The sequence below is a fragment of the Cocleimonas sp. KMM 6892 genome, assembly GCF_035798195.1.
Taxonomy (GTDB): domain Bacteria; phylum Pseudomonadota; class Gammaproteobacteria; order Thiotrichales; family Thiotrichaceae; genus Cocleimonas; species Cocleimonas flava.
The window spans coordinates 634,387-749,729 of the sequence record NZ_JAPFBV010000002.1 but is presented as its reverse complement, the minus strand read 5'-3'; the positions used below and the strand labels follow the sequence as shown (position 1 = coordinate 749,729).

The 115,343-nt window shown below is 39.7% G+C and carries 104 protein-coding genes, 4 tRNA genes, 1 other RNA gene, 1 pseudogene and 2 riboswitches (2 of these 112 only partly in view); of the genes and pseudogenes, 45 read left to right on the top strand and 65 right to left on the bottom strand.

The features are described from left to right. A protein-coding gene (locus OO007_RS08915; protein ID WP_131905100.1) for a calcium/sodium antiporter crosses the window boundary here: on the bottom strand, window positions 1-385 show its start. Its footprint begins 593 nt before the window's first position; 385 of the gene's 978 nt are visible here — the first part of the coding sequence; it begins with the start codon at window positions 383-385; its stop codon lies beyond the left edge, outside the window. Between the two features lie 232 nt (window positions 386-617). On the opposite strand from OO007_RS08915, the gene OO007_RS08910 reads away from it, so the two are divergent. The 4 genes from OO007_RS08910 (at window position 618) to OO007_RS08895 (ending at window position 4,882) form a co-directional block, all read left to right on the top strand. After that, on the top strand, window positions 618-1,571 hold the full coding sequence (locus tag OO007_RS08910; protein WP_325808534.1) for a cupin-like domain-containing protein: 954 nt from the start codon (window positions 618-620) through the stop codon (window positions 1,569-1,571). A gap of 292 nt (window positions 1,572-1,863) precedes the next feature. Next, the gene (locus tag OO007_RS08905; protein ID WP_131905102.1) at window positions 1,864-2,538 is read left to right on the top strand and encodes an adenylate kinase; all 675 of its coding nucleotides are present in this window, start codon (window positions 1,864-1,866) and stop codon (window positions 2,536-2,538) included. Window positions 2,539-2,818: 280 nt separating this feature from the next. Then, the gene (locus OO007_RS08900; RefSeq protein ID WP_325808533.1) at window positions 2,819-4,549 is read left to right on the top strand and encodes a SulP family inorganic anion transporter; all 1,731 of its coding nucleotides are present in this window, start codon (window positions 2,819-2,821) and stop codon (window positions 4,547-4,549) included. An 81-nt stretch (window positions 4,550-4,630) separates the two neighbouring features. After that, window positions 4,631-4,882, top strand: coding sequence for a hypothetical protein (locus tag OO007_RS08895; protein WP_325808532.1), 252 nt, complete (start codon window positions 4,631-4,633; stop codon window positions 4,880-4,882). 89 nt (window positions 4,883-4,971) lie between these two features. Here OO007_RS08895 and OO007_RS08890 read toward each other — a convergent pair whose 3' ends face one another. The 11 genes and pseudogenes from OO007_RS08890 to dksA all read right to left on the bottom strand — a co-directional run bounded on the left by OO007_RS08890 (window position 4,972) and on the right by dksA (window position 15,098). Beyond that, the gene (locus OO007_RS08890; RefSeq protein WP_325808531.1) at window positions 4,972-5,685 is read right to left on the bottom strand and encodes an electron transport complex subunit E; all 714 of its coding nucleotides are present in this window, start codon (window positions 5,683-5,685) and stop codon (window positions 4,972-4,974) included. Next, window positions 5,685-6,359 (bottom strand): electron transport complex subunit RsxG, encoded by a 675-nt coding sequence (gene rsxG, locus OO007_RS08885; protein WP_325808530.1) that lies wholly within the window; start codon window positions 6,357-6,359, stop codon window positions 5,685-5,687. The genes OO007_RS08890 and rsxG overlap by 1 nt, the downstream gene beginning before the upstream one ends. A gap of 13 nt (window positions 6,360-6,372) precedes the next feature. Then, a complete protein-coding gene (rsxD, locus tag OO007_RS08880; RefSeq protein WP_325808529.1) occupies window positions 6,373-7,455 on the bottom strand; it encodes an electron transport complex subunit RsxD in 1,083 nt (360 codons plus the stop codon). A 3-nt stretch (window positions 7,456-7,458) separates the two neighbouring features. After that, a complete protein-coding gene (gene rsxC / locus OO007_RS08875) occupies window positions 7,459-9,156 on the bottom strand; it encodes an electron transport complex subunit RsxC (RefSeq protein ID WP_325808528.1) in 1,698 nt (565 codons plus the stop codon). 200 nt (window positions 9,157-9,356) lie between these two features. Beyond that, window positions 9,357-9,896 (bottom strand): annotated as a pseudogene (rsxB, locus tag OO007_RS08870) (electron transport complex subunit RsxB); the annotation flags it as partial. A 1-nt stretch (window position 9,897) separates the two neighbouring features. Beyond that, window positions 9,898-10,479 carry an electron transport complex subunit RsxA gene (gene rsxA / locus OO007_RS08865; RefSeq protein ID WP_131905109.1) on the bottom strand — a complete coding sequence of 194 codons (582 nt, stop codon included), beginning with the start codon at window positions 10,477-10,479 and terminating at the stop codon, window positions 9,898-9,900. 430 nt (window positions 10,480-10,909) lie between these two features. Continuing rightward, a complete protein-coding gene (locus OO007_RS08860; RefSeq protein WP_325808527.1) occupies window positions 10,910-11,782 on the bottom strand; it encodes a DMT family transporter in 873 nt (290 codons plus the stop codon). Between the two features lie 223 nt (window positions 11,783-12,005). Next, window positions 12,006-12,311 carry a BolA family protein gene (locus OO007_RS08855; RefSeq protein WP_325808526.1) on the bottom strand — a complete coding sequence of 102 codons (306 nt, stop codon included), beginning with the start codon at window positions 12,309-12,311 and terminating at the stop codon, window positions 12,006-12,008. Window positions 12,312-12,442: 131 nt separating this feature from the next. Further along, window positions 12,443-13,417 (bottom strand): hypothetical protein, encoded by a 975-nt coding sequence (locus OO007_RS08850; RefSeq protein WP_325808525.1) that lies wholly within the window; start codon window positions 13,415-13,417, stop codon window positions 12,443-12,445. 72 nt (window positions 13,418-13,489) lie between these two features. After that, complete coding sequence (gene gluQRS, locus OO007_RS08845; protein WP_325808524.1) at window positions 13,490-14,437, bottom strand: tRNA glutamyl-Q(34) synthetase GluQRS; 948 nt, start codon at window positions 14,435-14,437, stop codon at window positions 13,490-13,492. A 211-nt stretch (window positions 14,438-14,648) separates the two neighbouring features. Continuing rightward, window positions 14,649-15,098 (bottom strand): RNA polymerase-binding protein DksA, encoded by a 450-nt coding sequence (gene dksA / locus OO007_RS08840; protein WP_131905114.1) that lies wholly within the window; start codon window positions 15,096-15,098, stop codon window positions 14,649-14,651. A gap of 287 nt (window positions 15,099-15,385) precedes the next feature. Here dksA and ligA point away from each other — a divergent pair, with 287 nt between their 5' ends. The 5 genes from ligA to OO007_RS08815 all read left to right on the top strand — a co-directional run bounded on the left by ligA (window position 15,386) and on the right by OO007_RS08815 (window position 18,286). Next, the gene (gene ligA / locus OO007_RS08835) at window positions 15,386-17,443 is read left to right on the top strand and encodes an NAD-dependent DNA ligase LigA (RefSeq protein ID WP_325808523.1); all 2,058 of its coding nucleotides are present in this window, start codon (window positions 15,386-15,388) and stop codon (window positions 17,441-17,443) included. A gap of 75 nt (window positions 17,444-17,518) precedes the next feature. Continuing rightward, window positions 17,519-17,594 (top strand) — tRNA-Gly (locus tag OO007_RS08830). Between the two features lie 254 nt (window positions 17,595-17,848). Beyond that, window positions 17,849-17,921: transfer RNA gene (locus OO007_RS08825), tRNA-Cys, on the top strand. A gap of 123 nt (window positions 17,922-18,044) precedes the next feature. Further along, window positions 18,045-18,118 (top strand) — tRNA-Cys (locus OO007_RS08820). A gap of 81 nt (window positions 18,119-18,199) precedes the next feature. Beyond that, window positions 18,200-18,286: transfer RNA gene (locus OO007_RS08815), tRNA-Leu, on the top strand. A gap of 126 nt (window positions 18,287-18,412) precedes the next feature. Here the strand turns inward: OO007_RS08815 and OO007_RS08810 are convergent. The 4 genes from OO007_RS08810 to OO007_RS08795 all read right to left on the bottom strand — a co-directional run bounded on the left by OO007_RS08810 (window position 18,413) and on the right by OO007_RS08795 (window position 21,098). Next, the gene (locus tag OO007_RS08810; RefSeq protein WP_325808522.1) at window positions 18,413-18,799 is read right to left on the bottom strand and encodes an Hsp20/alpha crystallin family protein; all 387 of its coding nucleotides are present in this window, start codon (window positions 18,797-18,799) and stop codon (window positions 18,413-18,415) included. A gap of 25 nt (window positions 18,800-18,824) precedes the next feature. After that, window positions 18,825-20,186 (bottom strand): hypothetical protein, encoded by a 1,362-nt coding sequence (locus OO007_RS08805; protein WP_325808521.1) that lies wholly within the window; start codon window positions 20,184-20,186, stop codon window positions 18,825-18,827. 66 nt (window positions 20,187-20,252) lie between these two features. Next, window positions 20,253-20,690, bottom strand: a complete 438-nt coding sequence (locus OO007_RS08800; RefSeq protein WP_325808520.1) for a hypothetical protein — start codon at window positions 20,688-20,690, stop codon at window positions 20,253-20,255. Between the two features lie 60 nt (window positions 20,691-20,750). Beyond that, window positions 20,751-21,098, bottom strand: a complete 348-nt coding sequence (locus tag OO007_RS08795) for a hypothetical protein (RefSeq protein ID WP_325808519.1) — start codon at window positions 21,096-21,098, stop codon at window positions 20,751-20,753. Window positions 21,099-21,674: 576 nt separating this feature from the next. Between OO007_RS08795 and OO007_RS08790 the strand changes: the two genes are divergently transcribed. Further along, complete coding sequence (locus tag OO007_RS08790) at window positions 21,675-23,087, top strand: L-serine ammonia-lyase (RefSeq protein ID WP_325808518.1); 1,413 nt, start codon at window positions 21,675-21,677, stop codon at window positions 23,085-23,087. A gap of 61 nt (window positions 23,088-23,148) precedes the next feature. Here OO007_RS08790 and aat read toward each other — a convergent pair whose 3' ends face one another. Both aat and trxB read right to left on the bottom strand, forming a co-directional pair. Further along, window positions 23,149-23,913, bottom strand: coding sequence for a leucyl/phenylalanyl-tRNA--protein transferase (aat, locus tag OO007_RS08785; RefSeq protein ID WP_325808517.1), 765 nt, complete (start codon window positions 23,911-23,913; stop codon window positions 23,149-23,151). A 27-nt stretch (window positions 23,914-23,940) separates the two neighbouring features. Continuing rightward, a complete protein-coding gene (trxB, locus tag OO007_RS08780; RefSeq protein ID WP_131905146.1) occupies window positions 23,941-24,900 on the bottom strand; it encodes a thioredoxin-disulfide reductase in 960 nt (319 codons plus the stop codon). A 513-nt stretch (window positions 24,901-25,413) separates the two neighbouring features. On the opposite strand from trxB, the gene OO007_RS08775 reads away from it, so the two are divergent. The 3 genes from OO007_RS08775 (at window position 25,414) to OO007_RS08765 (ending at window position 30,243) form a co-directional block, all read left to right on the top strand. Continuing rightward, window positions 25,414-28,122: a DNA translocase FtsK gene (locus tag OO007_RS08775; protein WP_325808516.1), complete on the top strand. Its 2,709-nt coding sequence runs from the start codon at window positions 25,414-25,416 to the stop codon at window positions 28,120-28,122. Window positions 28,123-28,141: 19 nt separating this feature from the next. Further along, window positions 28,142-28,804 carry an outer membrane lipoprotein chaperone LolA gene (gene lolA, locus OO007_RS08770; protein WP_325808515.1) on the top strand — a complete coding sequence of 221 codons (663 nt, stop codon included), beginning with the start codon at window positions 28,142-28,144 and terminating at the stop codon, window positions 28,802-28,804. Window positions 28,805-29,061: 257 nt separating this feature from the next. Then, window positions 29,062-30,243 (top strand): MFS transporter, encoded by a 1,182-nt coding sequence (locus tag OO007_RS08765; protein WP_325808514.1) that lies wholly within the window; start codon window positions 29,062-29,064, stop codon window positions 30,241-30,243. Between the two features lie 158 nt (window positions 30,244-30,401). On the opposite strand, the gene OO007_RS08760 is transcribed toward OO007_RS08765, so the two are convergent. The 3 genes from OO007_RS08760 to OO007_RS08750 form a co-directional block, all read right to left on the bottom strand. Beyond that, window positions 30,402-31,880 carry a tripartite tricarboxylate transporter permease gene (locus tag OO007_RS08760; RefSeq protein ID WP_325808513.1) on the bottom strand — a complete coding sequence of 493 codons (1,479 nt, stop codon included), beginning with the start codon at window positions 31,878-31,880 and terminating at the stop codon, window positions 30,402-30,404. Between the two features lie 88 nt (window positions 31,881-31,968). After that, window positions 31,969-32,277: a hypothetical protein gene (locus tag OO007_RS08755; protein WP_325808512.1), complete on the bottom strand. Its 309-nt coding sequence runs from the start codon at window positions 32,275-32,277 to the stop codon at window positions 31,969-31,971. A 156-nt stretch (window positions 32,278-32,433) separates the two neighbouring features. Beyond that, on the bottom strand, window positions 32,434-33,369 hold the full coding sequence (locus OO007_RS08750) for a tripartite tricarboxylate transporter substrate binding protein (RefSeq protein WP_325808511.1): 936 nt from the start codon (window positions 33,367-33,369) through the stop codon (window positions 32,434-32,436). Window positions 33,370-33,719: 350 nt separating this feature from the next. Here OO007_RS08750 and OO007_RS08745 point away from each other — a divergent pair, with 350 nt between their 5' ends. After that, window positions 33,720-34,667 carry a TIGR01777 family oxidoreductase gene (locus OO007_RS08745; RefSeq protein WP_325808510.1) on the top strand — a complete coding sequence of 316 codons (948 nt, stop codon included), beginning with the start codon at window positions 33,720-33,722 and terminating at the stop codon, window positions 34,665-34,667. Between the two features lie 112 nt (window positions 34,668-34,779). Here the strand turns inward: OO007_RS08745 and OO007_RS08740 are convergent, their stop codons facing one another. The 6 genes from OO007_RS08740 to aspS all read right to left on the bottom strand — a co-directional run bounded on the left by OO007_RS08740 (window position 34,780) and on the right by aspS (window position 40,539). After that, window positions 34,780-35,142, bottom strand: coding sequence for a LexA family protein (locus tag OO007_RS08740; RefSeq protein ID WP_325808509.1), 363 nt, complete (start codon window positions 35,140-35,142; stop codon window positions 34,780-34,782). A gap of 37 nt (window positions 35,143-35,179) precedes the next feature. Beyond that, window positions 35,180-36,604, bottom strand: a complete 1,425-nt coding sequence (gene cysG, locus OO007_RS08735) for a siroheme synthase CysG (RefSeq protein ID WP_325808508.1) — start codon at window positions 36,602-36,604, stop codon at window positions 35,180-35,182. 50 nt (window positions 36,605-36,654) lie between these two features. Then, window positions 36,655-37,155 (bottom strand): hypothetical protein, encoded by a 501-nt coding sequence (locus OO007_RS08730; protein ID WP_325808507.1) that lies wholly within the window; start codon window positions 37,153-37,155, stop codon window positions 36,655-36,657. Window positions 37,156-37,176: 21 nt separating this feature from the next. Next, window positions 37,177-37,413: a hypothetical protein gene (locus OO007_RS08725; RefSeq protein WP_325808506.1), complete on the bottom strand. Its 237-nt coding sequence runs from the start codon at window positions 37,411-37,413 to the stop codon at window positions 37,177-37,179. 63 nt (window positions 37,414-37,476) lie between these two features. Beyond that, window positions 37,477-38,610, bottom strand: coding sequence for a hypothetical protein (locus OO007_RS08720; protein WP_325808505.1), 1,134 nt, complete (start codon window positions 38,608-38,610; stop codon window positions 37,477-37,479). A gap of 153 nt (window positions 38,611-38,763) precedes the next feature. Beyond that, complete coding sequence (gene aspS / locus OO007_RS08715) at window positions 38,764-40,539, bottom strand: aspartate--tRNA ligase (protein ID WP_325808504.1); 1,776 nt, start codon at window positions 40,537-40,539, stop codon at window positions 38,764-38,766. Between the two features lie 194 nt (window positions 40,540-40,733). Between aspS and OO007_RS08710 the strand changes: the two genes are divergently transcribed. Both OO007_RS08710 and OO007_RS08705 read left to right on the top strand, forming a co-directional pair. Continuing rightward, a complete protein-coding gene (locus OO007_RS08710) occupies window positions 40,734-41,663 on the top strand; it encodes a hypothetical protein (RefSeq protein ID WP_325808503.1) in 930 nt (309 codons plus the stop codon). A 33-nt stretch (window positions 41,664-41,696) separates the two neighbouring features. Beyond that, window positions 41,697-42,344 carry a hypothetical protein gene (locus tag OO007_RS08705; protein ID WP_325808502.1) on the top strand — a complete coding sequence of 216 codons (648 nt, stop codon included), beginning with the start codon at window positions 41,697-41,699 and terminating at the stop codon, window positions 42,342-42,344. 276 nt (window positions 42,345-42,620) lie between these two features. On the opposite strand, the gene OO007_RS08700 is transcribed toward OO007_RS08705, so the two are convergent. The 5 genes from OO007_RS08700 to OO007_RS08680 form a co-directional block, all read right to left on the bottom strand. Continuing rightward, window positions 42,621-43,115 (bottom strand): Crp/Fnr family transcriptional regulator, encoded by a 495-nt coding sequence (locus tag OO007_RS08700; RefSeq protein ID WP_131905160.1) that lies wholly within the window; start codon window positions 43,113-43,115, stop codon window positions 42,621-42,623. Between the two features lie 105 nt (window positions 43,116-43,220). Continuing rightward, window positions 43,221-45,014, bottom strand: a complete 1,794-nt coding sequence (locus OO007_RS08695; RefSeq protein ID WP_131905161.1) for a DEAD/DEAH box helicase — start codon at window positions 45,012-45,014, stop codon at window positions 43,221-43,223. Between the two features lie 43 nt (window positions 45,015-45,057). Further along, entirely contained in the window at window positions 45,058-45,690 is a 633-nt protein-coding gene (locus tag OO007_RS08690; RefSeq protein ID WP_131905162.1) for a DUF502 domain-containing protein, read from the bottom strand. A gap of 69 nt (window positions 45,691-45,759) precedes the next feature. Beyond that, window positions 45,760-46,050, bottom strand: coding sequence for an FmdB family zinc ribbon protein (locus OO007_RS08685; RefSeq protein ID WP_131905163.1), 291 nt, complete (start codon window positions 46,048-46,050; stop codon window positions 45,760-45,762). 207 nt (window positions 46,051-46,257) lie between these two features. Next, complete coding sequence (locus tag OO007_RS08680) at window positions 46,258-47,385, bottom strand: S1C family serine protease (RefSeq protein ID WP_207906993.1); 1,128 nt, start codon at window positions 47,383-47,385, stop codon at window positions 46,258-46,260. Between the two features lie 123 nt (window positions 47,386-47,508). Here OO007_RS08680 and rfbC point away from each other — a divergent pair, with 123 nt between their 5' ends. From rfbC to OO007_RS08655, 5 genes are all read left to right on the top strand, one after another. Then, window positions 47,509-48,057 (top strand): dTDP-4-dehydrorhamnose 3,5-epimerase, encoded by a 549-nt coding sequence (gene rfbC, locus OO007_RS08675; protein WP_325808501.1) that lies wholly within the window; start codon window positions 47,509-47,511, stop codon window positions 48,055-48,057. Between the two features lie 54 nt (window positions 48,058-48,111). Continuing rightward, window positions 48,112-48,981 carry a dTDP-4-dehydrorhamnose reductase gene (rfbD, locus tag OO007_RS08670; protein WP_325808500.1) on the top strand — a complete coding sequence of 290 codons (870 nt, stop codon included), beginning with the start codon at window positions 48,112-48,114 and terminating at the stop codon, window positions 48,979-48,981. Window positions 48,982-49,027: 46 nt separating this feature from the next. After that, window positions 49,028-50,098, top strand: a complete 1,071-nt coding sequence (gene rfbB, locus OO007_RS08665; protein WP_325808499.1) for a dTDP-glucose 4,6-dehydratase — start codon at window positions 49,028-49,030, stop codon at window positions 50,096-50,098. 241 nt (window positions 50,099-50,339) lie between these two features. After that, window positions 50,340-50,747, top strand: a complete 408-nt coding sequence (locus OO007_RS08660; RefSeq protein ID WP_131905168.1) for a universal stress protein — start codon at window positions 50,340-50,342, stop codon at window positions 50,745-50,747. A 52-nt stretch (window positions 50,748-50,799) separates the two neighbouring features. Beyond that, window positions 50,800-51,270: a flavodoxin family protein gene (locus tag OO007_RS08655; RefSeq protein ID WP_325808498.1), complete on the top strand. Its 471-nt coding sequence runs from the start codon at window positions 50,800-50,802 to the stop codon at window positions 51,268-51,270. A gap of 164 nt (window positions 51,271-51,434) precedes the next feature. Here the strand turns inward: OO007_RS08655 and OO007_RS08650 are convergent, their stop codons facing one another. After that, entirely contained in the window at window positions 51,435-52,733 is a 1,299-nt protein-coding gene (locus OO007_RS08650) for a pyridoxal phosphate-dependent aminotransferase (protein WP_325808497.1), read from the bottom strand. Between the two features lie 184 nt (window positions 52,734-52,917). Between OO007_RS08650 and OO007_RS08645 the strand changes: the two genes are divergently transcribed. The 8 genes from OO007_RS08645 to OO007_RS08610 all read left to right on the top strand — a co-directional run bounded on the left by OO007_RS08645 (window position 52,918) and on the right by OO007_RS08610 (window position 60,467). After that, window positions 52,918-53,541: a DUF3592 domain-containing protein gene (locus OO007_RS08645; protein ID WP_325808496.1), complete on the top strand. Its 624-nt coding sequence runs from the start codon at window positions 52,918-52,920 to the stop codon at window positions 53,539-53,541. 216 nt (window positions 53,542-53,757) lie between these two features. Continuing rightward, window positions 53,758-54,669 (top strand): protease HtpX, encoded by a 912-nt coding sequence (htpX, locus tag OO007_RS08640; RefSeq protein ID WP_325808495.1) that lies wholly within the window; start codon window positions 53,758-53,760, stop codon window positions 54,667-54,669. 145 nt (window positions 54,670-54,814) lie between these two features. Next, window positions 54,815-55,276 (top strand): adenosylmethionine decarboxylase, encoded by a 462-nt coding sequence (speD, locus tag OO007_RS08635; RefSeq protein ID WP_325808494.1) that lies wholly within the window; start codon window positions 54,815-54,817, stop codon window positions 55,274-55,276. A gap of 1 nt (window position 55,277) precedes the next feature. Further along, window positions 55,278-56,102 (top strand): GNAT family N-acetyltransferase, encoded by an 825-nt coding sequence (locus tag OO007_RS08630; RefSeq protein ID WP_325808493.1) that lies wholly within the window; start codon window positions 55,278-55,280, stop codon window positions 56,100-56,102. 122 nt (window positions 56,103-56,224) lie between these two features. Continuing rightward, the gene (locus OO007_RS08625; protein WP_131905175.1) at window positions 56,225-56,794 is read left to right on the top strand and encodes a hypothetical protein; all 570 of its coding nucleotides are present in this window, start codon (window positions 56,225-56,227) and stop codon (window positions 56,792-56,794) included. A 186-nt stretch (window positions 56,795-56,980) separates the two neighbouring features. Further along, a complete protein-coding gene (locus OO007_RS08620; RefSeq protein WP_325808492.1) occupies window positions 56,981-58,510 on the top strand; it encodes a polyamine aminopropyltransferase in 1,530 nt (509 codons plus the stop codon). 41 nt (window positions 58,511-58,551) lie between these two features. Then, window positions 58,552-59,298 (top strand): M15 family metallopeptidase, encoded by a 747-nt coding sequence (locus OO007_RS08615; RefSeq protein WP_325808491.1) that lies wholly within the window; start codon window positions 58,552-58,554, stop codon window positions 59,296-59,298. Between the two features lie 83 nt (window positions 59,299-59,381). Further along, complete coding sequence (locus tag OO007_RS08610; protein WP_325808490.1) at window positions 59,382-60,467, top strand: quinone-dependent dihydroorotate dehydrogenase; 1,086 nt, start codon at window positions 59,382-59,384, stop codon at window positions 60,465-60,467. Window positions 60,468-60,575: 108 nt separating this feature from the next. On the opposite strand, the gene OO007_RS08605 is transcribed toward OO007_RS08610, so the two are convergent. Both OO007_RS08605 and OO007_RS08600 read right to left on the bottom strand, forming a co-directional pair. Beyond that, window positions 60,576-61,403, bottom strand: coding sequence for a c-type cytochrome (locus OO007_RS08605; RefSeq protein ID WP_325808489.1), 828 nt, complete (start codon window positions 61,401-61,403; stop codon window positions 60,576-60,578). Window positions 61,404-61,612: 209 nt separating this feature from the next. Further along, a complete protein-coding gene (locus OO007_RS08600; protein ID WP_131905180.1) occupies window positions 61,613-62,536 on the bottom strand; it encodes a LysR family transcriptional regulator in 924 nt (307 codons plus the stop codon). 288 nt (window positions 62,537-62,824) lie between these two features. Here OO007_RS08600 and OO007_RS08595 point away from each other — a divergent pair, with 288 nt between their 5' ends. The 6 genes from OO007_RS08595 (at window position 62,825) to OO007_RS08570 (ending at window position 69,884) form a co-directional block, all read left to right on the top strand. Next, window positions 62,825-63,676, top strand: a complete 852-nt coding sequence (locus OO007_RS08595; protein ID WP_131905181.1) for a pyruvate, water dikinase regulatory protein — start codon at window positions 62,825-62,827, stop codon at window positions 63,674-63,676. Between the two features lie 23 nt (window positions 63,677-63,699). Then, a complete protein-coding gene (gene ppsA / locus OO007_RS08590) occupies window positions 63,700-66,072 on the top strand; it encodes a phosphoenolpyruvate synthase (RefSeq protein ID WP_325808488.1) in 2,373 nt (790 codons plus the stop codon). Window positions 66,073-66,111: 39 nt separating this feature from the next. After that, window positions 66,112-66,609 (top strand): DUF4952 domain-containing protein, encoded by a 498-nt coding sequence (locus OO007_RS08585; RefSeq protein ID WP_325808487.1) that lies wholly within the window; start codon window positions 66,112-66,114, stop codon window positions 66,607-66,609. 435 nt (window positions 66,610-67,044) lie between these two features. Further along, a complete protein-coding gene (locus tag OO007_RS08580; protein WP_325808486.1) occupies window positions 67,045-68,088 on the top strand; it encodes an iron ABC transporter substrate-binding protein in 1,044 nt (347 codons plus the stop codon). Between the two features lie 4 nt (window positions 68,089-68,092). Next, window positions 68,093-69,106 carry a FecCD family ABC transporter permease gene (locus OO007_RS08575; RefSeq protein ID WP_325808485.1) on the top strand — a complete coding sequence of 338 codons (1,014 nt, stop codon included), beginning with the start codon at window positions 68,093-68,095 and terminating at the stop codon, window positions 69,104-69,106. Between the two features lies 1 nt (window position 69,107). After that, complete coding sequence (locus OO007_RS08570) at window positions 69,108-69,884, top strand: ABC transporter ATP-binding protein (RefSeq protein ID WP_131905186.1); 777 nt, start codon at window positions 69,108-69,110, stop codon at window positions 69,882-69,884. 147 nt (window positions 69,885-70,031) lie between these two features. On the opposite strand, the gene OO007_RS08565 is transcribed toward OO007_RS08570, so the two are convergent. From OO007_RS08565 to fabD, 10 genes are all read right to left on the bottom strand, one after another. Beyond that, window positions 70,032-71,216, bottom strand: a complete 1,185-nt coding sequence (locus OO007_RS08565) for an acetate/propionate family kinase (RefSeq protein ID WP_131905187.1) — start codon at window positions 71,214-71,216, stop codon at window positions 70,032-70,034. Window positions 71,217-71,320: 104 nt separating this feature from the next. Further along, window positions 71,321-72,094, bottom strand: a complete 774-nt coding sequence (locus OO007_RS08560) for a TatD family hydrolase (RefSeq protein ID WP_325808484.1) — start codon at window positions 72,092-72,094, stop codon at window positions 71,321-71,323. A 160-nt stretch (window positions 72,095-72,254) separates the two neighbouring features. After that, window positions 72,255-72,656 carry a PilZ domain-containing protein gene (locus OO007_RS08555; protein ID WP_131905189.1) on the bottom strand — a complete coding sequence of 134 codons (402 nt, stop codon included), beginning with the start codon at window positions 72,654-72,656 and terminating at the stop codon, window positions 72,255-72,257. A gap of 96 nt (window positions 72,657-72,752) precedes the next feature. Next, window positions 72,753-73,805 (bottom strand): DNA polymerase III subunit delta', encoded by a 1,053-nt coding sequence (gene holB / locus OO007_RS08550; protein ID WP_325808483.1) that lies wholly within the window; start codon window positions 73,803-73,805, stop codon window positions 72,753-72,755. Then, window positions 73,802-74,440: a dTMP kinase gene (gene tmk, locus OO007_RS08545; protein ID WP_325808482.1), complete on the bottom strand. Its 639-nt coding sequence runs from the start codon at window positions 74,438-74,440 to the stop codon at window positions 73,802-73,804. Before tmk ends, holB begins: the two co-directional genes overlap by 4 nt. A 5-nt stretch (window positions 74,441-74,445) precedes the next feature. Continuing rightward, window positions 74,446-75,480: an endolytic transglycosylase MltG gene (gene mltG, locus OO007_RS08540; RefSeq protein ID WP_325808481.1), complete on the bottom strand. Its 1,035-nt coding sequence runs from the start codon at window positions 75,478-75,480 to the stop codon at window positions 74,446-74,448. Window positions 75,481-75,583: 103 nt separating this feature from the next. Continuing rightward, window positions 75,584-76,828 (bottom strand): beta-ketoacyl-ACP synthase II, encoded by a 1,245-nt coding sequence (gene fabF, locus OO007_RS08535; RefSeq protein WP_131905193.1) that lies wholly within the window; start codon window positions 76,826-76,828, stop codon window positions 75,584-75,586. 116 nt (window positions 76,829-76,944) lie between these two features. Next, on the bottom strand, window positions 76,945-77,181 hold the full coding sequence (gene acpP, locus OO007_RS08530) for an acyl carrier protein (protein ID WP_131905194.1): 237 nt from the start codon (window positions 77,179-77,181) through the stop codon (window positions 76,945-76,947). 116 nt (window positions 77,182-77,297) lie between these two features. Then, a complete protein-coding gene (fabG, locus tag OO007_RS08525; protein ID WP_131906121.1) occupies window positions 77,298-78,041 on the bottom strand; it encodes a 3-oxoacyl-ACP reductase FabG in 744 nt (247 codons plus the stop codon). A gap of 60 nt (window positions 78,042-78,101) precedes the next feature. Further along, on the bottom strand, window positions 78,102-79,037 hold the full coding sequence (fabD, locus tag OO007_RS08520) for an ACP S-malonyltransferase (RefSeq protein WP_325808480.1): 936 nt from the start codon (window positions 79,035-79,037) through the stop codon (window positions 78,102-78,104). Window positions 79,038-79,354: 317 nt separating this feature from the next. Between fabD and infA the strand changes: the two genes are divergently transcribed. Next, window positions 79,355-79,573 (top strand): translation initiation factor IF-1, encoded by a 219-nt coding sequence (gene infA, locus OO007_RS08515; protein WP_131905196.1) that lies wholly within the window; start codon window positions 79,355-79,357, stop codon window positions 79,571-79,573. Window positions 79,574-79,724: 151 nt separating this feature from the next. Here the strand turns inward: infA and aceK are convergent, their stop codons facing one another. After that, window positions 79,725-81,488 (bottom strand): bifunctional isocitrate dehydrogenase kinase/phosphatase, encoded by a 1,764-nt coding sequence (gene aceK, locus OO007_RS08510; RefSeq protein WP_325808479.1) that lies wholly within the window; start codon window positions 81,486-81,488, stop codon window positions 79,725-79,727. A gap of 293 nt (window positions 81,489-81,781) precedes the next feature. Here aceK and OO007_RS08505 point away from each other — a divergent pair, with 293 nt between their 5' ends. Together OO007_RS08505 and OO007_RS08500 are read left to right on the top strand one after the other, a co-directional pair. Next, window positions 81,782-83,956: a malate synthase G gene (locus OO007_RS08505; protein WP_325808478.1), complete on the top strand. Its 2,175-nt coding sequence runs from the start codon at window positions 81,782-81,784 to the stop codon at window positions 83,954-83,956. Between the two features lie 193 nt (window positions 83,957-84,149). Beyond that, complete coding sequence (locus OO007_RS08500) at window positions 84,150-85,895, top strand: NAD-dependent malic enzyme (protein ID WP_207906994.1); 1,746 nt, start codon at window positions 84,150-84,152, stop codon at window positions 85,893-85,895. 134 nt (window positions 85,896-86,029) lie between these two features. Here OO007_RS08500 and recR read toward each other — a convergent pair whose 3' ends face one another. The 4 genes from recR to ffs all read right to left on the bottom strand — a co-directional run bounded on the left by recR (window position 86,030) and on the right by ffs (window position 89,447). Then, complete coding sequence (recR, locus tag OO007_RS08495) at window positions 86,030-86,632, bottom strand: recombination mediator RecR (RefSeq protein WP_131905200.1); 603 nt, start codon at window positions 86,630-86,632, stop codon at window positions 86,030-86,032. Between the two features lie 60 nt (window positions 86,633-86,692). Next, on the bottom strand, window positions 86,693-87,025 hold the full coding sequence (locus tag OO007_RS08490) for a YbaB/EbfC family nucleoid-associated protein (protein ID WP_131905201.1): 333 nt from the start codon (window positions 87,023-87,025) through the stop codon (window positions 86,693-86,695). Window positions 87,026-87,120: 95 nt separating this feature from the next. Next, entirely contained in the window at window positions 87,121-89,190 is a 2,070-nt protein-coding gene (gene dnaX / locus OO007_RS08485; RefSeq protein ID WP_325808477.1) for a DNA polymerase III subunit gamma/tau, read from the bottom strand. A gap of 160 nt (window positions 89,191-89,350) precedes the next feature. Beyond that, window positions 89,351-89,447, bottom strand: an RNA gene (ffs, locus tag OO007_RS08480) — signal recognition particle sRNA small type. 125 nt (window positions 89,448-89,572) lie between these two features. Between ffs and OO007_RS08475 the strand changes: the two genes are divergently transcribed. Beyond that, on the top strand, window positions 89,573-90,388 hold the full coding sequence (locus OO007_RS08475; protein WP_325808476.1) for a DUF4184 family protein: 816 nt from the start codon (window positions 89,573-89,575) through the stop codon (window positions 90,386-90,388). On the opposite strand, the gene OO007_RS08470 is transcribed toward OO007_RS08475, so the two are convergent. Next, window positions 90,377-90,925, bottom strand: a complete 549-nt coding sequence (locus OO007_RS08470) for a hypothetical protein (protein WP_325808475.1) — start codon at window positions 90,923-90,925, stop codon at window positions 90,377-90,379. The two genes, OO007_RS08475 and OO007_RS08470, sit on opposite strands and share 12 nt — an antisense overlap. Before the next feature lie 239 nt (window positions 90,926-91,164). Further along, window positions 91,165-92,172 (bottom strand): beta-N-acetylhexosaminidase, encoded by a 1,008-nt coding sequence (gene nagZ, locus OO007_RS08465; RefSeq protein WP_325808474.1) that lies wholly within the window; start codon window positions 92,170-92,172, stop codon window positions 91,165-91,167. A 317-nt stretch (window positions 92,173-92,489) separates the two neighbouring features. Here nagZ and OO007_RS08460 point away from each other — a divergent pair, with 317 nt between their 5' ends. Further along, on the top strand, window positions 92,490-93,284 hold the full coding sequence (locus tag OO007_RS08460; protein ID WP_325808473.1) for a hypothetical protein: 795 nt from the start codon (window positions 92,490-92,492) through the stop codon (window positions 93,282-93,284). Window positions 93,285-93,616: 332 nt separating this feature from the next. Continuing rightward, a complete protein-coding gene (locus tag OO007_RS08455; protein ID WP_165874644.1) occupies window positions 93,617-94,126 on the top strand; it encodes a DUF805 domain-containing protein in 510 nt (169 codons plus the stop codon). Here the strand turns inward: OO007_RS08455 and OO007_RS08450 are convergent. After that, window positions 94,116-97,427: an efflux RND transporter permease subunit gene (locus OO007_RS08450; RefSeq protein WP_325808472.1), complete on the bottom strand. Its 3,312-nt coding sequence runs from the start codon at window positions 97,425-97,427 to the stop codon at window positions 94,116-94,118. The two genes, OO007_RS08455 and OO007_RS08450, sit on opposite strands and share 11 nt — an antisense overlap. Then, the gene (locus OO007_RS08445) at window positions 97,428-98,912 is read right to left on the bottom strand and encodes an efflux RND transporter periplasmic adaptor subunit (protein WP_325808471.1); all 1,485 of its coding nucleotides are present in this window, start codon (window positions 98,910-98,912) and stop codon (window positions 97,428-97,430) included. Between the two features lie 317 nt (window positions 98,913-99,229). Between OO007_RS08445 and OO007_RS08440 the strand changes: the two genes are divergently transcribed. Then, entirely contained in the window at window positions 99,230-100,018 is a 789-nt protein-coding gene (locus OO007_RS08440; protein ID WP_325808470.1) for a sialate O-acetylesterase, read from the top strand. 87 nt (window positions 100,019-100,105) lie between these two features. After that, complete coding sequence (locus OO007_RS08435) at window positions 100,106-100,717, top strand: outer membrane beta-barrel protein (RefSeq protein WP_325808469.1); 612 nt, start codon at window positions 100,106-100,108, stop codon at window positions 100,715-100,717. A gap of 69 nt (window positions 100,718-100,786) precedes the next feature. Here the strand turns inward: OO007_RS08435 and erpA are convergent, their stop codons facing one another. From erpA to argC, 3 genes are all read right to left on the bottom strand, one after another. Continuing rightward, window positions 100,787-101,158, bottom strand: coding sequence for an iron-sulfur cluster insertion protein ErpA (gene erpA / locus OO007_RS08430; protein ID WP_131905211.1), 372 nt, complete (start codon window positions 101,156-101,158; stop codon window positions 100,787-100,789). 193 nt (window positions 101,159-101,351) lie between these two features. Continuing rightward, window positions 101,352-101,747 carry a bactofilin family protein gene (locus OO007_RS08425; RefSeq protein WP_243651522.1) on the bottom strand — a complete coding sequence of 132 codons (396 nt, stop codon included), beginning with the start codon at window positions 101,745-101,747 and terminating at the stop codon, window positions 101,352-101,354. Between the two features lie 74 nt (window positions 101,748-101,821). Further along, window positions 101,822-102,850 (bottom strand): N-acetyl-gamma-glutamyl-phosphate reductase, encoded by a 1,029-nt coding sequence (gene argC, locus OO007_RS08420; protein ID WP_131905213.1) that lies wholly within the window; start codon window positions 102,848-102,850, stop codon window positions 101,822-101,824. Window positions 102,851-103,106: 256 nt separating this feature from the next. On the opposite strand from argC, the gene OO007_RS08415 reads away from it, so the two are divergent. Beyond that, on the top strand, window positions 103,107-105,293 hold the full coding sequence (locus tag OO007_RS08415) for a carboxy terminal-processing peptidase (RefSeq protein WP_325808468.1): 2,187 nt from the start codon (window positions 103,107-103,109) through the stop codon (window positions 105,291-105,293). A 235-nt stretch (window positions 105,294-105,528) separates the two neighbouring features. Here the strand turns inward: OO007_RS08415 and OO007_RS08410 are convergent, their stop codons facing one another. The 6 genes from OO007_RS08410 to xerD all read right to left on the bottom strand — a co-directional run bounded on the left by OO007_RS08410 (window position 105,529) and on the right by xerD (window position 112,614). After that, complete coding sequence (locus tag OO007_RS08410) at window positions 105,529-105,891, bottom strand: diacylglycerol kinase (protein ID WP_325808467.1); 363 nt, start codon at window positions 105,889-105,891, stop codon at window positions 105,529-105,531. A gap of 54 nt (window positions 105,892-105,945) precedes the next feature. Then, on the bottom strand, window positions 105,946-108,834 hold the full coding sequence (gene gcvP, locus OO007_RS08405; protein ID WP_325808466.1) for an aminomethyl-transferring glycine dehydrogenase: 2,889 nt from the start codon (window positions 108,832-108,834) through the stop codon (window positions 105,946-105,948). A gap of 60 nt (window positions 108,835-108,894) precedes the next feature. After that, window positions 108,895-109,284 (bottom strand): glycine cleavage system protein GcvH, encoded by a 390-nt coding sequence (gene gcvH, locus OO007_RS08400; protein WP_131905217.1) that lies wholly within the window; start codon window positions 109,282-109,284, stop codon window positions 108,895-108,897. A gap of 68 nt (window positions 109,285-109,352) precedes the next feature. Further along, entirely contained in the window at window positions 109,353-110,459 is a 1,107-nt protein-coding gene (gene gcvT / locus OO007_RS08395; protein WP_325808465.1) for a glycine cleavage system aminomethyltransferase GcvT, read from the bottom strand. A gap of 65 nt (window positions 110,460-110,524) precedes the next feature. After that, window positions 110,525-110,618, bottom strand: a riboswitch (glycine riboswitch). A gap of 6 nt (window positions 110,619-110,624) precedes the next feature. After that, a riboswitch (glycine riboswitch) is annotated at window positions 110,625-110,753 on the bottom strand. Between the two features lie 61 nt (window positions 110,754-110,814). Then, window positions 110,815-111,558, bottom strand: a complete 744-nt coding sequence (locus OO007_RS08390; RefSeq protein ID WP_131905219.1) for a DsbC family protein — start codon at window positions 111,556-111,558, stop codon at window positions 110,815-110,817. Window positions 111,559-111,717: 159 nt separating this feature from the next. Further along, window positions 111,718-112,614 carry a site-specific tyrosine recombinase XerD gene (xerD, locus tag OO007_RS08385; RefSeq protein ID WP_131905220.1) on the bottom strand — a complete coding sequence of 299 codons (897 nt, stop codon included), beginning with the start codon at window positions 112,612-112,614 and terminating at the stop codon, window positions 111,718-111,720. Window positions 112,615-112,751: 137 nt separating this feature from the next. On the opposite strand from xerD, the gene OO007_RS08380 reads away from it, so the two are divergent. Further along, window positions 112,752-113,522 (top strand): inositol monophosphatase family protein, encoded by a 771-nt coding sequence (locus OO007_RS08380; protein ID WP_325808464.1) that lies wholly within the window; start codon window positions 112,752-112,754, stop codon window positions 113,520-113,522. Window positions 113,523-113,535: 13 nt separating this feature from the next. Here OO007_RS08380 and OO007_RS08375 read toward each other — a convergent pair whose 3' ends face one another. Both OO007_RS08375 and OO007_RS08370 read right to left on the bottom strand, forming a co-directional pair. Continuing rightward, entirely contained in the window at window positions 113,536-113,973 is a 438-nt protein-coding gene (locus OO007_RS08375) for a hypothetical protein (RefSeq protein WP_325808463.1), read from the bottom strand. A 178-nt stretch (window positions 113,974-114,151) separates the two neighbouring features. After that, on the bottom strand, window positions 114,152-115,343 hold the 3' portion of the coding sequence (locus OO007_RS08370) for a GumC family protein (RefSeq protein ID WP_325808462.1). The gene runs 1,064 nt beyond the window's last position; 1,192 of the gene's 2,256 nt are visible here — the last part of the coding sequence; its start codon lies off the right edge, out of view; it ends in the stop codon at window positions 114,152-114,154.

Below are 115,343 nucleotides of genomic sequence, written 5' to 3'. Positions count from 1 at the left end.
TATCCAGTCTAGAGAAGTAATTATCCAACATAAGCAGCCAGGCCAGAATGGCTGAGGCTAAAACCAGTGGAATTTCTTTTTTCAGCAAGCTTGAATGTACAGGTAGCACAAAGAACATCGCTGTCACACCTAACACCAGTGTGATGTTAGTGATGTTAGACCCTATTGCATTGCCAATACCCAAGCCAGGATTGCCTTGTAAGGCCGCTGCAGCAGAAACCAACATTTCAGGTGCTGAAGTGCCAAGGCCGATAATAAGCATGCCCACAATAAGTGGCGATATACCCATCGTTCGGGCGATATTAGATGCACCATCTATAAAACGATCAGCGCTCCATATCAGTAGAAATAGCCCAAAAATAATGGCTGCAACAAAAGTTAACATAAGGAGATTAGTTCTTGGAAAAACGAGAGATTATACAGGCTTTAAGCGATCACGATAAACACTTAAAGATTATAAAAAGCGTATAAAATATTTATACTGGGTTTGTAAATAATTGTTTGTTCCTGAGTACATTTCTCAACACATAAGTTAACTATAAAAAAACGCCTCAAAGTAGGGGGGTGTCATTTTATTTGATAGCGTTATAATAAATCTCAGTATTTCTAATTAGACCATGCCATCAATGAACAATGATTATCAGCATAATAAAAACAAAGGTTATTTTGAAATAGCGCGTGAGCCTTCCAGTATTTCGTCAGAAGTATTTACAGAAAAATATTATAAAACCGAAACGCCAGTAATCATTGAAAATATCGGACAAGATTGGCCTGCAATTTCTACCTGGAGTGAAGACTATATAAGAGAGAAGTTAGCCAAAGACGCTAAAGCAAAAGCTGCTTCGCTTTGGTACTGGATGGAGAAAGGCTCTTTAGAAGAAGACTACCAAACGCCAAAAATCATTGATCAATTACTAGACTCAGAAAATGTATTTCCACGTAACGAGTTAATGCGAATCTGGGCACACCCACAAGGGAATGTCTCCAGCTGGCATTACGATGCTAATATGGTGAACGTTTTTAATGTGCAGATGACAGGTAAAAAGAAATGGTATCTGGTTTCACCTGAAACACCATTAGATTGCTATCCATTCACTAGCTTTGCGATTATGGATGGTAATGATGAGAAGATTTTTAACAACAAAAACTACACTCGTGTCATTTTGAATCAGGGTGATATGCTGTATATACCGCCGTTATGGTTTCATAAGGTTATATCACTAGAAGAAGAAAACCTTAATTTGAATTGGATCTTCACTAAAAAAACTACTGATGTTGTATCCACAACTTTAAAACGTGAATTAGATCGCTACTCGCTGCAATCGTATCTTTCAAATCATCGTTACCAATGGGTGCAAAAGACGTTTTCGAATATTAACCAGAATATTCCCGGATACCTTCGCTGGAAATGGCGATATCCCGAAATGATCGAAACTCCAGTTAAACCGAGAGTATTCGCATTGACGCGCTTGACCGTTAAAGAGATCTCCTCTTTAGCTAAGGTGGCGCTGCATGCAAAAAAAATCAAACCTTATATAGAGAGCATTCGCTCAATCAAAAAGTTAAGTTGATTATCAATTTTTGATACGAAGAGAAATTTATCAGTAATGAAGAGGAATTAGATTATTGTGCTTTTTTGTGTTTGTTGAAAAGTCAATAATAGTTCATAAGATACATAGTGAATATTAATAATTGCCAAAAACGGACTAAAATTGTTGTGGCGTCTTTTAAAGTGAAATCTTTTCAATTACCCTATAAGAAAATCAAGATTTTGTGATATAAGTATAAAATAATTTTTACTTATGATTATTATAATAAAATATCATGATGTGAGTTCGACCAAATTTTACTAGGGAGAAGTTAATGAATATTTTGGCCTTCGGTCCAAATGGAAGTGGCAAAGGCACTCAAGGTGCTATCGTGAAGAAAAAATATGGTCTTGATCATATTGAATCTGGAGCCATTTTTCGTGAGCATATTAAAGGTGGGACCGAACTAGGACTCAAAGCCAAAGAATACATCGATGAAGGAAATTTAGTCCCTGATGATCTAACTATTCCCATGGTATTAGAAACACTCGCAAACTCTAAAGAAAACGGTTGGTTGCTTGACGGTTTTCCTCGTTCGTTAGCGCAAGCAGAAGCGCTGGATAAGGCGTTAACAGAATCTGGTATGAAGCTTGATTATGTTATCGAAATTGTCTTAGATCGTGATATTGCCAAAGAACGTATAATGGGTCGCCGTTTATGTGCAAACGACAATAATCACCCTAATCATATTGCCTTTGACGCGATTAAGCCTGTTGAGAAAGACGGCGAGCTAGTATGTCGTGTGTGTGGCGGAGAGTTATCAGCCAGAGCCGATGATCAAGATGAAGCTGCGATCAATAAACGCCATAATATCTATTACGATGATGTTACCGGGACGATGGCTGCTGTTAACTATTTCAAAAATAATACCGATGCAAAGATAATATCTATCGATGGATCAAAAGGCATTAAAGAAATATCTGAAGAGCTAATTAGTCAGTTGCCTTAATCAGTTGTTTTGAACAGTGTAAAAACTAATTGATTACTTCAATGTGGTACTAAGTATTTTAAAGCCTGACTCATCTTAACGATGGCTCAGGCTTTTTTATTAAACGATGATTTAGAATGATTTCATGCTCAATAATTTGAATATGAAAAAAAACGCCTGTAAGTAGGGGGGTGGCTTTAGAATTTATAACAGATTGAAGCCTTTTTATCCTTGAGCTAATCAATTTAGAGGCATACAATCCGCTCCCATTATTATTACTCCCTAATATAGTGATAGACTGATGAACATTGTAGCTCTGTTTCCCTTTTTGGCTTGGTTTAAACTCTTAACTAAAGAGACAATAAAAGCGGATATCATTGCAGGGCTGACAGGTGCGGTCATTGTGCTTCCGCAGGGCGTAGCTTTCGCTACAATAGCGGGTCTGCCTCCTGAATATGGTCTTTATACGGCAATGGTTACTCCGATCATTGCGGCATTATTTGGCTCCTCATTTCACCTGGTCTCTGGTCCCACCACTGCGATATCCATCGTTATTTTTTCTGCGGTTAGTCACCATGCAGAACCAGGCACTCCAGAATTCGTATCAATGGCGTTAACGCTGACTTTTCTGGCGGGTATTTATCAATTAAGTTTTGGTATCGCTCGATTAGGGGCTTTGGCTAACTTCGTATCACACACGGTTGTTATTGGCTTTACGGCTGGCGCAGCAATTTTGATTGCAACCAGTCAGATGAAAAATATTACGGGTATCTTCGTGCCAAAAGGAGAATCCTTTGTGCATACCTGGATAGAAATAATCACAGGCTTTGCTCAAACCAATATCTATCTTGTGTTGATAGCAGTGGCTACTATGATTGCTGCTCTCAGTATCAAAAAGTTTATACCGCGTTCGCCGTATTTATTATTCGGCATGATAGTCGGTAGTTTGCTCGCATTATTTTTTGGTCAATTTACCAACGACATAAAATTAGTGGGAGAAATTCCGCGACACTTACCGCCGTTTTCAACGCCTGATTTCTCATTTGCTAATTTACAACTGTTAACCTCTGAGGCTTTTGCGGTTGCCTTATTAGGACTTATCGAAGCGGTATCCATCAGTCGTGCAATATCCACGAAATCCGATCAGCGCATAGATTCTAATCAGGAATTTATTGGGCAAGGAATGTCTAATATCGTTGGTAGTTTCTTCTCGAGTTATGCTGGCTCAGGTTCCTTTACCCGTTCAGGTATTAACTATGAAGCAGGTGCGAGAACGCCTTTATCAGCCATATTCGCTGCTTTGTTCTTGGTTGTAATCGTGTTGTTGGTGGCTCCATTAACCGCCTACTTGCCAATTGCCTCGATGGGTGGCGTTATACTATTGGTTGCCTATAATCTGATAGATATACCGCACATCAAACAAACACTGGCCTTTAGCAAATCAGAGTCTTCGGTGTTGATAACCACGTTTCTGGCGACACTGTTTCTGGAACTAGAATTTGCGATCTACCTGGGTGTGTTGTTGTCGCTGGTTTTATTTCTGGCAAAAACCTCTACGCCGAAAATACCTGTGTTATCTATCGATGATGGCCCAAAAAATACGCATCGTAAGTTTATTGATATTCGCGAAAAACCCATTCTACAATGCCCACAACTTAAAATAATTCGTATTGATATGTCGATTTATTTTGGTTCGGTGAATCACATTCAAAAGAAATTCGCCAAGATCTCTGATACTGAAAATATTAATCACATCCTGATAGAAGCCAGTGGTATTAACTTTATCGATCTGGCTGGTTCAGAAATGTTAGTTGCTGAAAATAAACGTCTCGATAAACAAGGGGGCGGCCTCTATTTCGTAGGAATGAAGCCCGGCGTTTATGCGGATGCGGCAAAATCCCACTTTATCAAAATGATTGGTAATGATCATTTCTTTGACTCTAAATCGCAGGCAATAAGACTCATTAAGAAAAGACTTGATGATAATAAATGCGCAAGGTGTCAGGTCAGAATATTTAATGAGTGTAATTAACTCTAAATAAAACTCATTAAATACAGTGAATGTTTTGTTATCGTTTGAATTTTGTAGGTTTGAAGATTATAGGTTTGTAGAATGAAAAGAGAAGAAATTGTTGATACGTTAAAGCTTATGGCGGCAGAGAAAAAGACGCCTGCTGAGATGTTGCGTTTTTTAGTCTTGGAGCAAGAAATAGAGCAGCAATTAGAGTGGATGACACTCTTTTCTGAAGCTTTTGATGTAACACTGGGTGAAGTAACAGCATTGAGCGGATGGTGGCACGATGAAAGTGCTGAGCTCAACGATAATGATATCAATGCTTATATTTCACCGTTGATAAAACAGTAGAACATTGATTGAATAATAGCCCATTGATTTATTGGTCGATAACTGACGAAACAGCCGTTTCTATAGTCAATAAAAACGGTTCACAACTATTAAGACTTTAGCTTCTTATCTACAACGTTTTTCATAGCGATAAGAAAGCCCATAACCAAAAAAGCACCTGGGGGTAGAATAGCTAAAAGAAAGCCCTGATATTCTTCAAAGGGTTTGATGTACCAGTCTTTTGCAATATCACCAAACATCAATGATGCATCTGCAAATAAGGTGCCACTGCCGATAATTTCACGTATTGCGCCTAATGCAATCAAAACCAAGGTGAAACCTAATCCCATCATAAATCCGTCAAGAGCCGCACGTTTAATGGTGTTCTTGGATGCGAACGCTTCTGCGCGCCCTATAATTAAACAGTTGGTTACTATCAAAGGGATAAAGATACCAAGCACACTATGAAGTTCTGGTGTGATGGCATTCATACTCAGATCTATCATGGTAACAATGGATGCGATTACTAATACATAGTATGGAATTCGAATTTCTTTTCGTACCCAGTTTCGAGTAAAAGCAATAATGATGTTTGATACCGTCAACGTGATAATGGTTGCGATACCCAGACCTAAGCCATTGATCAAATTTCCAGTTACTGCTAGCAACGGACATAGACCTAATAATTGAACCAAGCCCGGATTATTATGCCAAAGGCCATCCATCGTGATTTTTCTGCGTTCACTTTTATTCCAGACAGTTCCTTTCGGAGGTGATACGTCGTCCAGATCTAAGCCTGTATCAGTGGGTGAAGTGGCAGACATTATTGTGTACCCTTGTTTTTAGATTGTTTATTGCTATTAGGCACAGAGTTTAGATGCGTCATAAATATTCTGTCCATATTTTCTTGCGCGTAGAGTAAGGTAGATCTTGTAGCATTAACGATGGCTCTTGGTGTGATAGTAGCCCCCGTGAATTGATCGAAATCGCCCCCATCTTTTTTAACATGCCAGTGCTCAATATCCGGATTGCCTAAGGATTTTCCATCAAAACCAAGTACCCAGTCACTCTTGCGTATTTCCATTTTATCACCGAGCCCCGGGGTCTCGTGGTGACTTACAACACGAAGACCGGCTACCGACTTATCGTCTGCATTGATACCTAGCAAGAATGTTATCGCACCGCTATAGCCCTTCAATGTAGTCACTTCGAAAATGGCAGTTACAGGTTTGCCTTTTAAGGTGGCAAGGTAGACAGGTGTTTCTCGAATAAAGCCATTCTCAGCAGGCTCAATAATGATTTTGCTATTTGCCAGATCATTGTCATAGGAATTTTTTGGGGCAATCTGGTTGAGTGCCTTTAACAACAGCTTTGCCTGATTTTCTTCAATTTTATGCTTGGTTAAGCTATTCGTTGTCGACACTAGCACCACGCTAATGAAGGCAAATAATGCCAACGAAGCACCCGCTTTTTTCATCGCTTCAAAATGCTGTTTCACGGCTCTATCCTGATCATAGCTTTTTATCCTGTTTTCGCTGTGTAGCACCAGAAGAAAAGAACGAAGGTTTGTGACCAAATACGCGAGGCTGTGTGTAGTAATCAATCATCGGTACAGCCATATTCATGATGAGTACCGCAAATGCGATGGCATCTGGATAATTGCCCCAGACCCGAATAATGTAGATAAAGAAACCAATGCTGGCTCCGTAAATCAACTTGCCTACGGGTGTGGTACTGGCTGAAACGGGGTCAGTAGCGATGAAAAATGCGCCAAGTATGGTCGCGCCACTAGTGATATGAAACAAAGGGCTGGCAAAACTATCTGCAGAAAAAAGATAAAACACAGCTGAAAGTAAAAACAATGTACCTAACAAGGCAACGGGTATCTGCCATTGAATAACTTTTTTATAAAGCAACCAGATGCCACCTAACATGAAAGCCAAACTACTCCACATCCAGGTGTTTTGTGAGAACGTTTGTAAATAGGAAGATTCTCTCATTACACTGCTAAAATCTGTGCCTGCGCGCAAGCCTGTCTTAACTTCATCCAAAGGTGTTGCCATGGTTATGGCATCCCAGGCGGGTTTTTGATCGCCAAAAATAAAGGAAAGTTTTTCCATAAGGCTAAAATCATAAGCGCCGAGATCACCAAAGGTTCGCGGGTGTACCCATTGGCTCATTTCAAAAGGAAAAGAAACAATTAATACGGCGAAACCGACCATAGCAGGATTGAAAGGGTTATATCCCAAGCCTCCATATAGATGTTTTGCAATGATGATCGCAAAGAAAATGCCAACAAAAATTATCCACCATGGCATTAGTGGAGGTAGCGTTAACGCAAACAACCACGCGGTTACTATGGCGCTTAGATCGCTTAGAAAAGGCAATAAAGGACGTTTGCGAATGATCAGGGCTAGCGTTTCCAGAGACACCGCAAAAACAATTGAAATGATTACATTCAATAATATCCCGGTGCCGAAGAAGTACATCAACGTTAAGGTGCCAGGTATTAAAGCTAATAGCACTTGCAACATCACACTGTTGATGTTCTGACTGCTATTCAAGAAAGGGGATGTTTTAGTTTTAAACTTCATTGTTTATTCAGCTTCTTCAGTACTGGCTTTTGCAACAGTCTTGGTATCAGATTCTTTGGTATCCATTTTCTCAGACTCTGTGCGTGCCAGTTTTTTTGCTTTAGCTCTTTCCATCGCTGCTTTTATAGCATCTGCTTTCGGAGAGGTGCTTTGCCCACCTGTTGTACTGTCTGATTTTGACGCGGCTTTTTTCTCTTGTAGTGCTGCCTTGTGTGCTGCGCGTTTTTCTTCTCTTTCGCGTTTATCGCGTTCTTTTCTGTAGAGTAAGAATTCATGTCTTTGACGTGAGAGATCGGCTTTCTCTAATGCTATTTTCTGTTCACGTATTTCACTTTTACCAAATCTAAAATAGTCCACGAGTGGAATATGACTAGGGCAAACATAACTACAACAGCCACAATCGATACAATCTCTTAAGCTGTGATCTTCTGCTTTTTCAAAATCTTTGGCGCGAATATGCCAGTAGAGTTGTTGTGGTAATAATTTTACTGGACACACTTCCATGCATTTGCCGCAGCGGATACATGGCAGTGTTGGTTGATTAGAGAATGCAGGATTTGATTCACGTAAAGATGTCGCAGAAATAAACAAGGCGCAGTTAGTCGCTTTAATAACGGGCACGGCATCATCCGGAATGGCAAAGCCCATCATTGGACCACCCATGATTAAATTCTCTGCCATTTTTGTATAGCCGCCAGCTTTTTCTGCTAGGTGACTAAAAGGTGTGCCAATTAACACTTCGTAGTTTTGCGGGTGTTGAATGCCGTTTCCAGTAACCGTAATAATTCTTGATATTAAGGGTTCGCCTAAATAAATCGCTTTGTAGATACTGTAGCTTGTGCCTATATTCAAACACATGAGGCCTAATTCAATCGGTAAACCACCCGAGCGTACTTCTTTTCCGGTGAGAATTTCGATCAGTTGTTTTTCACCACCACTAGGGTAAATAGTAGGAATGGTAACCACTTCAATATTTGATAACTCTGCAGTTGCACTGCGCATTGCTTCAATGGCTTCAGGCTTGTTATCTTCAATAGCAATCAGGCATCTTTGTGGTTTTACCAATGCTTGTAACAATTGAATGCCTTTTACAATATCAGCACTACGATCTTGCATTAAACGATCGTCGCAGGTGATGTAGGGTTCGCATTCCGCACCATTGATGATCAGGGTTTCAATGTGCTTAATTCCAGAACTGGCTAGTTTTACGGATGTAGGAAAAACAGCGCCACCCAGACCAACAATACCAGTCTGTTCAATTCGCTCTAATAAAACGGAGGAGTCCGTGTTATCCGGATCTTCTATTGGTGGTAGTTTGAAATGACCCCAATCATCCTCTCCATCTGTTTCGATTATCACACAAATTTCTGCCAGCCCAGATGGGTGGGGTATTGAGTGCTCTCCGATATACGTAACTGTTCCAGAAGTCGGCGCATGAATAGCAGCACTAATAACATCTGATTTTTCTGCGATTAATTGACCTTTTTTGACCAAGTCTCCGACATTAACCACTACCTCAGCACTTTTACCAATGTGTTGATGAATCGGTACAATTAATTTACTTGGTATGCCTGCTGACTCGATAGGTTTTTGATTTGAATCTTTTTTGTGAAACGGGGGGTGAACACCGCCATGAAACTTGTACAGTTTTATACTCGTCGTTTCAGCTAATGAACGATTAGATAAAAGCGAAGCATTCATGGTTATGCTGCTCCTCTTGTTTTATCATTCAAATCACTTTTGCTGTTTTTATCGGCACTGTAGTTGGAATCAGATGAGCTAGATAGACCAGTAGTATCTTTCTGATTATCTTGTGTGTCATTTGAGGGTGTAGAGTTTGCCATTGCAGAAGGCTCTTTAATGGTTGTCTCAATAATTGTTGGCACCATGTGATAGGTCTTTTCAATCGATTTTGGCTCAATCCATTTCCAGCTATCTGGCGTTTTTTTGAGAGGTTCCATGACTATGCAGTCAACCGGGCAGGGTGGTAAACATAGTTCGCAACCAGTGCATTCAGATTCGATGACCGTATGCATCAGTTTTGCAGCGCCAACAATAGCATCCACTGGGCAGGCTTGAATACACAGAGTACAACCAATGCAATCCTGTTCGATAATGACCGCAACTTCTGGTGTTTCAGGAGCAGCTTCAGCATCTTCGTCGAGCTCCATGGGCTCTACGTCCAATAAATCGGCCAGCGCCAAAATAGTGGTTTCTCCACCAGGAGGACATTTGTTAATCGGTGCTTCGCCTTTTGCTATGGCTTCTGCGTACGGTCTACAGCCCGGGTAACTACATTGCCCGCATTGCGTCTGGGGTAACAGGCTATCCACCTGATCAGACAAGGGGTCACCTTCGACTTTAAACTTTACTGATGCATAGCCAAGGACTAATCCAAAGAATACCGCAAGGCCAACCAAAATGAATATAGCGGTTAACATATTATCCTTTGATCAAACCTGTAAAGCCCATGAAGGCCAGTGCCATTAAACCCGCGGTAATCATGCCAATTGCATTGCCTTGAAAGGCTTCTGGCACATCTGCTGCTGCAAGACGTTCGCGCATTGCGGCAAATAACACCAGAACCAAGGTAAATCCAAGAGCGGAACCAAAGCCGTATAATGCAGATTCGATAAAATTATTCGATTGTTGAACATTGAGTAGAGCAACACCGAGTACTGCACAATTTGTGGTTATCAAGGGTAAATAAATACCTAAAACATTGTGAAGTAAGGGGCTGGTCTTATGTACGACTAACTCTGTAAAACCAACAATAGCGGCAATCACAAGAATAAAACTAATTGTGCGGAGGTATTCAAGGTCAAAAGGCGCTAATAAGTATTCATGGACCAAATAACTGGAAATAGATGAAAGTGTGAGGACAAATGTAGTTGCCAGGCCCATACCCATAGCTGTCTCAAGCTTGCGAGATACACCCATAAACGGGCACAAACCTAGAAACTGAGCGAGAACAATATTGTTCACCCAGACGGTTCCGACGATAATAAGTAGGTATTCAGTCATTTTGTAACTATTGCGAGTTTAGTCAAATTGGCGTGGTTTCATGCAAATGAAACCTGATACTTAAAAAAAGCGCTATTTTGACATATTTGGGCGCATAACCTAACTGATTTTAATAGCCTGAGATATAAAACATACTATTTTTGTTGGTTATTACGATCTGAGTCATGAAAGTTTTCATTTATCGAAATTTGTCATTAAAAATACTTGATAAGTTAGTAAATAATAATATACTGAATTTGTCTATTTGTTTCATTCTTTTTTATGGGTATGTAATAAGAATGGTAATAGACAATTTAATACCCTCCTAGCGGTTGGCGCTCCTCTTTGGGGCGTCTTTTTTTTGCCTAAAATAAATAGCCAAAAATATCGCTGTAAGTAGGGGGGTGCCTTAAGAATAAATCTAAATTTATATTTTCATCATGGGTGATGTTTAATTTTGCAATGAACGCTTCTTTTCACGATTTGCTATTAAGAACGAAGACATTCCTGCAACGATCAAGATAATCAAGCCTATAAAACTTAAATGATCAGGCCATGTATTAAATACCACTACACCAAAAATGGTAGCCGCCACTAATTGAATATACACAAATGGGGCAATGACACTTGCTTGTAATTGACGGCTTGCTTCAATGATTAATAGATTGCCGATAGCGGAAGACAATGAACTAAGTAATATCAATAGTGAAAAATTTATATTGAGTTCTGGTACTTCCTTAAGGCCGAAAGGTGCTAATACAAAACTGCCAATCACCAGTGTTGAAATTAAAATCAAACGCGGTCTAAAAGTGCCTGCGAGCCATCTATTGGTCACGAGAAAAAAGCCGTAAAATGTTCCTGCCATAACAGCATAAATCATACCTGTACTCATACCGAAACCAGGTTTTATGACTAATAAAGCGCCGCCAAAACCCACAAATAACAGCGTAGACCTCGCCAGTGTAATGGGCTCTTTCAGAAAAATCGCGGCAATAAAATAAGATAAAATAGGGCCAATAAAGAAAGCGCCAAATACATTGGCTATGGATTCTGTTTTAATCGCAGTCAGAATAGACGATACAGAGGCGATAAAAAGAGCTGCGCGAATAAGTAATCGCCAATTGAAGAAATGACGTAATTCTGAAAGTTTTAATCCGCTGAAAGGTAATAAACACAGTGCGCCAATAGCAAATCGAGACCAGGCAACAAAAATGGGGGTTACTCCCTGTTGCATGAGTAATTTCCCTGCCGTATCTCCCAATGGTATAAGCGTCATCGCTAGTAAAATCATTGCAATAAATAGCAATTTATTATTTGAAGTCATTGGTGAAAACAGCCTATTTTAAAACGTCATTGAGCAACTAAAGGAACAAACTAGGTCAAAGAAATAGATACAAAAATTAAATAAAGAAGTAAATTGAAGAAGCTATTTGTAATAGCTATTTGAAATATCTAGTCGAAGAAATACTTTGTGTAACTATTTGAAGTAACTGATAGGCGAATGAGAATAGTAACTAAAAAAACGCCTGTAAGTAGGGGGGTGACCTTTATTTGCTTCCACCTTCACATTGTGGAGAATCTGCAACTTTTCCGGCTTTTTCAAAGTATTCACTTGGTGTCATGGTATGCAGTGCCAATGCATGAATCTGTTGTAATACATCGGCAAGAGCTGCATTGATCATGCGATGACGGGCAATTAACATTTTTCCTTCAAAAGCATCACTTACCGCGATAACTTTAAAATGAGACTCGGTAGCTGGACCGTTATGCATGTGACTTTCATTGATAACTTCCAAGACTTCAGGAGCAAGTGTTTCTGTTAATTTTTCTTCAATGGTTGTCTGCATATTCATAATTCTGGCTCTTTATTCATAACACTCGTGTAGGAGTGGCTATTATGCGGTCTAGTCAAATTTAAACAAGGTGATATTGAGTTACGTTAAAGCATTAAATGTAAATTATTATTATCGAACCAGTGAGTCAATTATGTCGGTTCTGGGTAGACTAAATATTTATTAAATGTTTTGTCACTGATTGCTTTTGCTAGTCTGACTAAAATGGCGGTTAGTAATAAGGCAAATAATACGCGGAAATAGAGCGCCCCAGTAATATCTGCACCAAGTAACATGATGAGTAATGTGTCCTCGATAATGCTGTGGCATAAAGCTAACAGCGTAAGTGATCCGAAAATATCCATTTTGGATATACGTCCACTTTTTGCTTCATTGATTAAAAGTGACCCGCCATAAACAACGCCAAGCGTAATACCGATAATAGTGATTGAGGTGGTTTTTTCGCCTAAGCCTAATAGCTTTAATACAGGTTTGAGTAACCAGCTCATGAGTTTTTCAATCCCACTGCTTTTTAGTAACCGTAAAAAGATAACCAAAGCGCTGATAACAAGAAATACCTTAAATAATGTTTCTAATTGCAACATTAACCATCCCATTAATGAGTCATCTGTGCTGACTTCGGGGTTGAATAACGAGGTGCTTGGTGTGTCTAAGTATCCACCTAAGCTGTAAACTTTGTGACAGATAAAGCCTAAAAGTAACGCGCCACCTACACGCAATAACAATAAGTAAATTACTCGAACGCCTGCTTTTTGAGCGATGCGTAACTCAATAGGTAAAGCATGTGCATATAACATCATCGCACCAAGTACGGTAACTTGGGCGACTGTTAAAGGTTGCTCAATAGGCATGGTGACGTAGATGATCATGCCGCCGTAGATATTACTGATTAAGGTTGTCGCCCAGACCAAGCCCATAGAGGCAGGTAAGCCAACCATTTGCATAATGGGTTCAAGGATAATGCCTATATATTCAATGCCACCCAGTTCTTCAATGATTTTGACAACGATAATGATAGGGATCATTAGCTTGAATAAGTTGTACGTGATAGCAAAGATTTCTATCACCAGGCTTTTCAGCCAGCTTATAAAGACGGTGTATTGCATAAGGTATATTTCATAAAGAAGTCAAAAATAAATTCCTATTTAATGTATTCGCATTAAATGAAGACTGGAAGTCTAGGTGAATTTAGTAGGTTTTGTCATGACTTTTGGAATTTTGTCATTATCCCAATGTTGAAAAGCCCATTTCCATAAATCATTTATTGATTCGAGGTCAGAACGTTTCGGTGGATTCTGTCCCAGAAATTCAAGCGAGGCTAGTAATGATTCCAGTTTTTTATCGCTTGAGTCATTATCTGTGAGCACAGGTGGGGAATGATTTTGTTTGCTGAGTTTTTTGCCATCAGCTGTAACTGCTGTAGGAAAATGCAAGTATTCTGGTTGTGGATAACCGAGTAACTGCTGTAAAAAGACTTGTCTTGGTGTGTTGTCTAATATATCTGAACCACGAACCACTTGATTGATTTCTTGAAAAGCATCATCGACAACAACGGCTAACTGATAAGCAAATAAGCCATCTCTTCGTTTTAAAATAAAATCACCAATTTCCTGTTCTATGCTTTGGCAGATAATGTCGGGCTGACATAGATCTTGGAAACATATTTCCTGTTTGTTGGTTTTTACCCTGATGCTGGGATTTTGTATGTCCGGATTGTTAATACCATTTCTACAAATGCCAGGATAGAGGTAACCGTAGGTGCTAATGTCTGATAAAGACTGCAGGTATTTACGTGTACAACTACAGGGATAAATGTGATCAGATATTCGTTCTAAAGCAGTTTGATATCGTTCTGTTTGTTCGCTTTGAAAAAGGATATCCCCATCCCATATAAAACCAAAAGACTCAAGCGTTTGAATAATGGATTTTGACGCGCCTGGTTGTTCGCGCTGAGTGTCAACATCTTCAATTCTTAAAAACCATTTGCCGTTGTTTTGTGTTTTTGCCGCTAGATAGCTGGCAACGGCAGCGACCAAAGAGCCAAAATGCAAAGGTCCGGTGGGTGAGGGGGCAAATCTGCCTATGACTGAATTGATTTTCTTTTGTGATTGATAATTAAAACCCATTGATACACGTTAGATGATCTAAGTACTAAAAACAATGTTCGCTTTAATTTAACAATTATTCAGCAGCAATATCTGAATGATAAAAGTCACCGTTAAAAAAAATCCCTGTAAGTAGGGGGGTGACTAATGCACATAATTTAATCCAAAAAAAAGGAGTGACAGCTGAAACCGTCACTCCTTTTGAGATTGATGTAATCCTGATTAAATCAAGTTAAGCGATTTGCTTTTCTTTGATCTCTTCTGTTGTTTTACAGTCAATGCAAAGTTCTGCAGTCGGACGAACTTCTAGACGTTGTAGTCCAATTTCTATGCCACATGCATCACAGTAGCCGTAGTCATCGTTGTCTACACGTGTAATCGTTTTGTCGATTTTACGTACCAGTTTGCGTTCTCTGTCGCGTGCACGCAATTCAAGCGTAAACTCTTCTTCTTGAGTTGCTCTGTCAGCAGGGTCAGAAAAGTTACTCGCTTCTTCTTGCATGTGGCCCATGGTGCGATCTACTTCTTCCATGAGTGCTTTTTTCCAGGCAATTAAGATACTTCTAAAGTGCGCAAGTTGGTTTTCATTCATATATTCCTCATCTTTCTTAGGAACATAAGGCTCAATACCGTCAACAGGTAAAGCGGACTTGCGTGTTATTGGCGTGTTATTTGTTGCCATACTTCTACGTCTCCTTGTTTGCATTTTGCTTACCATAATTATAAATGTAACCATGTTGCGGCAAAATTTTACGCGCGTATTGTACCTGAATTTTCTGTTAGGTAAATTAATACTTTCAATCAAGTATTTTTAAGTTATAAGTTATTCATAACATTAGTCTTAATCAGTTTAATATTGATATACTTTTCTACTAACGGGGCTTTTACTGCGCTTATTGACTGTTTGATCAGTGCCGATACAGCATTCAAAGGCCATAAAGTTGAATCTTTACTGAAGAAATCCTCCCTATGTCTAAACAAGTATTACCCAATGTACCTGAGTCTGTAAAACAGCGTGTTGCAGAACTTCACGAAATTTTACACTACCATAATCATCGTTATTACGTTCTTGATGACCCTGAGCTTCCTGATGCCGAATACGATAAATTATTGCGTGAGTTGCAAGATATAGAAGAAAAATACCCAGAAACGTTAACCGTAGAATCTCCTACACAGCGTGTTGGTGCTCTGCCACTCAGCGAATTTACGCAGGTAAAACACTTGGTGCCGATGTTATCGCTAGGTAATGCGTTCAATGAAGAAGAAGTATTGGCCTTTGAAAAACGTTTGTTAGATAAATTGGGTGAAAAGGATATTACCATCGAGTATAGCGTTGAACCCAAGCTTGATGGATTGGCAGTGAGTTTATTGTATGAAAACGGCGTGTTGGTTCAGGCTGCTACCCGAGGTGATGGCGAAACAGGGGAGAACATAACAGAAAATGTCAGAACCATTAGACAGGTGCCACTTAAATTAAGCGGCAAAAATATTCCACAACGACTAGAAGTGCGTGGCGAAGTGTATATGCCGAAGGCTTCATTCGAAGCGTTAAACAATAAAGCCAGAGAAAATGGCGACAAAACCTTTGTAAACCCGAGAAATGCAGCCGCAGGAAGTTTGAGACAGCTCGATTCGAGAATCACAGCTTCACGAAATCTTGCTATGTATTGTTATGCCACAGGTTTAATCGAAGGGGGGACGTTAGCCGCTAATCATAGCGATGCTATGAAACAATTGGCAGACTGGGGCTTGCCAATCTGTCCTGAGAATAAAGTCGTATCAGGAGCGGCAGGGTGCCTGGAATATTATAACGAGATCGGCGGCAAGCGAGATAGCTTGTCTTACGAGATAGACGGTGTCGTGTTCAAAGTGAATTCTCTGGAATTGCAAAATAAGTTAGGTTTTGTGAGTAGGGCACCTCGTTGGGCAATTGCCCATAAATTTCCTGCTCAGGAACAAATGACGTTAATAAACGATGTAGAGTTCCAGGTCGGAAGAACAGGCGCATTAACACCCGTAGCTCGTTTAGAACCGGTTTTTGTTGGTGGCGTCACTGTTACCAATGCAACCTTGCATAATATGGACGAGATCAAACGTAAAGACGTACGAATAGGTGATACCGTCATCGTAAGAAGAGCAGGGGATGTGATACCGGAAGTGGCTAGAATCGTCCCTGATAAACGCCCAGCGGACGCTAAGGAAATAGTAATACCCTCGCACTGTCCTGTATGCGATTCTACCGTCGAACTTATTGAGGGAGAGGCTGTTGCTCGCTGTACAGGAGGTTTATTTTGCCCTGCACAAAGAAAAGAAGCGATAAAGCATTTTGCCTCACGTAAAGCGCTGGATATTGATGGGCTAGGCGATAAGTTGGTTGAACAGTTATTCGATGAGAAATTAATTAAAAATGTCAGCGATTTATTTAGTTTAGATGTAGAGAGTTTAATCAAGTTAGAACGCATGGGTGAAAAATCTGCGCAAAACCTGATCAAGGCCCTAGATGATAGTAAGCATCCAGTGCTTGCCAGGTTTATCTATTCATTGGGTATAAGAGAAGTGGGTGAAACGACCGCCAAATCATTGGCAAATCATTACTATTCGTTAGAAGCAATAAAAGCAGCCGATTTAGATAGCCTGCAAGGCGTTGATGATGTTGGTCCTATAGTTGCCAACCATATCGTCACTTTCTTCCAGCAAGAGCACAACAATGAAGTTATACAGGCTTTGTTGGATGCGGGAGTTGAACCTCAAAATCCAGAAAAAAGACAATCAACAGAAAGTTTACCTCTAGCTGGGAATACCTACGTGCTAACTGGAACACTTGAAAAACTGAAACGAAATGAAGCAAAAGAACAATTAGAAGCATTAGGTGCAAAAGTAAGTGGCAGTATTTCAAAAAATACTACAACTTTATTTGCAGGAGAAAAAGCAGGTTCAAAGCTCACAAAAGCCGAGGAATTAGGCGTTCCGGTATCTGACGAAAATGAGTTGATAAATCTTTTAAAAAAATTGCATTCAGATGCTTGACAGTTTTTAAAAGTAACCTTAATATACGCGCCTCGTTGAGACGGCTCTGGTGGCATGAGTTGTTGATGATACGAAGCGGGTGTAGCTCAGCTGGTAGAGCACGACCTTGCCAAGGTCGGGGTCACGAGTTCGAATCTCGTTACCCGCTCCAAATACAAAAGCCAATCATTTTATTATGATTGGCTTTTTTGTTTCTTGAGTGTTACTTCATGGTTTAAGAAGGAATATTTAAGAAATAATGTAGAGATTATTCAGTGTTTTTTATTATTAGTTTCTTAGAGATGATGATGAAAATAGGTGCTGAAAATTTATACAAATTACTTACCCTCCAATGGTCGTCATAAAAGGTGCCGTTGATCATGGTGAGTATAGTTTGAGCAAAGGCTTTTATTTATATTTGTTCACGGCTGGATGGCAGAGTGTTATGCAACGACCTGCAACGTCGGATACCCTGGTTTAATTCCAGGTCCAGCCTCCAAATTTAAATAAGAAAGCCTTAGGATTAATCATTCTAGGGCTTTTTTATTGAAGTAACAAAAAGGTTTGAAATAGGCATTCCATCCGTTAATTTTTGATGCTATCATCCCGCCCCTAGTGAAAAGGTTGAGTAGCAAAATGGTTATGCAGCGGTTTGCAAAACCGCCTATCCCGGTTCGATTCCGGGCTCAACCTCCACTTTTTTAAAAGTGTAATTGAAACAGTGTTAGCCAAACACTTAAAACTTAGGCTAGATTTATAAGACCATCTAAGTAGTATGCCCAGGTGGCGAAATTGGTAGACGCAAGGGACTTAAAATCCCTCGGTGGCAACACCGTGCCGGTTCGATTCCGGCCCTGGGCACCATTACTAACAAAGTTAAATCTTTCTTTGTTCTTGCAATAATTCTCTTATGTTCATAAGCAATATTCTAAAACTGTAAATTAAAACTCATATTTTGTTCTGGGTTTTTGTAGAGTGTACTTGAATCTATTAGTGTGTCTTTTGATTTATTTTGGGGATAGTAAACACAACGAGTTTGTTTGAGTTGACTCTCTTTAGGTGTTGCAGAGCTGCGTCATTTGGAAATTGATAAGAGTAATTTATAAACTGCCCACCTGCTATAGCATTGCCGGATATCATGCCGCCATTTTGTGCAGTGATTTGTAATCCTGTTTCAATTATTTTTACTTTGAGTTGAGATGATTCAATTCCATCAATGTGTATTTTTAGATGATAAGCTTTATCACTTTCAGTTCGTTCGCTTGAAATAGACAAAGAGTTAACTGACGAGCCCGAAAAAGCGATATCTGCATAAGTCACAAACAAAATAGTGCTTGTTAAAACAAGCACTATTAGTTTTGAAATATAATTAATCATCTTTGTTTTGTTTTAATCGACCAGTTTACTTTCTCCAGCGAGCCCCTTTTTCAATAGGAACATTTAACCATAATGCTAGGTAAGTATTAGCACCCAACATATTGTCATTAGGACTTATGATTCTTGCCTTTACGAAGTCGCTATGTAATCGCTTTAACAGAGCGCTATCAGATAGTTTTGAGTAGCTCCTATCTTTTCTATAATGAGCCAGTATGTCGCGTCGTACAGTTGCTTTTCCGTCAATAGTAGATTTGCTATCAACAACTTTTCCGTTTTCAACTCTACGTTGTACTAGAGTTGTATCTTTTTCGGGGCGTTTTAGAAGTTTTCGAACGCCTTCATCTACATACTCAGCATTGAGAAAATCTGACATAACTTGGTTAATTAATAACTTATCTCGCATATCGACTAGTGAAACCTTACTTTTATTTCTCAGTCTTACTCGAGAGTTACCTCGGTTGAAGTTATGGAAGTCATAAAGTTGATTTGAAGATACTAAATCTTTAAAACCAATTTGTTGTTTGTTATCCGAATTAGGTAAGCACTTCCAATAAGGTACATAAGTGTATCTTCCTAGTGCCTCAATAACTCCCCATTCGATGAGCAAGCGGATAGCTTTGTGTCTAGCATCTACTACAGACCGCTCTCTGCTGTAGCCTATAGAGTTTCCATCAATGCTTAATCCAAAAGAGAGGTCATTACCTTTCTGATAGACCTGTACGGTATTAGTAGAACTACTGTTGTTAACAACATCACCTACATTTGCGCTAGCAATTCTAAAGTCCATTGTCATTCTGGCAACATTGGTGACTTTGTTTGCTGACGCTTCTAAATTTGTTTCGCCACTACCACTTCCAAACTCAAAAGATCCTTCAGTGCTAGTTTTTGTGTTTCTTATAATGCGATCATATTCTGTGAGTGCTCCATAGAGTTGGATAGTGGCATAACTGTAATGAGATGGAGTGAATCGTCCTAAAAATGCATTTTCAGTAGAGTTATTAATACTTTTATATCTAGCAGCATCTAGTAATTCTATGCTGGTTGGAATGTGTGATATTCGGATAGGTCCGCCAATACGAGAGACTAAGCCTAGTGTCATATCGGTAAAGTTATTGGGTATCTCGCTGTCCGGGTAGGTGCTTGAAGAGACGTTGGTAGCATCTTTAACGTCAACAATGGCCACTTTTAATGGTGAGACTTTATTTCCACTTGTTCGATAAGTGGATAACATATCACCAAAACATCCAAGAAAATTAGTCGCTCTCGTTTGAGTGTCAGTTGGGTATTCGAGATGTTTGCTAAACTCATTTTGACGATTTGAGGTTGAGCATGCGCTAATCAATACTGTGATACTCACAACGGTCAGTTTTCTTCTCCACTCTTTCATAATTATATCCTTATGTATTCTTTTATTTTTATGGTTTTAATTCATTTCTAGAGAAGAGAAACAATGCTATCGCTGAATGGCTATTGAATCTCCTTCATTCTGATTTAAAATAATAATGGTGTCAGCAGTAGTGCCTGGGGGGATTATTACTGACCCTGCGGAAGCACTATCTGTTCCAGTGCTACCAGTGAAAATTGCAGTATCTTGTAAGAGCCCTTCAACTGTATCTGTTATCTCACCAACTTCTCTCACTGTTTTTCTTGAGTTATTGACGATGTGAGCAAGAAGAAAGTCTACATTAAATAAACTTGAATCAATTCTTGAATCAAAATTCTCTAATGGAAGTTTTAATGATGGTGGGTCGAATCTACCAGCTAAAGCAGGTGTTGAAAAAATACCAATCGTAAATACAATTGTAGAGACAATAGAGATTTTGATTTTAGAAAATCTAGATAGATTTATGAATTCCGTTTTAGGAGTATAAATGTATGCTTTATTTTTCATTCTTCAATTCCTCTATTGTCTATACAGGTAAGTTATAACTAGTTAATAAACTAGGTTAACTTATCTTGGGCGTGGACCGCCGCCCATTGCAGTATCAACATGAACAGATCCAGCAGTTGCTTGACCAACAGCAATTGCGTTCTTACTTCTGTTCTTTATTTTGTCAAAATCACAAGCACAAGCTCCGCCTGTTAAATAAATAGAACCAGCGATTGCTCGGCCTCCTGAAGAATTAACATTAAATCCAAGAGAGCTAGATGCACCTGTTGAATCTCCGATTGCTAGAGCATTTTTAGATTTATTGCTTAAATCTGTTCCACCGCCTTTACTACCATGGTGTTTTCCAGCAAATGCTGTTGATGAAGTTAAAGCGATAACTACTGCTGCTGTTAATAATTGAATTTTCATAATAATTTCCCTCACAAAATAAATTTAAAATTCAAAAGTAAACAATACTGATTTCCTTCATGTGAACTGTTTACTTTTATCTTACGGTACAAAGAAAGAATGAACTTTTTTCCTCAACCGCAGACAAACTATAATCTTTGTTATCAATATAGTTAATAGCCTAATGGGCTTAATACTTATGTACTAGTACATTCGGGTAATATGGAAATTTATCGTGATTTTAAATATAGTAAATTAAATCAATGAGATAAGTTATTGCTTATATTTTTAGTTCACACTTTGCACTTTTTATTTTGAGTATTTTCGTTCATTTGTGTGACATATTTCACAAAATTTAATGTTCTTCAAAACTTCGAATTTATTGATATGTGCAAAAAAATTTTGAGTAAGACCTTATTTAAAATTAAGTTATTAAAAATAATTTACCTATAAATATAAAAATATTTAGTCTTAAAAAAACAGCTCCAAAGTAGGGGGTGGGTAATTTCATTAACTATTCCTGTTAATGATCATTATTTGACATATATTAGTCTCTTATATTTAAATTTCTGTTTTCAAATCATATAGAGTCGCCGCATGGCTATTAGTATCTTCGATTTATTTAAAATTGGTATAGGACCTTCAAGTTCTCATACTGTGGGTCCCATGGTGGCAGCAAATACTTTTCTTGCAGGTTTGCAAGAGCGGGGGAGTCTGGGTGCTGTAGATAGCATCTCAGTAGATCTTTATGGTTCGCTTGGTGCTACCGGCAAAGGGCACGGCAGTGGCAAGGCAGTGCTTTTGGGTTTGATGGGTGAAAAACCCGATGAAGTTGATGTTACGAAAGTGCCAGATATTTTTAATGAAATTCTTACCTCAAAGAAGATTAAATTGGCAGGTACTGAAACAATCAATTTTGATTACGATGTTGATATTACTTTTCATCGAAAGAAATCCTTACCGTTTCATGCAAATGGCATGATGATCACTGCATGCGATTCTAGCGACGATATTTTACTGGAAAAGATCTATTACTCTGTGGGTGGTGGTTTCGTCGTAGATGATAGTGAGCGCGATCAAGCGCATTCCCCCATTAAACAAAACGACACTGTTTTACCGTATCAGTTTAATACTGGGGATGAGTTGCTCGCACTGTGTAAAAAAGAAAAACTATCTATCAGTGAAATCATGTTGCGCAACGAATGTGTCTGGTTACCAGAAGCAGAAGTACGTGAAAAATTATTAAAAATCTGGAAAGTCATGCAGGAATGCGTAGATGCCGGGTGTAAAAATACGGGTATATTGCCTGGCGGTCTAAAAGTAAAAAGGCGTGCTGCGGAATTATGTCATTCATTAGAAAACAAGCTTACTAATGAACAATATAATCAAGGCAGCATGGATTGGGTGAATTTATTTGCATTAGCGGTAAATGAAGAGAATGCCGCTGGTGGACGTGTTGTTACTGCGCCTACTAATGGTGCTGCAGGCATTATTCCTGCTTTAATACACTATTACGTGCATTTCTGCCGTGCTTATAAACGCGATGGTGAAGATGGGATTGTTAGGTTTTTATTAACAGCGGCTGCAATCGGCATCATCATAAAAGAGAATGCTTCAATCTCTGGAGCTGAAGTAGGTTGTCAGGGTGAAATAGGTTCGGCCTGCGCCATGGCTGCGGCTGGGTTAACAGAAGTGTTAGGTGGCACGCCAGAGCAAATTGAAAACGCAGCTGAGATTGGTATTGAGCATAATCTGGGTTTAACGTGTGATCCTATAGGTGGTTTGGTGCAAGTTCCGTGTATCGAGCGTAATGCAATGGGTTCAGTTAAAGCAATTAATGCGTCCAGGATGGCATTGCGTGGTACTGGCGAACATTTTGTTTCATTCGATAAAGCCGTAGCTACCATGCGAGAAACGGGTAAAGACATGCGTTCTAAATATAAAGAAACGTCACGTGGTGGTTTAGCGATTCAAGTGATAGAAGTGCCAGTTAATATTGTTGAGTGCTAATGAGATAAACAATTAAGTGCTTATCAGTTTATAAAGCCCCTCCCTACTTATAAGGCTTTTTTTATAATGAGTCTTCAGGAATCCAGCGTGATAGATCGATACCTTCTTCAAACTCCCACTTGGGTTGTGTAAAAGCACGACTTGTTTTCAGGATTTGTAAGTATTCGTCTCTTGGGATGTCTATTGCGCCCATGCTGGTAAGGTGAGAATTGGCAATTTGACAGTCTATCACTGAGTAACCCCAGTGCTTAATGTGATACGCCAGAGCAACAAACGCCATTTTAGAAACATCACGTTCTCTGCTGAACATCGATTCGCCACTGAAAACGCCACCAGAAGCTACGCCATACAGGCCACCAACGAGTTTCTCTTCTGCATTCCATATCTCAACACTATGAGCGATACCTTGTTCGAATAAACGTTGATAGGCATCGTGCATTTCATTTGTTATCCATGTACCCCCTGAGAGTGCTCTCGGAGCAGCGCACGCTTTAACTACTGCTGAAAAGTCCGTATCGAATCTAATCGAGTAACCGCTATTGAGATTTTTTCTTATGGATTTTCTAAGGCTTCTACTTATTTTGATAAGTTCGGGAAATAAGACAGCACGTGGATCAGGACACCACCAATAGATCGGTTCATCGGGGTTAAACCACGGAAAAATGCCAGACTTATAGGCATTGATCAAGCGGGTAGGGGAGAGGTCTCCACCAAAGGCGAGTAAGCCATTAGGTTCGTCCCAAGCCATTTCCGCGGGTGGAAATGGCTCGTCACTGGCATGCGGGTCAAGTAAAACTAAAGAAGTCGGTGATTTTTCTGAAGCCATTCTTTTTGCCTATATTCGGATGTTTGTTTAACTCTCTGCTAATTTATCCATAAATTTTTCTGCATCTAAGGCGGCCATACAGCCTGTGCCAGCAGAAGTGATTGCTTGACGATAGACATGGTCCATTACGTCGCCAGCAGCATATACGCCTTCGACGCTCGTTTGGGTCGCGTTTCCAGCAGTGCCGCTATTGACTGAAATGTAACCGCCTTGCATATCAAGTTGTCCTTCGAAGATATCTGTATTGGGTTTGTGTCCAATTGCGATAAACACACCATGAACATCTAGTTCTTGTGTTTCTTCGGTTTTGACGTTTTTAATGCGCATGCCTGTAACGCCTGCATCATCGCCTAAAACTTCCTCTAAAACATTGTCCCACATCAAAGTTATGTTTCCGGTCTCAGCTTTTTTCAGAATCTGGTCACGTAGAATTTTTTCAGAACGTAATTCATCACGACGATGTACAAGGATTACTTCACTGGCAATATTCGATAAGTATAAAGCTTCTTCAACAGCAGTGTTGCCACCACCAATAACTGCAACTTTTTGATTGCGATAAAAGAAACCATCACAGGTAGCACAGGCAGAAACGCCGCGGCCTTTGAATTTTTCTTCAGACTCTAATCCTAAATACATAGCAGATGCGCCAGTACAGATGATGAGTGAATCACAGGTATATTCGTTACTTCCGCCTTTTAATTTCAACGGTCTTGAACTGAAATCTACTGAGGCGATGTAATCAATGATTAATTTGGTGTCGAAGCGTTCAGCATGTTTCTTCATGCGCTCCATTAGTTCGGGGCCTTGTACGCCGTCATTGTCACCTGGCCAGTTATCAACATCTGTAGTTGTCATCAATTGGCCACCTTGTTCCATGCCAGTGATTATTACTGGGTTAAGGTTTGCACGTGCGGCATAAACAGCTGCACTGTAGCCTGCAGGGCCTGATCCTAAGATGATGAGAGGGTGATGTATTGCGTCGCTCATGGTGATGCTCCTGAGTAATCTGTTTATATAATAATTGTTTGGTTTGTACCTCGTTATTTTTGTATAACATAACTGAGGCTATAATATTTCTGGCTATGCTATGTAATGTTCGCATTAAGGTAAAGCAATACTTATTTATTCAAGGTTTCCAAAGCGTATCTATACATTTTTAAAATTTTTTGCTGCCTGTTGAGGAATTAAAACGGATGAACCAAAACATAAGTACTTGAAACTAAGTAAATATAATTTTGTGTAAAAGATTTAAAATCCTAATCCGCGTAGTTTCTATGTAGAAAGCTTCAAATTGGATGTGTTATGTGATAATCTGAAGTCAACATATAAGGGCTTATATGTTAAGCAATTCAGTGTTTTATGGAATACTGTTTATGCATAATTATAAAATAAAACGTAAAGTGTTACTTTAACAACAAAAAAGGAATATGTATTGTTGTCTACCTGGGCATAAAACGGTAGCTGACAAAACGCTTTCCTAAAGGAAATGGGGATTTTCAATTGGCTACCAAAAAAGCGCCGTCTAAGCGAACCACGAGACGTAATACCAAGTCTTCAACGCAATCTAATGAAACATCTGGTACAAATTCTGCTGTAGAGAAGTCAGCCTTAACATCTAAGAAAAAAGGCAGCTTAAAACAAACCAGTATTTTTATATTGTCAGGCGTAACTGCCGTCATCTTACTGGCTTTATTCAGTTACCATCCGGCTGACCCTGGATTGTTTGTTCACGATAGCAATGCTGTCATTCAGAACAAAGCAGGTTCGTTTGGGGCTTATCTGGCTGATGTGTTATTTGGGTTCTTCGGATATTTATCCTATCTGGTACCGATTGCTTTTCTAGTATCCGCATTTTTACTCTTTAGATCCTCTAAAGAACGAAACAATGGCATTAATCTCGGTATTTCTGTGTTTGGTGTGTTCCTTGCGTTAATCGCCGGTTGTGGTTTGGCTATCCTGCTTTGGCCATCTAGTAATCTTGCCTATGGCGCTGGTGGTCTTTTGGGGCAGGGAATTGCTCGAATATTTATGAAAACGCTGGGTGATATCGGCGCAACTATGATTCTGTTTTCTGGTTTTATCGCAGGTGTTACTTTATTTGCAGATATTCAGTGGTTAAAACTGATTGATAAAATTGGCGATACCATCCTTAGCACAATCGAACTCTTTACTAGTAGTAGCCCAAATAAAGAGTCTTACGAGACTGGCACTATCCCTATGTCATTCGAAGCTAATCTTGAACCTCAGAAACAACCAACAAATAATAGTGAATCAGCGAGCATTGCTGGTGCAATAGGTGCCGGTTTATCTGGCATGTTCTTATGGAAAAAATCATCTGCTGATAATGACTCGGGTGTTGGTTTTAATCATCCTCGTTTTGATCCTCTGGATGATATGACAACTAATGCAGACGTAGAGGCTGAGAAACCAAAGAAGGCTAAAAAGAAACTGTTAGAAAAAGCACTAGGCAAAGGTAGAAAACAACGTCAAGAGCCTGTGTTAGGTGTGCCTGACTACATGACGAATGAAGATGACTATCATGAGCAAGATGTCCCTGTTGCTGGTTTAGACGATGTTATCACTGCTAAAAAAGTATCGCCTACAAGTAAGAAAGTATTAAAGCAGGAAGCAGATAGTTATCAAGCACCTGTTCAAAATAATAGACAGGAAAAAGCTGCTGCACCGAGAGTATCTCCTTCTATTTCATTGGATAAGGCAATTACACTGCCGCCAATTAGTTTATTAAACCCACCACCGCAAGGACAGGGGCATTTCTCTAAAGAGCAAATTGAAACACATGCAAGAAATATCGTTGAGACACTAGAGCATTTTGGTGTTCGTGGTGTGCAGATTGATAGCTACTACCCAGGACCGATCATTACACGTTTTGAGCTGTTATTACCTCCGGGAACTAAGGTTAGTAAAATAAGTGGTCTTGCTCAGGATATGGCACGAAGCATGTGTGTTTCGAGTATACGTATTGTTGAAGTTATTAAAGGAAAAACTACTATTGGTCTTGAGGTTCCAAATGACACCAGAGACCTCGTAGCAATCAGTGAAATTCTTGATTCGAATTTATTTAAAGAAGCTAAGTCACCATTGACTATGGTGCTAGGCAAAACGATTGCAGGTAAACCTGCCATCGCTGATCTAGCACGTATGCCTCACTTACTTATTGCTGGTACTACGGGTTCTGGTAAGTCGGTAGGTGTAAATGCAATGCTCATGAGCTTGCTGTATAAGTCGACACCAGATGAAGTTAAACTCATTATGATCGATCCTAAGATGCTTGAATTAAGCATCTACGAAGGTATTCCACATTTACTGACTCCAGTAGTTACTGACATGAAAGATGCCGCTAACAGCTTACGTTGGGCAGTTGGTGAGATGGAACGACGTTATGCCTTGATGTCTCATCTTAAAGTTAGAAACGTTGCTGGTTACAATGGCAAAATAAAAGAAGCGATGGATAAGGGTGAGCCACTGACTGATCCAACTTTCGATCCTACGATGCATGTTGATGTTCGTCCTAGTGTTCTGGAGCCGCTTCCTTCAATCGTAATTGTCATTGATGAATTTGCTGACATGATGATGGTGGTTGGTAAGAAGGTTGAAGAGCTCATCGCACGTTTGGCGCAGAAGGCTCGTGCTGCTGGTATTCATTTAATTCTTGCTACCCAGCGTCCATCGGTAGATGTTATTACCGGTTTGATCAAAGCGAACATTCCTACACGAATTGCATTTCAGGTTTCTACACGCATTGATTCTCGAACTATTCTTGATCAGGGCGGTGCCGAATCCTTACTGGGTCATGGTGACATGTTGTACCTACCTCCAGGTACTGGTTTACCACAACGTGTTCACGGAGCTTTCGTTGATGATAGTGAAGTTGAAGATGTTGTTGCTTATTGGAAGCTACAAGGGGAACCTCAGTACTTAGAAGATGTCATACAAGAAACGGGATCACCAGATGCGATTCCGGGATTGGAGCCTTTGGCTGAATCAGAAACAGATGCGCTTTATGATCAAGCTGTTGCAATTGTTACTGAATCACGAAGAGCCTCGATCTCTTATGTGCAACGTCGCCTAAAGGTAGGTTACAACCGCGCCGCATCAATGATCGAAGATATGGAAGCAGCAGGTGTAGTGAGTGCAGTTCAATCGAATGGAACGCGTGAAGTACTTGCACCTGAGCCTCCTAAAGATTAAGAGACAGAGACCATTGTTTATGATTAATTCGTTACTAAGTAACAAAATTAAATTAACGTTTGCAGCAACATTGTTGGTAGCATCAACAACAGTCGTTACATCAGTTAGTGCCGCTACGAGCGAAGCACGAGCGCGCTTAAATAACTTTTTTACAGGCGTTTCCAGCTTAGAGGGAAGCTTTACACAACAGGTGTATAGCAAAAAGGGCAAAGTAATTCAGAATTCTACGGGACTTATTTCAATGAGTCGTCCGGGGAAATTCCGTTGGGTATACAAAACACCAGATCCACAAGTGATCGTAGGTGATGGTAAAAATATCTGGGTTTATGATGAAGACTTGGAGCAAGTCACCATTAAACCTATGACACAGGCTATGTCCAGCGCCCCTATTGCTATTCTTACACGTAAGCAAAGTCCTGATGAACAATTTGTCGTACAACCTATAAAAGGCGGCGGTGGTTTAGACTGGTTTCAATTAACGCCAAGAAAACAAAGTAAAGATTTTCGCTATATTGAAATTGGTATTGATAAGAATGGAGGAATGCGTCAAATGGTCATGCATGATCAGTTAGGGCAAAAAACTGTTGTTCAGCTTAATGCCAGAGTTAATGTGCCTATCAGTGGAAGTACCTTCTATTTTAAGATTCCTGCTGGGGTTGATGTTATTGGTAAAGCGATTTAGAATTCTAGTAAATGTATATAACAGCGATAGGCATCTTTAAACTGCCAATATTATTGTTGCTATGCTATAAAATCGCTTAGAGTTTGAGCAATAAGGGCGCGTGATTCTCAATTTTTTTCTTGCTCGTTTCTTTCTGTTTCAGGCGGTATTTTTCAAATAAAGCCTTTCTTCGGTGCGTCTTGAATAGCTTAAATAGAAATATTTAAGCTAGATTGATTGCTATTTTTTAGCATGGGCTAGTAAAAGAAAACACCATAATGACAATCAATCGCTCCGGAACCCATTTAGCCATTCTCGTGATGCTGAGTTTCTCGCATTTTTTGAATGACTTGATGCAATCGATTATTCCTGCAGCCTATCCAACACTCAGAGAATCGTATGACTTAGATTTTACCCAGATCGGACTGATCACTTTAACATTCCAGATAGCAGGAGCTTTACTGCAGCCAATAATTGGTATGTTTACCGACCGACACCCCGCGCCTTACTCGCCAGTGGTGGGTATGATGTTTACGATGTCGGGGCTGTTTTGCCTTGCTTACTCTCAGAGTTATTCAATGATCATCGCTTCTGTTGCTTTGATCGGCATTGGATCATCAATCTTTCACCCAGAGGCGACAAGGGCGGCGCGCTATGCGGCTGGCGCCAAGCAGGGATTAGCGCAAGGATTATTTCAAGTTGGTGGTCAGGCCGGCAGTGCGCTTGGCCCCGTTTTTGCTGCACTTATCATTGTACCATGGGGGCAACCGAGCCTTGCGTGGTTTGCCGTTCTTGCTCTGATGGCAATACTACTTTTATCATGGATTGGTAGTAAACAACACCAGATCCGTAAAGAGTTTATTGCGATGAGTAGTCGTAGGAAAGAAGGTGTGGAGGTCGTTAAGTATGCGGCTAGGACGATTGCAGTAGGTCTATTTGTGCTTATGTTGCTGATGTTCACAAAGAACATGTACAACGAAAGTTTTCGCTCGTATTACACATTTTATTTGATAGAGCGGTTTGAACTGACGATCCCCGCCGCTCAGATGATGCTATTTCTCTTTATGCTCGCTGCTGCAATTGGTGTTTTGATTGGTGGAATTCTCGGTGACAGAATCGGGCGATACAAAATTATCTGGATTTCTATTCTAGGCCCACTCCCACTAACGCTGATCTTGCCATATGCAGATCTTTTTTGGACAGGGGTTTTGACGGTCATTATTAATTTAATTATGGCAAGTGCTTTTGCTTCTATCCTGCTTTATGCAATGGATCTTTTACCTAACCGGATCGGTCTTATCGGTGGATTGTTCTACGGTTTAAGCTTTGGCTTCGCTGGTATAGCGGCTGCCTTTCTTGGGGTGCTTGCTGATAGTTACGGGGTCGAGACTGTATATGTTATTTGTTCGTTTTTGCCTCTTGCAGGTCTGCTTACGTTGTTTTTGCCTCGGATTGACTAATCAGCAGAGGCTTGCTCAATTCGGTCTAGTGTCTCGATACGTGAATACTCTGAAAAAGACCATCTGGAGGTTCCTATGAGCAGGGATCTCAAGCTTTAACAACTGATTAATCTTCAGCGTTTTTCGACACACTCATTGAGATTGTTGTTGAAAGCTCCTTATCTATCTGATCTTAAAAACAATAACAGAGCAAATACTGACGCAATCAAAAAACCAACTGCGATCGGATGATCTAAGACCTGCATTGGAGAGTGATTGGTAACGATCAAAGTTTGTCTTAATGACAGCTCAAACAATGGTCCGATGACGAAACCAATCAGGAAAGTTACGACCGAGTATCCAAAACGTTGCATTATGTAGCCGAGCAATCCGAGCACGAGCATAGCGAAGACAGAAAATACGGTATCGCGTTCTAAGTAAGTGCCGATGACGCAGAACAGCACCACAAACGGAATGATAAAACGCGTTGGAACCTGAGTAACCTTTGCAAATAGCGTGAGTCCAAGACGACCGACTACTAGCATAACTAAGCTTGCGACAATCATCGAAACATAGATACCATAGATCAACTTAGGATGTTGTTCAAAGACTAACGGACCTGGCTGTACACCATGAAGCATGAAAGCCGAAACGAGAATGGCAGCCGATACGCTACCGGGCAAACCGATTGCAAATAGTGGGATCAGACTTGCGGGTAAGACTGCGTTATCAGCAGCTTCTGTTGCGGCGACACCCTTGAGATCACCTTCTCCATAAGTATCGCCCGGTTTAGCCATACGTTTGTTAATTGCATAAGATAGGAAGGCACCAATTGTGGGGCCTAAGCCTGGAATGATTCCTGCGGCAATGCCAATGCCCGTAGCGCGTAAGGTTACAGGGAAGGTCCGTTTTACGTCCTCCATGCGTAGATCTTTGTCTGTTTCGGGAGTGAATCCATCAGGCTCTGTATTGTTGTCGCGGCTGGCAAAGAGCTTTTGTACTTGAATCAGCATTTCGGTAAATGCCAGCATCCCAACGGTAGCAGCGATAAGTGGTATGCCATCAAAGAGCTCGATATAGCCAAATGTCATCCGGGGTGTTGCGCTTTCTGGGTCAAGCCCGATAGTTGCGAGTAAAAGGCCGAGAGCGCCAGAAATAATGCCGCGGGAAAGCGATGAGCCCGAAAGCGCTGCAATGAAACTGAGGGCAAAAATCATCACAGCTGTCATCTCTACAGGTCCCATTTTCAAGGCAAACTGAGCAAGAGATGAGGCGAGCAGAATTAGGGTAAATGTCGCAACGAGATCACCGAATACTGAAGCATAAAGCGCTGTTTTCAGGGCCCGTGTAGCTTGCCCTTTTCGGGCGAGTGGGTAGCCATCAAAAGCTGTTGCAGCAGAGCTTGGCTCGCCGGGTGTGTTCAGTAAGATAGCTCCTGTTGCACCACCAGCTGCGCTGGCTTTAGTCACGCCAACGAGAAAGGCGATAGCACCAATTGGGCTCATTGCATAAGTCAATGGCACCGCGACAGAGAGCGCAGCTGGTCGGCTCAAGCCAGGTAATACACCAACCATGTAGCCGAGCACAATTCCTCCAATTACGGAAAGGATCGAAGACAAAGTCAGTGCATCACTGGCTCCTTGAAGGAAGACGTCCATTAGGCGAAGCCTCTTTATTTTTTTAGTTACAGTTTAGCCGATATGACAGAAGGATTTTCGGTACTCTTAAGTAGCGGAAATTAATACGTTAGAGCCCTGACCACTTAACCAGCAAAAGGAGCAGTAGAGCACTAAAACTCATACCTGCCAAGGCAGAAGGCTTTCGTTCGCCAATAGCCAGTGATGAGAGAAATACAAGTGCAGTACCACCGACGACGATATTGGTTTGGTCAATGATAAAAATGCCTAGTAACGTCGCCAACACCAAAGACACAACTCCGCGCATCCCTTTGGAATCTTGATTATTTTCTTTTGGCTCAGGTGCGCGCAGAAGTCCGAAGATCAAGGTGAAGATCGAAATAATCAAAATGAATACGGTTACTGCGATGGGAAGCATCCGTGGCGAGAGGCCAAAATTCTCACTGTCGGCAGTGCCCGAAGGGATCACAATCAATAGTGTGAATAGGCAAAGTCCGGCAACGATGGCGAATTCGGCAAACGGGCGCATCCAAGAATGCGCCCTGCCTTTCAATCTAGGTGAAGATTGAGGCATTTACTCAACGGCCGCTTTGAATTGGGCGCTTTGTGCACGGATCTGTTTATCAAATTCTGTTCCGGTAAGAATATAGCTACCCATGTTACGTTTAGCTAGGATATTCAAAACCTTTTCAGATTTTGCGGCAGCTTCAAAAGCAGAAATCAGTTTTGATTTTGCTTCCTCAGGGATTCCAGCTGGAGCAACATAAATTACCATGTTTACATTTGAGATATCGTAGCCAAGTTTTTTGAGTGTAGGAGCGCTTTCAAAGCCTGGAACTGGATCAGTTCCTAGACCAGCCAGTACGTTTAAGGCGCCTGCAGCTGCCTGAGCGTAATAGGTTCCAGAGCTGTAAGCAAAATCAACGTGGCCACCTAAAACTGAAGCAACGGCTTCTGAACCACCTTTAGTCGGCACTGGTTTGAGGGTAATGCCTTCTTTTTCAGAAATTGCCTTCATAACGACACGATCAAGTGAAGTTGTTGAAGCATAGGTAAGACCCTCGGGATCGTCTTTTGCCGCAGTAATGACTTGCGAAAAGTCCTTCCAGCCTTTCGTCGGGAGTGCTACAAGTGCTTCTGGAAAGACTCCAAAAGCTCCGATGTATTCGAAATCATCGATGCCATAGCTTAATTTTGAGGAATGTGGATCGAACGATATAGTGGTCGAGATCGCAGCAGCTAAATTATAGCCGTCTGCTGGCTTAGCTTTTAGTGTGGTCAGTGCCAAACCACCACCAGCACCTGGCTGGTTCTTCACAACAACAGCTTGGGTGAGTGCTGATGAAAGCGCATCAGCCGCTGCACGCGTTATCGTATCTACACCGCCACCAGGTCCAAAGCCTACCGTTACGGTGATTTCTTTTTCAGGAAATTCGGCATGCACGGGGCTTGCTAATATGGCAAAAGTAATGCTGAAAACGGTGAGTGTTTTTGCAAATGAAAATTTCAAAACTGTATCCTCTCTAACTGTTTAGCTGCTGTTTGGGGTTTATGGATATGTAGTTAATATTGATAAATCGACGGCTGTCTTCTTTTTGTAGTGGTAATCAATATTTAATGCTTTAGATCTTTATTATGTCCTTTTTTAATGATGATTTGTGAATTATAAAGATAGTATTATTCAATATCAAGAGTGTTTAACTTAAATGGGTGAAAATACAGCATAAGATGTAGGTTAATTAGCCTGTATATGGTTTAAAACTCTATTTCACAACTATTTTACATTTTGTCATTCATAATTATCAGACTTAGCAACTAAGAACGTTTACCATAGACTTAAACTAATAAAGGTACTTTTTCATGTATCAACAACGTTATTTAATTACCGGTGGTTCAGGGTTTATCGGCACTGAACTGATCAAGCAATTACTGTTAGAAAATCATGATGTCACTGTTCTTACTCGCAATGAAGTTAATACGGCGAAACACTTTGCCGCTGTCATGGATGCTGAACGCGAAGATTTTCAGGCCAAGGCAAAAGTTAAAACAATCAGCTCTTTAGATTCGATCAATCCAGATCAGTCATTTGATGTAGTCATCAACCTTGCTGGCCAAGGTATCGCTGATAAAAAATGGACTAATGAAGTAAAACAGCAGCTAATTGATAGCCGTATAGACACGACAAAAGCCTTATACGAATTTTTAACAGAAGCGTTGATTAAGCCTGATGTGGTTATTAGTGGTTCTGCGCTTGGGTATTACGGTGTAGATGCAACGAATGAATCCATAAATGAAAATGGTGATACCGATAATAGTTTTTCCAGTCAATTATGTCAGCAATGGGAAGCGGAAGCACAAAAAATAGAAGCGTTAGGTATTCGTACCTGTTACTTACGTACCGGAATCGTTCTTGGTAAAGGCGGTGGCGCGTTAGCCAAAATGCTTCCACCTTTTAAAATGGCTTTAGGTGGTCCCATTAGTGGTGGCAATCAATGGATGTCATGGATTCACATGGCTGACATCGTAGGATTGATTCGATATGCCATTGAGCAAGAATCGATAAGAGGATCTATCAATGGAACAGCGCCCGTACCTGTAACCAATAAAGAATTTTCCAAAACACTGGGCAAGGTGTTAAAAAGACCGGCTATTTTTCCTATGCCAGCATTTGTGGTGAAAATACTATTTGGGCAAATGGGAGAAGAATTATTATTAGCGGGGAAACGAGTTGTGCCAGACAAAATGGTTCAGGCTGGGTATGCTTTTAAATACGCAGACTTGGATAGTGCGCTTAAAGACATTGTGTAGATTATACAGAAAAGTGCCCAGCTCTGAATAAATTCTATTTACGTTTTTAAGAAACAAAAACGTAATATCATTCAAAGTAGGGGGGTGACCTTAATCAATAGCGGTTTTCTTCCTAGTCATAATGCTTATGATAAGTACGTCTTTTACCTGCACGTTGAGTGATGACTCCTTCAATCTGCTCCCATTTTATCTCTATAGTTTCATAGAGATCATTTAAGGGTTGAAGGAAATATCTCTTATCTTTAATCCGTAGTTGGCGAAAAATATATTCACTCTTATTATCTACTGCAAACACAAAAGACCCATCGCGCGCGACATGACCTGGGTCGATAATGATAATACATCCCGCTGCAAATTCAGGTTCCATGCTGTCGTCAATGGTTCTTAGTGCAAAAGGTTCTGCTGCTGAGCAACTGTCTCCATCGCTCATGTTTTGACGGAATGCTTCCTGTATGTCTATTTTGACTTCATTCATGTGTGTTTCTCATTTTGTTGCTTACGTAAATGATCTGCTATGTCTTATGCCGCGTAAATTCTGATGCTTCTTTTACATGTCGTTGTGGTTCGTACCAATGCAATTTATCGTGTAACTTAACCACTTCGCCAATGATTGTTAGTGTGGGTGCTCTTACGCCCGAATCTTTTACTAGCTGCGGTAATGTGTCGACTGTGCCAATATGTACGCGTTGGTTCATGGTCGTGCCTTGCTCAACCAATGCGGCGGGCATGTCACCTGACATGCCGTGTGCTTGTAATTGCTCACTGATGACCTTGATGCCTGTTAATCCCATGTAGAAAACAATGGTGTGGTTTTTCTGGGTTAGTTGCTCCCAGTTTAAATTGATTGTGCCATCTTTCAGGTGTCCGGTAGCAAACGTCACGGATTGTGCATAATCACGATGAGTTAACGGAATGCCCGCATAGGCTGAGCAACCAGACGCTGCTGTAACAGCTGGTACAACCTGGAATGGTATATTGTTCTCAGCGAGTTTTTCAATCTCTTCACCGCCGCGGCCAAAGATAAAGGGATCGCCGCCTTTTAAGCGAAGGACACGTTTTCCCTGTTTTGCCAAATCCACTAATAGATCATTGATTTTATCTTGTGGAACAGCATGGTTTTCTTTTTCTTTGCCTACATAAAGACGTTCTGCATCTTTATTTGCCATATCAAGAATTGCTTTTGATACTAATCGGTCGTAAACCATGACATCAGCCTGTTGCATCAAGCGTGCTGCTTTAAAGGTCAATAAATCAGGATCTCCCGGTCCTGCGCCGACTAAATACACTTCACCTTGCGCGTTCGATTTACCTTCGGCGAGTTGTTCATCGAGCAACGTTCTTGCAGCGTCATCCTGACCAGCGTATACGAGTTCTGAGAATGTTCCTTTTAATGCTGATTCCCAAAACTCTTTGCGTTGTTGTTGAATAGGGAAAACCTGTTTCACTTTTTCTCGGTATTCTTCGGTAATCGCAGCAAGACGTCCGCACGCTGAAGGAATCATAGTTTCCAGTTTCATGCGTAATTGTCTTGCCAAAACAGGGGAAGCCCCTCCTGTGGATATGGCAACAGTCACTGGTGAGCGATCTAAAACAGAAGGAAACAGGAAGCTGCCAGCATCTGGATCATTAGCCACATTAACCAGAATATTCGCATCGTTAGCGGCTTTAGCGATCTCCTGATTAATGTTTATATCATTGGTTGCCGCAACTACTAAAAATGCTCTAACGATGTCAGTATGCTCGTAAGGCCTTCTTAAAATGGTGATACGTTTTGAATCTGCATTTTGCTGTAAGTCATTATGTATGTCGGGTGAAATAACTGTCACAATCGCTTCCGACTTTAACAGGCTATCGACTTTACGACTCGCTACTGGTCCGCCGCCTACAACGAGGCAATGACGGTCTTTAACGTTTATGAATATTGGAAAATGTGTCATGTGTTTTCTACTTTTAATGTTCCTGTTGGCATTCTTGGCTATATGTAACGTTATTTCTTTTTATGGCGTTTAGGGCGTGACTGGTATTTCACTATATCTTTAACAATTTCCCCATAAGGAAGTTGGTCAATCGTTTGGTAACGCTTTATTGCTGCTTGCATGGTTTGATGTATATTGATTACTGTTTGCTGCTTAACTGAGTTAGTCTCTTCGTCATGATTCGTTTCTATTTTGGTGTTGGAGTCATCCTCAAAGATAAACTGTAATGCAAGCATGCCACCTGCTTGAACTTGTAATTCTTTATTGTGAGGCATAGGTCCATCGATAGTGACTATTTTTAAGGAGAAGCGAGCGTTATCTCTAATAGCATTCAATATTTGTGTGCATTGTTCTAAAGCCTGTTTTGACTGACAAGCAACACCTTCTCTGGTGGCTAGTACAAATTTACGCTTAAGCTCGCAATCGCAGCGTCGGTTAGTAATGGCTTTCTCAAAAACACATCGGTTAGGGTTTAGTTTATTATAGGTATTTCTGAATTCTATCTCATCCATGTGTAAAACTATGGGCGGAGCCTATTTTTCCCACTCTTTTACAACTGTCTCTTCGCGCTTTTCCTGAAGCAATTCTTCTGCCTGAAGTTGATTGGCGGCATGTACCATTTTAACACTGATGGCACCGTTCAACGGTAACTCGGCACGCATCGTTCGTGAGAATGTTTTAGCTTCTTTAAAGGTTTCAAAGGCCTGCTGGAAATCAAGATTCTTAATTATTGGTGTTGGTTGGGTTATTTTAAAAACGTAATAAGGCATTCTTTATTCCTGATAATTTTGAATATAGTGACTCAAGCTCGTTATATTCAGTAACAAATGTATTTACATAAGTATATCAATTTTTTCTAATAATGGAGTGGTCAATGGTAATAGACGCTTACGCATTACAGTGCCCACAGAATCGTTTCCACTAAATACCGGAATCAAGGTATGTTCTCCCATTTGCGCGAGTACCAGCATGGCATTCAACAAGGGTAGATGTTTTGAATCTAAAGCGTTAATGACGGCTTTCAGGTCTGCATCGATAGGGTGTTCGCAAATCTCATCGCTATGCTGGACGGCTATTTCAATAGATCGTGTGCCTCGCCCATCTTTAAGCAGAGTGTCCAATGGCAACTTAAAATACTGATTAATTGCGATGAATAATGAGATAACGACTTCCTGATCAACAGGTTTATTCAGCGATAGCTTTAGCGTTTCTAGCCAGGTCTGACCGTTACTATCGAGTAATTCAAGCAATGTACTTGCATAGATATTATTGTTGTCGATTAGGGTTTCAAGCTTATCAGCAATGCTAGTAAAATGAGGGCTTGGTTCTTTAGCTAATGGTATTTGCTTAGGATCGCTGTGTAAAAATCCCACATAAAACGGGTTACGGCGTTTTGCTCGTGCCCAGAGCTTTTCTTTTTCTGCTTTGCTTAATATGTCACCCTGAAGACAAAGCCTCACCATGCTGACGATGTTCAGTTGCTTCTCTTCAAACGGTAAGAATTCCATCAGGTATTCAACCAGTTCTTTTCCTAATTCACCTTGCCAGATTTCGGGGTATTCCATTAAGCGCATCGCAACTTCAGTCGTTGGATGAGCCCACCAGGCGCGCACGCCAATGTCATGCGACAGTGTTTGTGCATGAACTACGGCGACAACTGCTTCTGGTTCGCCCAGTAATAACATGTGTTCCAGAGTGTTGTCGGTATGTCCCATGCGCGTCCAGCGTTTAATAAAAATGGGATAACCGCCGGGTGAGCCGGTAATTTTTAAAGAAAGTAATTCTCTAACCGTGCGTAAGTATTGTTCATCGCGCGTATTAGGATTCAGTACGACTTTGGCTTCACCTTGATCGGTGAGTGCATGCACGGTCATTGTACCTTCGTTGATACGAATGGCTTTTAGGTTTTGAGCAAGTAATACGTTAAGCCGCAGATTGTCTTCATTGGAGAGTGAGGAGAGCTGCATATCGTTATCGTAGCTCGTTTGCGTTAGAAATAGCAGTATTTATGTTATTAATCAGATGCAGAGTTTGAGCACTCTGCATCTGAATACTTTTTTTATCGGATAAAAAAAGTGCCTCAAAGTAGGGGGGTGACTTAATAGATTGCACCCCTTTGATTATTTAGTCTCTACTTCAGGTAATTTTACTTGAATGCTTAATTCTCGTAATTGCTTACGCGGTACATCAGCAGGCGCTTCAGTCAGCATACAAGCGGCAGTCTGGGTTTTCGGAAATGCAATAACATCACGAATAGATTCGGTGTTTGTCATAAGCATAACCAAACGATCTAAACCAAACGCCAAACCACCCAATGGAGGGCAACCAAACGTGAGTGCTTTCAATAAGAAACCAAATTTCTCTTCGGCCTCTTGCTCTGAAATGCCCAGCATATCGAATACTGCAGATTGCATTTCAGATTGGTGGATACGTATAGAACCACCGCCCACTTCGTAACCGTTGATAACCATATCGTAAGCATCAGAAAGTGCTGCACCAGGATTCTCACGTAACTCTTCAACGCTACATGTAGGCGCAGTAAACGGATGATGCAGTGCTTGCCAGCGATTATCTCGATCGTCCCATTCGAACATTGGGAAGTCGATTATCCATAGCGCAGCCCAATCACCTTGCAATAGGTCTAGGTCTTTAGCGAGCTCTTCACGTAACGCACCTAAAGCATCATTGACGATTTTAGCTTTATCCGCACCGAAGAAAACCAGATCGCCATCTTCTGCACCTGTTTTTTCCATAATGCTCATTGCAACTTCATCAGGTAGGAACTTCAAAATAGGAGAGTTCAAACCTGCAACGCCATCAGCTAATTTGTTTACTTTGATATACGCTAAACCACGCGCGCCATAACGAGAAACAAACTTGGTGTAGTTATCGATATCTTTGCGAGAAAGGTCCGCGCCTTTAGGTACGCGAAGTGCGGCAACACGGCTACCTTCGTCGTTTGCAGGGCCAGAGAAGACTTTAAAGTCTACGTCTTTCATTTGCTCGCTCACTTCAATAAGCTCTAGCGGGTTACGCATATCTGGCTTATCCGATCCAAAACGATGCATTGCTTCTGCGTAAGTCATTTGTGGGAATTTATCACCCAGATCAACATTGCCAACGTCTTTAAATAATTTGCGAATCATGTCTTCCATGGTTCCCATAACGTCTGCGCTTCTGACAAATGCCATTTCGATATCCACCTGGGTGAATTCTGGCTGGCGATCTGCGCGTAAATCTTCATCACGGAAACAACGCGCCATTTGGTAATAACGATCGATTCCGCCCATCATCAACATTTGCTTAAATAGCTGTGGTGATTGTGGCAGTGCGAAGAAGTTACCCGGATGCGTACGTGAAGGGACAAGATAGTCACGTGCACCTTCTGGAGTAGCTTTGGTAAGAATAGGTGTTTCTACTTCAAGGAATTCATTGTCGTCAAGATAACGGCGCATGTTTGACGTCATTTTAGAGCGTGTCTTCATGCGTTGCTGCATTTCGTCACGACGTAAATCAACATAGCGATATTTTAATCGCACGTCTTCGTTAACATCGTCATCTAACTGGAATGGCGGAGTATCAGAGGCACTTAAGGTTTCTAACTCAAGTGCGAATACTTCGATCTTACCGCTGGTTAGATTATCATTGATCATGCCTTCAGGACGCGCACGCACGGTGCCACGGATTCGTAAGATATGCTCGTTACGAATCGTTTCTGCAGTCTTGAACATCTCCTGATCATCAGGATCAAAAACAACTTGCACTAAACCTTCGCTATCGCGTAGATCAACAAAAATAACCCCGCCGTGATCACGACGACGATTAACCCAGCCACATAAAGTGACTTCTTGATCCATTAGTGATTCATCAACCAATCCACAACGGTGTGTACGCATAGCAAAAAACCCAATTATTTACGTTAAAATTTGAAGCGGAATAGTAAGCTTTGTGGCTGTTAGGTGCAAGTTTTTGCTGGGATTTACCAGCGGATATACAGTAAGGTTTCACGCTGAGAATGAAGATAGCCGATTAAGACTGTATTAATTGCTTGAGTTTTATAATGTGCGTTGATTTTAAGGGGGATTAATTTATGTCTATTATTTCACAGCTGCTAAGTTCGCTATTGGTGATGCTTTGGTTTGTCGCTCACTTTATGGGGGATAATATTCTTAAAATTGTTCCTTCGCCCTATGGCGAAGATTTGATTCGTTATCGATGGTTGATTTTAGGCCTTGGGATTTTTCTTTCTATATCTAATTTTACAAACAGGATAAGACAACAGAGAAAGGCAAATAAACGCGACAATCGAAGCCGTAATGGCTCGAGATGGCAAAAGAATGATTCAGCCATCATTCGTAAAGACTTTGAATCAGAGCAACGCAAGGAAAGTTTCGTCTCGAGTTTTCGTGAAAATACTTCAAGCCGACAAACACCAGAACTTATTGAGCTAGCAAAGAAAGTCAAGTGGACACCAATCGTTGGTGGTGGTGCCAACTTTAAAACCAGTTATCTGCAACAACCTACCCCATCAAGAATAGAAGTTAAAAAGTCTAATGGCGGAAAGCTTTTCTCAGCAATCTTCATCGGTATGGGATGTTTTGTGCCCGGTGTCATTGCCTATCAGATGTTTATGGATGAAGGATTCGGTTGGGGAATTTTGGGAATGATGGCTTTTGGTTCGATTTTTGTAGCTGTGGGTGTTGCTACGCTGTTTTACCCTAGGCCGCGTATTTTTGATAAACAAATTGGCTGGTTTTGGGCAGGTAGTAAACGATTGATGAGTGAGAAAGAGTTATCACAGCTGAAGAAATCTGCACGTCTTTCTGATATTGCAGCCATTCAGATATTATCAGAACGTGTCTCGGGTAAAAACTCCAATTATACGTCGTGGGAAATTAACCTTGTTTCGCATGACGCCCAAAGATTGAATGTGATGGATCATGGTAATAAAAATAACATCGAAGAAGATGCCATAATGCTGAGTGAATTTCTGGATGTCCCTGTCTGGGAGAATACTTAAATGATTATTTTATCTGATTTTTAAGAGATATTTGTGACTACAGAAAAGCAACAAAAGCTAAAAGCTTTAGCTAAAAAACAAGATCCTCAGTTAACACAACTGGAACTAAAGCTTGATTGGACGCCGTTATCAGATAATGGCTCAAGTTTTAAAACGACTGCATTCAAGCAATTGAATATTTCACGTTTAGTAAGCAAAAAAACACTAGGTGCATGGGTTTTTACTCTGGCTGTTAACTTCATAGCATTATTAATCTCAAGTCTTCTCGTATACACTCTTTTTATTGAAGAAAGTCCCAAATTGTTAATGATCGTTTCAACAATGCTAGCATTTTCTCTAATGTTTGTTATTGCAGGTATTTGGTTGATATTTAATCCAAAACCTTGGATTTTTGATAAAACTAAAGGTTGGCTTTGGCAAGGATCTAAACAATTACATAAAGACCAGGATTTCTTACCATTAAAAGAAGCGGTTCGATTGTCGAATGTTGCTGCAATACAAATCTTACCAAAAAAAATTTCTGACGAATCAAAATACACATCATGGGAATTTAATCTAGTTTGCAAAAATGGCAAAAGAATAAATATTATGGATCATGCAAACAAAAAAAGTATTTTAAAAGATGCATACTTTTTAAGTGAGTTTTTGAGTATTCCAATATGGGAAATTTCTGATTATTGATTATTGATTATTGATTATTGATTATTGATTATTGATTATTGATTATTTTATTAATTGTTCTCAAAATACTTATGTAAGAACAACATCAACGTAATTATCTGCCAAGTGGCAGTAACTTAAAATAATGAACCATGGAAATACAAATAGCATTCAATAAGATGCGAAAATACAGGGGGAAATTTTTAAATGTGTCTGTTTGAATAAAACCATGCAGGTTATGAATAAAATAAAATTGGAGTATATTAAAAACACACCCCCCTATTTATAAGCACTTTTTTATCGGTATCCGATCCCTACGACTTGTCTGTAAAGGCTCGCCATATCTTTACTGCTACTACGGATTAATTTGTCCATGCTCATGACAACCAGTTCTAATAAATTAACCGAAATATAAGGGTGCTCTACGCATAATCGTTTGTACATGGGGCGAGTAATCGCGAGAAGATAAACGCCATGTTTGCGGCTGGCGCGTAAACGAATGGATCTTGGTTGCTTGTCGAAGAACGACATGATTCCTACCAGACCACCAGCTTCGATTCTGCCGACATCCATTTCCTTGCCGCCTTCATCATTGGTCATTCGAATTTTACCATCGAGGACCAGATAAAACTCATCACCCACAATACCGAGATCGGCAATAATTTCATTGGGCTGGATTTCTTGAATACGTGTGAATTTCAAAAATTCTGCAATTTCATCCTTAGTTAAAGATGCACTGAATTGCGGACAATTCTCTTTTATTAATTCTATGATTTTTTGATTATCAGACATAGGTATTATCTTTGATATAAAAAATGGCAAGAACTCAAATTAAGCCCATTGCCATTTATGATTACTGTAAATGGTTTAACTTAAAAAACATTAATAAGACTTTTATTATTTAGAAGATTTTTTCGAGTCTTTTTTGGGCTTGTCTTTAGCTGATTTTGTTTCTGAGCTGTCTTTACCAGTTAATTGACGTAACTGTAGCTTTTGACCCATTACACGTACGCCTTGAAGATGTTTTTCAATCTCTTTTGGCATGCCTTCTGGAAGGTCTACGGTAGAATAATCGCCGCTGATATCGATGTTCTGAATATACTGACTCTCTACACCGGCTTCATTAGCAATAGCGCCAACGATGTGTCTAGGCTCGGTACCATGGCTTTTACCCACATCCAGGCGATAGGTAACCATGCCTGCTTGTGTTGGACCACGCTTGCGCTTAGAACCTTGTGATCTTTCGCGGTTTTCACGTGTACGATCGCCTCTTTCACGACGATTATTATTACGGTCGCCTCGGTCATTACGATCTCCACGATCATTTCTATCGCGGCCTTCACCCAATTTTCCATCAGGGATTCTGCTTTGCGGTGTAACCAATAACGGACGGTCTTGTTGCACTAAAAACGCTAATGTAGCAGCGATTTGTGAAAGTGTTAGCTTATTTTCTTCTTCAAGATCAGCAATAATTTTCTCATAGAAGTCGAGCTTCTGTGATTCAGCCGTTTCATTCACCATTTCTTTGAAACGATTGATTCGTGCTTCGCTGATATCTTGTGGAGATGGAAGTACTAATGGCTCAATAGTTTGACCCGTAGCGCGCTCGATACCTTGCAGTTGACGACGACCATTCGGTGGAATGAATAGAATTGCAGTTCCTTTACGGCCCGCACGACCTGTACGTCCAATACGATGCACGTAAGATTCGTTATCCGCTGGCATATCGTAGTTAATAACGTGTGTAATACGCTCAACATCTAATCCGCGAGCTACAACATCGGTTGCTACGATGATGTCTATATTGCCTTTCTTTAAACGATTGATGACTTTTTCACGCATCGATTGCTGGATGTCACCATTAAGAGGAACAGACGCATAGCCACGTGCGGATAATTTTTCTGATAATTCAGTGGTCATATTCTTGGTACGAACGAATATGATAATACCACCCGTTTCTTCAGCTTCCAGATAACGAGTTAGCGCATCTAATTTGAAAGAGGTTTTACCGGACCAGTAATACTGAGTAATTGTAGAAACCGTTGAAGTTTCTGTCTTAACTTTGATATCAACAGGGTCAGTCAGGTATTTTTGGGTAATGCGTTTGATGACGCTAGGCATGGTTGCAGAAAACAAAACCGTTTGACGTGTGTCTGGCGTTTCTTTTAGAATCGTTTCAACATCATCAATAAAGCCCATTCGAAGCATTTCGTCAGCTTCATCTAAAACTAGTGCTTTCAAGTTGCCCAGTTTAAGTGTTTTACGGCGTAAATGGTCCATAACACGACCAGGTGTTCCAACTACAACATGCGCGCCGCGTCTTAATTGTCTTAATTGAATATCGATACTTTGTCCACCGTAAATAGGCATTACGTGGAAGCCTTTAAGGTGTCTTGCATAACTTTGCATTGCTTCAGCAACCTGAATTGCAAGTTCGCGTGTAGGTGCAAGTACCAGAATTTGTGTGTCTTTCGAGCTGAGATCTAATCGACTTAATAAGGGCAAAGAGAAAGCAGCAGTCTTGCCTGTTCCGGTTTGCGCCTGACCAATAAGGTCTTTTCCTTCCAATAGGTGGGGGATGGTTTCTGCTTGTATGGCAGATGGAGCTTCGTATCCGGCTTCTTCAACCGATTTTAGGACGAGTTCATTCAGATCAAGGTCTGAGAACTTAATATTTGATTCGTTTGACATAATTTAGTACGGCGTAATTTGAAGAAGGTCGCGCAGTATATGCTTATTCTGACCTTTGTGTAGTTATTTTAGCATTTCTTTCAGGTGTAACAACGCCTAATGACATAACAAGCTTTAATGCATCCTCCACATCCATGTCCATTTTCTTCACTTCATCCTTGGGTACAAGCAAAATAAAGCCAGAAGTTGGGTTAGGTGTTGTCGGTACAAAAACAGTAATTAAATCCTGTCCTGTGGCATCACTAAATATCTTAGGACTATCATTAGTTTTGAAGCAAATGGTCCAAACACCTAGACGAGGATACTGTATCAATAGCACTTCATTAAAGGTATTGCTATCAGAAGAAAGAATAGTAGATGTCACTTGCTTAACAGAGGAATAAATACTTCTTACCAACGGGATCCGGTCTAAGAGATTTTCCCAAAAGTGTATAATTCTTTTGCCAGCAAGATTGGTTAAAAAGAAACCGGTTATAAAAATAATCATTGCACTAATGACAATGCCAAGACCCGGCACATTAAAGCCAAACAAAGCTTCTGGGCGCCAGGCTGGTGGTAAAAGTACAATGGTATTGTCCATTAAGTTGACCAATAACTTGATCACAAAAATGGTGATACCCAATGGAATCCAGATGAGTAAACCCGTAATGATATATTTTCTAAGTTTACCGAGCATTTGGTTTATCAGTGTCCTTTGTGTATTTTTGTATACCGTAAATTTAAGGTGAAACAGATAAGTAAATGATTACTTCTCTGTTTTAGCAGGTTTCTTTTCGGGAGCTTTTTCTTTTGCGGCTTTCTCGGGCTTTTTGTCAGAAGTCGATTTGTCGCCTTCAGTGAGGTTCTTTTTATTACCCGATTTAAAATCGGTCTCATACCAGCCTGATCCGCTTAAACGAAATGCTGCAGCAGATACTTTTTTCTTCATATCTGGTTTACCGCACGCACTACAGTCGGTTATATGTGCATCACTAATTTTTTGAATAACTTCAATTTCATTACCACAAGACTGGCATTGGTATTCGTATATGGGCATAACTGATTCCGCTAAACTATCTATCTAAAATAGAAATTAATGTAAGTTTGATCTTGCTGAAACACAAGAATTAGTTTTTAGTAATATGCGGGTGATTTATTCTATTTACAAGGAAGAACAATTATTTTTTTATCATCTTTTACCATTGTTAATTGTATATGTTTCCGAGGTAAGAATGTAATTATGGCATTAGATCATGGCATCAGATTATTGCATGAATAAGTGCAGTGGGATTTTTAATCTTGTTTTACCCTGTCTGAGTACTTCAAGCATCACAGTGTCGTTAATCTGATATTGTTCGATGATATCGAGAAAATCGTTTAAATCTTCTACTTTTTTACCATTCACCGCTTGAACAACGTCACCTAAAATCAAATCACCATTAACCAGCTTAGAATCAATTAAGCCTGCCTTGTCAGCAGGGGAGTCTCGCTCCACTTCTAGAATGAGTAATCCTTTAATTCCTAATTCTTTAATCAGTAGTTTATTTGCGGTGTCGTTGGCAGTGATCCCTACATGTGGGCGAATATAACGACCATTTTTAATCAGATTTGGTACAACCCGATTTACTTTATCGACAGGGATGGCAAAACCTATACCTGCCGAAGCACCTGACGGACTGTATATGGCGACATTCATCCCGATTAATCGACCAGCACTATCTAGCAACGGACCACCTGAATTACCAGGATTGATCGCGGCATCGGTTTGGATAAGGTCATCCATATTCAAGGTGCTGTTTTTTATGGTGCGACCAAGTGCAGAGATAATGCCTGTAGTAAGTGTATGGTCTAGCCCAAAAGGGTTACCAATTGCATATACTTTTTGACCTACGATTAGTGATTTACTTGATCCTGGTTGAATTGGTCTGGGTAGGTTTTTTACACCATCCAGTTTCAATACGGCAATATCATGACGTTTTGATCGGCCTATAATACGTGCGGTATAGGTTTTCTTGTTATTTAAACGAACTCTTGCTGTCTTATTTTGTTCAACCACGTGATAGTTGGTTATGATATGACCTTTGTTATCCCATAAAAAACCGGTACCTGTTCCACTAGGTACCTCTGCAATGTCACGTGTCCAGACATTAATAACGCGCTTTACAGTCGAGATATAAACAACAGAAGGGTTATTATGTCTGAAGATGGCGATAGTGCCTTTTTCTTCGGGTGTTAGGTCTGCTCTTCGGGCAATATTTGCGGGTATGGTTTCTGCCGATAAGTTGTTATTACTGACGTTAGGTATAAATGATGTCAATAATAACGAAACAGCAGTAATTGCAGTTAAAATGAAAATGATTTTTTTTGATGATTTAATTGATCGTTTTGTCATCATATACACCCTTAAAACTTATATTTAACAATGATATTAACGTACATAAGTCATTTATAACATTCTATACTGTTTAACTTTTAAGATAGTTGCATTAAATAAGATATCAAGTATAAAGCGCCTATGAAATTTATCCCTACAAAAATCCCAGACGTCATAATGATTGAACCAACTGTTTTTGGTGATCATCGTGGCTTTTTTATGGAAACGTGGCAACGTAAAACCAGTGCTAAAAATGGAATCGATTATGATTTCGTTCAAGATAACCACAGTAAGTCTACTCAAGGTATTTTACGCGGTTTACACTATCAAATTGAGCAAACGCAAGGCAAACTAGTCCGCGTTGTTGAAGGCAGTGTGTACGATGTTGCCGTTGATTTACGTAAAAGTTCTCCGACGTTTGGTGAATCTGTCGGTCTTGAGTTATCTGCTGAAAACAAAAAAATGCTTTGGGTTCCACCTGGTTTTGCACATGGTTTTTATGTGATGAGTGAAACAGCTGAGTTCGTCTATAAGTGTACGGATTATTATGCGCCAGAGCATGAAAGAAGCCTTTTGTGGAATGACGAGAAACTTAAAATAGACTGGCCTCTTGTAAATGGTGAAAACCCTATATTGTCTGATAAAGATGCGGTGGCCCCAACATTGGCAAACGCAGAGACATTTGCTTAGTCTATCGCAAAGACTCCATACCTAAATTAAGTAACTATATACTCAAAAAAACACATGAAAAAAATACTGATTACTGGTGCTGATGGCCAACTTGGTTTCGAACTTCAAAGAAGTTTACCAGCCGGATTTGAGTGCTTAGCGACAGATAAAGACGCTTTGGATATTACAGATGCGCAAGCAGTTAATACGTATGTAGATGAGCATAAACCGGATGTGATCATAAATGCCGCTGCTTATACTGCTGTGGATAAAGCAGAAGAAGAGACAGAACTGGCAATAGCAATCAACACCACTGGGGCTAAAAATCTCGCGCAGGCGGCAAAAGATAACGCTATCAAATTGGTGCAGATATCTACCGACTTTGTCTTTGACGGCAAAGCATGTTCTCCTTATGCCGTTGATGCGGATACCGATCCAGATGGTTATTACGGTAAAACCAAACGCGACGGTGATAATCTGGTTGTAGATATTCTGGGTGATGAAGCATTAATTATAAGAACTTCCTGGTTGTATTCATCCCATGGTAATAACTTTGTTAAAACCATGCTGCGCTTTATGCAGGAAAGAGAAGAGCTTGGGATTATTGCTGATCAAATAGGTACGCCAACCTGGGCAAATTCGTTAGCCAATGCTGTATGGAAATCGATAGAACTCGACACGACAGGATTTCATCATTGGTCTGATGCGGGTGTGGCGAGTTGGTATGATTTTGCCTATGCCATCATGGAGGAGGGCGTTTCTCTGGGTTTGTTAGACAAAGAGATTACCATCAACCCGATTACAACAGCAGATTATCCAACGCCAGCAAGTCGTCCTTGTTATAGCGTATTAGATAAAACAGTGACATGGAAAGCACTTGGTCTAAAGAGCGATCATTGGCGCGTAGCGTTACGTAAAATGATGAAAGAATTGAAAGCTAAATAGTTATTAGCTGATAAGTGTGAAATAGCTTAATAGAGAGAATATAAGAATGAGAAGATTATTAGTTACAGGTGGCGCTGGTTTTATTGGTGCAAACTTTGTGTATTACTGGATGAGAAATTATCCGGAAGATCACATGGTGGTTTTAGATGCGCTAACCTACGCAGGCAATGAACCAAGTCTGGATGCTTTAAAAGATAAGCCTAATTTTAAATTCGTTGAAGGTAGTATTGCTGATCAGGCTTTGGTTGAAAAACTGCTGGTAGAAGAAGATCTGGATACGATTGTAAACTTTGCTGCTGAAAGTCATGTAGATCGTTCTATTTCTGGTCCTGATATTTTCCTCGAAACCAATGTTATCGGTACCCACAATATCTTGAAAGCTGCTCGTAGAGTCTGGATAGAAAATGAAGACACGGCTAAGCCGAACCATCGTTTTCATCATGTATCGACAGATGAAGTGTACGGTGAGCTAGACGATGATTCACCAGGTTTCACCGAAGAGCATGTGTATGCACCAAATTCGCCTTATTCAGCCAGTAAAGCTTCATCAGACCACATTGTGCGTGCGTATCATCATACTTTTGGTTTGAAAGTTAGTACCACTAACTGTTCGAATAATTACGGTCCATACCAATACCCGGAAAAACTTATTCCATTGTTTTTAACCAATATCCTTCGCAACAAGAATTTACCAGTTTATGGTACAGGCAAAAATGTGCGTGACTGGTTGTACGTAGACGATCATGCAAAAGGAATTGATCTTATATTAGCAAGCGATAAAGTCGGTGATATTTACAATATCGGTGGCAATAACGAATGGAATAATATGGATATTATTCATCTTCTTTGCGAATCAATGGATAAACGATTTGCTGAAAATCCTGAACTGGCAAAACGATATCCGGAAGCAGCGCCGGCAAATGGTAAAAAATCAGCCGATTTGATTACCTTTGTAGAAGATAGAGCAGGACATGACTGGCGTTATGCGATCGATGCCAGCAAGTTCAAAAAAGAACTGGGATATGAGCCTGATGAAACGTTTGAAACGGGTATTCAAAAGACCATAGATTGGTATCTGGATAATGAAGAGTGGTGGAGACCATTGCTGGTTAACTAAGACCTTTGCTAGTTAACTAAGCTCTATCCATTTAATAGTCTAAAAGGCTATAAAAACAAATAAAGACACCCCCCTACTTATAGGGGGATTTTTTTCTAATCACATTAGTTGATATAAGTCGCTAATACTGCGAGTTTTACAACACGCATCTTTAAAATAAGTTATTAATAAGGCATCAAAGCTCATCAAGAAATGAGTGAATGTTAATTGTTACATTAATCAAACTATTTAGGAGATAGCCATGTACGACAATATATTAATTCCCGCTGATTTTGCACATGACCAACAAACTATCGAGTCATTACAAAAAGCCAAAAAATTATTAGGAAGTGGCAAAATTATTCTATTGCACGTGTTGGATGAAATCCCTGCTTATGCCCTAATTGAAATGCCAGATAATATTGAAGTAGAGCATATCGCTACTGCCAAAAATGATTTACAGGCTATTGCAGATAAAGCAGGTGTTGAAGTAGAAGTAGAGGTTCGTAAAGGTGGTTCTTACGCCAACATTATAGAATCTGCTGAAGATAATAAAGCGGGTTTAATTATTATCAATTCACATCGTCCTGATTATAAAGATTACCTCTTGGGTTCAACAGCAGCAAAAGTTGTTCGTCATGCGCAATGTCCTGTATTGGTTGAACGTTAGAATTTCCTTAGGGGTTTACTCCTTGATAGGGACTCCGCCATAATGTCGCTCAATGGCAATTAAAAAGAAATTACTTATCGTTGTACATACACCTTCGGCTAATACTCAGTTATTAGCCGAAGCCGCACATCGCGGTGCATCTCATCCAGATTTCGATTCCATTGAAGTCACGCTGACCCAACCACTAAAAACCACCGTCGAAGACGTTCTCGAATGCGATGCCATTTTACTAGGTACAACTGAGAACTTTGGCTACATGAGTGGAGCGATGAAAGATTTCTTTGATCGTATTTACTATCCTTGTCTGGAGAAAACAGAAGCGCTGCCTTACGCTATTTTCATTCGTGCTGGCATCGATGGCTCAGGTACAAAACAAGCGATGGAAAAGATTATCACTGGCTTACGTTGGAAGCCGGTACATGAAACACTTATTCTGCAAGGGAGTTATCAAACAGCTTTTGAAGGAGAGGTTGAAGAGCTTGGTATGACAATTGCGGCAGGTTTAGATGCAGGGATTTATTAGTATTTAAAGCGTGCTCAAACAAGTGTAATCAGATGTGTTCTATAAGACTCAACAAACCTGATACAATAAAAACCCCCTGTAAGTAGGGGGGTGCCATATCTAATTAAAGACCTATTTATAGCAACGCTTTTTAATCGTATATCTAATAAAAGATTAAAAATAAATTAAGAATAATATAGATTAATGGCTCGACCAATTTTGTGTAGTGTTTCAGTGAATATTTCGTCGTTTTCCTGCAGCAGCGTCATTCTAAATCCGTTTATATCAGAACTGAAACCGGTCAATGGAACAACACAGACGCCTTCAGATCCCATCAATTCATAGGCAAACTGGAAATCAGTGTTTTTAGATAAATTATCAGGTGTTTGCTCAAGATCGTCGAGGTACAGACGCACTTGCTTATTCACTGACTCCAGCGTGTTTCTCGGTAAGTCGATTAACTCAACCACCAAATAGAAAACCCCTTTCGGTTTATTGACTCGCACTTGTGGAATATGACTAAAGAATTCGCAGGCTTCATTCGCTCTTTCCTCATATTTGCGGATACGACCTTCGAGATAACATTCGTATTCTGGGTGATCATACAAGTGCGGTAAAACAATCTGCGGTAAGGTCGTTGAACAAACTTCAAGCATTTTAGTCAGCAGGATGATTTCGATGAAACCTTTAAAGTTTTTGTCTTTTTCGGCGTTATACACTTCAATCCAGCCACAGCGCGATCCAGGCCAGGGAATATCTTTACTGATTCCCTTCATGCTGATGCCAGGCACATCTTGAACAATTTCATGCAAAAGTGTGGTTTTAATGCCATCAAAAGTCATGTGATGATAGATTTCATCAAAAATAAGAAAACAATCATACTTTTTGGCAATCGCTACAATTTTTTCCAGCGTTTCACGTTTGTAAACACTCCCCGTTGGATTGTTTGGATTAATCACCAAAATCCCAACGACATTGTCATTATATTTAACCTTGTTCTCTATCTCTTCTACATCAGGTTCCCAATCGTTCTCAGGGTCTAGCGAGTAACTAAGAAATGCACAACCCGCATGCATGGATTCAGCCGTAGCGTGCGATGGGTAAGTAGGTGAGGGCACCAATACGCGCGTTTCTTTAGGCAGGTTATTCATCACTTTATTGATTGCTTCACCTAGGCCGTTGAAGAACAGAATATCCTCAACCGTGCATTTCTTTTTATCAGAGAAATGTTCTAGCACGTACTCGCGTGCGGCTAATGCACCTTTGGTTTCGGTGTAGGCAAAGCTTCTTTCTGTTGCGACTTGTTTCTGAATGACATCGTGCATCCATGCGGGTACGGGTTCGCCAGCGGCGACAGGGTCACCGATGTTTTCCCAGATCATGGAGAATTCACCCAGTTTTTCCAGTTCTTTGCCGATGATGACAACTTCACGGATGGGATAGCTTAAAAGTGCGCTGTCAGCGCGTAATAGATTTTGTCGCACAGTATTTTCTACGTTTAGTGATAAAGACGCGAAAGATCATAACAAATTCTTAAGTTTTGGTGAGCAGTTTTAATAGATAGTTATTGTCTATTTTGGGATAAGGGAAATTATCTCAACAGTTAAGGTATGTCTGTTCAGCCTAGATTCGTTTAGTTTTAGGTAATATTGATGGATAGTTGAAAAAATGACCGCCAATAATCAAAATAAAACCATATTACCCATGTCAGCATTATCTAGCCCAATACAAAAAATTCTTAATTTTTCGGTGAAACTGTTTGTCGCGTTGTTCGTTGTTGCGTTGCTTATATTTATGTTTCCTGAAATGGCACATCACTTGATATTGCTCATCGGCGCCGGAATGAGCGTTTACTCCTTACGTATCTTAAAAAAATACGGCGACTTACAAAGCTGGCAGTTAGAAAAAGCCAGGATAGAAACATTATCTGAAGTGACAGACGAACAAACCGAAGGCAATTCTGGGGCTGTGAAATATTATTACCCTGAGATCAAATACCACTACACGTTAGACGAAAAGACTTATACCAGTAAAACAGTCTCGCTGGAAAAACAGAATATCTGGTGCGCAGAAAAAAATGTCTGGGGTGAGTCACTGACAGAAAATGAAAAATGGTGGTCTGCTTTAAAAGTTGGATACGAACTGTCTGCTTATATAAATCCTAAAAACCCAACAGAATCGGTATTGATCAAAAATATCAGTAACACTCGACGTTCACATCACTTAGCCATCTTATTTGGTGGGATTCTGATTTGTTTTCTGTGGCTTTTGGTCGTACTACTCAATTTTTAATTTTATTATTAAATTAATACCCCGTTCTTATAAAACTTCTCAAATATTTGTGTATTTATTTCATTAAATAAATAGAATCTCGCTTGTAAACTGAACTAATCAGCCACATGTTATCTCTAGATAAGTAACTGATTAATATTTTTAGTCATAATTATAAATACACTTTTATTCATTTAAATTTAAACCGACTTTTTACTAAAGAGAGACACGAACACTATGAAACGAGTATTTTTACTACTAGCCACTAACTTCGCAATCATTGCGGTTTTGGGACTTGTTTGGAATATTCTAGATACCACTTTTGGTATTTCAGGAAAGTTGGCAGAAATGGGCTTGCCAGCACAGTTTGGCTACATTGCCGTTATGTCTATTGTTTTAGGCTTTGCCGGTTCTTTTATCAGTTTATTGATGTCAAAAGGCTCAGCAATAAAAAGCATGGGTGTTCAATTAATCGAAAATCCAACATCAAGACAAGAACGCTGGTTGTTTGATGTGGTTAAACGTCAGGCAGACAAAGTAGGCATTGATATGCCGGATGTGGGTATTTTTCACGCTAACGAGCCGAATGCGTTCGCTACAGGCGCACGTAAGAATAACGCGCTAGTAGCCGTTAGTACCGGTTTGCTGGAACACATGACAGCTGATGAAGTAGAAGCGGTACTGGGTCACGAAATGGCTCACGTAGCGAACGGTGATATGGTGACACAGACCTTATTACAAGGTGTTATGAATACCTTTGTTATTTTCTTCTCACGTGTGATTGCTCACCTGGTTAACTCAGCACTTAATCGTGGTAGCCAGAACAGCAGTTCAAGCTATGGCGCAACTTACTTCATTGTATCAATGGTCGCTCAAGTATTACTTGGTTTCCTTGCGAGCATGGTGGTTATGTGGTTCTCACGTTATAGAGAATTTCATGCTGACAAAGGTGGAGCAGAATTAGCAGGCCGTGAAAAAATGATTGCGGCATTACGCAAACTACAGCAAGTTAATCAGCCACATGATCTACCCGGTGAAATGGCTGCGTTTGGTATAGCGGGCGGTATGGGTGATGGCTTAAAAAAATTATTCATGACTCATCCTCCTCTAGAAGAGCGTATCGCTGCTTTAGAAAATGCTAAGTACTAATTGCAAATTACTAATTGCTTAGTACTAATCTATAAAAGCGAAGCCACCCCCGTACTTACAGGCATATTTTTGAAAAAAAAGGCCTCAAAGTAGGGGTGATAAATAAATAACCTTATATTTCCAGTCGCGTTATACTCCATTTCCTATGACGAAAAACCACGCAAAAACATCTAATTGGCCGACACATATAGATTCTGATAAAACTCAGGACCTGTTTAATAAAGCCGATGGTTACGACTATGCTGGCACGCATTTATTGCTGGATTGCTGGGAGGCGGCGCAACTTGATGACTTGCAACATATAGAGCAAGCTTTACGTGACGCAGTTGATGTCAGTGGGGCAACCTTGTTACACATTCATCTACATCACTTTACACCCAACGGTGGTGTTTCCGGCGTTGCGGTATTGGCTGAATCTCATATCAGTATCCATACTTGGCCAGAGCGTGATTACGCGGCACTGGATGTGTTTATGTGCGGTGATACAGAGCCGCGAAAAACAATCGATGTGTTTGCAAAAGCGTTTAATACTAACAACATTGAAGTCACAGAACATTTGCGTGGACGCATCAACGAAATACCTAATCAAACCGAGTTAAGTAACTAACATGCAAGAATCATCAGACAGCACATTTGCAGGTTCTTTTAAATTATTAAGAGAGATGGAAACCTCCGATATTGGCAAGGTTTTCAAAATCATCGAATCTCATGAAGAGGATGATGCAGAAGAAGCAGTAGCAGGCTACCAGGAAATCGGTGGCGTGATGGATCAATATGTTTTGGAGCATGAAGGTAAAGTCATTGGTGTTACTGGTTATATGACGCCGCCAGCGTGCGATCAAACGCATTGGTTATCATGGACCTATGTTGATGAGGATTATGTCAATCAAGGTCATGGTCGCAAGATGCTGGAAGAACTGATCTCTCATTTAAAAGCGATTGGTGGTAGAAAGCTGTTTGTTAAAGTCAGTGATTATGTGGATGATGAAGATGGTGCAATCTACGCAGCAGCTTTACACCTATATCAATCAATGGGTTTCAAGCTCGAAATCACGCATAAAGATTACTATGATGATGGCGAATCCCAAATGATTCTGGGGTTGCGTTTAAAAGACAAAGAGCCGGGTGCAGTATCGGCAACAATGGAAGATCGCAATGTGAAATTCAACGCGGTCTACGAAGTTGCAGAAACCGATGATACTTACAGTTTTGGCTGGACCGATGAAGGTGAAGAACCATTGACGGTAGAAGATGTCAAAATTGGTCTTGACCATGTGAAACAGAATGATGGAAGAGCGGTATTTCTCTCTTTTCCAAGTAATTATAGCGGTGTGAGTGAAACAATACTCGCGGCGGGCTTTACCAATGCTGGTGTTTTAGATGACTACTTTGAAGATGGTCTGCACGAACAGCATTTTAGTTATCGTTTTTAACATAAACGTTTAACAAAGAACGAATTCCAGTAAAGCATTAATAACATTAGACTATATGGTCTAATTGACAATTTAGATAAAACATAGATAAATAGACACAATCAAGGATTAAGGGACAAAATATGAAATTATCAAAAATCGGAACGTTTACTGCAACGACACTTATTTGTAGCACCGTTTTATTAGCAGGTTGTGATCAAACGAAATCAGCGACTGCAGATTTAGACCGTGTTTTAGGTGTTGCTTCTGACTCAATGACCAAGTTTGAAGGCACTGAAGATGTCAATAAAGATAACGTTATGGAGAAGTTTTCAAGCACTTATCAAAGCAACCTGAATTCAGCTCAACCACCGCTACTACCTGGAACGATTGGTGTAACGCCTGCAAAAGATGGTTCTTTACTGAGTTTTGAAGATAAAAACAATAACAATATCCAGGATGAAGGTGAACCAGATCTGTTTAAACTTGAAGTTGATTCAGAGAATAATCGTTTAGTAGCATCATCTCAGGAAGAAGTGCGTGAATCAGGTTTTTCTGGAACTGGCTTATTGATGGGTATGTTGATCGGTAATATGTTAAGCCGTCAACGCGCAACTGGTGCGAATCCTGCTGCGAAACGTGCAACACCTCGTAAAGCGGCTCCAAGTGCAAAATCACGCGCTGGTTCAGGAAGTCATTCACGCGGTAAATAAATAAAACGAGTAATTAACGTATTTACAATTGCTCTATGACGCCTTTTTATTACTCTGAATATGTAAATTAGAGTGTAAAAAGGCGTTATTTGTTTCAGCTATTGCTGTTTTAAAAAATAGATGACTTGTGATTTCGAGGCTTAATCACAGCGTTATTAACTAACATCCATTCCCGCGGTTACCATCTTGCATATCTACTCAAAAATATCCAAACAACAAGTCGCTATTCTGCTGTTTTCGATTTTAATCGTGGCGCTTTGTGGTATTGCTTATCAACTAATCATTAGTACGGTTTCTAGTTATCTATTAGGTAACAGTGTTTATCAATTTTCATTGACGATTGGCTTGTTCATGTTTTCCATGGGAGTTGGTTCTTATTTATCGAAACTGCTCGGTGATAATGCCATACAGAACTTCATCAGCGTTGAGATTGCCATCTCTTTATTTGGTGGAATCAGTAGTTTATTGTTGTTGATGTCATTTCCCTATGTTCGTGCCTTGTATGACACGGTGATGTTTGGTCTGATATTTATTATCGGTGCCTTGGTGGGAATGGAAATACCGATTCTTACCGGCATTTTGGCGAAGAAACAGAGCATGCGTGATTCTATTGCGAATGTAATGTCACTTGATTATGTGGGTGGACTTATTGGTGCGGTAGCGTTCCCGTTGTTACTTTTGCCACATCTTGGTTTATTGAAATCATCGTTTGCAATTGGACTGGTAAATATCATTACCGCTTTGATTAATATACATTTTTTCCGTGAATATCTTACTCGACCGAGATTGATGACAGCGATTAGTGTTGCAGTACTGATCATGCTCACAGCTTTTACTGTGTATGGCACCAGAATTAGTAGTTTCGCTGAAAAACATCTGTACTTTGACCAGATCATTTATAAAAAACAAACGCCATACCAGCGAATTGTTGTTACTCAATCCGAGTCAAACAAAGAAAATCGCCTGTATATCGACGGTCATATTCAGTTCTCATCACGTGATGAATACCGTTATCACGAGTCTTTAGTGCATCCTTTAATGAGCATTGCAGGCAGCAGAGAGAATGTATTAATTCTCGGTGGGGGTGATGGTCTAGCGATTCGTGAAGTACTCAAGTACGATGATGTAAAGTTGATTCACTTAGTCGATATTGATCCTGAAATGACGGATATTAGCTCGACGTTGCCTATGTTAACCAAGCTCAATGAAAATAGCTTTCAACATGAAAAAGTCACCGTTTATAACGAAGATGCTTTCAGTTTTATCAATCAGGCTGGGATTTTATACGATAGAGTCATTATCGATATGCCAGACCCGCATAATGAAGCAATTAATAAATTATACTCGCGTGAATTTTACAGAATGATTCGTAAGCGCATGTCGGATCAGGGCTTTGTTGTGTCTCAAAGTTCATCGCCGTATTTTACCCATAAGACCTTCTGGGGAATCGAGAAGACCTTGGATTCTGTGTTTGATACTACGCTAAGCTATCACGTAACCATTCCGTCTTTCGGCATCTGGGGATTTAATCTCGCTAGTGCGGGAACTTCTATCCCTGAAAGTTTTCAATTTAATGTAGATACGCGATTTATTAATGAAGAGACTATGCAGGCTGCGATGGTATTTCCGAAAGATACTCAAAAAATAGATGTGCCTGTTAATTCAATAATGGAACCTAAACTGTATCAACTCTATCTGGAAGATCTGAGAATTTAGGGGTAGCACCTGATACAAACCTTAGTGATATACTATTACCAATGACCAAAATCATCATTCATTCTGTTTTACTCGCTTGCCTTGTATTTGGTGTTAGTTCTAGCAGTGCTGCCGATACAACGCATACTTCAAAATCCGTAGAACATAAGCAGGTCGTTGATTATTTAACGGGTCGTTTTCAGCCATCTAAACACCCCGCATTTTCTCGGGTTCCTAAAAAATACGCGAATCGTTCTGGTTTCTATCTAAGGACAGAAGCATACAATGCTTTTCTGAAAATGCATGCCGCAGCAAAAAAACAAGGCATCAACTTAGTGATTCGATCAGCTACGCGTAATTTTACCAACCAGCACTACATCTGGGAAAGAAAGTGGAAATCAAAAAGCCGCGCAAATTTAAATGCGTCTGCACGTGCGTTAAACATACTAAAATTCAGTTCGATGCCAGGTACTTCAAGACATCATTGGGGGACTGAGATAGATATAAACTCTTTCAATAATAGCTGGTTTACCTACGGTGAAGGTTTACGTTTGTTCAATTGGATGAATAACAATGCCGCTAAATATGGTTTTCATAGACCTTATACTGCTAAAAATAAAAATAGGCCGAATGGTTATAACGAAGAAAAGTGGCATTGGTCTTACACACCATTATCCATACCCATGTTGCGTGACGCCTATCAGGCTTTATCAAATGATGATATTCGAGGGTTTTCAGGTAGTAATACGGCTAGCAAGATTGGTATTAAAGAGAATTACATTTTAGGCGTTGATAAAAGCTGCCAATAATCGTTTACCCATTTAAATCCTTTAACCCTGAATAAGACTGCTTTAAAATTAGGCTTCTGTCCCCAAAAAAATTACTTTCACCTATGTATAAGTTGATTCGAAAGTTTCTGTTTTTATTTCCTGCTGAAGTTGCCCACGATTTAAGCCTTCCGGCTTTGTCCCTGCTTGATAAAGTTGGTCTATTGCGTGCTGTTACGCCTAATGTTGAAACTAAATCCATCAAAGTGATGGGTATCGAGTTCCCGAATAGAGTGGGTTTGGCTGCCGGTTTAGATAAAAACGGTGACTATATTTCGGCCTTATCAAATTTAGGTTTTGGTTTTGTTGAAATCGGAACGGTCACTCCTTTGGCGCAACCCGGTAACGATAAGCCGCGTATTTTTCGTCTTCCAGAAGCTAATGCCATCATCAATAGAATGGGGTTCAATAACGATGGAATTGACCAGTTAATTGAAAATGTAAACAAAGCTAGAGGTAATGGTTTTAAAGGTGTTCTGGGCATAAACATTGGTAAAAACCTGAAAACCAAAGTCGAAGATGCGACTAAAGATTATCTGATTGGTTTACGTCAGGCTTATTATTACGCTGACTATATAACGATTAATATTTCCTCTCCAAATACGCCGGGCTTAAGAACCTTACAATATGGTGACGAGCTTAACGGCTTGTTGTCTGCGATTAAAAATGAACAGATGAAGCTGGCTTTGGAGCATAAAAAATACGTGCCTGTAGCGATTAAAGTGGCACCAGATCTGACTGAAAAAGAAGTAGAAGCCGTTGCTGAATCAATCCTGGCGAATAATATGGACGCATTGATAGCGACGAATACGACCTTGGCGCGTGATACTGTAGAAGGATTAAATCATGCGAATGAAGCAGGTGGTTTGAGCGGAGATCCTGTTAAAACACAATCTACAAAAATTATTGCAGAATTTCATAAGTATTTGAAAGGTCAGGTGCCTATCATTGGTGTTGGTGGTATCTCATCTGCCAAAGATGCAGAAGACAAATTAAACGCTGGCGCGTCTTTAGTGCAAATCTACACAGGGTTTATCTATCAAGGACCAGGCTTGATTAGTGATATTTTGCAGTCTGATGCCATTAACAATCATCAAGATACCGTCATAGATGTCGATGTCGCAGATGGCATAGATGATCATCAAGAATGACCTATCGTTAAAAGTCTGACTGAGGCTGCATAAAAAAGCCTCTAAAGTAGGGGGGTGACCTCGTTTAAAACCTGGTTTGTCTTTTGATGATTTAAGGTTAATTTTGCATTAATTAATTTGCATCTGTTGTTTTAAGCGCTGCTTGCGTCTTTCATTTAGCTGTTTACGAAAACTGATGAGCTTATCGTATTGCTGTTGATTTAATACTGCTTCGATCTTCATCCGCATCTCGCCACTTTCTACGACCATTTGTTCGACACGTTTGGCATTAATGTCGGCTAGCGCAAAGATGTCAGACTTGTAAGTAGCAGATCGAGAATCCAGGGTATTTAATTGATTATTAAACTCTAAAACCTCTTCGCGTAAAGGTTGCATGATGACTTCTTTTTCAACAATTAATGTTTTGATTTGAGAGATTTGTTCAGGTTTTAGTGCTAATTGCGCCAACTGTTGTGGTGGTAGTTTTAGATGTCTGGCCAGTGTGATTAAATCTTGTCGGTTTTTATTTTGATTATCATTTCCGTGTCTGTCTTCGTAATGTTCCTTAAATCCTTCTGGTATTTCGATATCACCGTCGTAAATATATTCCGCAATAAGCTTGGCGTCATCGTCCTGTATTGAAATGGGTGGCATCAAATTAAAATGCCTGATCGCACCTGGCATTAAACTTTTGCTCGCATCCGGTTTTTTTAACCACGCAGTGACAGCATTGACAAAGGATTCTTTATCTTTGTGTACGTCCAGATAATGCGCTCTTACGCCAGCAATTGGCGGAGCGATTCGCTTTTTCATATTCATGCCACCGTTTAGACCGTGACAGACACTGCAGTGTTGCTCGAATAGCTTAGAAGCTGTTGTTGATTTTTTGTCTTCAGCGAAAATAGTAACAGCAAAAAATATGACTGTTACGGCAATAACTACTTTAAGTATATACATTCAGATAGATCCGAAATTTAGTGATTGATTTCTTATTTATAGACTAAATAGGGAATGCTTGCTGTGATATATCAGATGCGGGGGAAAATATAAGCAATGAAAAAGTCCCTCAAAGTAGGAGGGTGGCATTGCAATTAAAACTAACTGTATTAATGAATATTAGCCTGCCTAACCTGGACCGGGTAGACAAGCTAACAAATCAATATTAATTATTCAGCATCAGCTTCAGAATAGCAGTTATTCATGATGTCGATGAAACGCTCTGCCGGTGTAGATAAGAACTTGCCTTTGCGCGTTACAATACCGTAACTACGTTTCGGGAAGTATTTATCGAGTGGTAATACGGTTAAGTCTTTTCTATCTTCTTCTGTTAGACACACGTCAGTAACAATAGAAACACCCATACCAATTTTTACATACTGTTTGATAACTTCCCATCCACCAGCTTCCAAACTTACTTTGTAGTTGGTGTTGTTCTGAGCAAATACCATTTTAACAATACGCCATGTACTTAAATGACGAGGAGGCAAAATCAATCCATAAGGACTGATATCAGAAAGGGTAAGGCTTGTAATCTTAGATAAAGGATGATCTTTTGGTGCAATCAAAACAGGATTATAAGAAACGATTGGTTTGTATTCGATATCATCCGGAATTTCCAGCATAGACCCAATAGCGATATCTATATCATTGTTTCTTAGCATTTCCAGTCCATCTCGACCAGTTTCATTCGCTAATCGTAATTTAATGCCTGGATATTCTGTGGTGAATTTTTGAACAGGTTCTGGGAGCACATAGAGTATTGTGGATTCACCAGCAGCAATAGATAGCTCGCCGGTACTTAAATTGCCACAATGTGCGCTGAAGGTTTCGTGAAGATGATCAACATTTTGTACTAATGGCTCAGCTAAATCGTAAAGAATTTTTCCTTCGACCGTTAGCATGATTTGCGGGCCGTTACGTTCAAAAAGTGAGACTTCCATCTCTCTTTCTAAAGCCTGAATTTGTAAGGAAACCGTCGGTTGGCTGGCAAATAACTTTTCAGCAGCTTTGGTAACACTGCCATGTTTAGCCACTTGACAGAAGGCACGTAATTTTTTAAGCCTATTTTGCTTATAGTATATAGTCGTCATGTATATCTCTTCTCAGCGGGAAGTTAATATTAGACACGGAAATGATTAAAAAGTCCAATTATTAGTTTTTGATATGCTAAAGATCGGTTAACTAGACTCTTTTGAATGATTGGAAAATGCTTTAATGATCTTTTAAAAAAAACATAGCACAAGGCATAGTTTCACTTTAGTTCGAGTATATATTCTTTTTCCGTATCAGTTTATAATGCCGCCTCTAAACTCAGCATATTCAATTTTTGATGACACGATTTGATACCCATCAATTGATTCTAATCAATGGATACATAAATGATAAATAGCCGTCAACGTACTGTGTTTATTGTTTCTGAAAGTACGGGTATAACCGCTGAAACGATGGCGCATAGTTTGCTGTCGCAATTTCCCCATTTAGAATTTACCTATCATCAGCGCTCGTTTGTCGATACCGAAGAAAAGGCACATGAGCTAGCTAAAGAGATTTACGAAGTTGGTGAATCACAAGGCTTTAGGCCGCTGGTTTTCGCTACCATGCCAGAAACCAATATCAACGATATTCTGGCTTCTGCAAATTGTCATTATTACGAAATCTTTGAAAGCTTTCTGGATAAAATAGGGCACGATTTACATACTGAACCTACTCGCGAATCTGGTTTAAGTCACGGTATGATCAATCATAAGACTTATGATGCGCGTATCGATGCCTTGAACTTCACCCTAAAACATGATGATGCGATGGTTCTCAAGACTATTGGTGAATCAGATATTATTATTATCGGTGTCTCACGGTCGGGTAAAACGCCTACTTCATTATATCTGGCCTTAAAATTTGGGATTAAAGTTGCTAATTATCCCATTACCGAAGACGACTTTGAAAAAAACGAATTGCCACAAGTGCTGTTAGACAATAAACACAAAATTTTTGCCACATCGATTAAAGCGAAACGTTTGATGCAGATAAGAGAAAAACGCATCCCTAACAGCGAATATTCTTCCCTGAAAACCTGCAAAGCAGAGATAGCCAAAGCCAACAAGCTTTATAAAAAGTATGGCTTTGTCCCTATGGATGTAACCAAGCGTTCTATTGAAGAATTAGCCGCCCAGATTATTAAGACCTTCAAGGGCAAGCAAGATATTACATTAACCCCCTCGACAGATATTTAAAGATTAACTAAGGAATACTCGTGATGAACACCTACAATGTGATCTGGTTAGATCAACTTGGCATAAATGATATTGAAAGCGTTGGGGGCAAAAATGCCTCTCTCGGTGAGATGATACAAAACCTGGGTAATTTAGGCGTAAATGTACCAGGTGGATTTGCGACAACTGCAGATGCATATCGAGGATTTCTAGAACATGAAGATCTAGGCAATAGAATCAATGCTTTACTGGATGAACTTGATGTAGATAATCTTGAAGATTTAGCCAGAACGGGTAAACAGATTCGTGATTGGATCATGGAAATTCCATTGCAGGATGATCTGGAAAAAGACATCAATGAAGCTTACGAAAAACTCGTGGGACAATACGGTGAAGAAGTTTCATGGGCTGTTCGCTCATCAGCTACTGCTGAAGATTTACCTGATGCGTCCTTTGCCGGGCAACAAGAAACCTTCTTAAATGTCTCTGGCATAGATGATATTAAAATAGCGATTCGCAAAGTATTCGCTTCATTGTTTACCGATCGCGCAATTTCATACCGAGTTCACCAAAATTTCGACCATGCTGGCGTAGCATTATCGGCTGGTATCCAGAAGATGGTTCGTTCGGATATCGCTGCCAGTGGTGTTATGTTCACTCTGGATACAGAATCTGGCTGCGACAAAGTGGTATTTGTAACCGGTAGTTACGGTTTGGGTGAAATGGTAGTACAGGGCGCTGTAAACCCAGATGAATTCTATGTTTATAAGAAAAATCTTACTGAAAATAAACCTGCTGTTCTGGGGCGTACTTTAGGCAGTAAAAAAATAGAAATGATTTATGATATCGGCGGCGAAGAGCCAGTCAAAATCATTGATGTGGATGAATCAAAACAGACCAAATATTGTATTACAGATGCGCAAGTGGAAGAACTTGCACGTCAGGCAATCACTATCGAAAAACATTACAAGCGCCCGATGGATATTGAATGGGCTTTAGATGGTAATGACGGTGGTTTGTACATTGTACAGGCTCGCCCAGAAACGGTACAAAGTCAGGCAACCAATGTTGTTGAAAGATTTGCATTAGATAAAGCAAGCAGAGATGCAGCTACTGTTTTAGCGGAAGGCCGTTCAATTGGTTCTCGAGTTGGAGCGGGTAAAGCGAAAATCATCATGAGTCTGGACGATATGGATCAAATCCAGCCTGGTGATGTATTAGTGACCGACATGACTGACCCGGATTGGGAACCAATCATGAAACGCGCATCAGCGATTGTGACAAATCGTGGTGGAAGAACCTGCCATGCGGCAATTATTGCACGTGAACTCGGTGTCCCAGCGGTTGTAGGTTGTGGTGATGCGACTAAAACGATAGTCGATAATAGCGATGTGACCGTATCCTGTGCTGAAGGTGACACCGGTTATACCTATGAGGGCTTGGTAGATTTCGAAGTGACCAAAACTGAAATCAACACCATGCCAGAACTCGATTTAAAAGTGATGATGAATGTGGGTAATCCTGAGCGAGCATTCGATTTCTGTCAGTTGCCTAATGAAGGTATTGGTTTGGCACGTATGGAATTCATCATTAATAATATGATTGGTATTCATCCACGTGCATTGCTGGAATATGATAAGCAATCTGAAGAACTTAAAGCAATTATTTCACCTAAAATCGAGGCTTATGAAAGTCCTAGAGACTTCTTTGTTCAGAAAATAATCGAAGGTGTTTCAACGCTTGCAGCGGCGTTTGCGCCAAAGCCTGTGATTCTTCGAATGTCTGATTTCAAATCTAATGAATATGCTAATTTGATCGGTGGCACAGACTACGAGCCGCACGAAGAAAACCCAATGATTGGTTTCCGTGGTGCTGCACGCTACATCGATGAAACGTTCCGTCCATGCTTTGAAATGGAATGTGAAGCGATTAAATATGTTCGTGATGTGATGGGTCTCACCAATATTGAAGTTATGATTCCATTCGTGCGTACTTTGGAAGAAGCAAAAAGTGTCACTGAATTACTTGCGGCGAATGGCTTAGGTCGTGGTGAAAACGGTTTACGTCATATTATGATGTGTGAATTACCGTCAAATGCCGTTTTAGCGAACAAGTTCCTTGAATATTTCGATGGGTTTTCAATAGGTTCCAACGATATGACACAACTGACCTTAGGTCTTGATAGAGACTCCGGATTAGTTGCAGAGAGCTTCGATGAACGTAATCCAGCAGTTAAAAAGATGCTTAAAATGGCTATTAAAGCAGCCAAGAAACAAGGTAAATACGTTGGTATTTGTGGTCAGGGTCCGTCAGATCACCCAGATTTAGCTGAGTGGTTAATGAAGAAAGGGATTGATAGTGTATCTTTGAATCCTGATACAGTGATTGAAACATGGAAACGTTTAGCGGCTAAGTAGTTTATAAATATACAGTTTTATCGTAACTGTTACAGTGTAATGCATCCTCTTACTTTTATAAAAAAAGGCTTAAAAGTAGGGGGGTGTATTCATCATTTTATCTTTCTCTTTATTTGTAGTTTATTTGCTGCATTTATAAATTCTGTTTCCTTTGCTGATATAAAAAATAATCCATACAGTGATGTAGCTTGTGGGGATTTCCTAAGTGATGCTCATCAAAAGCCACCAGCTTTAACATTTGAAACATGTGTGCGAACTAATGATGCACAATTAGCAGTTCTTAAGTCGACATATTCTGTTTCCGGAGAGAAAGCTGATATTGTAGAAACATATCTAGTAGAACAATACTCGATGCCTAAACTTAGATTTGCTTGTTGTGGCTGGGAATCTTCAAATCGAGGAGGTTCTTTTAATTATAAAAATTATTCTATGGCTGTCACTATGTACACATCCGAAACTTTAGTTTCGGGTAGGAATCATTGGGCAGAGATTCCCAAATTTTATGTAGATGTAATTTTGTATCTTGAACAGCCATGATTTAAAAACACACAAGGATCAATTGGCAGATGGTGGAAAAGGAGGAAGGCTGTATGTTTAAATATCACAAGATAATATATAAATAGTCTATTTAACATAATATAGATTATACGAACTTAAGTATTATTATCTGAGGGGTACGCTATCTTTAGCTTTCACATAAAAAAGGCTGTAAAGCATAGTTTAACAAGCTTTTTATTAACCTCCTTCATCCATAACCTTCGGTTTTAATATGTCTAATTGTATTTAACAAAGTCGTTATAAATAATGTTCCAGCTGTTATTTCTCTTTCGTTACTTATTGGTCCGCAGTAAACTTTAATGGAATCATAAAAAAGTAACTCGTTTTTTTAAAATAAAATCTTAGGTGTAGTCTGTGGGTATTTCTTCTCTTAAAAACCAGTTTACGTTCAGCATTAGAAATTTACTAATTACAATGCTGATATTTACAACGCAACTACTTTCTATACAGTTTGCTTCTGCACAAAATATTACTGATTCGGCCGGACGAACTGTAGAGGTTCCGGAGAATATTCAGCGTATTTATGCTGCAGGTGCACCAGCAGCTATTCTAATTTATATTCTTGCGCCTGATATGTTACTCGGTTGGCCTCGTGAACCACACGACTATGAGCGTGAATATATAGCCTCACCTTACCGTGATTTGCCTGCTACGGGACAATTAACTGGCAGAGGCAGTTCTGCGAATCTTGAAAAAGTGCTGGCTTTAAAGCCTGATCTGATTCTTGATTTTGGTTCTGTTAAAGGTACTTATGCTTCATTAGCGGACCGTACCCAGCAGCAAACAGGCATCCCATATCTTTTAATTAATGGTCGTTTTGATAAAACAGCGGATGCACTAAGATTATTAGGCAAAGCGATTGGTCGTGAAGATCGCGCTGAAAAACTGGCTGTTTATACTGAAAACTTACTTTCTGATATTAAACAGAACTTACAATCTATCGATAAAAAAGATCGTCCACGAGTCTATATGGCGCGTGGTCCTGCGGGTTTAGAAACGGGTTTAAAAGGCTCTATTAATACCGAGATTATCGAACAAGCTGGTGGCATTAATGTTATAGATCCTGGCGAAGGCAAACCAATCAGGCGTGGTTTGGTAAATTTAAGTATGGAACAAGTGATTGTGGCTAATCCAGACATTATTATTACCTGGGACAGAACTTTTTTCGCAGATGTCTGGGATAATCCTTATTGGTCAAATATCCCTGCGCTACAACAGGAGCACGTCTATTTAGCACCTACAGCACCATTTGGCTGGATTGATCGCCCTCCTTCTTTGAATCGTCTGATTGGGCTTAAATGGTTGTTTGGCCAATTCTACCCAGATAAAGTAAAAACAGACTTAAGAGATGATGTGAAAGAGTTTTACAAACTTTTCTATCATGTTGATCTAGAGAATCCAGAGACTAATAATGCTGCATTGAAAAGATTGATTCAGTGGGCAGAAAAAAGTAAGTGATTCAGTGATAAAGTCTGCTCAATACAAGTCTCCTTTTTTCGTTATAGCTGCCCTGCTTCTCATTAATATCATCATTGTATTATATTCGTTGGGCACTGGCGCTTTCTCGCTACATTACACAGATATACTACAACGTTTGTTTACTGGTAAACCGTTTTCAAATCAACAAGCTGAAATCATTCTTTATCAAATTCGATTGCCGCGTTTAGTCGCGGCTTTGCTGGTTGGCGCTTCTTTGGCCGCTGCAGGGGCAGTATTTCAGGGTATTTTCCGAAATCCACTGGTTTCTCCTGACATACTCGGTGTTTCAACGGGAGCTGGATTAGGCGCAGCGTTAGGTATTCTGTTTTCTTTGCCTGTTATTGCCATTCAGGCTAGCGCTTTTATCGGTGGTTTGGTCACGGTTTTTCTGGTTTATCTGGTCGCTAATATGGTCCGTGGTCGCGAACCTACCCTGGTTTTAGTGTTAGCAGGTGTGGTTTTAGGATCCATGGCGGGTGCGGTTATTTCGTTGATCAAGATAGTCGCTGATCCTTATGATCAATTACCAGCCATTACCTTTTGGTTATTAGGATCACTTTCCAGTATTACGCTTGAAGATGTTTGGACCACAGCGCCCATGATGCTGTTAGGCCTAATTCCTATGGTGTTATTGCGTTGGCGTGTCAATGTATTGGCTTTAGGTGATGAGGAAGCAAAATCTCTAGGTATTCATCCAGGTAAAATGCGAACTATTCTGATTGTGGCTGCTACCTTGATGACAGCTGCAGCCGTTGCGGTGTCTGGGGTTATCGGTTGGATTGGTTTGATAATTCCGCACATGGCACGTTTGCTGGTTGGTCCGAATTTTGCCTTGTTATTGCCGGTGAGTATATTGATGGGAGCGGGTTACCTAAGTCTGGTTGATATGCTGGCGCGCAGTATTGCCAATAATGAAGTGCCGCTGGGTATTCTGACCGCTTTTCTGGGTGCGCCGATATTCATCTGGATACTGGCTAAAGGCAAAAGGGATTGGTGATATGAATATTGCTACGATTGAAGCTAAGTCGCTTACTGTAGGTTATGGTGATAAAAATATTGTTAGTGATATTAATTTACGTTTTTTCCATGGTCAGGTTTACTGTCTTTTAGGGCCTAATGGTTGTGGTAAAACGACGTTATTCAAAACCTTGATGGGATTAATTCCGGCGCTTCAAGGAAACGTATTGATAAACGGAAAGGCGCTACATACACAAGCACGTAAGATTATTGCCAAAAATATAGCGTATGTTGCACAAAACCATGGCGTGGTTTTCCCCTATAAAGTATTAGAAGTCGTATTGATGGGTCGCACTGCTCATTTGGGCTTGTTTAGTGCCCCGGGAAAAGTCGATATTGAATCTGCTAAGGCAGCTTTAGCAACCGTCGGACTTTCAGATTTTTCTGATACAGACTTTAATCGTATTTCCGGTGGTCAGCAGCAATTAGTGTTAATTGCACGTGCATTGGCACAAGATGCTGGCATGATCGTCATGGATGAGCCAACCGCGAGTTTAGACTTCGGAAATCAGATGCTGGTACTCGAACAAATTCAAAAATTAGCAAACCAAGGTCTAGGTATTATTCTATCCACGCATAACCCCGATCATGCATTTCGCGTAGCACAAGAAACAGTGTTAATGGCAAAGGGAAAATTAATCGCACAAGGCTCGCCAGATGAAATTTTAACGGGAGCACAGCTCAGTGCTATTTATGATTTCCCAGTGCAAGTCGAAGTGTTAGCTTCTGGTGCAAGGGTGTGTGTACCCTCTTTCTGATATCGCTATTTCGTTAATCTTGATATTCTATCAAAAGAATAAATAGTTAAAGCCACCCCCCTACTTAGGGGCGTTTTTTTTAATAGTTAAGATACTGTAAACCGTTGATTTGCCATATCGTTGTTATTACACAATCGCTTTGATTGCTTAAGTATTGATTAAATCCGAGGTAGAGATAGCTATCATCGCTTGCTCATTCGTTGGGATAATGTGCACATCAATAGTCGATTGTTCACTGCTGATTTTATTTAGATGCTTTTCATTGGCTTCATTGTCTAACTTAACCCCAAGCCAGGCGAGTGGCTCGCAGATCATTTTTCGTACTTGTGCTGAATTCTCTCCAATCCCAGCGGTAAAGACGATTGCATCCAAGCCACCAAGAACGGCGATTTGAGACCCGATTTCTTTTACGGCTCGGTAACAGAATAATTCGATGGCTTCATGTGCTTTAGGATCGTCGCTTTCTGCGAGCACTCGCATATTATTGCTGATGCCTGAAACACCTAATAATCCAGATTGGCGATAGAGCATCTCCTGTACTTCTTCGGCACTTAAGCCTTTTTCATTCATGAGGTTTAACACCAACCCTGCGTCAATAGAGCCACTCCGTGTGCCCATAATCAAGCCATCTAAGGTACTGAATCCCATACTCGTAGCAACGCTGCGTTTGTTATGCATTGCGCACATGCTGGCTCCGTTGCCAAGGTGCGCAACAATTACACGACCTTTGGCTTTTGGGCCCAGCTTAGCTGTTAAACAAGAAGCAATATATTGATAGGATATGCCATGAAAACCATAACGGATAAGTTGATCTTCTGTATATTTGCGCGGAATCGCGTAGATTTTTTCTAAACGATTTTGTGTATGGTGAAATGCTGTATCAAAACAGGCTATTTGCGGTAATTCGGGTGAATTTTTTGTAATCGCCTGAATAGCTGCTAAGCAATGTTGCTGGTGTAAAGGTGCTAACGGAATATAGCTTTTTAAGATTTCCATATTTTCATCGTTGATGACGATAGGTTGATGGAATTCACTACCGCCATGTACAACGCGATGTCCTGCAGCTACCGGGTGAAATCCCACGTAGCGGCTATAAAGTCGTTCTAACAGATTGGTGATTAACCATTCATGAGTAGCGTCTTTAGGGATATGGGTAAAAGGTTCGGTAACTGTTAATGCATCATCACCGATTGAAGCCATTAGTTTTGGGTCTGAACCAATGCGAATGACTTTGCCCGTCATAAGTGGTTCTGTTACTTCTGTAGACACAGGATATAACGCAAATTTTAAGCTAGAAGATCCTGAATTTACCACTAAAATAACATCAATCATTTTGGCCTTTCCTTTAAAAGCAGAGTATTTATTGAAGGTCACCCCCCTACTTTGGAGGTTTTTTTTGTTTATTGTTTGTACGATTTAGAAATGCGTTCTGAGGATTACAGTTTAAATAGGCGGTTAAAGTTATCTGTCGATACTTTTGCTATATGTGAATAGCTACATCCGCGTAAATCAGCCATTTTTTCTGCAACATATTTTACATACGCAGGTTGGTTAGGTTTGCCGCGTTTAGGGACTGGCGCTAACCATGGAGAGTCTGTTTCGATAAGAAAACGGTCCTCAGGTACTTTTTTGGCAACTTCCTGCAATTCTTTTGCGCTGTTGAAAGAAACAATGCCCGAGAATGAAATATAGAAGTTTAATTCCATCGCTTTTTGAGCAGTTTCCCAATCCTCTGCAAAGCAGTGCATGACACCCCCCACCTTTTGCGCGTTTTCTTCAGCAAGTATACGAATGGTGTCTTCTTTTGCAGAACGGGTATGAATAATCAATGGTTTTTGAGTGATTATTGCCGCTCTAATGTGCGTCCTGAATAGGTCATGTTGCCAGGTCATATCGTCATCTTCGCATCGAAAATAGTCAAGACCTGTCTCACCTATTGCGATCACTTCTTCGTGCTGTGCAAGTTCTACTAATTCTTCAACTGTTGGCGCATAAGAGTCCTGATGGGTTGGATGAACGCCTACCGAGCAATAAATGTTGGAATATTGTTGTGCTGGTTTTAGCACATCCTGAAAATGCTCAGTATCAATACAAACACAGAGAAACTGGCTGACATCAGCCTCTTTAGCTGCATCAACCATATTAGAAAAGTTGTTATCGAAGGGAGTTAAATCAATTTTGTCGAGATGACAGTGAGAATCTGTAAGCATGAGATAATAAAAATGGAATCAAATCAAAATTATACCTGTTTAAATATAAGAGATTATTAATTTAGCTAAATTAATTGATAATTTTATTCATCTGCGTGTTAACTATTTCTGTCTATCAGAAATAATCGATTATTGTATTGGTGGCTATATTGCTAAAAAATTAATAGTTTCTTACAAGTGGGGGTACGTTAGCTCTATTGCCCAGCATGGTCTCGATAATAAGCTTAACCTTTGCTTTTGTCGTACCTATGAACTGAATGCCTAATCCTTGAGTGCCACGTTCGCACGATTCTGGAGCAATCCACATTACCTTGCCTGGAATCGCGAGTTTTTTATCTGTTGATTTAAGATGCATAGAAACAATAATTTCATCGCCAAAACTGAATGATTCGCTTTTAGTCGGAACAAAAATTGCACCGCCTCGAACAAACGGCATAAAGCTGGAATGAAGTGCCGCTACATCATTAAGAGATAGTTTTAGGATGGTACGTTGTGGCTTATCTTCTTGTTGTTTGGCAGCAACAGCGTTGGTGTGTTTAATGTTTTCTTCTTGTGTATCCATAGTTTTATATGACTATTTGTTGTTTTGATTATTGTTTTAATTATTCTTGTAATGATGGTTAAGTAACAGAAAAATATGAGTAATAGTGCTTACCTTTTATTTTCCTGCTTCTAACCATAACAGTAACATGTTTTCAATAAACATCAGAGTATTAACAGACGTATGGATATACTTTTTTTGTTTGATTAACTGTTGATATAACTCCCAGTGTTTATCTGATTTTATTGTAGCGAATAGTGTTTGTTCAGATTTATGGAGTGTATTTGTTTCTGGATTACTATTTTGAGATGAAGATGAAGTAGAAGACGAATCTTCACATTCTGATGCTTTTATTAGTTGTTGAACCCAGGTAATTTGCCAATTCAGAAGTGATTCTAAATTCGCTTTTTCCCATTTTTTTGCAGTGGCTACAACGCTGATGTTTTCCCTGACGATATCGTTAAGATCTATAAGAAAGCTGGATCTCGCATGTATGTCTTCATCAGTAATGTGTAATGCTTTTAAGGGTTTGTAAGCAGTCATATTGAGACGTAACTCAGCATGTTCTATTTCAGTATGATTTTCTTTAAACCAGTCAATTGCTTGTTGGTGAGTAGGGCTTACAACTGAAATTAATTGGCAACGACTTTTGATAGTCGGTAATATTTTACTTAAATTCGATGCAACAAGTATGATAACGCTATTGTTAGCAGGTTCTTCCAGTGATTTTAAAAGACTGTTTGCTGCATTATTGTTCATCCGTTCTATGGGATTAATAATGGCAACACGATGCGTATTAAAACTGCGACTATAGGTGAGGAATTCACTTAATTTACGTATTTGATCAACGCTGATTTGTTGCTTATCTTCGGCTAATTCTATTTTTGTGTAATCCGGGTTTGCTCCAGATTCATAGGTTTTACACGATTGGCACTGACCACAGGCTTCAAATTCTATGGGATTAATACACATTAATGATCTTGCAATTCGTTCCGCCAGTTTGTTCTTGCCAATACCTTCTTCACCGACCAGCAATAAAGCATGAGGAAGGTGTTTTGCAGTACGTGCCTGAACAAAGTATTTCCAGTTCTTTTCATGCCATGGATAGATCATGGTATGAAGCTGGTTGGCTTTATCAGGGTTATGGCTGTTCTCATTCTGCTGAGTCATTGAATGATCTGACCTAATAGCGTGTCTATTTGTTTTTGTACCGTTTGTAAATCGTATTGAGCATTAACAATGCGATAGCGCTGTGGGTTCTCTTCAGCCATTTTTAAATAAGCTGATCTCACGCGATTGAAGAAATCCAGATGTTGCTGCTCAAAACGATCTGTCTCTCCCCTATTTTTAGCTCTGGCAAGACCTATATCCGCATCTATATCAAAGAGAAATGTGTAATCAGGTCTGAGAGTGCCTTGGACAAGATTTTCCAGAGTCTGAATATTCTGCAGGTCGATGTCTCTGCCTGCGCCTTGATAAGCGTAAGTTGCATCTGTAAATCGATCGCATAATACCCATTTGCCTTGTTCTAGCGCGGGAATAATTTTACGGTGTAAATGCTCAGCTCTCGCGGCAAACATAAGTAATAATTCAGTGGTGGAATGCATTTCTGGAAATTCTTTAGAGACCAGTAATTCGCGAATCGCTTCTCCTAAATCTGTTCCTCCCGGTTCTCGGGTGAGCAATATTTCCTGACCAGATGCTTCTATTTTTTCTGCTATATATTCAATATTTGTTGTTTTTCCAGCACCTTCAACGCCTTCGAATGAAATAAACAAACCGTGCTTAGCATTTTTTTTAGTCATTGGCTTTACTGGCCGCCTTTGTAGCGATTAGCTTTTCCACCTAAAAGGTATTTGATCACGGCCTTTTTGTGTTCTGCATAAGTTTTAGAAAAATAGGAATAACCATCACCCTTGGCTACAAAATACAACATGTCACCTTCAGCAGGGTTAAATGCCGCTTTGATAGAGGCAGCACTTGGTGTTGCTATCGGTGTTGGCGTTAAGCCTTTTCGAGTGTAGGTGTTATATGGTGTATCTTTGAGTAAATCTTTTTTCCTGATATTGCCTTTGTATTCATCACCCATTCCGTAAATTACGGTTGGATCTGTTTGTAATAACATGCCTTTCTTTAAGCGATTGATAAATACGCGCGCTACTTTTCCGCGATCTTCTGGTGCGCCCGTTTCTTTTTCAATAATCGAAGCCAGAATAAGTGCATCATAGGGCTTCTTAATGCCCTTGAATGGTTTGCGTTTTTCCCACTCTGTGTTGAGCAATCTGAGCATCGCATTATGGCTACGCTGAAGAAATTGTAAGTCAGTAGTGTTTTTCGGATAGCTAAAGGTATCAGGAAAGAACCACCCTTCTGGTTTATGGTGTTGGTACTTTGTTTTTAATTTAGACATGATGTTTTTGTAATCATCATCAGTCAAAGTCTGTTTAAGGTTTTTATCGTTCTTAATAATTTCAACAATTTCCTCAAACCTGGTTCCTTCTGGAATTCGTGTCTGGTATTGAATCGTCTTACCTGAAGCAAATAAAGATAAGATATCAGCAGGTTTCATGCCTTTTTTAAGGGCGTATTCGCCTGCTTTGAGTTTATGGTCTTGTTTGTTTAATCTGGCTAGAATTCTTGTGAGAAGTGCCGGTTTAAGAATTTCTTTTTGCTCAAGTTCATTGGCAACTGTTTTTATGTTGCTGCCTTTTTTAATCTCAAAACTATCCACATCATTAGATAATGATGTGTTTTTAAATTCATTGAATTGAGTATAGGCGTAGAGGGATACTGCGCCCACGACGACAAGAAATAGAGGTAAGAACACTTTAAAAAAGAATCTCATGTAACCTCTCTATAACTCACTATCTGTTTTGAAAGAAGCTCAAAAAGCTTCTTGTATTTATCGATGCTGATGAAAATAATCAAACAAATGTTTGATAAATCGATTAAATCTTTTTAAAGATTAATGTGCCATTTGTGCCGCCAAAGCCAAATGAATTACTCATCGCAACTTCAATTTTGGCATCACGGGCTGTGTTGGCTACATAATCTAGATCACATTCAGGATCTTGATTCTCAATGTTGATTGTTGGTGGAAGAATTTGATCACGGATTGCTAACACGCTGAATACTGCTTCAATACCGCCAGCTGCACCTAGTAAATGACCTGTCATTGACTTAGTTGAGCTAACCGCTACTTTTCTTGCATGGTCGCCGAGTGCCAATTTAATGCCATTGGTTTCTGCAACATCACCAGCTGGTGTAGACGTTCCGTGAGCATTGATGTAATCAATATCTTCCGGGTTTAAGCCAGCATCTTTTAGTGCATGATTCATACAACGAGCACCACCCTCACCAGTCGTTAACGGAGCACTCATGTGATAAGCATCACTACTCATGCCGAAACCGGCTAATTCACAATAAATTTCTGCACCACGTGCTTTAGCGTGTTCGTATTCTTCCAGAATAAGTACACCAGCACCATCACCCAGAACGAAACCATCACGGTCTTTGTCCCATGGACGACTTGCTGCTTCAGGATCATCGTTACGTGTTGAAAGCGCACGCATCGCTGCGAATCCACCTATGCCTAATGGGGTTGAACACATCTCTGCGCCACCACCTAGCATCACATCGGCATCACCGTAGCTAATCATACGCGCTGCATCACCAATACTATGAGTCGCAGTTGCACAAGCAGATACAGGAGACATATTGTGGCCTTTTAAGCCATGCATAATCGATAAGTTACCAGCAACCATATTAACGATAGTGCTAGGAACAAAGAAGGGTGAAATCTTACGTGGTCCACCGTTTAAAAAGGCTTTGCTGTTCTTTTCAATAGAACCTACTCCGCCGATACCAGAACCAACAATAACGCCGATTCTGTCAGCGTTTTCATCCGTTACTATTAAGCCAGAATCTCTAAGTGCATCAGTACCAGCGCCAATACCATAATGGATAAATGGGTCCATCTTTTTTTGGTCTTTAGGCGTGATGTAATCAGTTGGATTAAAGTCATCAACGTTTCCTGCAATTTTTACAGAAAAGTCAGTCGCATCAAATAAATCAGGTGATATCTTATTGATACCGCTGACACCTTCAATGATATTTTTCCAGGCTTTCTCTATTTGAGAACCCACTGGAGAAACAATTCCCAGACCTGTAACAACTACTCGACGTTTTGACACTAGATAATCCTATTTTTGATAAAACAATAAAAAAAAACCGCAGTGACTATAGAAGCTCAAGTAATTTCCAAGGCTAAATAGTTCTGCGGTTTTCTCACAGCTTATGTGACTAATAATTAACCTTGGTTATTATTTACGTAGTCAATCGCTAATTGAACTGTAGTAATTTTTTCTGCTTCTTCGTCAGGAATCTCAGTTCCGAATTCTTCTTCAAGAGCCATAACTAACTCAACAGTATCTAATGAGTCCGCGCCCAAATCATCGACAAAAGAAGCTGCATTAGTAACTTCTGATTCATCAACTCCTAATTGTTCTACTACGACACCTTTAACGCGTGCTTCAACATCACTCATGATTGTTTATTCCTATAATTTAAAAAAAACATATTCGTACTGAATATATGATTAGGCTATTGTAGAGAAATTCAACTCTCTACACAATTATATATTACCGATTAATTGTCTATTATTTAAGACATGTACATGCCGCCGTTAACGTGCAAAGTTTCACCGGAAATATAAGCGCCCATGTCTGATGATAAAAATAATACAGCATTCGCTATATCTTCAGATTGCCCAAGTTTGCCCAGCGGAATATTTGTTAGTAAGGCGTTGCGTTGATCATCTGACAATTCACGTGTCATGTCTGTATCGATGAATCCTGGGGCTACAACATTTACTGTTATCCCACGTGATCCTATTTCTTGGGCCAGTGATTTAGTGAATCCAACTACGCCTGCTTTTGCCGCAGCATAATTTGCCTGTCCTGCATTACCGGTAGCGCCAACCACTGAAGAGATTGAAATTATACGTCCCTGCTTTGCTTTCATCATACCTTTCAAGCAAGCTTTGCTAAGTCTGTAAACAGATGTGAGGTTGGTTGATATAATATCGTTCCATTCATCTTCTTTCATTCTCAGCATTAAGTTGTCACGAGTAATACCCGCATTATTGACAAGAATTGTAACAGCGCCAAATTCACTGTTTATGTCTTTAATCAAGCCGTCAATAGAATCAGTATCAGTTACATTTAACACTTTACCGACGCCGTTTATACCTGCTTCTTTAAAATATGCGCTGATTGAATTAGCACCAGATTCGCTGGTTGCTGTACCAATGACGGTCGCACCTGCTTTGCCTAGTGATTCTGCTATAGCTTTACCGATGCCTCTGCTTGCACCCGTTACTAGTGTTACTTTTCCTTCTAAATTAATCACCTATACTTCTCCTATCGGTTTTTTAATGCGGCTTTATCTATTGTTATCTTGGTTCTATTATGAATTACAGGCTTCAAGGGCTTTATCTAATGACGCTGGGTCACTGATATAGAAGCTACCAAGCGCTCTATTTATTCTTCTGTTTAGTCCGAATAAAACTTTTCCCGGACCAAACTCAATAATGGTGTCTGCGCCTTGTACTTTATTTAAATTGTTAATGGTATCTGTCCAAAGAACAGGTTTATATAGTTGCTTTGCTAGTGCAGATTGCTTATCAGCTGCTGATGCATAACTGATTGCTTCTACATTCTGTAAAACTTCAAATTCACCATTATTAAAGTTAGTCGTTAGCAGGCTCTCGCTTAACTGAGTGGCTGCATCCTTCATTAAACTACAATGAGAAGGAACACTTACAGGAAGTTTTATCGCTCGCTTGGCGCCCGCATCTGATAATTTTTCAATGGCTGCATCAACTGATGAAGTATTACCCGCGATCACAACTTGACCAGGAGAGTTGAAATTGACGGCTTCAACAACGCCTTCTTTAATAGATGAACAGATTTCAACGATCTGGTTATCTTCTAAACCCAAAATAGCTGCCATGGCACCTTCACCCGCTGGAACCGCTTGCTGCATAAGGCTAGAGCGTTTAGCGACAAGTCGCATGGCATCTTTGAAGTCTATTACACCAGCGGCAACCAAAGCAGAGTATTCACCCAGACTGTGACCTGCCATACCAACGGGAGCACCCCCCCCTACTTTGAGCCATAATTTCCACACTGATACACCTGCAGCTAGCATTACTGGCTGGGTATTTTCAGTCTTGTTTAATTCAGTAGCATCATCTGCTGTAGTCATTGACCACAAATCTATACCGATTGCGTCAGACGCTTCTTCAAACGTTGCTTTTATCTCTGAATATTCAGTTGCCAATTCACCTAACATTCCGATTGACTGCGACCCCTGTCCTGGGAAAACTGCTGCAAATTGCATTATAAATTCCTTGTGATGTAAAATTTCGCCCATATAATATAGGTATTAGGTGATTATGCACACTCTAATATGTTGAAGATTAAGATTATAAGAAATACATGGCCATCATGTAGACATGAGTTAAATGCATAAATTCAGTTGTACTCACTTCGTATCAAAAATCTCCTTAGAGCAGAACTTAACACAAGCTTTAATTTAAGTTTGTAACTTGTAAATACAAGGTTAAGCTCTGGTTGATTATAATAGGCAGAAATTACTTGTTAAATATAGTAAGTAATGGATAATACGCCGACTCCAAAAGGAACTAGTTGTAAAGCATGGCAAAAGAAGAAAGTATAGAAATGGAAGGAACAGTAGTTGAAACACTACCTAATACTACATTCAAAGTTGAGTTGGAAAATGGACATATTGTAAATGCCCATATTTCTGGTCGTATGCGTAAAAATTATATTCGTATACTTACGGGTGATCAGGTCACTGTCCAGTTAACTCCTTACGATTTGACTAAAGGTCGTATCACATACCGTAGTAAATAAGGCTGTAAACTTGTATCTGTTTGATTATTGAACAGCAAGTCTTTCCCCTCCATACACATTCAGAATTATTCAGCTATCTATTTAGCTCCATATTCAAACCTCAGACTATCTTTTTAAGTGGCCTACTCTATCTGTGTGCCTGTTTGTTTCATTAATGAGATACTTCCCTTTGTAAACGATATTTCTGTGGGTATGGGAAAACATCTTCAAAAATGCCATTTTTGATATTTTCCTGTTTCTGTATCCAGAAATTAGCATCCAGTAAATCTGCATGATATTTCATAAATGCCGCTTTTATGTAGTCATTACCCAATAAAAAGCGCGCAAACTCCTCAGGGAAAACATCATTTGGCCCAACACTGTACCAGGGCTCTGCGGCCATTAACTCTTGTGAGTTTCGTGGTGCGGGTATTTTCCTGAAGTTACAGTCCGTGAGATAAACAATCTCATCGTAATCATAAAATACAACTCGACGGAGTCTGGTTACACCAAAGTTTTTATACAGCAGGTCGCCGGGGAATATATTAGCTGCGCACAATTCTTTAATGGCATCTCCAAAGGATAGGATAAGTCTTTCGATTTCATCAAACTGTCCTTTCCTTTCTGCTTCTTCCAGGGCCATGTTCAAAGGCTGCATACGTCTTTCTATATACATGTGCTTGATTTTAAGCTGCTTCACGCCTTTGTGATTTTCAACAACCTGAATACTACTTTTACAGGTAGACTCAAGGTCTTTGAGTAAATCTTCAGTAAAACGATTAAGTGGCAATAAAACTTCTGAAAACTCGAGTGTATCGGCCATTCTTCCGACACGGTCGTGTCGTTTTACTAACTGATATTTTTCTTCTACCTGTTGCCGACTAATTTCTTTAGGTGGTGCGAAATAGTCTCGTATTAATTTGAACACATAGGGATATGAGGCCAGCGTGAATACAGACATCACCATACCCGGAATTCCGGGCGCTAGAATCAAGTCATCATCGGAGTAATCCAAATGATGCAAAAATCCTCTATAGAAGTCAGTTTTACCTTGTTTGTGTAGTCCGATGGATGAATACAGTGCTTCTTTTTTTCGCTGTGGCATCAATCTTTGTAAGAAGCTTACGATTGCAGAAGGTACGGGATGCTCAACCATAAAATAAGCGTATGAAAAGCTGAATAAGCGCGATACTGAATCTTCCCCTATTAATAGTGCATCTGTGTAGATCCCTCCTTTTTCATTATTAAGCAAAGGGATGGCAAAGGGATATTCGTTATGACCGTTGATAGCCTTACCTACGATATACGCTGCCTTGTTTCTGTAGAAAAGTGCATTGATAACCTGAAATTGAAAATTCAAATCTGCATTACGATTATCATTTTTCATATACTTACAAATTGATTTTGCCATGTGACGGCAATCTCTATGACAATTTTCAAACGGTATAGATAATGGCGAGTGATTTAGAATGAGTTTTATCGCTCTGAAAAAACTGGTATTTGCCGGATAGTAGGCTTCATAAGTCGGCACTTCAGAGTCGATATATTCTGTCGCAACCGAACTTCTTAAAAATATATTGAGATTGGTATAAAACTCAATCGGGAAAATTCGACAAAAAACCGAATTAAAAAAGGTTTCAGCAAGTTCCGGTTGTTGGTGATTCTGTAATAACAGAATGAAGTGACCCTTCACTTTTTTCCAACAATCCTGATCGAATGTTTCAGGTCGGGTGTCGTAGTTTTCTTTAAGATAATTAACCGTTTCTTTTACACGAGAATCATAAAATTCGATTCTATGTCGTGATGCTAATCTATCTGCTTTCCAGTCGGCGCTTTCAAATCTGGCTTGAGCCCCAGAGGTAATTTCAGTGAAAATTCGAAAGTGTTTATTGAATCCTTTAAGGATTTTTTTGGCTATTGTTCGAGATAGATTCATGCAATGACTATAGGTTAAGGGAACACTTTAGACAACATCCCGAATGGAATCGGCATTTGCTAAGTCACCCCCCTACTTTGGAGGCTTTTTTAGCTATTGTGCCGTTTTTATATCTCTAAGTAGTAATAGGAGCAAGCTTCATTATGTCTATAATTAATGATGATGGTTTTAATACACCAGATTACTTAATTCAATCTTACTTGCACATGCCCTCGAATGAGCTAATCTATAAACGCGATAAGAGCATCTAAATATTTAGATTACCTATAATAAATTAACAGAAAGTAATGAATATGACATCAAACGTACAGAAAGATAAATTACAAATAAGCCAAGCTATCTATGATTTGGTAACGAATGAAGTTCTACCAGGCACTGGTGTTGAGGAAGATCAGTTCTGGACAGGAATGCAAACTGTGCTCGAAGAGTTTGCTCCGAGAAACAAAGAACTTTTAGCTAAGCGAGATGATATTCAACAACAGATAGATACTTGGCATCAGCAAAATAATGGCCAGGAATTCGATCACAATGAATATAAACAATTCTTAAAAGATATTAATTATATTGTGGATGAAGTCCCTGATTTTGGTATTACAACAGAAAATGTAGATCCTGAAATTGCCACTATCGCTGGTCCGCAATTGGTTGTTCCTATCAATAATGCGCGTTTTTCACTGAATGCTGCAAATGCCAGATGGGGAAGCTTGTTCGATGCTTTCTACGGTACAGATATCATTCCTGATGAAGGTGCACTTGCAAAAGGTAATCAATACAACTCGGAACGTGGCAAGAAAGTTATTGAATTAGCCAATGTATTTCTGGATAAGGTCTTGCCACTAACATCAGGTAGTCATAAAGAGGTTGCTTCATATAAATTAATCGATAAAGAAGGTCAAAAAAGTCTTCAAATAACACTCGGTAATGGTGAAGAAACTGAACTACAAATCGCAGATTCTTTCGTTGGCTACACAGAAGAAGAGTCAACGTCGACCTTATTGTTTGTTAATAATGGTTTACATATCGAAATTCAAATAGACCCAGCTTCGGTTATTGGTCAATCATCTGCCGCTGGTGTAAAAGACGTCATCATGGAATCAGCCTTAACGGCGATTCAAGATTGCGAAGATTCGGTAGCCGCGGTTGATGCTGAAGATAAAGCGCTGGTTTATCGAAACTGGCTTGGTTTGATGAAAGGCACGCTGGAAGAGAGTTTCGAAAAGAACGGCAAAACACTTAGCCGTAAACTTAATCCTGATCGCGAATACACAAGCCCTGCTGGGGATTCATTTAGTTTACCGGGACGAAGTGTTTTACTCGTTAGAAATGTCGGTCATTTGATGACGACTGACAGCGTTTTATTGAATGGCGAAGAAGTGCCTGAAGGTATTCTAGATGGTCTAATGACAGCACTTATTTATATCCATGATATGAAAGGCACCGGTCCATACAAAAATTCTAAAAGTAATAGCCTGTATATCGTAAAGCCAAAAATGCATGGACCTGATGAAGTGCGTTTGACGGTTGATCTATTTGCGGCGATTGAGAAAGCTGTCGGATTACCTGTTAACACCATGAAAGTAGGTATCATGGATGAAGAACGTCGAACTACAGTGAACCTAAAAGCCTGTATTTATGAAGCACGCGAACGTTTAATCTTTATCAATACGGGTTTCCTCGATCGCACTGGTGATGAAATACACACAAGCATGGAAGCAGGATCATTCTTACCGAAAGCGGAACTTAAAGGTGAGCCATGGATTTCAGCGTATGAAGACTGGAATGTAGATATCGGTTTAGAGTGCGGTCTTCGCGGCAAAGCACAAATCGGTAAAGGTATGTGGGCAATGCCGGATTTAATGGCAGATATGCTAGAGCAAAAAATACAACATCCCTTAGCAGGCGCTAATTGTGCCTGGGTACCCTCTCCTACTGCAGCAACGTTACATGCTATGCATTACCATTATGTGAATGTTGATGAGGTTCAGGAGCAATTGTCTAGCCGTGAAACGGCAAGTCTGGATGATATTCTAACAATCCCACTAACGCCTTCATCGTATGTCCTTAGTCGTGAAAAATTGATAGAAGAGTTGGAAGATAATGCGCAAAGCATGTTGGGTTATGTTGTTCGCTGGATCGATCAGGGTGTTGGTTGTTCTAAGGTGCCTGATACGCGTAATGTGGAATTAATGGAAGATAGAGCAACATTACGTATCTCAAGTCAGATTATTTCAAATTGGTTGCACCATAACCTATGTACTGAAGCACAAATTACTGATGCGTTTAAAAAGATGGCAGTACTGGTTGATGAGCAAAATGCTAAAGATCCGCTGTATGTACCAATGGCTCCTGCATATGACGGCATTGCATTCAAAGCTGCACTAGATTTGGCCATTAAAGGTGCTGCTCAGCCAAATGGTTATACCGAGCCATTATTGCACCACTATAGAAAAGTAAAAAAATCTGCGTAAATTAAATCTGTTTAAATTTAATACAATACTGATTCCGTTTTGTATTAAATTATTATGAATTTAATCGTTAATAAATAACATCTGCTTAAATTTGGTCTACTATAATATTTTTATATAGATCCGTTTTTTAACCCAGTTATTTAAGCAAATTATTTAAGCAAATAAGAGGTGAATTATTAACACGCAGTTACCTTTGTCTCCATTCTTTGATGCAAAGTCAAAGAATGGAGAGAAATACCTAGAAGTATATTCCCGCGGCATTGAAGTTTTACGTTTAACAGCGTTAAACAAAGGCACGGCATTTTCTCAAGAAGAAAGAATCGAATTAGGACTAGAAGGTCTTCTTCCTCCTGTTGTTCTTACCTTGGAGCACCAAGTCGCACGTTTGTATAACGGCTTTAATGAACAGCCTGACGATCTGGCTAAATATCAGTTTTTACGTGCTGTGCAAGAACGCAATGAAGTGTTGTATTACGCGCTAATTTCTTCATATCTGGAAGAAATGATGCCAATCATTTATACCCCGACTGTGGGTAAGGCTGTACAGAAATATAGCTCCATGTATCGTTCACCTCGTGGTTTAACTTTCACGGCTGAAAATATTTCGCGTGCTGATCAAATCGTTAATAACTACCCATGGAATGATGTACGCATGATTGTTGCGACGGATTCGTCAGCAATTCTAGGTATTGGCGATCAGGGACATGGTGGCCTAGCCATTTGTATTGGTAAAATGGCGTTATATACAGCTGGTGGCGGCTTAAGCCCGTTTAATGCATTACCTGTCGATCTTGACGTGGGTACTGATAGAACAGACTTAACTGATGACCCGGGTTATTTAGGTGTTCATGATAAACGTCTTACCGGTAAAGCTTATTATGATTTACTGGATGATTTTGTTGCAGCAGTGCAGAAGCGTTGGCCAAAAGCCATTATCCAGTGGGAAGATTTTGCCAAAGACACAGCTTTCGCGGTATTAGAACGTTACCGTAAACAGGTGCCTAGTTTTAACGATGATATACAAGGTACCGGAGCGGTAGTACTGGCAGGATTGTTAAACGCCTGTAAGTTAAAAGGTGAAACTCTGTCAGATCAGCGCATAGTGGTTGTTGGTGCTGGTGCTGGTGGCGTTGGTGTTGCCAAAGTTATTCAGGATGGTTTGGTCCACGAAGGCTTAACGCGCGAACAAGCACGTAGCCAGATGTTTATTGTGGATGAGTTCGGATTAGTGATTGAAGGAATCAGTCCGGATGAATATAAAAATCCGATCAAACAAGACCCTAAAAATTGTGCTGACTGGGAAACTAAGGGTGAAATTCCTTCGTTGCTTGAAGTCATTCACAATGTGAAACCTACTGCCATGTTAGGTCTAACGGGTGTATCTGGTTTATTTACAGAGCGCGTGATTCAGGCAGTTGCTGAATACAATAAAAACCCGATCATATTCCCATTGTCTAATCCAACATCGAATGTTGAAGCAGTGCCAGAAGATATCTTCAATTGGTGTTCAATGATTAACACAGGTGCTGATGCTTACCCTATTATTGCTTCGGGTAGCCCATTCCCTAATGTAGAGAGCCGTGGAAAATCGCATATTATCGGACAAGGTAATAATGCCTTTATCTTCCCTGGATTAGGATTTGCCTGTTCACTGGGTGAGTGTAAAGAAATCACTGAAGGTATGATTATTGAATCAGCACATGCACTGGCCAACTACACCAGCAAGCATCATTTAGAAGCCGGTAGAATCTATCCACCAATTGCAGAGTTGCAGGCGGTGAGTCAGGATATTACAGAACGGGTAATGCGATTAATGCTAGATCAGGGTCTGGTACGTAATAAAGAAATTACGTTTGAAAACTATATCGAGAAGATTGCCGAAAACTCGTGGAAGCCAGAGTATTTACCGTTTGTTGCTGCAGAGAAAAGCGAATCTTAAGATCGTATTTTATGTAGACCAAATAAAAAAGCGCTTATAAGTAGGGGGGTCAGTTATTAATTGCCACCCCCCTACTTTGAGGCGTTTTTTTTTGATTTCAGTTAAGACACTGCTATTTTTATACAGTAAAAAAATCAGTAGTTTCGGCGCCCATCAAAAGCATGTGAAAGCGTGCTACTGTCCACATAGTCCAGTTCACCACCCACAGGAACACCGTGCGCGATTCTGGTTGTGTTCACATTGTATTTGGCCGCCAATTCACTGATATAGTGAGCAGTTACTTCGCCTTCTACCGTAGGATTAGTCGCTAAAATCAGTTCTTTGATTGGCTCATCTTCAAGTCTTTTTTCTAACAAATCCAAACCGAGTTCATCGGGGCCAATTCCATCTAATGGGGAAAGTTTTCCCATTAGCACAAAATAGAAACCGCGATACGCCGTTGCTTGTTCTACTGCCAATACGTCAGACGGATTTTCGACCACACATAAGGTTTCGGTAGCACGTGATTTATCCGAACAAATTCTGCAAATCGAATGCTCGGTCAAGGTTCGACATAATGAACAATGGCCAATATTTTCAATGGCATTCTGCATGGCTGCTGCAAGCCTAAGTCCATTTTCTCGATCATGTTCGAGTAAGTGAAAAGCCATGCGTTGTGCAGTACGCGCACCGACACTGGGTAAACATTTAAACGCTACAACGAGCTCATTCAGCAATGCTGACTCAGTATCTGACATAATGGTTACTGTGGTTTAGGTTAGAAAAAATACGTTTTAAAAATACTAATTGCTTAGATCTTAGAACGGTAGCTTCATTCCAGGAGGTAAATTCATGCCTTCTGTAATTCCAGACATTTTGCTTTTACTGGTCTCAGCCATTTTATGTGAAGCGTCGTTGAATGCTGCAGCAACAAGATCTTCTATCATTTCCTTGTCGTCATCAGCTATTAGACTGCTATCGATATTGACACGTTTACATTCGTGAGCACCATTGATAGTCACAGAAACAAGACCTCCGCCAGATTCACCTGTAACTTCCATTGCGGCAATTTCTGCCTGCGCTTTTTGCATGTCTTCCTGCATTTTTTGCGCTTGCTTCATCATTCCGCCAAGTCCGCCGCCTTTAAACATTGTTGTATCCTCTTTTTGCTATATTTTAAATACTAAAAAATTCTATTCTGTTTTAAATCATGGTTGTTGCTCATGATTCAGTAACTTAGATGGTGTCACTGTGATTTAGGTTCTATTGAACCGGGCACTATTTGTGCATTAAATCTGTTTTGAAGCTCAATAACAAAGGGGTCTGATTGTATATTCACCTCAGCCTGCTGCTGCGTTTCCTCTACTTTGCGTTGTGCTCTTTGTGCAGGTGTTTCATTATCCTTGTTGATGGCACCTGAATTATCAACCGCTTCAGTTTCTTGTACCTTTAGATCTAATCGGTAGTCTGCCCCATAATAATCGCATAAGGCATTCTTGATTTCTAATTCGATACTTTCAGCTAATAAACCTTCGCTGCCTTTATCCAGTGTAAGACCAATAATACCATCTTCCTGATGCGCTAACAGGCAGTGTTTAATCAATTCTGCCGCTCTACCACTTAAGCCTAAATTGGGGACAACTTCGTGCCAGGCAAGTTTTAATCTGTTTTTAATCTGTTCTGGATCGGGTTTCTCTAGAGGCTTTGCCTGTGTTTCAGTTTCAGAAGCTATGCTTTGATCTTTTTCAGGTTCAGCTATTACTGCTTCTGGTTCTAAAGCAGTGGATGTATTGGTAACGGCTTCTAGAAACGCACTCTTTTCAGTGCTTGATGGTTTTTCGCTATGAGTATCTGTTACGTGTGGAGTTTCTTCAGGCTTACTTTGACTAGGAGGTTTAGCAGATAAGTTATCGTAGTCTGGTGTTATATCCCAAGGTGGGGCTTCATCCATGGGTGGTGTAGGTATTTCAGGGGCAGCACTAGGGGCTGAATGTGATTGTGCTGTACCAACATCGTTATTCGTAACAGATTGAGGTTCTGGTTCTGCTGAAGGTGTTATTTGAGGTTCGGCAGAGCTAGCAAATTGTTTATTCCAAGCGGAATGTTGAGTAACAACCTCTTCATCATTTCCCTTACTTACGTATTCGTCATTCGCTACTGTTTTTTTTTTGCTTGAGTCAGAATCTGTAACAGTGGCAGACCCAGCAGCTTCTGCTTCTGATGTCTCTAACTGCATGCCGACTCTTAATGGTCTGAACGACAGCATTCGCAACAGTATCATTTCAAAACCACTTTTAGGATCAGGAGATAACGATAAGTCAGATCTTCCCTGTAAAGCTATTTGATAAAACAACTGCACATCTTCTTTGCTCAGTTGTTGTGCGAGATTTTTAATACTGTCTTCGTCATTAATGGCATCAGGAACGACCTGTTGTACGGCTACTTGATGCAAAACAGAAATCAGTGCATCACAACTGGCATCGAAGTCGGGGCTGATTGAGGCCAATTCGTCGACTTGACCTAGAAGCGTAGCACCATCACCTGTTGCTACAGTTTCTAAAATAGATACTAACGGTTCATGAGAAACCGTCCCAAGCATGTCGCTCACCGCTTTTTCGGTGACTGTCTCGCCAGAATAAGCGATAGCCTGATCGAGTAAGCTCAATGCATCACGCATACTGCCATCAGCAGCTTTACCTAATAATTTAAGCGAAGGTTCTTCAAAAGCGATTGTTTCCTGTTCTAACAGGTACGAAAGATGTGAGGTGATTTTCTCTAAAGGCATACGCTTTAGATTGAATTGTAAACATCTAGATAACACCGTGGCAGGCAACTTTTGCGGATCAGTTGTTGCGAACAGGAATTTAACGTGTGGTGGTGGTTCTTCCAGTGTTTTCAATAAGGCATTGAAACTATGCCCGGTAAGCATGTGCACCTCATCGATGAGGTAGACTTTGAAGCGCGCTCTGGTCGGTGCATATTGGACATTTTCGAGTAATTCGCGAGTATCTTCAACCTTGGTTCTAGACGCCGCATCGACTTCAATTAAATCAAGAAAGCTTCCTGCAGCAATTTCTAAACAACTATTACATTTACCACAGGGTTTGGAAGTAACACCAGTTTCACAATTTAGGCATTTGGCAAGTATTCGTGCAATGGTGGTTTTACCCACTCCGCGGGTTCCGGTAAACAGGTAGGCATGATGCAGGCGGTCGCTATCTAAAGCATTGATTAAGGCTCGTAATACGTGCTCTTGACCGACCATTTCTGTGAAATTTTGCGGTCGCCATTTTCGTGCTAATACTTGATAACTCATGAGAGAATCATAAATGAATCAGGCGAATAACAATAGTAAAATCAGGCATTTCAAATGAAAAATGTCACCCCCCTACTTTGAGGCGTTTATTTCTTATATTTGGGTGGGATTTTAAATGGGTATACAGAACAGGAAGACGTTTTGATTAGCTGGAGGTGACTCACACCAGCTACACCTCGGCACCCGAATCCACTACTACCGTTGCTCCCTTCCGGGCCTGGCGGGGTTCGCAGCTTATCGTCGCGAGAGAACCAATGTGAGTCTCCACAGATAGACAACTAATTCTGCAATGTAACCATTTAAACAGGTGATTATTGCAGAGCGGCGCATTATGAGGGAAGATTGTATTTTTGACAATAGCTCAATAACAAAAAGCCTATTTATGCCATTTACTGTTTCACATACTGTTGCTGTTATCCCCTTATATAAGTATTTGGGAAACTATGGCGCAATGTCGCCTCTGATTATCGGAAGCATGACGCCAGATATTGCCTATATAACTCCATTTTTAGTGCATCAACGTATGGACAGTCATTCCCTGATTGGCTTGTATTTATTTTGTATTCCCATGGGTTTAACCGTGTACTTTTTGTATCACTTTTTGATGGCGCCTGTGATAACGTCGGTTTTGCCAAAATTTATCCAAAAGCACTTAGGCAGTCATTTATTTCAGGGCAAGCTACCAGACATTCCAAGTCACGTATTGGTGTTGTCATTAGTGGTTGGCGCATTAACCCATATCATCTGGGACTTTTTTACGCATGAGACCGGATTACCACAATTCATTCACTGGATGGATGTTCCGTTAACGGCAATCGATGGTTATGACATTATGCCTTATCGTGTATTGCAGCATTTTAGTTCATTATTTGGTTTGGCATTGTTGATGTTCTGGGGAATGAGATGGTTAAACAGAAATAAAAACCAAACGGCTAAGATTACTCAGAATACTGCAGATAGTGGTTGGCAAGCTTCGTCATCATTAAAGATGACTGCATTTTTAGTTGTGGCTGTTTCTAGTGTGCTTGCGGGGCTGTTTTTTGGTTTAAAACACATGCCTGAAACCGAAGTAATGTATGGTTTATATGGCGCTCAGGTATTTTTGAGATTTGCCATTGTCGGTGGCGCTGCGGCATTTTTAACCAGCACGATGGCGATGGGCTTGTACTATCAATACCGGATTCGCTCAGGATTTTAAGCGTGCTTTAATTACATCCATCAGCACATCAAAATCAAATTTACGCTTTTTTTCAAGAATGGTTTGATGATGCTGTAAGTCCGCCGCTAATATCTGAATGTTCTCACGTGCTTTGGCTTTTTGTTCTGATGTCATGTGTGCCGCATCTTGCGCAATTTTGTCTACGAATTGTTGCAAAGCATCAAGCGTGTGGATGAAGAAAGTCCGCATACTGTTAATAATGTCATCTTTTTTTGCATTAACCTGATTGGTGTTTTTATCGTCTTTGATCGATGCAACTTTAAAGCTTAACTCGTCTAATATTTGTTTTGTTTGAGACGTTAATGGCTGTATTTGAGAAGACCATTCCTGTGGTAATTTATCTGTGCTTTGTATAATGTCGGCGTAAGTGTCGAAGCCTTTTTGTAACATTTCAGGTAAGTGTTTTTTGTTTTCTTTATCTTTCCATTGCTGTTGCTTTTCGGCGGCGAGTTCTGCACTTTTCTTGTAGGTTGAAACTAGCACTTTCTTGATTTTTCGATATACGAAATACGACACTAATCCAAACAGCAATGTGCCGAAGATTATAAGTAGAGGGAAAAGTGTAAATCGAAACATAGTTGTAATATAAGGCTCAAATGTAATGAATCAATGCAGAGAAGGTTTTCAGTCTATTATCAATCACTTTATATTGGCCTCAAAGTAAAGGGTTAATTAACATAAGCCACCCCCCTACTTTGAGGCCTTTTTTTAGAGATAATTAGAGAGTACGTTTCATCGAGCAACTCTAAATAACGTTATGCAAGTGCAGTAATATCATCTACGGTCTCTGCCCAGCGAGTAGTATCTAATAAAGCGGAGCGATTCATAAATGGTTTACCCTGCATACGCATTAACCGTTGTGATGACTCTTCACTGTGTTTTATTTTAGCGTTGTTTAATACTTCTAATGCGCCCGCGCGATTATTGCAAACAAGCACCATGTCACAACCCGCGTCAATGGCAGCTTCTGCGCGTTGCGCGTAGTTACCCATGACAGATGCGCCTTCCATGGTTAGGTCATCACTAAAAATTACGCCATCAAAATTTAATTCATCGCGCAGTACTGTTTGTAACCAATACGGTGAAAAACCGGCGGGTTTATCATCTATTTCTTTATAAATGACATGCGCTGGCATCACGGCATCCAGTCCCTGTTTAATTAAATCTGCAAACGGAATGATATCTTCCTGCCAGATTTCTTCTCTACTACGCGTATCAACGGGAATTTCATGGTGAGAATCTTCTGTGACAGCGCCATGGCCCGGGAAGTGTTTGCCGGTCGATGCCATTCCTGCTTCTCGCATGCCTTTAATGTACTCTGTTGCCAAAATTGAGATTGTTTTAGGGTTACGGTTGAAAGAACGATCACCGATGACTTCACTCACACCAAAATTAACATCAAGAACAGGTGCAAAACTGAAGTCTATATCCATTGCCCTGACTTCTGCAGCCATTAACCAGCCATGCGAATAAGACTTTTCTTCAGGGTTTGTTGATACAGCTAATGTTGCGATTGCTGGTAACGTAGTGAATTCTGTTCTAAATCGTTGTACACGCCCACCCTCATGATCAACACAGATTAGCAGCGATTTACCTTTTGTTGCCTGGCGTACATCGGCTACCAATCGAGACAATTGTTCTACCGATTCGTAGTTTCTACTAAAAAAAATGACTCCGCCGACTAAAGGATGATTTAGTAGTTCTTTTTCTTCGTTTGTTATTTCCAGCCCATCTAAGTCGAGCATTACAGGTGCGATACCCATCGTATTCCCCTTTGTATTTCTGTGTAGTTCTATGATTTATAGATTTTTACCAGTATACAAAATTAATCTAAATTCTATTAATTATTTATTAGAAGATGTGCATTACTCTGGTTATTGTTTAGGAAAAGAAAGACCGGTAAATAGGCAAATATGTCGTCTATCCTTGATTAAATAGAGAGTGTATCTCTGAATGGATAGATTGCTTTTTAACGAGAAGTTATAGTTGATTTAGCTATATTAGCATATTAGAATATTGATAAATTAGGTTTTGCTACTAATCCCTTATTACTTTCATAATACACGCTAGGAGTTTTAAAATGAAATTACGTATCGCTACTTTTGCAGCATTGGTCGCTCTATCAGGAACAGCATCAGCTAACTGGTGGGATGGTTTTAATAATGGAAACGGTTCGGGCAATGGTTATGGTAATGCCGCTGGAAATACTTCAGGCGCAGGTAATGCAACTGGAAATGCAAATGGTTCTGGTCAAGGTTGGGGAACAGGTAAAGGCGACGCTGATGGCGAAGTAGATTTCAGCATAAACTTTAAAGGTAAAGGCAAGACTGATATGGATACTGCTGGTAACCTAACAGGTTCTGGTCAGGGCGCAGGTAACACAGCGGGTAATATGGACGGCGCTGGCAACACTGCTGGCAATATGTACGGTTCTGGTCAAGGCCAAAACAGCGGCAATGGATACGGTTCTAACATGCCTTGGAACAATAATAGCAATATGCCATGGAACAATAACGCAAACATGCCTTGGAATAATAACAACTACGGTGGATACAACGGTTATGCTCCGCAGATGCAAATGCCGCAACAGCGTATGATGCGTCCTCAAATGCAGCAAATGCCTCAGCAACGTATGATGCCACAAACTCGCATGATGGCTCCTGCTTATGCCGCTCCAAGTTATGAGCAAATGCAAGCTCAAATGGAAGCGCAGCGTAAGCAATATGAAGCATTTGCCAAGCAAATTGCAGCCCAACAAAAAGCAATGTCTGTAGCGCATCAAAAAGCGCAAGCTCAACAGAATGCTCAGGCACAGCAAAAAGCACCTGCTGCTGCAACTACTGCACCTGCAGCGCCAGCAGCTAAAGCTGAATAATTGATTAGTTAAACTGAGTTAAATACAGTTGATCATAGCGAAAGTAAGGCTTTGATCTAACGTATAAACATAAGCCGCCAAACAGTGATTGTTTGGCGGCTTTTTTGTGCCTGAATGAAATAGCATCAGCACTTTATCGGATAATACTTGGACAGATAACTCATTATTTTTATTGGTTTTTGACCGTTGCGCGACACAGATTATCCACTTATCGGTGTCTCGGGATATTTTTTGAACGGCATCTGTCAGAATAATCGCAACGTAAACTCTATGTAAGTATTGTTAATAATAATCATTATAAGGATATTATGATGTCTAGGAATTCAAATACTATGAATATGCAATTTGAAAATCATACTTTGCAACGATATAGCGAAGTAGATTTATTTTCCACTGATGGAAGAATAGGAAGTAAACGCTACTTTCTTTATTCAGTGTTGCTTCCTTTTATAATTTTTTGGAGTCTGGCGAGTATCGCTGGTGTTTTAACCTATATGGGGAGTGCGGCGACATTAGCATCCTACGCTATTCTGGGTGTAGCCATAATAGCTATGCTGTTCATCTTGGTAAGACTAACCATTCAACGTTGTCATGACTTTAATAAATCAGGCTGGTTGGCAATATTAGCAGTAGTGCCATTTTCCAATATAATATTTGCGCTTATTCCTGGTACTAACGGTTTAAACCAGTACGGTGAAGTACCAGAACCAGCGAATAAATTAACCAATATTCTGTTTTATTTATTGATTGCTGCGTTAACCGCTATGACAGCTTTTTTGCTATATCAGTTATTTAACGGAGATATTATTAACTCCGCTATGCAGCGTTGGTTCACGTTCTAATAATATGTAACCGCTTTAGTATTGATTTGAAATCTTCAACGATTAAATAGAAGGTAGGAATCAATACTAAAGTAAGCATTGTCGCAAACAGTATTCCAAACCCTAAAGATACAGCCATTGGTATCAAAAACTGTGCTTGAGTACTCTTCTCAAGTATTAGAGGTGTTAAACCTGCAAAGGTTGTTAATGAAGTGAGTAGAATAGGTCTAAATCTCGATTGACCAGCAATTCTGATCGCTTCAGCAACCGGAATACCGCTCTTTATTTTCTTATTGGTATAATCGACCAACACTAAAGAATCATTCACCACCACACCTACAAGTGCTAACAAACCCATAACACTGCTTACACTCAAACTCATTCCCATTATTGCGTGACCACCGATAGCTCCGATAATACTAAAAGGTATGATGCTCATCACCATGATTGGCTGAAAATAGGAGCCAAATGGAATTGCCAATAATATGTAAATAGCGATTAAAGCTACGGCAAATCCAAACATTAGACTCGAGTTAGATTCTTTTTGCTCTCTTTGCTCCCCTTCCATGTCGAAATTTACTCCTGGATTATTAGCCAGAATATCCGGGAACCACTCTTTAAAATTAGCAACTACGGCATTCGCAGAGATCTTGTCTTTGTCCAGATCAGCCGTAACATTGATAATACGCTGTCTATCAACGCGAGAAATGGTCGAAGAGCCTTTGCCAATACTCACTTCTGCAACTTCACTTAATGGAACGGATGCACCTGTAGGTGTACGTATCTTCAGGTTTTGTAGTCCAGATAGGGATAACCTTTCTCCCTTTGGTGCTCGAACCATGACTTTTATTTCTGATTGATTACGCTGAATACGTTGTGCCTCAGCACCATAAATAGAATTTCTTACTTGCTGCCCTAGCGTTGTTAGATTTAATCCTAATTGCTCGGCAGACGGTTTTATTCTCAGCTGAACTTCAGCTTTGCCACCTTCGTAACTGTTTTTAATATCAAACAAACCATCGTATTCACCCAATTTAGCTTTCACTAAAAGCGCAACATCATTAAGCTCATTGAAATCAGTGCCAATCAGTTGGACATCGATGGGTTCTCCACCTCTTCCGATTTCTGCTCTGAAACTCAGTTCCTTTACTCCGGGAATTGGACCAATCAGGTCTCGCCATTCTTGCACTAATGCTATGGTGCTTATATCGAGTTTTCTCTCTTCAGGAGGGATTGTCTCAAATGTGATTGTCGCAATATTGGCAACACCACTACTACCGCTAGGTCTTCGACCGGCACTGCCAACAGTGACTAAAATATGCTTAATGATGCTTTGTCCTTGTTTAGCTGTACCTGTGCCAGAGTCATTAATAGATGATAGGTTTTGGGTTTTACCTGATGATGATTCTGGCATAGGTTCTGACAAAGATTCAGAGCCTTCATCGCTATAAGGCTCGATGTATTTCTTCTGTAATAGTTCTACGCTTGAAACCATTTTGTTTACGTACTTTTCAGTTATCTCAAGTGAAGTCCCCTCCGGCATCTCGATGGTCGCAGAAACAGTTTCGCTTTCTATACGTGGGAAAAATGTGTACTTGTAACGACCCGTTGTGACCATGGTAATGGTAATAATTAATATACTGATAAACACTGTAAGCGTTAAATAGCGTGCGTTAAGACAGGCGTTTAAGAATGGAGCATATATATTTTTAACGAACCAAACAAGGCTTTGAGCAATCGATCTTTGTATGCGAGTGAAAATATTTAAATTGTCTTTGTTTTTACGTAATTTCATATGACGTAAATGTGAAGGTAAGACGAATTTAGATTCGATCAATGAAAATAACAATACCGGTATGACTACCATTGGAATCTGGGCAAAAATCGGTCCACGTCTACCTTCCATCATCAACAAAGGTAAAAAGGCGGCAACTGTCGTTAAAACACCAAAAGTAACAGGTACTGCAATTTCTTGTGTTCCCTCTATGACCGCTCGTTTCGGGTCACCTGTTTTCTCTAAGTGAGAATAAATATTTTCACCCGTAACAATGGCATCATCGACCACAATACCCAATACCAGTATAAAACCGAACATGCTGATGATGTTCATGGTCATACCTAATTGTGGCATCAAAGCTAGAGCGCCAAGAAAGCTGATTGGAATACCCACGCTCACCCAAAAAGCCAGATCGGGTCGTAAAAACAATGCAAGCAACAGTAATACAAGCCCTATTCCTTGAATCAAACTATTCGTCAGAGTATTTAGACGTGCTTTAACTATTTTAGAGCTGTCTTGCCAATAGGTTAGATGTAATCCAGGTGGTAATGTTTTATTACGAGCTTCGATATAATCTTTAACGGTATTCGCAAGTTCGATGGCATTTTGATCTCCCACGCGGGATATGTTAATAAAAGCAGCTTTCTTGCCATCAAATTCGCTGTATAAAGGGTCTTCATTAAAACCATCATTTATATCGGCAATGTCCCCCAAACGTATACTGGTGCCATTTTTCTTGCTGATCACTTTAATATTTGCAAAATCATCTTTTTTGTACGCTTGCCCTAATGTTCTAACCAATATGTCCCCAGACTGGGCTTTAATCGTTCCACCAGGTATGTCTCGAGATGCATTGCTGATAACGTTAGAAATGTCTCCCAAGGTTAAATCATATTGTCTTAAGGTTGATTCAGGTACATTGATGCTGATTTCCCAGGGGCGTACACCACCCATGGAAATTTGCGTGATATTGGGTAAACCGCGAATTTCATCGCGAATCTTTTCAGTATTACGGCGCAAGGCCACTTCATCTAAACTGTCTTGATAAGTGACGACTGTAATTACTGCCCGACTCCGTATCTGTTGTTCTATGACGGGCTGCTCTGCATCCTCAGGAAAAGAGGTGATACTGTCTACTCTGGACTTAATCTCGTTAAGCAGTTTAGTTACATCGTATTTAGAGAGAATTTCAACTCTGATTGATGCGCTACCTTCGGAAGAATCGCTGTAAATTTTATCTATGCCGGGTAAGTCTGCAATTGCATCTTCGACACGAATCGCAATCCCTTCTTCAACTTCTTGAGGGGTAGCCCCCGGATATGAAATTGAAATATTTACCACATCTGTTTCAAACGAAGGAAACGATTCAAGAGTGATTAATTTAGCACCTGTATACAGACCGGTAACAATGATCGTAATCATCAATATATTTGCTGCAACCGGGTTGTTTACAAACCACGCAATGATGCCTTTTGATTGAGTGCTGTCAAAGGGCTCTGAGGCGTTGTTATTTATGTCATTAATGTCTGACGAATTGATATTCATTTAACTGTTTTCGCCTTTGTTTGTTTGTTTTTTTGATTTTAATTCGTCATTAACTTTGTTGGTTCTTTCTCTTTTATCTGCTCTTTCTCTCTTTTCTTTGCTTTCTTTTTGGCCAGTAGCACCTCTTTCTCCAGTAACATTTTTGTTACCCGTTCCCTCTCTATTACCTCTTTTTTTATTTGATGCTTTTTCCTTATTTAAAGCTTGTTGTGCTTCTAAGGTAATAGCTTCCATGCCATCAACAACCTGCGGTAAATTGGTCGTTATGACTTGTTTTCCGATAAACGTTGGGTCTGCTTCAACGACTGTCTCAGTATTGGAGTTCCATAACACTTTTACGGGAATAATAGAGAGCTTCCCATCTTCTAAAATACGAATTTCACGATTATAAATAACGGCAATTGACGGGAGGATAAAGACGTTCTTAAATGTTTTACCTTTAATCGTGGCTTTTAAATACTGCCCAATACGGATAGGAGTAGTAACACCTTCTTTCGCTTCATAAGGATTATCCACCCTTGCAATGACGTTGATTTGTCGACTTTCTGCATCTAGAGCAGCACTGGTTCTATCTACATAACCTGTCCATTGATCATTTTTAAGGCTGTCTGGACTTGAGAAAGTGACGCTTGGTAAGGTTTTTTTATCAATACGTTGATTGCGGAATGCTTCAGGCATATCCAGTAATTCATATTGGTTTAATGATAACGGTAACTCAACATTGACATAATCAGTGGCGTATATTTCGCCTAATACAGTGCCAACGGAAACATACTGTCCGACGTTTACATTTTTCGATAAGACTCTGCCGCTATAAGGCGCTTTAAGTTTTGTGCGAGAGAGATTCAATTCGACTTGTTTTAAGTTAGCTTTCCTTGAATTGATATTCGCTTGAATGGCGTTTATCTTACTTTCATAGGTTGTTTGTAAGCCATTGAGATTCTGTAATGATTGTTCGAGCTGATTGATTTTCTGGTCTTCTGCGTCGACTAATGAACGAGAGATCAGTTTCTTACTCAACAAGGTATTTACACGATTGAACTCTTTCTTACCTAAAGCTAAATTCTGTTGAGCGAGCTGTATAGACCTTTTATTGCTTTTTTCTTCAGCGATTAATTGTTTCAGGCTTGCCTCATTGGCAGCAACTTCGCTTTTTGCAATTTCTAATGCATTCTTATAATTAGATTGATCGATTTCTAGTAAAATCTGGTTTTTGTCAAAGTAATTACCTTCTAAGAAATTGTCAGATATACGAATAATTCGACCGGCAGCCTCAGCGACCAGATTCGTTTGAGTGCCTGCGGTCACAGTGCCTGATGCTTCAATATTGACAGTGTATTCAGTATTTTTTAGCGTTTGAACTTCAACAACAGGTAAGCTTCTGACAACGGGACGTTTTCTGGCTTCTGGGGCAGTTTCTTTTAAATATTGAGTGTAAGTAAACGCTGCCGCAAGAACCAGAATTGGTAAAATTATTTTTAACATGTAATTTCCGTAAATTTATCAATAAAAATAGATACTTCAAAGGTGTATCTAATATGTATTGTGAATCAAGGAGTTATTTTACACCCCCCCACTTATAGCCATTTTTTTATAATCGGTAATTGGCTGGCATCAACTTATAATTATCTGATATATAATAATTAAGTGCAATTTATGAACACTTGCTTAGTTGATAATGCGTTAGACTTTAGTAATGTCTGCATTTAATACAACTATTCTTCAAATAACGTCTTGATAAAGTCTATTTGAAATAGCAACATACTGGTCATTAACTGCTTAATACCTGCGTATCATAATCTATGAAAATTACACTTTGTTTTTTATTACAAATATTTACAATAACGGCATACGCGGATGAAATAGATTTATTCATCATGGCAGGTCAATCTAATATGCAGGGTTGGCGCAGTGATGCCGCGATGTATCCACCTGATCCCACGTATAAAGATGCTGAGATACCTTTCTATTTTGAAGCATTAAATTACGGTTCTTCTAATAAGCATTGGGAGACTTTAGGTCCGCAGATTGGTCATTTTCAGAAAGGACACTTTGGGCCAGAAGTTACTTTTGCCCGTGCCCTTTTTCAATTAAATATGCGCCCTGCTATTTTCAAATACAGTTCTGGCGGTACGAGTATAAAAAATGATTGGAAAGCGCCCGGTCAGAATGGTTTGTATGACGATATGGTACGTAACCTCAATGTAGCGATACATGAACTCAAGAATCAAGGTCACACAGTAACGCCAAGAGCATTTATATGGATTCAGGGTGAGACCGATGCGAATGATCCCTATTTGGCCAGAGAATACCATTGGCGCTTAAACAATTTACTTAAGAATATGCGTAATCATGTATTACGAGATCCGTCTCTTCCAGTAATACTCAGTGTTGATGAACAGCACCCACGGGTTAGGACTCAACCAGAAATAGTCGCGGCTCAAAAGAAGTTGGCTAATGATGATGCCTCAATTACTTTTATGTCGATGAATGGCCTGGAAAAGTATGATGTTACTCATCTCACTGCCAAAGGAACGATTAATCAGGGAAAGAGACTGTTTCAAACCTATAAAGCTGCGGTCGTTTACTAACCGCTTATCCAGTGCATCTTTACCACTCACGTTAGGTGGAATAAGATTATCACCAAGGAAAAATAATAAAAAAACTGGGGTATAACAATGAAGTCCTTAAAGAAATCCGTGATTTTGCTCGGGTTAATCTCTATCGTTTCTGTTTCTTACGCTGATCTACCTAAACCTTTCGATTATAAAAAAGCATCAACGAATTATGTTGATAATACATCGGGTGGTTTCGGTTCTATCGCGAATCCTTACTTTTTTGGTGGCTCAATTGGCGCCTCTGAAGCGAGCAGCTATTGTTCGGGTGAATCAAACTGTGAAGATACAGATACCGCCTGGAAAATATTTGGTGGCTACAAGTTCACTGATAAGCTTAGTGTAGAAGGTGCTTATATGAATTTAGGCGATATCTACAAGAATGGCCAAAACTCTGATGTGAGTGCTTTTTCCGCTTATGGCGTGGGTACACTTCCCGTTACTGAACAGTTTGATGTGTTTGGTAAAGTCGGCGCGACACGTTGGAGCAGTGATAATACGGATGGCACTGAGAGTGGTTTTGGTGCAAGTTTTGGTGTTGGTGCAAAAATGCACATCAATGAAAACACTAAATTGCGTGCGGAATGGGAAAAAGTTCTGGATGTCGAGACGTCAGATTCTGAATCTAGTGACATCAATATGCTAAGTGTTGGTGTAGAGTTATCGACTTTCTAAAACGTTTTTAAATCTAATAAAAAAGGCAGCCTTTAAGGCTGCCTTTTTTATGAATAGTACTAATGCTTATTATTCTGGGCTGAATGAAGATCCACAACCACACGTTGTTTTTGCATTCGGGTTACGAATAACAAACTGAGAACCTTCAAGACCTTCGGTGTAATCGATATCAGCACCAACAAGGTATTGAAAACTCATAGGGTCAATAAGTAGTTTAACGCCATTCTTTTCTACAGTCGTGTCACCATCATTGATGCTCTCATCAAATGTGAAACCGTATTGGAAGCCTGAACAACCTCCGCCAGATACAAATACTCGTAGCTTTAGATTGTCATTCTGCTCTTCATCAATCAAACCTTTAACTTTATTAGCAGCGGCATCTGTAAAATTTAAAATTGGTGCTGCACTTGCTGTTTCTACTGTTGCTGTTTCTGCTGTCATGATATTAACCTTTATAAATCGTTTGGTTTTTAATAATTAGCGATATAACTCAACGTCTTAATTGGTATTTAATGCTGAGATAAACAACTAATTTAAAAATGTGTATTAGATAATTCCTAGTTTACCCTAGATTGGCGTTTAAACTAAATAAACCATATCTTTTTAATGTTAAAATGTTGATAAAAAATACAGGTCAACCCTTTTGATCTGTTGTTATTTTTTCGTCTTGTCTTAACAATTTCCCGTTTACTTCTGCACCTACTGGTAATTCGAGTAAACTGTAATGTACATCACCATTAATGCGGGCTTTATCGAATAATTCAACCTTACCGTCTACATAAACGCTGCCATCAATTTGCCCATTAACAATTAAATGGTTAACCGTGACATCGCCTACTATTAAAGCACCTTCACTTAAAATGAGTAAAGAGTCTTTAGATTCAGAATTAATGTTACCGATAATCGTGCCAACTACATGCATTTTGCCTTCAAAATTGATATGGCCTTCAATTATGGTGTTTTCACCGATTAGTGAATCAATTCTGGTACGGTGTATCTCTTCATAATTCTTTTTTTTCTTAGCTAGCATCATATTTCCTAAGATATTTCATCAGTGGTAATTTACACACTCAGTGCTGTTGTGTATCAAGTTAACTTGTTTATTTAAGGTAGAAGCGCTGGCTTATTAATTGCTATATTTTCTTCAAAACCGAGCATTAAGTTCATATTCTGAACGGCCTGTCCTGCAGCACCCTTTACCAGGTTATCTATGACGGATAATACAACGATACGTGAACTTTCTGGATTTTTATGTACGGCAATCTGGCACATATTTGAAGCTTTAACGCTTCTTGTTTCCGGGTGTGATCCAGCTGGAAGTACATCTACAAAAAACTCATTTTTGTAGCGGTCTTCATACAGTGCTTGAAAATCGATATCATTGTTTGCATTAGCATAAATAGTGGCGTGTATGCCTCTGATAATAGGTAATAAATGAGGTACAAAAGTTAAATCTACTTTTGTGTCAGCGATGAGTGAAAATATTTGTGCAATTTCCGGTAAGTGTCTATGCCCACCTACCCCATATGCTTTAAAACTTTCGCCCATTTCACTAAAGAGTGTCGCCACATTGGCTTGTTTACCTGCGCCGCTTACACCTGATTTCGTATCAGCAATAATATTATCCAGATCTATAAGGCCGGATTCCAATAATGGCATCAGTCCTAATATAACCGACGTTGGGTAACAGCCTGGGTTTGCTACTAGATTGGCTGATTTAACCCTTTCTCTATTGATTTCTGGTAAACCATAAACAGCTTGTTCAACCAGTTCTGGACATGCATGGGTCATGCCATACCATTTACTCCAAACATCCAGATCTTTGATTCTAAAATCTGCCGCCAAATCTATTACTTTTACACCAGCTTTAACTAATTCAGCCGTATGTTTCATGGCAACGCCATTAGGAGTAGCAAAAAAGACTAAATCGCATTGGGCTAATGCATCAGTGGTTGGATCACTGAATTCTAAGTCAATGAAACCACGTAGATTGGGAAACATAGAATCTACTCGTGTGCCAGCATTTGATCGTGAAGTTACATAAGTGATTTCGACATCAGGGTGAGTGGCAAGTATTCTAAGTAATTCAACGCCGGTGTATCCTGTAGCACCAACTATTCCAATCTTTTTCACTGTGGCTTTAACCTATTAATTAAAATTTAAAACGATAATGATACCGTGATTTATGACAATGCACATACTTGAAATTGCGACTTATGCCTCTATTTAAGTATAAGTGGCGTATAAAGTATGAGGCTAAGCTTAAATTACTTAATGTGCCATATATTTATGAGGCTAGACTAGCCTTGTAAATAGTTTTTTCTAACGCCGAATGATATAGTCTTTTCATATACTTTGAATTATTTCAACTTTGCAGATACTAACTATAATGACCAATACCATAAACAAACTAAAAACTCTTAAACTCAATTCAGTTTTAAAAGTTTCATTATTATCAGGACTTATTTCGATCAGTGTTGGTTGTCTAGGTACGCCACCTGCTGGCACCTCTTTAATTGAGTCTGCAAATGCTGCTGAAAAAACAGATACTAACCTTGAACAGTTAACGCCAAGACATAGTTTTGAATACAAAATTATCAACAGCATGCTCAAGCGTTATCATTATAAAAAGTTTGAATTAAATGATGAATTCTCAGGGAAAATCTTAGATCAATACATTAAACAATTAGACCCAAGTCGTATCTACTTCACACAAGCCGATATAACTCAGTTTGATAAGCATCGTGACAAATTCGACGATTACATTAATGCCGGCGAAACTGAAGTTGCCGTTAATATTTTCAAAAAATATCAGCAAAGAGTCAATGAACGCTCTCAATATGCGATTCAACGATTGGATCAAAAATTCGATCTTACCAAAGACGAAGAATATAACCTGGATCGTGAAAAAGCGCGCTGGGAAGTAAATTCTACGGCATTGAATATACTTTGGGATAAGCGAATAAAGAATGACTATATCAATCAAATACTCTCTGATGAAAAGCCTAAAGAAGTTATCAGTAAGTTAAAAAAACGTTATGCGAGCATGACGAAAAGAACCAACCAGATCAAAAGCAACGAATTATTTCAAACTATCGTAAATGCTTATGCAGGTGCTATTGAACCTCATACTTCATATCTTTCGCCGCGTTCATCAGAACAATTCGATATTAATATGAGTTTATCGTTAAGCGGAATCGGTGCTGTACTCAGAACTGATGAAGAGCACACCAAGATTATTAGTGTCGTACCAGGTGGTCCTGCTGACCTTACTGGTCAGATAAAAGCAGGCGATAGAATCATTGGTGTGGGTCAAAAAACAGAAAACAGCATCAAAGACATTGTTGGATGGCGCTTAAGCGACGTGGTTAATATCATTCGTGGTAAAAAAGGCAGTACCGTAGTTTTATCGGTATTACCTAATGAGACAGGTTTAAGTGGTAAAGCGAAGACAGTAAAAATAGTTAGAGATAAAATAAAACTTGAGCATCAGGCTGCAAGCAAAAGAATCATCGAAATAGAAAGACCCGAAGGAAAAGTGAAAGTTGGTGTTATCGATCTTCCCTCGTTCTACATCGATTTTAAAGCCCGTAATCGTGGAGATGCCGAATACGCTGGCACCACGCGTGATGTTAAAAAACTTTTAATTGAATTAAACAAAGAAGGTATTGATGATCTGATTATCGATTTACGCGGCAATGGCGGCGGATCTTTAAGTGAAGTTGTCTCTTTGACTGGCTTGTTTATCGATCAGGGTCCTGTTGTACAGATTAACGATACGACTGGTCGTACAGATATTCTTCGTGATAATGATTCTGGTGTCGTTTATAACGGCCCTATGGCAGTGATGATAGATAAAGGCAGTGCTTCGGCATCGGAGATTTTTGCTGGCGCTATTCAGGACTATAAACGTGGCGTAATTATAGGTGAAACTACTTTTGGTAAAGGTACGGTACAAACTGTATTGCCATTAGAGTCTTATACCCGTAAAACATTCGATAAACCTTTAGGGCAGATCAAAATCACGTCAGCGCAATTCTTCCGTGTGAATGGTGAAAGTACCCAGCATAAGGGTGTGGTTCCTGATTTATCCTGGGATTTACCACAAGTCGATGGTGATTTTGGGGAGCGTGCATTCAAGAATGCATTACCTTGGAGACGCATTGAAATGGCTAAGCACAAAGATTATAAAAATGCCTTCGGAGCTGCTGCTATTCAACAGGCTAGAACTAAATCATTAGAACGAATTTCGAATGACCCTAAATTTAAAACTACGGTAGATAGAGTGAAGTTGTTGGTAGATGCCGGTAATGAAAAAGTTGTTTCTTTAAACTTGAAAAAACGACAAGCAAAGCGGGAAGATTTTAATAAGCGATTATTGGCATTAGAAAATAATCTACAAAAAGCAAATGGTCTACCTGCATATAAAACCATTAAAGAATTGCGCGACGCCCAAGAAAAGAAAAATGACGATATCTTTACTAAGCAACCTGTAGATGTGTTCTTAAATGAAGCGGCGCATATACTGACAGACTTACAGAAATTTAATGTTATGGCCGCGTCAGCAAACAAATAAACGCCTATAAACAGGCTGATATATATAGATGGATGACTTTTCTGCCTAATTAAAGGCAAGAAAAGTCGTCCTTAGATTTCAAAATATTGGTTGTATGTTTAATGGTCGAATTAGATCAATTATAAATAAACTTAAGCCACCCCCCTACTTTGGGGCTGTTTTTTTCATACCTTTCTTAATGATCAATTTTTAAAGGGATAAGCTATAGTCAAAGTATGGCCAAAGATAATTGTAACTAAGGCCAAAGTACAAATAACCAGACAATCGCAGTATTCATCATTGCAACAAATACAGCAGCAGAACCCATATCTTTAGCCCTGCCGGATAATTCATGGTGTTCTCCACCAAAACGATCTACCACCGCTTCTATTGCGGAATTTAATAACTCAACAATCAATAGCAAAAGCACACTGCCTATCAGTAGTGCTTTTTCAATCCCTGAATCTCCAAACCACAAAGCAATCGGTGTTGATACTGCTAATAACCAAACTTCCTGTCGGAAGGCTTCTTCGTGTTTGTAAGTCGCTTTTAAACCGAGCCAGGTAAAGCCTAAGGCTTTTACCCAGCGTGTTATGCCTGTATTACCACTACCAGCCATTTTGGCTCCTTTATCTAGAAATAATCGTTCTAAATAAAAGCTACCAAATAGCTACTATCGGTAACTTTCTATAGAAGGACAAGAGCATACCAAATTACGGTCACCATACACATTATCTATACGATTAACCGTAGGCCAATATTTACTGGTTGCGATGACACCTTTTGGTAATACAGCCGTTTCTTGCGAATATGGTCTATCCCAGTTTTCTGAAATATCAAAGATAGTATGTGGTGCATTCACTAATGGATTGTTTTCCAGTGACCAAACGCCCGTCTCTACATTTTTGATTTCTTCTCTAATTGCAATCATGGCGTCACAAAAACGATCTAATTCATATTTAGATTCGGATTCTGTTGGTTCTATCATCAACGTTCCAGCCACAGGGAATGACATAGTAGGTGCGTGGAAGCCATAGTCCATAAGACGTTTAGCAATATCTTCTTCAGATATTCCCGACTCATTTTTTATGGGCCTTATATCGATGATACATTCGTGAGCAACACGACCGTTCTTGCCTCTATAAAGAACAGGATAATGAGGTGCTAAACGTTCAGTGATGTAGTTAGCGTTTACTATTGCCATTTTACTCACTGCAGCGTTACCTTCAGCGCCCAACATTTTCATATACATCCACGAAATTGTAAGAATAGATGCACTGCCGAAAGGAGCACCAGAGACAGCATGTGTTTTATCTTCTTCGTTATTAATATGCCCTGGAAGGAAAGGTGCTAAATGGCTACGTACACCAATAGGCCCGACACCAGGTCCACCGCCACCATGTGGTATGGCAAAGGTTTTGTGCAAATTAAGATGAGATACATCCGAACCGAAAACGCCGGGTTTAGATAAGCCTTTTTGAGCGTTTAGATTTGCACCATCAAGATAGACTTGACCACCGCAATCGTGAACAATCTTACACATCTCAACAATACCTTCTTCAAAAACACCGTGTGTAGAAGGATATGTAACCATAATACAGGCTAAATCATCTTTGTTTGCTTCAGCTTTTGTGCGTAAATCTTCAAGGTCGACGTTGCCATTATCATCACAATTAACCAAAACAATTTTCATTCTGGCCATAGCAGCTGATGCTGGATTAGTACCATGAGCAGAAGTCGGTGTAAGACAGATATTACGATGTCCTTGACCTATACTTTTGTTATAACGATTAATAGCAACAAGTCCCGCATATTCGCCCTGAGCTCCCGAATTGGGTTGCATAGAGACTGCGGCATATCCTGTTACTTCAGCTAACCAGGCTTCTAATTGATCAATCATTTCGTGGTAGCCAACCGTCTGTTCTTTAGGAGCAAATGGATGGATATTAGAAAACTTTGACCAGCTGAGTGGCATGAGTTCACTCGCAGCATTTAACTTCATGGTACAAGACCCCAAAGGAATCATTGCATGTACAAGTGATAAGTCTTTATTTTCAAGACGTTTCAGGTAACGCATCATTTCTGTTTCGGTATGATGCTGTTTGAAAACTTCATGAGTCAGGAATGATGTTTCGCGTTGATAATCCGCTGGAATACCAGACTCAGCTTTGTCATTGACGATTAGATCATCAAGGTCAGCGACCGTTAACTGATGGTCTTTACCAAAGAAAATTTCAAAGAGTGTTTCCAGGTCTTTAGCTGTTTTAGTTTCATCAAAACTGATTCCAATTTTATCGGATTCAACCAGACGTAGGTTTATACCTTTATCCAAAGCTGCTTTATAAAAGGCTTGCTGATGATCACCAACAAATACCGTTAAGGTATCAAACCAGCTTGTGTTAACAATATATTCGGCTTTAGAGAGATCGCTTTGGCGCACAGCGGCAGCAAAGATGCTGGTTAAACGATTAATTCTTGACGCTATACGTTTTAAACCTTCCGCTCCATGGTAAACCGCATAGAAGCCGGCCATATTCGCCAATAAAGCTTGAGCAGTACATATGTTCGAAGTGGCTTTATCACGTCGAATATGTTGCTCACGCGTTTGCATCGCCATTCTCAGCCCCTGATTGCCGCGTGAATCCACAGAAACACCAATAACGCGTCCTGGCACAGAGCGCTTTAGCTTATCTTGTACTGCAAAGAATGCAGCATGTGGACCACCGAAGCCCATTGGTACACCAAAACGTTGAGATGTCCCGAAAACAATATCGGCACCCATTTCACCGGGGGCTTTCAATAATACCAAAGACATCAGATCAGCAGCCACACAGACAAGTGCTTTTTGCTCATGTGCTTGTGTAATGATTGGTTCAATATTGCTTACTTCACCGGATGTTCCAGGGTATTGCAGAAGAACACCAAACACTTCGTGGTTTTTCAGGTCTTCTTGTGGATTTCCAATGATTAATTCAAAACCAAAGTATTGAGCACGAGTTTTCATAACCTCTAGCGTTTGCGGGAAAACAGCTTCGTCTACAAAAAACTTATCCGTTTTTAAACGATTTGATCGCTTACACAAAGCCATGGCTTCAGCCGCTGCTGTAGCTTCATCAAGTAATGAAGCATTCGCCATGTCCATGCCCGTTAAATCCATGATCATTTGCTGAAAATTCAAAAGACCTTCTAAACGACCTTGAGAAATTTCAGCCTGATATGGCGTATAAGCTGTATACCAACCAGGATTTTCTAAAACATTACGCTGAATTACGGAAGGTACGATAGTGTCGTAATATCCCAGCCCAATAAATGACTTATTAACAACATTCTTATCTGCAATATCACTAAGAGTCTCTAACGCTTCTCTTTCAGAACAGCTGTCGTCGAGTTTTAAGGGTTCTCTAATACGGATTGTTTCTGGTACTGTTTTATCGGCAAGTTCATCGAGTGATGAAACGCCAATAACTTCCAGCATTTCATTCAAATCTTCTGTTTGAGGTCCAATATGACGAGAGATGAAATCATCGTGCTGATCTAAAATATTTAGTGGTAAGTTTTTCATAGATAAGTTTAATGCATTGTTAAAGGGATATGAATCAAATGGAATATAGCTGGTAGCTAATTATTCCTGACACTCAGCTTCGTATTCGTCAGCACTTAATAGGTTATCCAGGTCTGCGATATCATTAAGTTTCATGCTGAAAATCCAGCCTTCACCAAACGGTGCTGTGTTGATTAACTCTGGTTCGCTATCAAGCTCTTCATTAACTTCTGTAACTTCGCCCGCTAATGGTGCATACATATCAGATGCAGCTTTTACTGATTCAATAACACCACAGTTTTCTTCTTCAGTAAGTGTTGTTTCTACTTCTGGTAATTCAACAAAAACAACATCGCCTAATAATTCTTGCGCGTGTTCTGTAATTCCAATAGTTGCTGTTCCGTCACCATTATCTCTAACCCATTCGTGAGTTTTGGTGTACTTAAGATCGCTAGGGTTCTCATTGCTCATAATCGTTCTCCGATTTCAGTTAATTATTTCTAAAAAGAAAGTGTAAATTAAGGGTGTAATATCTAATTCTAGATGAGTGCTTTACCATTTCTAACGAATGGTGGTTTAACAATGCGGGCAGTAAGCAGTTTGCCTCGAATGTCTACCTGACAAGTATCTTTTGCTTCTGTAGGAATACGCGCAAAGGCTATAGCCTTACCTAACGTTGGTGAGAATGACCCGCTGGTTATTTCACCATCTCCAAATTCAGTCACTATTTTTTGATGGCCGCGTAATACGCCTTTGTCTTCTAGCACCAATCCAACAAGTTTTTCTTTAGAGCCATTTTGTTTTTCTTTTTCAAGAACTTCTCGGCCAATAAAGTTTCTATCTTCTGGTTCCCATGCAATAGTCCAGCCCATGGCTGCTGCTAATGGAGATATAGTTTCATCCATATCAGTACCATATAAATTCATACCTGCTTCAAGGCGTAGTGTGTCGCGTGCACCTAGTCCAATTGGTGATACACCATTATCAATTAATGCATTCCATAAAGCAGAGGCTGATTCATTAGGAACCATAATTTCATATCCGTCTTCACCGGTATAACCTGTGCGTGCATAAAAGCTTTCACCTAATTGTACGCCAAAGAAAGGTTTTAGATCTGATACTAATTTTTGATCGGAATCACTCAAGGTTGCATTTGCCTTCTCTCTGGCATTAGGGCCTTGTACCGCAATCATTGCGAGATCGTCTCTTTCTGTAAGAGTCAGATCATAATCAGTAGCTTGTTGATTTATCCATTTGAGATCATTTTCACGAGTTGCGGCATTAACAACCATGCGATAAAAATCATCTGCGAGGTAATAAACGATTAAGTCATCAATGACTCCACCTTTTTCATTCAACATCGCACTGTATAATGCCTTGCCTGATTCTTTTAATTTTGCCACATCATTAGCTAATAAATTTTGTAGGAATTTTTTAACATCTTTTCCTTTAAAATCTAAAACAACCATGTGGGAAACATCGAACATCCCAGCATCTTCTCGAACTTGTTTGTGTTCTTTTACTTGCGAGCCATAATTAATTGGCATATCCCAACCTGCAAAATTTACCATTTTGCCACCAGCTTTAAGGTGTTGATCGTATAACGGGGTTCTTTTAGGTGTTTGATTCTGTGATGATTCGGACATAAAATTTCCTTTAAACTTAATTTTAAACAAAAAAAAGGGGCGGCAGATTCTTCAATCTGCCGCCCCTCTGTCCTTGTACCTGAGAGATTCCCTAAATATATGCGACTAAGCAAAATTAGGTTAAACCCTTCGGTGGAAACTGTGTTTCACTCTCCAGAGCCAGTGTTTTTACCTGCAGTCCTTTTACCTGAGCGTTTCCGAGCGGATTTGCGCCTTCGGTGTTCAATAATTCACTATAGAAAACAAATTTGAATTGTTCTCTCGTAAAAATTGAATCTCTCCTGCAGAAAATTTACTGAAGCATCGACTATACCTCAGGATGGATTAACGAGAAAGAAATTTAAGTGTCAAATTTCTACTTATCAGCATCAAGTGCAGCTGCTAGTCGATCTGCTGGCATGTAACCAGGGATTAAACGTCCTGACTCAGTTACTAATGCAGGTGTACCTGTTACACCAACTTCTTGACCAAGTGTGTATTGAGCTTCAATAGGGTTATCACACGTCTTTTCGGCTATAGGCTTTCTTTCTTTTGCGTCTGTCATTGCTTGCAGTTGATCATCTGCACACCACATACTTACTGCTTTCTTAAACGAACCAGACCCTATCCCTGCTCTTGGGAACATCAAATACTCGACAGTAATGCCTTTAGCATTTAACTCAGGCACTTCTCTGTGAAGTTTTGCGCAGTACGGGCAATCAATATCAGTAAAAACTTTTAAAACGTGCTTTTCGTTTTTAGCTTTGAATGTTACCGGCTTATTATCTTGTCTATCGATAATATCTTTTCTAACTGACTGTTTAGCCACTTCAGATAGGTTTTCTCTAGTATCCAGGTTGATCATGTCACCCGCTAGAAAGTATTTACCGTCACTAGAGACATAAATTACTTCAGTCCCATACATAACTTCAAACACATTAGGGAGTAAACTCTCTTTGATTGAAGACGGTTCTGACTTGAATCGTGTCTTCAATTTTTGCTTCAATTCTGTTATGGCTTGAGCTGTATCAGCATTCGTGCTTTCAACTTTAGCCAGTGCTGGCGTCATCGATGATGCTAAAAAGAACAACGATGTTGCCAATATTATTTTTTTAATCATTTTTATCCCTTAAATTATTAGTTTTAAACCTTACATATATACAATAAGGCCATTATTTTAGTTATCCATTGCGATTTTATAATAAACAGCTATCCCACACAAATACAGTCGATTAACGTATCATTATTTGTTTTAGATGCATCTTTTTTAAAAGTAAAATTAACCACGTGGATGGTGTTTTTGATGAATCGATTGTAATCGTGCTTTAGCAACATGCGTGTAAATTTGTGTTGTCGATAAATCACTATGACCCAGCAATAATTGTACGACCCTCAAATCTGCTCCATGGTTCAATAAATGTGTCGCAAATGCATGTCTTAATGTATGAGGGGATAGTTTTTGTTTGATTCCAGACTGTTGTGCATATTTTTTTATCAAATACCAAAACGCCTGACGAGTCATACCAGAGCCTCTGCGAGTCACAAAAAGTTGATCGCAAACGCCCTTCCCTGTCATTAATTCTGCTCTGGATTCATCTAAATATTTAGTCAACCAAATAACTGCTTCGTCTCCCATTGGAACCAGCCTTTCCTTGTTGCCTTTGCCGATAACTCTAACAACGCCTTGTTGTAGGCTCAATTGGTTGTAACGTAACGACACAAGTTCAGAGACACGTAAACCTGTTGCATATATCAGTTCCAACATTGCTCTGTCGCGGAGACCAATAGCATCATCAATTAATGGTGCGTTTAACAATAATTCTATTTCAGTTTCAGTTAACGTGCTTGGTAAAGACTTCCCTAATTTAGGTAACTCGATTAACGCGGTAGGGTCCTCTGTAAGGTTTCTTTCTCGTAATTGATAACGATAAAAACGCCTAAAGGTTGAAATCACTCTAGCCATACTAGTGGTTTTACTGCCTTTATTGATTCGGCTTGCTATATATTCAAGTAATAAGGGATGAGTTGTTGATAATAAATCAGTTTGTTTTGATTCTAGCCAGGCTGATAAGGCTTTTAAGTCTCGACCATAAGCAGCTAGCGTATTGTTACTTAAACCTCTCTCTGACCATAATGCATCAAGAAAACTTTCAATTATTTCTATATCGCTAGCCATATACAAATTCCATTTTAGTGATTCCGTTTTCGAAAGTTTTAATATTTATAATTTTTGTGGTTATTAACTAACAATCATACTAAACAATATCAAAATCAGTATAATATTCGCTTTCCTACAAAACTACGATTTTTATCATGAGTCCATTTCTAAAAACAGCCTTAGAAGCAGCGCAAGCCGCACAAGAAGTTATTAAAAAGTATTATGCAGGTGAGTTCGAAATAGAAATTAAACCTGATGAAACACCTGTCACTATAGCTGACGTAGAAACAGAAAAAACGATTAAAAAAATAATTCTTGATGCTTTTCCTGATCATGGTTTTTATGGTGAAGAAACTGGAAAAGTCAATGAAGATGCTGAATACAATTGGTTAATTGATCCTATTGATGGCACTAAAAGCTTTGTACGTCGCTACCCATTCTTTTCTACTCAAATCGCTTTAATGAGAAATGGGGAATTAATTCTAGGCGTATCTAATAGCCCTGAATTCGAAGAAATGGCCTACGCAGAAAAAGGAGAAGGATCTTGGCTAAATGGAGAGAAAATCACTGTCAGTGATATAGATACCGTCAAGGGTTCTACGCTTTCTCTTGGGAATATTGCGTCTATCGCTAAAAGCCCTCAATGGAATAATGTTGGTGATTTAGTAGCCAGTGTAAATCGTATTAGAGGCTATGGTGATTTTTACCATTATCATCTGTTAGCAAGTGGAAAAATTGATATTGTTCTTGAGTCTGATGTCAATATTCTTGATATTGCTGCATTAGCGGTAATTGTTAGAGAGGCCGGAGGCATATTTACTGACTTGACTGGTAATGAATTGAGCCTAGATACGAGAACCGTTTTAGCGTGTAGCAATAAAGAGGTACATGCAAAAGTATTAAAAGATATTGCTTACTCAGAATAAACTAGTGAATGACTTATTGAGTGATCTTGTCTGAAATACACATACCTATTAACAATTGTTTTTCTATTTGTGAATAATTGGTATGTCTGAATTGTTTTTGGCAGGCATTTCGAAGGGTTTTCTTCTTTTTTAAATAGCTCGTATCATGCACTGATTGAAGCGGTTCTTGATAATTACTTACCATACAGTTTACGACAGCTAAACTGAGCTGATCATTACTTTTTATTGTTTTGTTTAATAAAGACTTACAGTGTAATTCAACCTGGTCTTTGGTCATACTAGTGATCAAGTCTACTTTATCACTGAGCGGATCATTCAAAGGAATTATTTCTGGTCTGAAAACTTCGGTTTCTAATGAATTTTGATGACTAATTTGAGAACTGTTTAAATTATCATTACTTATTGGAGGAATCGTTAAAGGACTAATATTATCTGCTTTATCAGCCTTCAAATAATCACTCCAGTGATATTTGATACCTAGATATATTATCAATAATGCTAAAATTATTGATAATATAATAGTCCTGAATATTGGCTTTAGAAATAGCATGCGCTAATTCTACCTATTATTTATTCAATGTATAGGTTGTAACCGATACATTAAAATAACATCCTTTATTTCAATATATTTAAGCGTATTTTAGTTTCTTATTTTCAAGTAATGCTTTTTGTTTCTTCTTAGAATGATATTTAGAATAGTATTTCGCATTCACACTTGGGTTTTTAACATTAACCAATAAAAAACCTGACACATTGTTTTTAACACGTCTTAACTGACCTAATACATTTTTAATTGTACGAGCCTCTAAATTATCTTCCTGCGCAACTATTAAAGTCGATGTAGCAAGAGAAGATAATACAAGTGTATCCGCGAAGCCTGTAATAGGTGGAGCATCGATTATTACATAATCAAAAATGGTTGAACCCTGAGTAGTCAAATAAGACATTCTTTCATGGCTTAATAAGCTGACTGGGTCAATTTCATAGTCTCCAGCAGTTATGGCGTATAAACCTGGAATACTTTTCACTGGCTGAGTAATTCCAACGAGGTCGCTTTCACCTTTTAAATAGTGACTAAGCCCTCTTTTGTTGTTTATTTCTAATTTAGTATGGATAGAAGCGTTTCTTATGTCAGCATCTACTAACAGTACTTTCTTACCCATTTGAGCATAAGAACAGGCAATATTCGTTGCAGTAGTACTTTTGCCTTCACCAGAATGTATGCTGGTAATTAACATGACGTGTTCAGATTCGTTATTGAACATTAACCGTATATTGGTGGCTAATATTCTGTATGCTTCGGCCGCTGGTGAATGCGGCACTTTATGAGCAATTAAATCTAATTGTTTTTTCATTGAAGATTTGGTTACCCGAGGAATCATACCTAATACTGGTAAACCTGTTACTTTTTCAAGATCATCAGAAGACTTAATGCTTTGATCTAATGATTCGCGTAAAAATGCAAATGCCAGACCAAGAATCAAACCTGAAACTAAACCAAGCATAATGTTCATTTTTGGGCGTGGTCGATACTTATTTACAGGTAATACAGCAGGTTCAACAATGCTGATGCTGCTGGTGTTTGCAGCTGAAGCCACACTCACCTCTTCTCTACGCTGCAAAAGGCTATTGTAAACTTTACTGCTGCTTTCTACTTCACGTTTCAAGTTATTATAGTCGACGCCGCTATCCTGTAAGTCACGCATGGTTGAATTGAATTGCCCCAATTCAGAACGGATTTTATCTTCCTGGCGCTTTGCAGCTCTATAGTCAGCTTCCATAGAACGCTGAATATTTCCCATTTCCTTTTGTAACTTGCCT

Bases quoted from the DNA above. Each gene is read 5' to 3' on its own strand.
- OO007_RS08910 (WP_325808534.1), top strand. From the start codon at position 618: ATGCCATCAATGAACAATGATTATCAGCATAATAAAAACAAAGGTTAT.
- OO007_RS08905 (WP_131905102.1), top strand. From the start codon at position 1,864: ATGAATATTTTGGCCTTCGGTCCAAATGGAAGTGGCAAAGGCACTCAA.
- OO007_RS08900 (WP_325808533.1), top strand. From the start codon at position 2,819: ATGAACATTGTAGCTCTGTTTCCCTTTTTGGCTTGGTTTAAACTCTTA.
- OO007_RS08895 (WP_325808532.1), top strand. From the start codon at position 4,631: ATGAAAAGAGAAGAAATTGTTGATACGTTAAAGCTTATGGCGGCAGAG.
- OO007_RS08890 (WP_325808531.1), bottom strand. From the start codon at position 5,685: ATGTCTGCCACTTCACCCACTGATACAGGCTTAGATCTGGACGACGTA.
- rsxD (WP_325808529.1), bottom strand. From the start codon at position 7,455: ATGAAGTTTAAAACTAAAACATCCCCTTTCTTGAATAGCAGTCAGAAC.
- rsxC (WP_325808528.1), bottom strand. From the start codon at position 9,156: ATGAATGCTTCGCTTTTATCTAATCGTTCATTAGCTGAAACGACGAGT.
- rsxA (WP_131905109.1), bottom strand. From the start codon at position 10,479: ATGACTGAATACCTACTTATTATCGTCGGAACCGTCTGGGTGAACAAT.
- OO007_RS08860 (WP_325808527.1), bottom strand. From the start codon at position 11,782: ATGACTTCAAATAATAAATTGCTATTTATTGCAATGATTTTACTAGCG.
- OO007_RS08855 (WP_325808526.1), bottom strand. From the start codon at position 12,311: ATGAATATGCAGACAACCATTGAAGAAAAATTAACAGAAACACTTGCT.
- OO007_RS08850 (WP_325808525.1), bottom strand. From the start codon at position 13,417: ATGCAATACACCGTCTTTATAAGCTGGCTGAAAAGCCTGGTGATAGAA.
- gluQRS (WP_325808524.1), bottom strand. From the start codon at position 14,437: ATGGGTTTTAATTATCAATCACAAAAGAAAATCAATTCAGTCATAGGC.
- dksA (WP_131905114.1), bottom strand. From the start codon at position 15,098: ATGGCAACAAATAACACGCCAATAACACGCAAGTCCGCTTTACCTGTT.
- ligA (WP_325808523.1), top strand. From the start codon at position 15,386: ATGTCTAAACAAGTATTACCCAATGTACCTGAGTCTGTAAAACAGCGT.
- OO007_RS08810 (WP_325808522.1), bottom strand. From the start codon at position 18,799: ATGATTAATTATATTTCAAAACTAATAGTGCTTGTTTTAACAAGCACT.
- OO007_RS08805 (WP_325808521.1), bottom strand. From the start codon at position 20,186: ATGAAAGAGTGGAGAAGAAAACTGACCGTTGTGAGTATCACAGTATTG.
- OO007_RS08800 (WP_325808520.1), bottom strand. From the start codon at position 20,690: ATGAAAAATAAAGCATACATTTATACTCCTAAAACGGAATTCATAAAT.
- OO007_RS08795 (WP_325808519.1), bottom strand. From the start codon at position 21,098: ATGAAAATTCAATTATTAACAGCAGCAGTAGTTATCGCTTTAACTTCA.
- OO007_RS08790 (WP_325808518.1), top strand. From the start codon at position 21,675: ATGGCTATTAGTATCTTCGATTTATTTAAAATTGGTATAGGACCTTCA.
- aat (WP_325808517.1), bottom strand. From the start codon at position 23,913: ATGGCTTCAGAAAAATCACCGACTTCTTTAGTTTTACTTGACCCGCAT.
- trxB (WP_131905146.1), bottom strand. From the start codon at position 24,900: ATGAGCGACGCAATACATCACCCTCTCATCATCTTAGGATCAGGCCCT.
- lolA (WP_325808515.1), top strand. From the start codon at position 28,142: ATGATTAATTCGTTACTAAGTAACAAAATTAAATTAACGTTTGCAGCA.
- OO007_RS08765 (WP_325808514.1), top strand. From the start codon at position 29,062: ATGACAATCAATCGCTCCGGAACCCATTTAGCCATTCTCGTGATGCTG.
- OO007_RS08760 (WP_325808513.1), bottom strand. From the start codon at position 31,880: ATGGACGTCTTCCTTCAAGGAGCCAGTGATGCACTGACTTTGTCTTCG.
- OO007_RS08755 (WP_325808512.1), bottom strand. From the start codon at position 32,277: ATGCTTCCCATCGCAGTAACCGTATTCATTTTGATTATTTCGATCTTC.
- OO007_RS08745 (WP_325808510.1), top strand. From the start codon at position 33,720: ATGTATCAACAACGTTATTTAATTACCGGTGGTTCAGGGTTTATCGGC.
- OO007_RS08740 (WP_325808509.1), bottom strand. From the start codon at position 35,142: ATGAATGAAGTCAAAATAGACATACAGGAAGCATTCCGTCAAAACATG.
- cysG (WP_325808508.1), bottom strand. From the start codon at position 36,604: ATGACACATTTTCCAATATTCATAAACGTTAAAGACCGTCATTGCCTC.
- OO007_RS08730 (WP_325808507.1), bottom strand. From the start codon at position 37,155: ATGGATGAGATAGAATTCAGAAATACCTATAATAAACTAAACCCTAAC.
- OO007_RS08725 (WP_325808506.1), bottom strand. From the start codon at position 37,413: ATGCCTTATTACGTTTTTAAAATAACCCAACCAACACCAATAATTAAG.
- OO007_RS08720 (WP_325808505.1), bottom strand. From the start codon at position 38,610: ATGCAGCTCTCCTCACTCTCCAATGAAGACAATCTGCGGCTTAACGTA.
- aspS (WP_325808504.1), bottom strand. From the start codon at position 40,539: ATGCGTACACACCGTTGTGGATTGGTTGATGAATCACTAATGGATCAA.
- OO007_RS08710 (WP_325808503.1), top strand. From the start codon at position 40,734: ATGTCTATTATTTCACAGCTGCTAAGTTCGCTATTGGTGATGCTTTGG.
- OO007_RS08700 (WP_131905160.1), bottom strand. From the start codon at position 43,115: ATGTCTGATAATCAAAAAATCATAGAATTAATAAAAGAGAATTGTCCG.
- OO007_RS08695 (WP_131905161.1), bottom strand. From the start codon at position 45,014: ATGTCAAACGAATCAAATATTAAGTTCTCAGACCTTGATCTGAATGAA.
- OO007_RS08690 (WP_131905162.1), bottom strand. From the start codon at position 45,690: ATGCTCGGTAAACTTAGAAAATATATCATTACGGGTTTACTCATCTGG.
- OO007_RS08685 (WP_131905163.1), bottom strand. From the start codon at position 46,050: ATGCCCATATACGAATACCAATGCCAGTCTTGTGGTAATGAAATTGAA.
- OO007_RS08680 (WP_207906993.1), bottom strand. From the start codon at position 47,385: ATGACAAAACGATCAATTAAATCATCAAAAAAAATCATTTTCATTTTA.
- rfbC (WP_325808501.1), top strand. From the start codon at position 47,509: ATGAAATTTATCCCTACAAAAATCCCAGACGTCATAATGATTGAACCA.
- rfbD (WP_325808500.1), top strand. From the start codon at position 48,112: ATGAAAAAAATACTGATTACTGGTGCTGATGGCCAACTTGGTTTCGAA.
- rfbB (WP_325808499.1), top strand. From the start codon at position 49,028: ATGAGAAGATTATTAGTTACAGGTGGCGCTGGTTTTATTGGTGCAAAC.
- OO007_RS08660 (WP_131905168.1), top strand. From the start codon at position 50,340: ATGTACGACAATATATTAATTCCCGCTGATTTTGCACATGACCAACAA.
- OO007_RS08655 (WP_325808498.1), top strand. From the start codon at position 50,800: ATGGCAATTAAAAAGAAATTACTTATCGTTGTACATACACCTTCGGCT.
- OO007_RS08645 (WP_325808496.1), top strand. From the start codon at position 52,918: ATGACCGCCAATAATCAAAATAAAACCATATTACCCATGTCAGCATTA.
- htpX (WP_325808495.1), top strand. From the start codon at position 53,758: ATGAAACGAGTATTTTTACTACTAGCCACTAACTTCGCAATCATTGCG.
- speD (WP_325808494.1), top strand. From the start codon at position 54,815: ATGACGAAAAACCACGCAAAAACATCTAATTGGCCGACACATATAGAT.
- OO007_RS08630 (WP_325808493.1), top strand. From the start codon at position 55,278: ATGCAAGAATCATCAGACAGCACATTTGCAGGTTCTTTTAAATTATTA.
- OO007_RS08625 (WP_131905175.1), top strand. From the start codon at position 56,225: ATGAAATTATCAAAAATCGGAACGTTTACTGCAACGACACTTATTTGT.
- OO007_RS08615 (WP_325808491.1), top strand. From the start codon at position 58,552: ATGACCAAAATCATCATTCATTCTGTTTTACTCGCTTGCCTTGTATTT.
- OO007_RS08610 (WP_325808490.1), top strand. From the start codon at position 59,382: ATGTATAAGTTGATTCGAAAGTTTCTGTTTTTATTTCCTGCTGAAGTT.
- OO007_RS08605 (WP_325808489.1), bottom strand. From the start codon at position 61,403: ATGTATATACTTAAAGTAGTTATTGCCGTAACAGTCATATTTTTTGCT.
- OO007_RS08600 (WP_131905180.1), bottom strand. From the start codon at position 62,536: ATGACGACTATATACTATAAGCAAAATAGGCTTAAAAAATTACGTGCC.
- OO007_RS08595 (WP_131905181.1), top strand. From the start codon at position 62,825: ATGATAAATAGCCGTCAACGTACTGTGTTTATTGTTTCTGAAAGTACG.
- ppsA (WP_325808488.1), top strand. From the start codon at position 63,700: ATGAACACCTACAATGTGATCTGGTTAGATCAACTTGGCATAAATGAT.
- OO007_RS08585 (WP_325808487.1), top strand. From the start codon at position 66,112: ATGCATCCTCTTACTTTTATAAAAAAAGGCTTAAAAGTAGGGGGGTGT.
- OO007_RS08580 (WP_325808486.1), top strand. From the start codon at position 67,045: ATGCTGATATTTACAACGCAACTACTTTCTATACAGTTTGCTTCTGCA.
- OO007_RS08570 (WP_131905186.1), top strand. From the start codon at position 69,108: ATGAATATTGCTACGATTGAAGCTAAGTCGCTTACTGTAGGTTATGGT.
- OO007_RS08565 (WP_131905187.1), bottom strand. From the start codon at position 71,216: ATGATTGATGTTATTTTAGTGGTAAATTCAGGATCTTCTAGCTTAAAA.
- OO007_RS08560 (WP_325808484.1), bottom strand. From the start codon at position 72,094: ATGCTTACAGATTCTCACTGTCATCTCGACAAAATTGATTTAACTCCC.
- OO007_RS08555 (WP_131905189.1), bottom strand. From the start codon at position 72,656: ATGGATACACAAGAAGAAAACATTAAACACACCAACGCTGTTGCTGCC.
- holB (WP_325808483.1), bottom strand. From the start codon at position 73,805: ATGACTCAGCAGAATGAGAACAGCCATAACCCTGATAAAGCCAACCAG.
- tmk (WP_325808482.1), bottom strand. From the start codon at position 74,440: ATGACTAAAAAAAATGCTAAGCACGGTTTGTTTATTTCATTCGAAGGC.
- mltG (WP_325808481.1), bottom strand. From the start codon at position 75,480: ATGAGATTCTTTTTTAAAGTGTTCTTACCTCTATTTCTTGTCGTCGTG.
- acpP (WP_131905194.1), bottom strand. From the start codon at position 77,181: ATGAGTGATGTTGAAGCACGCGTTAAAGGTGTCGTAGTAGAACAATTA.
- fabD (WP_325808480.1), bottom strand. From the start codon at position 79,037: ATGCAATTTGCAGCAGTTTTCCCAGGACAGGGGTCGCAGTCAATCGGA.
- infA (WP_131905196.1), top strand. From the start codon at position 79,355: ATGGCAAAAGAAGAAAGTATAGAAATGGAAGGAACAGTAGTTGAAACA.
- aceK (WP_325808479.1), bottom strand. From the start codon at position 81,488: ATGAATCTATCTCGAACAATAGCCAAAAAAATCCTTAAAGGATTCAAT.
- OO007_RS08505 (WP_325808478.1), top strand. From the start codon at position 81,782: ATGACATCAAACGTACAGAAAGATAAATTACAAATAAGCCAAGCTATC.
- recR (WP_131905200.1), bottom strand. From the start codon at position 86,632: ATGTCAGATACTGAGTCAGCATTGCTGAATGAGCTCGTTGTAGCGTTT.
- OO007_RS08490 (WP_131905201.1), bottom strand. From the start codon at position 87,025: ATGTTTAAAGGCGGCGGACTTGGCGGAATGATGAAGCAAGCGCAAAAA.
- dnaX (WP_325808477.1), bottom strand. From the start codon at position 89,190: ATGAGTTATCAAGTATTAGCACGAAAATGGCGACCGCAAAATTTCACA.
- OO007_RS08475 (WP_325808476.1), top strand. From the start codon at position 89,573: ATGCCATTTACTGTTTCACATACTGTTGCTGTTATCCCCTTATATAAG.
- nagZ (WP_325808474.1), bottom strand. From the start codon at position 92,172: ATGGGTATCGCACCTGTAATGCTCGACTTAGATGGGCTGGAAATAACA.
- OO007_RS08460 (WP_325808473.1), top strand. From the start codon at position 92,490: ATGAAATTACGTATCGCTACTTTTGCAGCATTGGTCGCTCTATCAGGA.
- OO007_RS08455 (WP_165874644.1), top strand. From the start codon at position 93,617: ATGAATATGCAATTTGAAAATCATACTTTGCAACGATATAGCGAAGTA.
- OO007_RS08450 (WP_325808472.1), bottom strand. From the start codon at position 97,427: ATGAATATCAATTCGTCAGACATTAATGACATAAATAACAACGCCTCA.
- OO007_RS08445 (WP_325808471.1), bottom strand. From the start codon at position 98,912: ATGTTAAAAATAATTTTACCAATTCTGGTTCTTGCGGCAGCGTTTACT.
- OO007_RS08440 (WP_325808470.1), top strand. From the start codon at position 99,230: ATGAAAATTACACTTTGTTTTTTATTACAAATATTTACAATAACGGCA.
- OO007_RS08435 (WP_325808469.1), top strand. From the start codon at position 100,106: ATGAAGTCCTTAAAGAAATCCGTGATTTTGCTCGGGTTAATCTCTATC.
- erpA (WP_131905211.1), bottom strand. From the start codon at position 101,158: ATGACAGCAGAAACAGCAACAGTAGAAACAGCAAGTGCAGCACCAATT.
- OO007_RS08425 (WP_243651522.1), bottom strand. From the start codon at position 101,747: ATGCTAGCTAAGAAAAAAAAGAATTATGAAGAGATACACCGTACCAGA.
- OO007_RS08415 (WP_325808468.1), top strand. From the start codon at position 103,107: ATGACCAATACCATAAACAAACTAAAAACTCTTAAACTCAATTCAGTT.
- OO007_RS08410 (WP_325808467.1), bottom strand. From the start codon at position 105,891: ATGGCTGGTAGTGGTAATACAGGCATAACACGCTGGGTAAAAGCCTTA.
- gcvP (WP_325808466.1), bottom strand. From the start codon at position 108,834: ATGAAAAACTTACCACTAAATATTTTAGATCAGCACGATGATTTCATC.
- gcvH (WP_131905217.1), bottom strand. From the start codon at position 109,284: ATGAGCAATGAGAACCCTAGCGATCTTAAGTACACCAAAACTCACGAA.
- gcvT (WP_325808465.1), bottom strand. From the start codon at position 110,459: ATGTCCGAATCATCACAGAATCAAACACCTAAAAGAACCCCGTTATAC.
- OO007_RS08390 (WP_131905219.1), bottom strand. From the start codon at position 111,558: ATGATTAAAAAAATAATATTGGCAACATCGTTGTTCTTTTTAGCATCA.
- xerD (WP_131905220.1), bottom strand. From the start codon at position 112,614: ATGGCTAGCGATATAGAAATAATTGAAAGTTTTCTTGATGCATTATGG.
- OO007_RS08380 (WP_325808464.1), top strand. From the start codon at position 112,752: ATGAGTCCATTTCTAAAAACAGCCTTAGAAGCAGCGCAAGCCGCACAA.